This is a genomic window from Vibrio lentus (assembly GCF_030409755.1).
Taxonomy (GTDB): domain Bacteria; phylum Pseudomonadota; class Gammaproteobacteria; order Enterobacterales; family Vibrionaceae; genus Vibrio; species Vibrio lentus.
The window spans coordinates 1,557,128-1,672,470 of sequence record NZ_JAUFQE010000001.1 but is presented as its reverse complement, the minus strand read 5'-3'; the positions used below and the strand labels follow the sequence as shown (position 1 = coordinate 1,672,470).

At 45.2% G+C, this 115,343-nt stretch carries 105 protein-coding genes and 1 pseudogene (2 of these 106 running past the window's edge); 49 read left to right on the top strand and 57 right to left on the bottom strand.

All coding sequences use genetic code 11. The features are described 5' to 3' along the window. A protein-coding gene (locus QWZ07_RS07055; protein WP_192854126.1) for a LysR family transcriptional regulator crosses the window boundary here: on the bottom strand, positions 1-220 show its start. The gene continues 686 nt to the left of window position 1, outside the view; 220 of the gene's 906 nt are visible here — the first part of the coding sequence; its start codon is at positions 218-220; its stop codon lies beyond the left edge, outside the window. 210 nt (positions 221-430) lie between these two features. Between QWZ07_RS07055 and QWZ07_RS07050 the strand changes: the two genes are divergently transcribed. Continuing rightward, positions 431-1,150 carry an SDR family oxidoreductase gene (locus tag QWZ07_RS07050; protein WP_192854125.1) on the top strand — a complete coding sequence of 240 codons (720 nt, stop codon included), beginning with the start codon at positions 431-433 and terminating at the stop codon, positions 1,148-1,150. 109 nt (positions 1,151-1,259) lie between these two features. On the opposite strand, the gene QWZ07_RS07045 is transcribed toward QWZ07_RS07050, so the two are convergent. Next, on the bottom strand, positions 1,260-3,068 hold the full coding sequence (locus QWZ07_RS07045) for a choice-of-anchor I family protein (RefSeq protein WP_192854124.1): 1,809 nt from the start codon (positions 3,066-3,068) through the stop codon (positions 1,260-1,262). 202 nt (positions 3,069-3,270) lie between these two features. Further along, positions 3,271-3,900: an outer membrane protein OmpW gene (gene ompW / locus QWZ07_RS07040; protein WP_048611623.1), complete on the bottom strand. Its 630-nt coding sequence runs from the start codon at positions 3,898-3,900 to the stop codon at positions 3,271-3,273. A gap of 402 nt (positions 3,901-4,302) precedes the next feature. Between ompW and glgC the strand changes: the two genes are divergently transcribed. Beyond that, positions 4,303-5,526 (top strand): glucose-1-phosphate adenylyltransferase, encoded by a 1,224-nt coding sequence (gene glgC / locus QWZ07_RS07035; RefSeq protein WP_192854123.1) that lies wholly within the window; start codon positions 4,303-4,305, stop codon positions 5,524-5,526. A 96-nt stretch (positions 5,527-5,622) separates the two neighbouring features. On the opposite strand, the gene QWZ07_RS07030 is transcribed toward glgC, so the two are convergent. Further along, a complete protein-coding gene (locus QWZ07_RS07030; protein WP_192854122.1) occupies positions 5,623-6,207 on the bottom strand; it encodes a hypothetical protein in 585 nt (194 codons plus the stop codon). Positions 6,208-6,625: 418 nt separating this feature from the next. Here QWZ07_RS07030 and hpf point away from each other — a divergent pair, with 418 nt between their 5' ends. Then, on the top strand, positions 6,626-6,982 hold the full coding sequence (gene hpf, locus QWZ07_RS07025) for a ribosome hibernation-promoting factor, HPF/YfiA family (RefSeq protein WP_017106206.1): 357 nt from the start codon (positions 6,626-6,628) through the stop codon (positions 6,980-6,982). A 228-nt stretch (positions 6,983-7,210) separates the two neighbouring features. Further along, positions 7,211-7,366 (top strand): DUF3012 domain-containing protein, encoded by a 156-nt coding sequence (locus QWZ07_RS07020; protein ID WP_192854121.1) that lies wholly within the window; start codon positions 7,211-7,213, stop codon positions 7,364-7,366. Between the two features lie 129 nt (positions 7,367-7,495). Here the strand turns inward: QWZ07_RS07020 and phnE (QWZ07_RS07015) are convergent, their stop codons facing one another. The 12 genes from phnE (QWZ07_RS07015) to QWZ07_RS06960 form a co-directional block, all read right to left on the bottom strand. Next, positions 7,496-8,299 (bottom strand): phosphonate ABC transporter, permease protein PhnE, encoded by an 804-nt coding sequence (phnE, locus tag QWZ07_RS07015; protein WP_192854120.1) that lies wholly within the window; start codon positions 8,297-8,299, stop codon positions 7,496-7,498. After that, on the bottom strand, positions 8,299-9,123 hold the full coding sequence (gene phnE / locus QWZ07_RS07010) for a phosphonate ABC transporter, permease protein PhnE (RefSeq protein ID WP_192854119.1): 825 nt from the start codon (positions 9,121-9,123) through the stop codon (positions 8,299-8,301). Before phnE (QWZ07_RS07010) ends, phnE (QWZ07_RS07015) begins: the two co-directional genes overlap by 1 nt. After that, a complete protein-coding gene (gene phnC / locus QWZ07_RS07005) occupies positions 9,111-9,881 on the bottom strand; it encodes a phosphonate ABC transporter ATP-binding protein (protein ID WP_048663776.1) in 771 nt (256 codons plus the stop codon). Before phnC ends, phnE (QWZ07_RS07010) begins: the two co-directional genes overlap by 13 nt. 126 nt (positions 9,882-10,007) lie before the next feature. Then, positions 10,008-11,048, bottom strand: a complete 1,041-nt coding sequence (gene phnD / locus QWZ07_RS07000) for a phosphate/phosphite/phosphonate ABC transporter substrate-binding protein (RefSeq protein WP_192854118.1) — start codon at positions 11,046-11,048, stop codon at positions 10,008-10,010. Positions 11,049-11,346: 298 nt separating this feature from the next. Further along, positions 11,347-12,567: a glycerophosphodiester phosphodiesterase family protein gene (locus tag QWZ07_RS06995; protein ID WP_192854117.1), complete on the bottom strand. Its 1,221-nt coding sequence runs from the start codon at positions 12,565-12,567 to the stop codon at positions 11,347-11,349. A 275-nt stretch (positions 12,568-12,842) separates the two neighbouring features. After that, positions 12,843-14,195 (bottom strand): sigma-54-dependent transcriptional regulator, encoded by a 1,353-nt coding sequence (locus QWZ07_RS06990; protein WP_192854116.1) that lies wholly within the window; start codon positions 14,193-14,195, stop codon positions 12,843-12,845. After that, positions 14,192-16,165 (bottom strand): ATP-binding protein, encoded by a 1,974-nt coding sequence (locus QWZ07_RS06985; RefSeq protein WP_192854115.1) that lies wholly within the window; start codon positions 16,163-16,165, stop codon positions 14,192-14,194. The genes QWZ07_RS06990 and QWZ07_RS06985 overlap by 4 nt, the downstream gene beginning before the upstream one ends. 380 nt (positions 16,166-16,545) lie before the next feature. Continuing rightward, positions 16,546-17,532 carry an N-acetyl-D-Glu racemase DgcA gene (gene dgcA / locus QWZ07_RS06980; protein ID WP_192854114.1) on the bottom strand — a complete coding sequence of 329 codons (987 nt, stop codon included), beginning with the start codon at positions 17,530-17,532 and terminating at the stop codon, positions 16,546-16,548. Positions 17,533-17,589: 57 nt separating this feature from the next. Continuing rightward, the gene (gene dgcN, locus QWZ07_RS06975; protein WP_192854113.1) at positions 17,590-18,597 is read right to left on the bottom strand and encodes an N-acetyltransferase DgcN; all 1,008 of its coding nucleotides are present in this window, start codon (positions 18,595-18,597) and stop codon (positions 17,590-17,592) included. A gap of 91 nt (positions 18,598-18,688) precedes the next feature. Next, on the bottom strand, positions 18,689-19,579 hold the full coding sequence (locus tag QWZ07_RS06970; protein WP_192854112.1) for a LysR family transcriptional regulator: 891 nt from the start codon (positions 19,577-19,579) through the stop codon (positions 18,689-18,691). A 103-nt stretch (positions 19,580-19,682) separates the two neighbouring features. Next, positions 19,683-20,519, bottom strand: a complete 837-nt coding sequence (locus tag QWZ07_RS06965; protein WP_192854111.1) for an SGNH/GDSL hydrolase family protein — start codon at positions 20,517-20,519, stop codon at positions 19,683-19,685. An 86-nt stretch (positions 20,520-20,605) separates the two neighbouring features. After that, positions 20,606-21,118, bottom strand: a complete 513-nt coding sequence (locus QWZ07_RS06960) for an RNA methyltransferase (protein WP_099166997.1) — start codon at positions 21,116-21,118, stop codon at positions 20,606-20,608. A gap of 275 nt (positions 21,119-21,393) precedes the next feature. Between QWZ07_RS06960 and QWZ07_RS06955 the strand changes: the two genes are divergently transcribed. Beyond that, a complete protein-coding gene (locus tag QWZ07_RS06955) occupies positions 21,394-23,055 on the top strand; it encodes a methyl-accepting chemotaxis protein (RefSeq protein WP_192854110.1) in 1,662 nt (553 codons plus the stop codon). A 149-nt stretch (positions 23,056-23,204) separates the two neighbouring features. Here QWZ07_RS06955 and QWZ07_RS06950 read toward each other — a convergent pair whose 3' ends face one another. Together QWZ07_RS06950 and QWZ07_RS06945 are read right to left on the bottom strand one after the other, a co-directional pair. Next, complete coding sequence (locus tag QWZ07_RS06950; RefSeq protein ID WP_192854109.1) at positions 23,205-23,882, bottom strand: endonuclease III domain-containing protein; 678 nt, start codon at positions 23,880-23,882, stop codon at positions 23,205-23,207. Positions 23,883-23,886: 4 nt separating this feature from the next. Beyond that, complete coding sequence (locus QWZ07_RS06945) at positions 23,887-24,756, bottom strand: LysR family transcriptional regulator (RefSeq protein WP_192854108.1); 870 nt, start codon at positions 24,754-24,756, stop codon at positions 23,887-23,889. Positions 24,757-25,018: 262 nt separating this feature from the next. Between QWZ07_RS06945 and QWZ07_RS06940 the strand changes: the two genes are divergently transcribed. Continuing rightward, a complete protein-coding gene (locus tag QWZ07_RS06940; protein WP_017076504.1) occupies positions 25,019-25,366 on the top strand; it encodes a DUF3316 domain-containing protein in 348 nt (115 codons plus the stop codon). A 155-nt stretch (positions 25,367-25,521) separates the two neighbouring features. On the opposite strand, the gene QWZ07_RS06935 is transcribed toward QWZ07_RS06940, so the two are convergent. Beyond that, positions 25,522-27,159 (bottom strand): methyl-accepting chemotaxis protein, encoded by a 1,638-nt coding sequence (locus tag QWZ07_RS06935; RefSeq protein ID WP_192854107.1) that lies wholly within the window; start codon positions 27,157-27,159, stop codon positions 25,522-25,524. A 260-nt stretch (positions 27,160-27,419) separates the two neighbouring features. Here QWZ07_RS06935 and QWZ07_RS06930 point away from each other — a divergent pair, with 260 nt between their 5' ends. Further along, positions 27,420-27,845 (top strand): DUF3010 family protein, encoded by a 426-nt coding sequence (locus QWZ07_RS06930; RefSeq protein WP_017088295.1) that lies wholly within the window; start codon positions 27,420-27,422, stop codon positions 27,843-27,845. 79 nt (positions 27,846-27,924) lie between these two features. Here QWZ07_RS06930 and QWZ07_RS06925 read toward each other — a convergent pair whose 3' ends face one another. From QWZ07_RS06925 to tnpA, 4 genes are all read right to left on the bottom strand, one after another. After that, on the bottom strand, positions 27,925-29,055 hold the full coding sequence (locus QWZ07_RS06925; protein ID WP_192854106.1) for a TMEM43 family protein: 1,131 nt from the start codon (positions 29,053-29,055) through the stop codon (positions 27,925-27,927). Between the two features lie 153 nt (positions 29,056-29,208). Continuing rightward, positions 29,209-29,679, bottom strand: coding sequence for a TetR/AcrR family transcriptional regulator (locus QWZ07_RS06920; RefSeq protein ID WP_192854105.1), 471 nt, complete (start codon positions 29,677-29,679; stop codon positions 29,209-29,211). Positions 29,680-29,760: 81 nt separating this feature from the next. After that, positions 29,761-30,666, bottom strand: a complete 906-nt coding sequence (locus QWZ07_RS06915) for a DMT family transporter (protein WP_192854104.1) — start codon at positions 30,664-30,666, stop codon at positions 29,761-29,763. Between the two features lie 125 nt (positions 30,667-30,791). Further along, on the bottom strand, positions 30,792-31,229 hold the full coding sequence (gene tnpA / locus QWZ07_RS06910; RefSeq protein WP_192854767.1) for an IS200/IS605 family transposase: 438 nt from the start codon (positions 31,227-31,229) through the stop codon (positions 30,792-30,794). Positions 31,230-31,411: 182 nt separating this feature from the next. Between tnpA and QWZ07_RS06905 the strand changes: the two genes are divergently transcribed. From QWZ07_RS06905 to QWZ07_RS06890, 4 genes are all read left to right on the top strand, one after another. After that, a complete protein-coding gene (locus QWZ07_RS06905; protein ID WP_192852507.1) occupies positions 31,412-32,839 on the top strand; it encodes an aminotransferase-like domain-containing protein in 1,428 nt (475 codons plus the stop codon). Positions 32,840-32,958: 119 nt separating this feature from the next. Then, a complete protein-coding gene (locus QWZ07_RS06900) occupies positions 32,959-33,963 on the top strand; it encodes a LacI family DNA-binding transcriptional regulator (protein ID WP_192852506.1) in 1,005 nt (334 codons plus the stop codon). Positions 33,964-34,108: 145 nt separating this feature from the next. Next, positions 34,109-35,572 (top strand): Na+/H+ antiporter NhaC, encoded by a 1,464-nt coding sequence (gene nhaC, locus QWZ07_RS06895; RefSeq protein ID WP_192852505.1) that lies wholly within the window; start codon positions 34,109-34,111, stop codon positions 35,570-35,572. 12 nt (positions 35,573-35,584) lie between these two features. Continuing rightward, positions 35,585-36,760: a MalY/PatB family protein gene (locus tag QWZ07_RS06890; RefSeq protein ID WP_192852504.1), complete on the top strand. Its 1,176-nt coding sequence runs from the start codon at positions 35,585-35,587 to the stop codon at positions 36,758-36,760. A 94-nt stretch (positions 36,761-36,854) separates the two neighbouring features. Here QWZ07_RS06890 and QWZ07_RS06885 read toward each other — a convergent pair whose 3' ends face one another. From QWZ07_RS06885 to QWZ07_RS06865, 5 genes are all read right to left on the bottom strand, one after another. Next, positions 36,855-37,403, bottom strand: coding sequence for a carboxymuconolactone decarboxylase family protein (locus tag QWZ07_RS06885; protein ID WP_192852503.1), 549 nt, complete (start codon positions 37,401-37,403; stop codon positions 36,855-36,857). A 238-nt stretch (positions 37,404-37,641) separates the two neighbouring features. Further along, complete coding sequence (locus QWZ07_RS06880) at positions 37,642-38,205, bottom strand: GNAT family N-acetyltransferase (protein WP_192852502.1); 564 nt, start codon at positions 38,203-38,205, stop codon at positions 37,642-37,644. Next, positions 38,206-39,438: a MerR family transcriptional regulator gene (locus QWZ07_RS06875; protein WP_192852501.1), complete on the bottom strand. Its 1,233-nt coding sequence runs from the start codon at positions 39,436-39,438 to the stop codon at positions 38,206-38,208. It abuts the gene before it with no gap. Positions 39,439-39,502: 64 nt separating this feature from the next. Further along, a complete protein-coding gene (gene yidZ / locus QWZ07_RS06870) occupies positions 39,503-40,489 on the bottom strand; it encodes an HTH-type transcriptional regulator YidZ (protein WP_192852500.1) in 987 nt (328 codons plus the stop codon). Beyond that, positions 40,464-41,675, bottom strand: a complete 1,212-nt coding sequence (locus QWZ07_RS06865) for an MFS transporter (protein WP_192852499.1) — start codon at positions 41,673-41,675, stop codon at positions 40,464-40,466. The genes yidZ and QWZ07_RS06865 overlap by 26 nt, the downstream gene beginning before the upstream one ends. A 436-nt stretch (positions 41,676-42,111) precedes the next feature. Between QWZ07_RS06865 and QWZ07_RS06860 the strand changes: the two genes are divergently transcribed. Then, complete coding sequence (locus QWZ07_RS06860) at positions 42,112-43,275, top strand: amino acid permease (protein ID WP_192852513.1); 1,164 nt, start codon at positions 42,112-42,114, stop codon at positions 43,273-43,275. A 131-nt stretch (positions 43,276-43,406) separates the two neighbouring features. Here the strand turns inward: QWZ07_RS06860 and ohrR are convergent, their stop codons facing one another. Beyond that, positions 43,407-43,844 (bottom strand): transcriptional regulator OhrR, encoded by a 438-nt coding sequence (gene ohrR, locus QWZ07_RS06855; RefSeq protein WP_192852498.1) that lies wholly within the window; start codon positions 43,842-43,844, stop codon positions 43,407-43,409. Between the two features lie 127 nt (positions 43,845-43,971). Here ohrR and ohr point away from each other — a divergent pair, with 127 nt between their 5' ends. The 4 genes from ohr (at position 43,972) to QWZ07_RS06835 (ending at position 47,285) form a co-directional block, all read left to right on the top strand. Further along, positions 43,972-44,394: an organic hydroperoxide reductase Ohr gene (gene ohr, locus QWZ07_RS06850; RefSeq protein WP_192852497.1), complete on the top strand. Its 423-nt coding sequence runs from the start codon at positions 43,972-43,974 to the stop codon at positions 44,392-44,394. 260 nt (positions 44,395-44,654) lie between these two features. Continuing rightward, positions 44,655-44,963, top strand: a complete 309-nt coding sequence (locus QWZ07_RS06845; protein ID WP_004732945.1) for an ArsR/SmtB family transcription factor — start codon at positions 44,655-44,657, stop codon at positions 44,961-44,963. A gap of 192 nt (positions 44,964-45,155) precedes the next feature. Then, positions 45,156-46,496: an aldehyde dehydrogenase family protein gene (locus tag QWZ07_RS06840; protein ID WP_192852496.1), complete on the top strand. Its 1,341-nt coding sequence runs from the start codon at positions 45,156-45,158 to the stop codon at positions 46,494-46,496. A 9-nt stretch (positions 46,497-46,505) separates the two neighbouring features. Beyond that, positions 46,506-47,285, top strand: a complete 780-nt coding sequence (locus QWZ07_RS06835) for a 2OG-Fe(II) oxygenase family protein (protein WP_122056139.1) — start codon at positions 46,506-46,508, stop codon at positions 47,283-47,285. A gap of 90 nt (positions 47,286-47,375) precedes the next feature. Here QWZ07_RS06835 and QWZ07_RS06830 read toward each other — a convergent pair whose 3' ends face one another. Next, positions 47,376-49,355, bottom strand: a complete 1,980-nt coding sequence (locus QWZ07_RS06830; protein WP_192852495.1) for a methyl-accepting chemotaxis protein — start codon at positions 49,353-49,355, stop codon at positions 47,376-47,378. Positions 49,356-49,875: 520 nt separating this feature from the next. On the opposite strand from QWZ07_RS06830, the gene QWZ07_RS06825 reads away from it, so the two are divergent. Both QWZ07_RS06825 and QWZ07_RS06820 read left to right on the top strand, forming a co-directional pair. Then, on the top strand, positions 49,876-50,049 hold the full coding sequence (locus tag QWZ07_RS06825; protein ID WP_017083117.1) for a hypothetical protein: 174 nt from the start codon (positions 49,876-49,878) through the stop codon (positions 50,047-50,049). 154 nt (positions 50,050-50,203) lie between these two features. Next, positions 50,204-50,788 carry a TetR/AcrR family transcriptional regulator gene (locus tag QWZ07_RS06820; protein ID WP_192852494.1) on the top strand — a complete coding sequence of 195 codons (585 nt, stop codon included), beginning with the start codon at positions 50,204-50,206 and terminating at the stop codon, positions 50,786-50,788. Between the two features lie 111 nt (positions 50,789-50,899). Here QWZ07_RS06820 and QWZ07_RS06815 read toward each other — a convergent pair whose 3' ends face one another. Then, complete coding sequence (locus tag QWZ07_RS06815) at positions 50,900-52,765, bottom strand: fructose-specific PTS transporter subunit EIIC (protein ID WP_192852493.1); 1,866 nt, start codon at positions 52,763-52,765, stop codon at positions 50,900-50,902. A 243-nt stretch (positions 52,766-53,008) separates the two neighbouring features. On the opposite strand from QWZ07_RS06815, the gene QWZ07_RS06810 reads away from it, so the two are divergent. Both QWZ07_RS06810 and QWZ07_RS06805 read left to right on the top strand, forming a co-directional pair. Beyond that, positions 53,009-53,311, top strand: coding sequence for a PTS fructose transporter subunit IIB (locus tag QWZ07_RS06810; RefSeq protein WP_192852492.1), 303 nt, complete (start codon positions 53,009-53,011; stop codon positions 53,309-53,311). Positions 53,312-53,318: 7 nt separating this feature from the next. Next, the gene (locus QWZ07_RS06805) at positions 53,319-54,092 is read left to right on the top strand and encodes a PTS sugar transporter subunit IIA (RefSeq protein WP_192852491.1); all 774 of its coding nucleotides are present in this window, start codon (positions 53,319-53,321) and stop codon (positions 54,090-54,092) included. Positions 54,093-54,138: 46 nt separating this feature from the next. Here QWZ07_RS06805 and QWZ07_RS06800 read toward each other — a convergent pair whose 3' ends face one another. After that, entirely contained in the window at positions 54,139-54,978 is an 840-nt protein-coding gene (locus QWZ07_RS06800; protein ID WP_192852490.1) for a helix-turn-helix transcriptional regulator, read from the bottom strand. Between the two features lie 378 nt (positions 54,979-55,356). Between QWZ07_RS06800 and QWZ07_RS06795 the strand changes: the two genes are divergently transcribed. The 4 genes from QWZ07_RS06795 (at position 55,357) to QWZ07_RS06780 (ending at position 60,712) form a co-directional block, all read left to right on the top strand. Further along, on the top strand, positions 55,357-57,261 hold the full coding sequence (locus tag QWZ07_RS06795) for a PTS fructose transporter subunit IIABC (RefSeq protein ID WP_192852489.1): 1,905 nt from the start codon (positions 55,357-55,359) through the stop codon (positions 57,259-57,261). A gap of 90 nt (positions 57,262-57,351) precedes the next feature. Then, a complete protein-coding gene (gene manA / locus QWZ07_RS06790) occupies positions 57,352-58,569 on the top strand; it encodes a mannose-6-phosphate isomerase, class I (RefSeq protein WP_192852488.1) in 1,218 nt (405 codons plus the stop codon). A 276-nt stretch (positions 58,570-58,845) separates the two neighbouring features. Further along, positions 58,846-59,286, top strand: coding sequence for a PTS sugar transporter subunit IIA (locus QWZ07_RS06785; RefSeq protein WP_192852487.1), 441 nt, complete (start codon positions 58,846-58,848; stop codon positions 59,284-59,286). 13 nt (positions 59,287-59,299) lie between these two features. Continuing rightward, positions 59,300-60,712 (top strand): PTS fructose transporter subunit IIBC, encoded by a 1,413-nt coding sequence (locus QWZ07_RS06780; RefSeq protein WP_017104538.1) that lies wholly within the window; start codon positions 59,300-59,302, stop codon positions 60,710-60,712. A 132-nt stretch (positions 60,713-60,844) separates the two neighbouring features. Here QWZ07_RS06780 and QWZ07_RS06775 read toward each other — a convergent pair whose 3' ends face one another. The 8 genes from QWZ07_RS06775 to QWZ07_RS06740 form a co-directional block, all read right to left on the bottom strand. After that, a complete protein-coding gene (locus QWZ07_RS06775) occupies positions 60,845-61,981 on the bottom strand; it encodes an ABC transporter ATP-binding protein (protein ID WP_076667132.1) in 1,137 nt (378 codons plus the stop codon). 57 nt (positions 61,982-62,038) lie between these two features. Beyond that, a complete protein-coding gene (locus QWZ07_RS06770) occupies positions 62,039-62,773 on the bottom strand; it encodes an HAD family hydrolase (RefSeq protein WP_099165841.1) in 735 nt (244 codons plus the stop codon). Further along, positions 62,763-64,262: a CehA/McbA family metallohydrolase gene (locus tag QWZ07_RS06765; protein WP_192852486.1), complete on the bottom strand. Its 1,500-nt coding sequence runs from the start codon at positions 64,260-64,262 to the stop codon at positions 62,763-62,765. Before QWZ07_RS06765 ends, QWZ07_RS06770 begins: the two co-directional genes overlap by 11 nt. A 104-nt stretch (positions 64,263-64,366) precedes the next feature. Then, complete coding sequence (locus QWZ07_RS06760; protein ID WP_192852485.1) at positions 64,367-65,647, bottom strand: extracellular solute-binding protein; 1,281 nt, start codon at positions 65,645-65,647, stop codon at positions 64,367-64,369. A gap of 6 nt (positions 65,648-65,653) precedes the next feature. Then, positions 65,654-66,601: a carbohydrate ABC transporter permease gene (locus QWZ07_RS06755; protein WP_192852484.1), complete on the bottom strand. Its 948-nt coding sequence runs from the start codon at positions 66,599-66,601 to the stop codon at positions 65,654-65,656. Between the two features lie 23 nt (positions 66,602-66,624). Further along, on the bottom strand, positions 66,625-67,509 hold the full coding sequence (locus QWZ07_RS06750) for a carbohydrate ABC transporter permease (RefSeq protein ID WP_017074494.1): 885 nt from the start codon (positions 67,507-67,509) through the stop codon (positions 66,625-66,627). A 102-nt stretch (positions 67,510-67,611) separates the two neighbouring features. Next, the gene (locus QWZ07_RS06745) at positions 67,612-68,496 is read right to left on the bottom strand and encodes a LysR substrate-binding domain-containing protein (protein ID WP_192852483.1); all 885 of its coding nucleotides are present in this window, start codon (positions 68,494-68,496) and stop codon (positions 67,612-67,614) included. 160 nt (positions 68,497-68,656) lie between these two features. Beyond that, positions 68,657-70,282, bottom strand: coding sequence for an ABC transporter substrate-binding protein (locus tag QWZ07_RS06740; RefSeq protein WP_192852482.1), 1,626 nt, complete (start codon positions 70,280-70,282; stop codon positions 68,657-68,659). Between the two features lie 149 nt (positions 70,283-70,431). On the opposite strand from QWZ07_RS06740, the gene mpaA reads away from it, so the two are divergent. Next, entirely contained in the window at positions 70,432-71,151 is a 720-nt protein-coding gene (gene mpaA / locus QWZ07_RS06735) for a murein tripeptide amidase MpaA (RefSeq protein ID WP_192852481.1), read from the top strand. 71 nt (positions 71,152-71,222) lie between these two features. On the opposite strand, the gene nanQ is transcribed toward mpaA, so the two are convergent. The 4 genes from nanQ to QWZ07_RS06715 are packed head-to-tail and all read right to left on the bottom strand — an operon-like array spanning position 71,223 to position 74,855. Beyond that, the gene (nanQ, locus tag QWZ07_RS06730; RefSeq protein ID WP_192852480.1) at positions 71,223-71,690 is read right to left on the bottom strand and encodes an N-acetylneuraminate anomerase; all 468 of its coding nucleotides are present in this window, start codon (positions 71,688-71,690) and stop codon (positions 71,223-71,225) included. Positions 71,691-71,745: 55 nt separating this feature from the next. Continuing rightward, on the bottom strand, positions 71,746-73,239 hold the full coding sequence (locus QWZ07_RS06725; RefSeq protein ID WP_192852479.1) for a sodium:solute symporter family protein: 1,494 nt from the start codon (positions 73,237-73,239) through the stop codon (positions 71,746-71,748). Between the two features lie 27 nt (positions 73,240-73,266). Then, positions 73,267-74,151: an N-acetylmannosamine kinase gene (locus QWZ07_RS06720; RefSeq protein WP_192852478.1), complete on the bottom strand. Its 885-nt coding sequence runs from the start codon at positions 74,149-74,151 to the stop codon at positions 73,267-73,269. Further along, complete coding sequence (locus QWZ07_RS06715) at positions 74,148-74,855, bottom strand: N-acetylmannosamine-6-phosphate 2-epimerase (RefSeq protein WP_065111869.1); 708 nt, start codon at positions 74,853-74,855, stop codon at positions 74,148-74,150. Before QWZ07_RS06715 ends, QWZ07_RS06720 begins: the two co-directional genes overlap by 4 nt. Before the next feature lie 259 nt (positions 74,856-75,114). Here QWZ07_RS06715 and nagA point away from each other — a divergent pair, with 259 nt between their 5' ends. Beyond that, positions 75,115-76,290 (top strand): N-acetylglucosamine-6-phosphate deacetylase, encoded by a 1,176-nt coding sequence (gene nagA / locus QWZ07_RS06710; RefSeq protein ID WP_192852477.1) that lies wholly within the window; start codon positions 75,115-75,117, stop codon positions 76,288-76,290. 63 nt (positions 76,291-76,353) lie between these two features. On the opposite strand, the gene QWZ07_RS06705 is transcribed toward nagA, so the two are convergent. After that, on the bottom strand, positions 76,354-77,229 hold the full coding sequence (locus tag QWZ07_RS06705) for a MurR/RpiR family transcriptional regulator (RefSeq protein WP_065111867.1): 876 nt from the start codon (positions 77,227-77,229) through the stop codon (positions 76,354-76,356). Positions 77,230-77,482: 253 nt separating this feature from the next. Here QWZ07_RS06705 and QWZ07_RS06700 point away from each other — a divergent pair, with 253 nt between their 5' ends. Beyond that, complete coding sequence (locus QWZ07_RS06700; protein ID WP_065111866.1) at positions 77,483-78,376, top strand: dihydrodipicolinate synthase family protein; 894 nt, start codon at positions 77,483-77,485, stop codon at positions 78,374-78,376. A 113-nt stretch (positions 78,377-78,489) separates the two neighbouring features. Here the strand turns inward: QWZ07_RS06700 and QWZ07_RS06695 are convergent, their stop codons facing one another. Further along, positions 78,490-78,834 carry a DMT family transporter gene (locus QWZ07_RS06695; protein WP_065111865.1) on the bottom strand — a complete coding sequence of 115 codons (345 nt, stop codon included), beginning with the start codon at positions 78,832-78,834 and terminating at the stop codon, positions 78,490-78,492. A gap of 201 nt (positions 78,835-79,035) precedes the next feature. Beyond that, positions 79,036-81,204 (bottom strand): metallophosphoesterase, encoded by a 2,169-nt coding sequence (locus QWZ07_RS06690; RefSeq protein WP_192852476.1) that lies wholly within the window; start codon positions 81,202-81,204, stop codon positions 79,036-79,038. A gap of 510 nt (positions 81,205-81,714) precedes the next feature. On the opposite strand from QWZ07_RS06690, the gene QWZ07_RS06685 reads away from it, so the two are divergent. The 5 genes from QWZ07_RS06685 to QWZ07_RS06665 all read left to right on the top strand — a co-directional run bounded on the left by QWZ07_RS06685 (position 81,715) and on the right by QWZ07_RS06665 (position 85,853). Then, complete coding sequence (locus QWZ07_RS06685) at positions 81,715-82,863, top strand: S-(hydroxymethyl)glutathione dehydrogenase/class III alcohol dehydrogenase (protein WP_012601124.1); 1,149 nt, start codon at positions 81,715-81,717, stop codon at positions 82,861-82,863. Between the two features lie 155 nt (positions 82,864-83,018). Beyond that, the gene (fghA, locus tag QWZ07_RS06680; RefSeq protein WP_017089684.1) at positions 83,019-83,858 is read left to right on the top strand and encodes an S-formylglutathione hydrolase; all 840 of its coding nucleotides are present in this window, start codon (positions 83,019-83,021) and stop codon (positions 83,856-83,858) included. A 161-nt stretch (positions 83,859-84,019) separates the two neighbouring features. Beyond that, positions 84,020-84,352 carry a DMT family transporter gene (locus QWZ07_RS06675; RefSeq protein ID WP_012601126.1) on the top strand — a complete coding sequence of 111 codons (333 nt, stop codon included), beginning with the start codon at positions 84,020-84,022 and terminating at the stop codon, positions 84,350-84,352. A gap of 145 nt (positions 84,353-84,497) precedes the next feature. Continuing rightward, positions 84,498-84,899: a hypothetical protein gene (locus QWZ07_RS06670; RefSeq protein WP_017111473.1), complete on the top strand. Its 402-nt coding sequence runs from the start codon at positions 84,498-84,500 to the stop codon at positions 84,897-84,899. A 216-nt stretch (positions 84,900-85,115) separates the two neighbouring features. Next, positions 85,116-85,853, top strand: coding sequence for an NUDIX domain-containing protein (locus tag QWZ07_RS06665; protein ID WP_192852475.1), 738 nt, complete (start codon positions 85,116-85,118; stop codon positions 85,851-85,853). 142 nt (positions 85,854-85,995) lie between these two features. Here QWZ07_RS06665 and exaC read toward each other — a convergent pair whose 3' ends face one another. Beyond that, positions 85,996-87,516, bottom strand: a complete 1,521-nt coding sequence (exaC, locus tag QWZ07_RS06660; protein ID WP_192852474.1) for an acetaldehyde dehydrogenase ExaC — start codon at positions 87,514-87,516, stop codon at positions 85,996-85,998. 355 nt (positions 87,517-87,871) lie between these two features. Between exaC and QWZ07_RS06655 the strand changes: the two genes are divergently transcribed. Both QWZ07_RS06655 and QWZ07_RS06650 read left to right on the top strand, forming a co-directional pair. Further along, entirely contained in the window at positions 87,872-89,662 is a 1,791-nt protein-coding gene (locus tag QWZ07_RS06655) for a sigma-54-dependent Fis family transcriptional regulator (protein ID WP_192852473.1), read from the top strand. Positions 89,663-90,064: 402 nt separating this feature from the next. After that, a complete protein-coding gene (locus tag QWZ07_RS06650) occupies positions 90,065-92,179 on the top strand; it encodes a methyl-accepting chemotaxis protein (RefSeq protein ID WP_192852472.1) in 2,115 nt (704 codons plus the stop codon). 172 nt (positions 92,180-92,351) lie between these two features. Here the strand turns inward: QWZ07_RS06650 and QWZ07_RS06645 are convergent, their stop codons facing one another. Continuing rightward, positions 92,352-93,203, bottom strand: a complete 852-nt coding sequence (locus tag QWZ07_RS06645) for a LysR family transcriptional regulator (protein ID WP_192852471.1) — start codon at positions 93,201-93,203, stop codon at positions 92,352-92,354. Positions 93,204-93,318: 115 nt separating this feature from the next. On the opposite strand from QWZ07_RS06645, the gene QWZ07_RS06640 reads away from it, so the two are divergent. After that, positions 93,319-93,966, top strand: coding sequence for a glutathione S-transferase family protein (locus tag QWZ07_RS06640; RefSeq protein WP_192852470.1), 648 nt, complete (start codon positions 93,319-93,321; stop codon positions 93,964-93,966). A gap of 77 nt (positions 93,967-94,043) precedes the next feature. Here QWZ07_RS06640 and QWZ07_RS06635 read toward each other — a convergent pair whose 3' ends face one another. Both QWZ07_RS06635 and QWZ07_RS06630 read right to left on the bottom strand, forming a co-directional pair. After that, on the bottom strand, positions 94,044-94,277 hold the full coding sequence (locus QWZ07_RS06635; protein ID WP_192852469.1) for a helix-turn-helix domain-containing protein: 234 nt from the start codon (positions 94,275-94,277) through the stop codon (positions 94,044-94,046). Between the two features lie 10 nt (positions 94,278-94,287). Continuing rightward, entirely contained in the window at positions 94,288-94,836 is a 549-nt protein-coding gene (locus QWZ07_RS06630; RefSeq protein WP_017075204.1) for a DUF2975 domain-containing protein, read from the bottom strand. 306 nt (positions 94,837-95,142) lie between these two features. Between QWZ07_RS06630 and QWZ07_RS06625 the strand changes: the two genes are divergently transcribed. Next, positions 95,143-96,585: an AGE family epimerase/isomerase gene (locus QWZ07_RS06625; protein ID WP_192852468.1), complete on the top strand. Its 1,443-nt coding sequence runs from the start codon at positions 95,143-95,145 to the stop codon at positions 96,583-96,585. Between the two features lie 212 nt (positions 96,586-96,797). Here QWZ07_RS06625 and QWZ07_RS06620 read toward each other — a convergent pair whose 3' ends face one another. Together QWZ07_RS06620 and QWZ07_RS06615 are read right to left on the bottom strand one after the other, a co-directional pair. After that, complete coding sequence (locus tag QWZ07_RS06620) at positions 96,798-97,205, bottom strand: hypothetical protein (protein ID WP_029223609.1); 408 nt, start codon at positions 97,203-97,205, stop codon at positions 96,798-96,800. Between the two features lie 193 nt (positions 97,206-97,398). Beyond that, on the bottom strand, positions 97,399-98,730 hold the full coding sequence (locus QWZ07_RS06615; protein WP_192852467.1) for a ferredoxin reductase family protein: 1,332 nt from the start codon (positions 98,728-98,730) through the stop codon (positions 97,399-97,401). Positions 98,731-98,905: 175 nt separating this feature from the next. On the opposite strand from QWZ07_RS06615, the gene QWZ07_RS06610 reads away from it, so the two are divergent. From QWZ07_RS06610 to QWZ07_RS06600, 3 genes are all read left to right on the top strand, one after another. Further along, positions 98,906-99,595 (top strand): flavin reductase family protein, encoded by a 690-nt coding sequence (locus tag QWZ07_RS06610; protein WP_065105280.1) that lies wholly within the window; start codon positions 98,906-98,908, stop codon positions 99,593-99,595. Between the two features lie 102 nt (positions 99,596-99,697). Further along, positions 99,698-100,489, top strand: coding sequence for a CLCA_X family protein (locus QWZ07_RS06605; RefSeq protein WP_192852466.1), 792 nt, complete (start codon positions 99,698-99,700; stop codon positions 100,487-100,489). Positions 100,490-100,581: 92 nt separating this feature from the next. Further along, complete coding sequence (locus QWZ07_RS06600; RefSeq protein WP_102517881.1) at positions 100,582-100,905, top strand: DUF4144 domain-containing protein; 324 nt, start codon at positions 100,582-100,584, stop codon at positions 100,903-100,905. A 123-nt stretch (positions 100,906-101,028) separates the two neighbouring features. Here the strand turns inward: QWZ07_RS06600 and QWZ07_RS06595 are convergent, their stop codons facing one another. After that, positions 101,029-102,357, bottom strand: coding sequence for an anaerobic C4-dicarboxylate transporter (locus QWZ07_RS06595; RefSeq protein WP_004732879.1), 1,329 nt, complete (start codon positions 102,355-102,357; stop codon positions 101,029-101,031). Positions 102,358-102,768: 411 nt separating this feature from the next. Between QWZ07_RS06595 and QWZ07_RS06590 the strand changes: the two genes are divergently transcribed. From QWZ07_RS06590 to QWZ07_RS06545, 10 genes and pseudogenes are all read left to right on the top strand, one after another. Further along, complete coding sequence (locus tag QWZ07_RS06590) at positions 102,769-103,428, top strand: HAD family hydrolase (protein ID WP_017076947.1); 660 nt, start codon at positions 102,769-102,771, stop codon at positions 103,426-103,428. Between the two features lie 185 nt (positions 103,429-103,613). After that, positions 103,614-104,240: an HD domain-containing protein gene (locus tag QWZ07_RS06585; protein WP_192852465.1), complete on the top strand. Its 627-nt coding sequence runs from the start codon at positions 103,614-103,616 to the stop codon at positions 104,238-104,240. A 41-nt stretch (positions 104,241-104,281) separates the two neighbouring features. Next, complete coding sequence (locus QWZ07_RS06580) at positions 104,282-104,779, top strand: GNAT family N-acetyltransferase (RefSeq protein WP_192852464.1); 498 nt, start codon at positions 104,282-104,284, stop codon at positions 104,777-104,779. A gap of 102 nt (positions 104,780-104,881) precedes the next feature. After that, a complete protein-coding gene (locus tag QWZ07_RS06575) occupies positions 104,882-105,568 on the top strand; it encodes a DNA-3-methyladenine glycosylase I (RefSeq protein ID WP_017067459.1) in 687 nt (228 codons plus the stop codon). Positions 105,569-105,762: 194 nt separating this feature from the next. After that, positions 105,763-106,497: a GntR family transcriptional regulator gene (locus QWZ07_RS06570; RefSeq protein WP_017061609.1), complete on the top strand. Its 735-nt coding sequence runs from the start codon at positions 105,763-105,765 to the stop codon at positions 106,495-106,497. 467 nt (positions 106,498-106,964) lie between these two features. Then, positions 106,965-108,410 (top strand): xanthine dehydrogenase small subunit, encoded by a 1,446-nt coding sequence (gene xdhA, locus QWZ07_RS06565; protein WP_192852463.1) that lies wholly within the window; start codon positions 106,965-106,967, stop codon positions 108,408-108,410. Further along, entirely contained in the window at positions 108,403-110,793 is a 2,391-nt protein-coding gene (gene xdhB / locus QWZ07_RS06560; protein ID WP_192852462.1) for a xanthine dehydrogenase molybdopterin binding subunit, read from the top strand. The genes xdhA and xdhB overlap by 8 nt, the downstream gene beginning before the upstream one ends. 54 nt (positions 110,794-110,847) lie before the next feature. Beyond that, complete coding sequence (gene xdhC / locus QWZ07_RS06555) at positions 110,848-111,729, top strand: xanthine dehydrogenase accessory protein XdhC (RefSeq protein WP_017630713.1); 882 nt, start codon at positions 110,848-110,850, stop codon at positions 111,727-111,729. Positions 111,730-111,788: 59 nt separating this feature from the next. Next, on the top strand, positions 111,789-113,123 hold the full coding sequence (guaD, locus tag QWZ07_RS06550; RefSeq protein WP_192852461.1) for a guanine deaminase: 1,335 nt from the start codon (positions 111,789-111,791) through the stop codon (positions 113,121-113,123). Between the two features lie 286 nt (positions 113,124-113,409). Beyond that, positions 113,410-114,292 (top strand): annotated as a pseudogene (locus tag QWZ07_RS06545) (AEC family transporter). 112 nt (positions 114,293-114,404) lie between these two features. On the opposite strand, the gene QWZ07_RS06540 reads toward QWZ07_RS06545, so the two are convergent. The 3 genes in view from QWZ07_RS06540 to QWZ07_RS06530 are tightly spaced (at most 60 nt apart) and all read right to left on the bottom strand, a layout consistent with a single transcriptional unit that may run on beyond the window. Then, a complete protein-coding gene (locus tag QWZ07_RS06540; RefSeq protein WP_102307733.1) occupies positions 114,405-114,785 on the bottom strand; it encodes a carboxymuconolactone decarboxylase family protein in 381 nt (126 codons plus the stop codon). Positions 114,786-114,845: 60 nt separating this feature from the next. Further along, positions 114,846-115,202, bottom strand: a complete 357-nt coding sequence (locus tag QWZ07_RS06535) for a MerR family transcriptional regulator (protein WP_192852460.1) — start codon at positions 115,200-115,202, stop codon at positions 114,846-114,848. A gap of 43 nt (positions 115,203-115,245) precedes the next feature. Further along, positions 115,246-115,343, bottom strand: partial view of a hypothetical protein gene (locus tag QWZ07_RS06530; protein ID WP_076667195.1) — the final stretch only. 421 nt of this gene lie beyond the right edge of the window; only the last 98 of its 519 coding nucleotides appear in the window; its start codon lies off the right edge, out of view — the gene reads right to left on this strand; it ends in the stop codon at positions 115,246-115,248.

The following is a 115,343-nucleotide window of genomic DNA, read 5'->3' as shown; positions in this document are numbered from 1 at the left end:
GTTCACATCTCGCGTACAGATCTTGCCCTGCATGCGTCAGTCTTAAGGTTCGAGTAGTACGAATAAACAGAGTCACACCCATCTGTTTTTCTAAGCTACCCACTTGACGTGACACGTGGGAGCGCGACACATCAAGTTCCTCCGCTGCTTTGGTAAAGTTACCTAAACGAGCGATAAGCACGAAAGAACGAATATCAGACAGGTTAATTTGATTGAGCATAGTCGCCAGCTTACTAATGAAGTTATGGGATAGACGCTTTTATTGTTGCATCACAGCAATAGTGTTTCAAGTAAAGCGCTATATATCAACAATGCTATTTTCCTTAATATACCTCCATCGCAACGAAGCAAGGCAACAAGCACTTGATTCGAATGCACTTAAACAATACGTCGTAGCCAACCGACGCAATAAAAGTACAGAGGAAATAAAATGAAAAAACTAATCGTAATTACAGGTGCAAGCTCTGGTATTGGTGAAGCAATCGCTCGTCGTCTAAGCGATGAAGGCCACCCTCTGTTACTTTTAGCTCGTCGTGTTGACCGCCTTGAAGCGCTTAACCTACCAAACTCTCTATCTGTGAAAGTAGACGTAACAGACAAAGCGTCTTTTGATGCAGCAATCGCACAAGGTGAAGAGAAATTTGGCCCTGTAGATGCGCTTATCAACAACGCTGGTGCAATGCTTCTTGGTCAAATCGATACTCAAGATGCTCAAGAGTGGAAGACAATGTTCGACGTGAACGTGATTGGTCTTCTAAACGGCATGCAGTCTGTACTTGCTCCGATGATGGAACGCAACACGGGTACTATCATCAACATCAGCTCTATCGCGGGTAAGAAAACATTCCCAAGCCACGCAGCTTACTGTGGTACTAAATTCGCGGTACACGCTATCTCTGAAAATGTTCGTGAAGAAGTGGCGGCTTCAAACGTTCGTGTTACCACTATCGCACCGGGTGCTGTAGAAACTGAACTTCTGTCTCACACAACATCTCAAGAAATCAAAGACGGTTACGACTCTTGGAAAGAAGGCATGGGCGGCGTATTGGCAGCTGACGATATCGCTCGCGCTGTATCATTCGCTTACCAACAACCACAGAACGTATGTATCCGTGAGATTGCTCTAGCACCAACTAAGCAACAGCCATAGAAGTTAATTATCACGCATACCTTTGTGATGCATAAATAGAAAGCGCCACTACTTATTCAGTAATGGCGCTTTTGTTTTTATTGAGTCTAGCTACAAGCAGTAACCGTGATTAAAATTCAACGCGGTAAACTGACGTGCTGCCACTCACTTCGTTGCCAACCGCAATAAAGTGGTTGCCAGAACGAGTGAAATACTTGATTGACTCTGGGCCTAGGTCACCCGCTTTCGAGTTGTACGTATCGTTGTCGCAATCACCATCTTCATCAACCTTGGTGCACACTGGTTGTGTAAAATCGCGGTTGTTTAGATAGCTGATGAAACTTGCACTCTTAGGCTGCGTTACGTCGTAAACCATGATGCCACCTTGGCGCTCAAGTCCAATAAAGGCATACTGCTTGCCATTGATCTCAGCCACTTCAATGGCTTCAGGCTCAACCCCTTTATCATCACTGCGATCATCACCACTTTGGTTGTTATCGTTGGTGCTGTTGAAGTTTGCAGGATCTTGCTCAAGAACGATTCGAGCAAAATCATCACCGCTATCAAACACTAGCTCACCTGACTCATTCCAGATAGAGAAAGAGCGACTACCAAATGCTTGAACCTTTTGGTCGGCGGCAAGTGTCCCTTGTGGCTTAATCACCTTAAGGCGAGCCAATTGATTATTGTCTTTGAGTGCGCCTGCCAATGGGTGGTTAGCATCAACGTCTAACTTCTTGCCGCGCACTTCATCGACATAAGCGATACAAAAGTCTTTTTCTGTTGTGTAGTTTTCAGTGCCTTTATAGTCATCACCATCCCACTCAAAACCTTTCTCGTCACACATTTCTTGTGTGGTCTTGATGCCATACTCACGGCCGTCACCTTCATTCGCCGTCACGATGTAAGTGTTGCCATCAACACTGTAACTGGTAATGCTATCTGGCATATAAAGGCCTTCTAGCATTGCGTAACTTTGTAGGTTACCGATGTTTTTGTCTTTGTTTGACGCATCCAACTGAGTGGTATCCCAAGGTTTGCCGCCTAGTCCCAGAATCGCATCCACTTCTGCACTCGCCACGTCAATCGCTGCTAATGCATTATTCTCTTGAAGGGCTACGTAGAGTTTTCCGTTATCAGCAAACGTCAGATATTCAGGTTCTAGATCTTGAGCAACGGTTGCATTAGGCGCCGAGATTCGAACCTTGTCGGTTAGCTCTGCATGGCGAGACTGCCCTTGATTGAATGCCTTAAAATCAATTTGAGTCACTTTCGCGTGCAGAGGACCGTTGGTTAAATCAACCAGTGTGACTGAGCCTTCAGGATCAATGCTGTAATCCGAATTCGGCTCGCCTTCGTTTGCTGATGCTATGTAACGGCCGTCTTTCGAAAAGCTCACCATGTCTGGCAATGCACCAGCAGTGTAAGTGGTGATCAGCTCTAGTGTGTCTGAGCGATACAGCGCAATAATGCCGTTTTGTTGTTTGTCGGCGTTTTCAATCGCGACCGCAACCAGGCCTTGATGAGTAGACACACTGTTTGCTGCACCGATATCAATACCAGAAGCTGCGGCTGCTGATTGAAGATCGATAGAGCCTTCAGATGTTGGGGCGCTGTCAGCGTCCATCGATAGCACATCAACTTTCTGTGCTTGAGCGTTTACCACATAAAGCTTATCGGTACATGAATCGTAGCTGACGATTTCGGCTGCAGAAGTATCAAACGGGGCGTCAGCAATAGCACGACCAACCAGACTAATCCCGGTCACAGCAGCATCTGTTTTGTTCGGTTGTTGGATGGATTGGCATTGAAGGCTAAAAGCATCAAGCGATGTTTGAGATGATGCTGCAGTCGTTGAAGTTGACTGAGAGCATCCAGCCAGAGCAGAGCTTACCGCGATAGGCAGTAATAAAGTCAGCTTATTAAATTTACGATTCATATATCCTCCATAATTAGAACCGCGATCATAGAGGGCTGTTATGACAGTTATCTTTCTCTTTTATTAACAATAAATGACGACAATCAGTTTGCTTTACCCATAACAACAGTAAGTTAGATTAAGTAATTCATTAACAAGCAAGCAAAAAAAAGCGCCCAAACTGGCTGGTGCTTGAGCGCCTTTAGTAAACTGAATAGGGAGATTAGAAGTTGTAACCACCACCAATCATGAATACCCATGGGTCAATATCAACGTCTGTAGAGTAATCAGTACCGCCCAAATTATATTTAGCCGTCGTATCAATATCTATATACCAAACTGACGCATTCAAGAACCAATCGTCGTTGATCATGTAATCCATACCGATGTTAGCCGCCAAGCCCCAAGAGTCATCAAGTGATACATCGCTCAATCCATCGATCTTCGAACCTTCGTCAAAGAATACCGTGTAGTTTATGCCGCCGCCTACATAAGGACGGAAGTCACTCTCTGCGGTGCCAAAGTAATACTGAACCATAAACGTTGGTGGTAAATGTTTGGTATCAGCTATTTCACCAAGACCAGTCGCAGAAATATTGTGAGAAAATGGGGTTGCAGCTAATACTTCAAAGCTGATGTTATCTGTAAACATATAACCAAATGTTAAGCCAAGCTGTGTATTCGAATCTAAAGAGAACTTAGTGCTTGAACTACCAGCAACAGGGCCACTGCTTTCGTTTGGAGATACCGTTGCTGCACCTGCACGGATGATGAAATCACCTTCTTTATGAGCAAGAACATTGGTTGACATAAGAGCCGCAATAACCGCAATACCACATACTGTTTTTTTCATTATAATTTCCTTTTGAGGGCTTAATTCTTTATTGGTGAATGAGTAATCATTTCTTATTTTGCGTGCAAGGTAGCATAGAATAACCCTACTTTATTGATGGAAATCAATTTGTGAAAAGTTGTGATTGTTTATGTAAATTTATATCGACCTGATCACTTTATTCCTTCATTTTATTGACAGTTTTGTAATGCAACTTTTCCGTGCGTCATTTTGTTAAGAACAACCCCTCCACTTTGAACCGATCTCTTTGGATCAAAATAGAGCAAGCCAATATCCCGTACGCATCAATTTGGTGCATTCCCACAATAATCACCCTCTCCTCGTTTAATATTCAATGAGTTACATTTGGCTTAGTGCTTGCAAGTCTCTGTTCATAATCATAAATACATTGAGGTTCTGACTATGCAAGACACTCTAACAATCGTTCTGGCCGGCGGTGTTGGCTCTCGGCTTTCTCCCCTCACCGATAACCGTGCAAAACCTGCGGTACCCTTTGGTGGCAAATATCGAATAATCGATTTCACACTCGCGAACTGCCTACATTCTGGGCTTCGCCAAATTTTGGTGCTGACTCAGTACAAGTCGCACTCTTTGCAAAAACATTTAAGGGATGGTTGGTCAGTGCTTAACCCCGAGCTCGGCGAATACATCACCAATGTTCCCCCACAAATGCGAACGGGTGATAGCTGGTACAGCGGGACGGCTGATGCGATTTATCAAAACTTGTATTTACTGTCTCGCAGTGAAGCTAAACATGTGGTGGTGTTGTCTGGCGACCATATCTATCGCATGGATTACGCCCCAATGCTCAAGCAACACAAGCAGAATGAAGCCGATTTAACGGTAGCGTGCATGGAGGTTTCGATTGATGAAGCCAAAGAATTTGGTGTGATGGAGATAGACGAAACTCTGCAGATCAATAACTTTACCGAGAAGCCTCGTTACCCTGCGTGCGTACCCGGTAGGCCCACTCGAAGCATGGCTTCAATGGGGATTTACATCTTTGATAAGGAAGTACTGACACTGGCATTATTGGCAGACGCAGAAGATCCAGACTCAAGCCACGATTTTGGTAAAGACATTATTCCCAAGTTGGTCGGCAACAACAGCGTTTACGCACATAAGTTTGGTGATGAAGAAGGACGCGTAACACAAGATGCTTACTGGAGAGATGTGGGTACAATCGACTCATATTACCAATCGAATATGGACTTGTTGAAACCAGCCTCGCCTATTGATTTATACCAACCGGATTGGGCGATTCGCACCTATGATCCGCAACTTCCGCCAGCACGAACCATCGCTTCGGTAGAAGGAAACCAAGGGATATTCATCAACTCGATGATCGCGAATGGGGTGGTGATTGAAGGTGGTTCAGCGCAAAACTCTATCTTCTTCCCTAAGGTAAAAGTCAGCAATGCCGCGATTGTGATTGATAGTATTCTGTTTGAGGACGTTGAGATTGGGCGACACTGCCATATTCAGAACTGCATCATCGATAAGAACGTTAAGGTGCCAGATGGAACCCAGATCGGTGTCGATAGCCTTGCTGATGCGAAACGCTTCCACATATCAAAACAAGGCGTGATTGTGGTGCCGTCTTCTTACGAGTTTAATGAGTCTTAACTCTAATACTGGTCACTCAATATTCTTCAGTAACAACCCCTTTACCTACAAAAAAGCGCCCCATAAAAACAGGGCGCTTTCCTAAATTGAATCGAACTACTTAGGTGCTAATTCGTAGTTTTCTTGCATCTCATGTGGGGCAATCCCGTACTCATAATCCGCTAAGTAACCATCCTTATAAACCTTCATCCCCTTCTCATCCCAGCTCACTTTGATCATCGCCGTGTTGCCATCTTCACTACCTAACAGCTCAAGCATTTCTGCATCAATCTTAATGGCTTTGATAGTTTTAATGCGCTTAAACGGCTCAAATTCAGTGGTCGAGGTTGGCAATGAACCATAGCTGCTGATCCACGTCTCTTTTGGTACTAGCCATTGGTTGAAAACATCATCAACAATCGCTTTCGGCATGCTTGCGATAACCACATCGCCCGTCATTACGTTGTTTGTCTCTAAGCTGTAACCGTCCTTACCGTCTGAAACATAAGTAGGGAAATCAATGCCAATCTCAGACTCTGCTGGTAAACGACCTAGAGTGACTGACTTCTTAACGTACAGTTCCGCAGTTTCAAATTGCTGCATGATCTCAGGGATCTTCTGAAATTCAACAGGGGCTGCAAAGGCATTAAAAGCAAAAGAAAGGGAAGCTGCAATTGCAGCGAATTTAACAGGCATTTTCATGATAACGGATCCAAATAGAATATAGCTGTTAGAGTATCCCGTACTAGACCGTATCTCAATCAGTCATTGTTCTTTATATCAGTAATTGTGATAACGAGGTAAAGATTGGAATTTGTGGGGAATAACAGGCGATTTATAAATTTAAGACTAGAATAAGTCATTGAGGTGCAGCTTGATTAAGGCGATAAAATCTAAGTGAGCGAAGTCAACTGGAGCAATATTTCGAGAATGAGGTTTTTTTAAACACGTTTGAAATTCACGAAACATAATATGCGATCAGTTCATCGGACTTTCAAGGGAGTAACAAGAGAATATTTGATAACACTGAAGTGAATCACACATGTGCTAATTCTCAGTTGGTTAATCTATGCGATGTTTGCTACGTTTAAATGACACAGTCATTGGAAAGGTATGATTTATGAAAATAAATGTTCAAACACATCATGTATCAATTAACGACGAGTCACGCAAAGACATCGAAGGTAAATTCGAGAAGATATCTAACCATTTCCCATCACTGATTAGCTGCGACATCATCATTACTAAAGAACACGGTCAACATCAGGTTGAAGTATTCACAAACTACGAAGGTGTACGAGTAACAGCAAAATCTACAGACGATGTTATGTACCCAGCTATCGCTGCAGCGCTTAAGAAACTTGAAGCAGGCCTAAGTAACCGTAAGGGACAGTTGAAATCGGATCTACACGAGAAGCCAACCAGCACGAAGCCAGAAATCGCTTCAGATATCATCCAAGAGATGAAGTTGGTATAACTCCACAGTAGAAGCGCGCTAACGAATAGCAGCGCACAAGAATTGCAAAGCCAGCACATGTTGCTGGCTTTTTCGATCTTTAGACGGAGCAATCCTCTCGCTATCAAACCTCAGATTCGGCTCACACTCATGTCTTCTTTAAATCCCTTAAGTATCTGGTTGCTATAACAATCACGGATAGTATTTGGTAGAGTTATCCGAAATCTAGACCAAAACGGAATATTTGTTATGAAGAAAGTCACGTTGATACTTTTCCTAGCCACTCAGTTAATGGCTTGTACCGAAGTTGGCAGTGAAGCTTGGTGTGCGGATATGAAAGAGAAGCCTAAAGGTGACTGGACCGCTAATGAAGCCGGTGATTTTGCCAAGCATTGTATTTTCTAAAAAAGCACTCACCACTCCAACCAATTGTCTTTATAGATAAAAAAACGACCGCTAGGTAGACCGAAGTACCTAGGGTCGTTTGAGCTTCAAAATGCTAGATAAGCTCTGAACTTTCACACAACATATTGTCTATATGAGTTTATTACGGATTTGGATCACCACCGCTTCTGCAACGATAACCACTGCGAAGATACTCACTAATACCATCGAAACTTTTTGCCATTCAAAAAGGTTCTGCGCATCGTTTAGCACCACGCCAATACCACCAGCACCCACCAAACCCAGTACCGCAGATTCACGTACATTGATGTCCCAACGGAATAACACGATGGAATAGAACGCTGGCATCACTTGTGGCCAATAACCTTTAAGTAAAACGCTCATCCAAGAAGCGCCTGTCGCGCGTAAAGCTTCAATAGGCCCCATGTTCACTTCGGCAATTGCTTCCGCTAACAGCTTCCCTACAAAGCCGATACTACGAATGGCAATCGCCATGATGCCTGCGAGAACACCGGGGCCAAAAAGTGCGATGAACAGCAATGCCCAAACCAATGAGTTCACAGAACGTGAAGACACGAGAAAGAATTGAGCAATCCAGTTCAAGGCTTTATTCGGAGTGATATTTGGCGCGTTCATCAGCGCCAAAGGGATAGCAAATACCAAGGTAAACAAGGTACCTAACGTCGCGATGTGCAGTGTCTCAATCATCGCTGCGTGAATCGACTCAGGATAGAACGCGTAGTCCATTGGTACCATTCGTTCGAACATGTCAGCAAACTGGGCTGGTGCGTCGTATAGAAACTCAGGAATCACTTCAACGGTTTGCCAAGACCAAACAATCGCACACACTAAGCTCAGGTAAACAGCAAATCGAGCCACGCGTTCGTTGGGTGTAAAGCGCTGCCACTCTCTATCGATAGATGCAGTTGTCATTAGAAGATTCTCCTAACAATATTGGAAAGAAATTCACCGACAAGAATCAGTGCGATGATGGTGATCAAAATAGCGGCAACGAAGTCGTAATCAAAACGTTGGAATGCCGAGAAAAGCGTACCGCCAAGACCACCCGCACCCACGATGCCAACCATGGTTGAGTTACGTAAGTTTGAGTCCAATTGGTAGCTTGCAAAGCCTATGAAACGAGTAAATACCTGAGGCATCACCGCGTACAGGATGACGCTGACAAAGCTCGCCCCCGTCGCTTTAATCGCTTCAACCGGTTTAAAAGAGATCTCTTCAATCGCTTCTGCAAACAACTTGGCGATGAAACCAATGGATGCAAATACCAAAGTCAGGATCCCCGCCAGAGCTCCAAAGCCCACCGCTTTCACAAATAGGATTGCGATGATCACTGGGTGGAAAGAACGACACAATGCGATAAAGCCACGAATTGGTGTCGATACAATCGAAGGCATCATGTTTCTTGCAGCAAGTAAGCCAATAAACAGTGAGATGACGATGCCGAAGAAACTCGAAATGATCGCTATCTGTAAGCTCTCCGCTAAGCCACTTAGCAGTAAATTAGTACGCGAAAAATCTGGCGGAAACATTCTTGATAGTAACCGCTCACTTTCACCAAAACCGATGACCAAACGATCAAAGGTCAGCCCTAACGTCGCAAAGCTGTAAAACAAGTAGCCAATGATTGCAGCGATAATGGCACGGTTAGTCCATGAGGTTTTGAACGGATTTTCGTACTTCGCTGGCGATGTGCTTGATGAAACGCTTGGCGACGAGCTTGGATTTAATCCAGCCATGACTCACCCCCATAAATGATTTTTAGGTCTTCTTCTGAAATACCTTCAGGGCTGCCATCGTAATGCACCTTGCCATTACACATGCCGATGATGCGCTTGGCATAACGCTTGGCCAAGTTCACATCATGGATATTCACCAACACGGGAATGTTTTTCTGTTCTGCGAATGTCTCCATCAACTCCATGATCTCAACCGCGGTTTTTGGGTCGAGTGATGACGTTGGTTCATCCGCCAATAAGATATATGGGTCTTGCATAACGGCGCGAGCGATACCGACACGCTGTCTTTGGCCACCTGACAAACTGTCGGCACGTTGGTTAGCAAAGTCTTGTAGGCCAACAAATTCAAGTAACTCGAACGCTTTTGCTAAATCTTGTGGAGAATAGTTACGACGCCACGCATTCCAAGCCGTCATGTAGCCTAAACGGCCACTCAACACGTTCTCGATAACCGTTAAACGTTCCACGAGGTTATATTCTTGAAACACCATGCCGATGTGTCGACGCTGTTTACGTAGCGCTTGGCCTTTTAATTGAGTCAGGTCTGCGCCATCAAAAATGATTTCGCCTTGGCTTGGATCGTTGAGGCGGTTGATACAGCGCAGAAGCGTACTTTTACCGGTACCAGATGGACCAATGATCGCGATGATGCCTGGCTCATCGATATCAATATTAATGCCTTTAAGGATTGGCTTGCCTGCCACATATTCGTGGAAAAGGTTGTTTATCTTTATTCCTTCATAGCTTGCTACGGCCATACTGCATTTCCTTGTGCGAATTTTAGAATGATCTATGCCCTACCCGCGAGGGCATAGATTTTTAGTTAAGGTAAGTATTTAAAGAACTAAGTCTTTCGAAAACTTAGTCTTCTAATAGAAAAAGAGTTAGCCGTTGTTTGCTTGTTTTGCTAGCTCAGCGGCTTTTTTCTTTGCACGTTTAGCCGCATCTTTTTCAGCTAACTTCTTAAGGCCAGTTTTGGTGTAAGCCGTACCTGTCGCATGAGCAATATCACGAATCACATCCCACTCTTCTTTGTAGCTGATTGGCGAGAAACGGTCGGCACCTTTGAATGATGCGCTCATCTCTGGTGTAAAGCGGTAGCTAAAGAAAGCTTCGTTGATCTTCTCAACCAGTTCTGGTTTTAGGTTGTAAGCATACCCAAATGCAGACGTTGGGAAGCGTGGGCTACGGTAGATGATCTTCAGTTCAGAATCGTCAACACGACCTGCTGCGACCATGCGGTCATAAACGTCCGATGCCACAGGTGCTGCGTCATAATCTCCATTGAAGACGCCTAGAATCGATTGGTCATGCTTACCTGAGTAAAGCACTTTGTAATCTTCATCTGGCACTAGGCCTTTCGCTGGGAATAACGCACGTGGAGCTAGGTTGCCAGAGTTGGAAGATGCAGAAGTGTGTGCAACCTTTTTACCTTTCAGATCAGACATTTTGTTAATGCCGCTGTCTTTACGCACAATTGTGATTAGGTTGTAGCCTTGAAAACCAGACTCATCGCCCTTCACCGCAATTGGAACGTAACCTGCTAAATTAACTGCGTAGCCTGTTGGGCCCGTAGAGAAACCTGCAACGTGCAGTCGACCAGAACGCATCGCTTCTACTTGCGCAGAGTTCGAGTGAACTGTGTAGTAAATCACTCGTTTACCCGTGATTTTACTTAGGTGAGCTTGGAAATCTGCAAACGCATCTTTGTATAACGCAGGGTCTTCTACCGGAGTGTAAGTAAACACAAGCGTACTTGGGTCATTCCACTCGTCTGGGTTCTTTGGTGAATCGGCGACCAAATCTTGGTTTTCATCACAGTATCGATCGTCTAACACACCACGACTAGAGCAGTCGCTTGCCATAGCCATTGAAGAAAGTAGTAATGAGCTAGCGATTAACAGTCCTTTAACACTGATTTTCATATTCAAACCTTACTTTTACTTATTGTTGAAAGTCACCTTCGCTATTGCAGCCTTTGTGCCACCTTTTAATTTATTTAATTTCAATAGCTTAAAGGAAGCCCTAAATTGGAAAATTACTTTTGTGTCATTACTGTCCAACCGAGAAGTCTCTATTTGGGTCATTTCTGTCCCACCAATTTCAGTGGTAAAAAAAGAGCCCGAAGGCTCTTTGGTTCACTGCTTTTTCTCTTATTATTCTTTGGCTAAGTGCTCTCTATACAAACGCTATAATTGCTATGTAAAGCGAGACCACAACAGCCTAAGCGTCGCTGTCCATGCAGTTAGCGTAGTAAGTTACCGTTGCAGGCCAATCGCTGAATACGCCCATAACACCGACATCTTGCGCCAGTACATCAAGCATTTTCATCATGTCGCCATCATTGTTGATACCATCTTTCACGCTTTGGTAATACCAACCGCCGCCTTGCGCTAGCGGGCCTGAACGCTCAAGTGTCCATGCAATAATCTCAAGATCAGCATCTTTTGCCAGTTTCGCGTAGTTAGACGCAACCAATTCGTTGTTCTCGCCTAGCTCAACCAAAGCAAACAGAGGTGGCGCGATGATATTCACACCCGCATCGTGCAGCTCTTTCATGTTCTCCACAGACGCAACAAAGTCCGCTTGCTCATAGACACGGTCGTCAAGGTAAACGGCTTGCTTGCCGAACTTAGGCGTCTCCTTAACCCAATACTTCACATCATCCAAGTTGAATGACTGCAGGTAAGCCTCCGAAGGCTCAAAGCCCGCCTCTTTCAGCTCATCCACCAGCTTCTGCGCGTACATCTCTTGGCTAAAGCCATTGAAAGGCATTTCTACCGCCGCTGATTTCAATTCAGGAGTCACCTTCACGCCGTGCTCTTTAAACAATGCCGCACTTTCGGCGTGTGTCATCAGTGTTCCACTTTGGCTGTAAAGGTCGGTTCTCCAACCAGGTGTGCCATTCATGTACTCTTCGACCGTGGTTGCTTTTGGGTTCGCACCATCCATTTTCCCTTTCAGGGTCTTAAACTCCGCTAGCGTGAAATCAGAAGTACGACACTCAACCTGTGCATCTTCGCCTGTCGCTGGGTTAGCTGGCGTGAACGGTGTTGAACACTTCTTAGCAAGATCGGGATGTGCTAAAACATCGGTTGTGGTGTGCAGATCACTTTGCGAGTGACGACATACCAACGCCTTATCTTTAGTGAAAGTCACATCGCACTCCACGACGCCCGCGCCCATTTGAATCGCTGCTAAGTAGGATTCCTTGGTGTGTTCAGGAAACTGCATCGCAGCTCCGCGATGTCCAATAGAAAAATCACTACGATGAAAAGGTCCTTCACTGCAACTCAACAGCTTGGTTTTCAAAGGGCTCTCATCCATATTGTTCACTAAAAAGAGGGGACGAGGACCTAAGTCGGCTGATTCTGCTGCGGCCCATGCCGTCATCGAGCTCACACCTAGTATCAGAGCAATCGAACCTTTCAGTATTTGCTTCATGTTTGTATCTCCTTGCAACAAGCAATTATTTTTCTAACTTCCTTTATTCGATCATTCGGTGTTGGATAGCTGTCATAGATAGATAGCTGTCATATATATTTTGACTCAGCACCGAATAACCTCATGTGAACGTATGCCACAATGTAGTGATTGCACGCATTGTGCCAAATGTTAAAGCCCTTTTATTACAATTACTTGAAACGGTTAACCATTCGACTAAAAGTTAAATGGGTCATTGTTGTCTTGTGCTTTTATTAAGCGAATGAATGAACCAATTAGGCCTTGAAGCTCTCTTTATCCAATTGGTGTTTCTTCATTTTTCGATAAAGTGTTTTGCGTGGCAGGTTCAGCTTGCTTGAGACCTCATTGATGTTGCCTGCGCTTTCAATAAGCGCCTCAGTCAGAACATTTCGTTCGTACTGCTCCATCTGTTTTTCAAAGGCAAAATCTTCTCCGGACGTTTCACAAATTGGTGATTGAAGATCGAAGCCATCACCAACAATACCAAGTACAAATCGGTCGGCGACATTACGCAGTTCGCGCACGTTACCCGGCCATTCGTGTCGACATAGCTGCTGTATTTGTTCGGGATAGATCGTTGATGGGCGTGTCTTGTATTTGTGGCTCGCTTGAATCACAAAATGACGGAACAACACCTGAATGTCCTCTTTGCGTTGACGCAATGCGGGAAGGTTTAAGCTAGCAATATTGAGGCGATAGAAGAGATCGGCTCTGAACTCACCCGTTTCACTCAAGCTCGCGAGATCAGCTTTGCTGGCAGCTACCACCACAATATCGACCGGAATTAGCTCGTTACCACCAACGCGCTCAATCACTCGTTCTTGAATGACGCGCAACAGTTTAATTTGCACCGCAATTGGCATACTTTCTATTTCATCAAGAAACAGAGTACCGCCATTGGCTTGTTCTATTTTGCCAATGCGCTTCTTGTTGGCATTGGTAAACGAGCCCGCTTCATGACCAAACAACTCACTTTCGATAATGCTTTCTGTCATGCCGCCACAGTTGATCGCGACAAAGGGCTTCGCCTTACGACGGCTAAATTGATGCAACGCGCGAGCAATGACTTCTTTGCCCGTTCCTGTTTCGCCGTTGATGATGGTATCAACACCAGTATGAGACAGCGCAAGCACTTGCTTACGTATCGTATCCATCGCTTTTGATTGGCCAATAACCACCGTTTCAATCGGTAACTCCGTTTCCTCATCGCCGCCTATAATTGCTGGGCAGTTGTGCTGAGATTGTGCCAACGCTAAATCGAGCTTCTCTACCAACTCACTCGCATTAAGTGGCTTTTCTAAAAAGTCGAACGCCCCTAGCTTAATTGCCTCTATCGCCATGGGAATATCGCCATGGCCACTCATCAACAATACAGGGACGTTAGCGGCTCTATGTTGAATTGAACTCAGCAACGTAAGCCCATCCACCTGTGGCATTCGTACATCACACAATACAACCGACGGGCTGTTTGCTTTGAGCGATTTAAGGCCAAGGTTAGGGTCGGTAAAAGTGGTGACACTAAACCCTTCTAGCTCCAACATTTCACTCACGGCTTCAACGACATCGATTTCATCATCGATAAGAACTATGTGTTTTTCTGCAGTCATGAGGCTATGCCTTTTGGTAGAGTGACGATAAAAGTACTGCCTTGGTGTTCAACTGATTCCACGTGAATCGAGCCGCCAAAGTCTTTTATGATGTTGTATGCGATAGACAAACCGAGCCCAAGCCCCTTACCTGTTGTCTTGCGGGTATAAAATGGGTCAAACAGATGCGGAATGTCCTCTTCAGGTATCCCTAACCCGTTGTCCATCACCAAAATCTGAATGGTATTCGAATGCCCTTGAGTAGAGATGCTGAGCTCTGGTTGCTCTCTGTGTTCGATGGCATCCAGAGCATTGCTGATCAAATTCACCAATACCTGTTCTAAGCGAATGCTGTTGGCTCGAACCATCTGGTCGCTTTGTGGTGAATACTGAATCGAGACCTTGCTCTGTCTGGTTTCAAACAGGTCAATCGCATCACCGACAACCTTATCCAATTCAACGTTATCAATCTTGCCATCACTCTTACGTGAGAAGGCCTTTAGGTGACGAGTAATCGCAGCCACTTTGTCTAACAAGATCTCGATCTTTTTTAGGTTCTCTTCTGCCCTGTCTGGCCTTTGCTTGCCTAACCAAAGCTGCGCGCTTCGAACGTGACTGTTTACTGCCGTCAGAGGTTGATTGATCTCGTGCGTGATCCCGACACTCAATTGCCCTAGCGCGGCCAATTTTCCGGCTTGGATTAGCTCGTCTTGGGTTACTCGTAGTTTGGCTTCGGCTAAGGTGCGCTCTTCAACCTCAGCCTCTAATTTTCGATTGGTTTGCTTAACGACTTTGGCCGTGGTCTGGAATACCTTTAGGTACTTGGCCATTTGCGTCACTTCGTCTTTTCCCCGAATAGAAACCTCGGTATCTAAATGGCCGGTAGAAATCGCGAACATGTTGTCTTTGAGCTGTAGAAGCCTTTCTAAAATACTCTTACGCACGTAGAACCACGAAATGGCAGCGGCAGCCAACACGCTAAACAAGGAAAGAAAAAGAGAGAGTTGCTGATTCGATTGTAAAGACAGCTGCGCTTGCTGAATCGATTGATCAATATTGCTATTCACCTTGCTGGTGTTGCTTTCGATCTGCACGGTTAATTGGTTCAAATGCTCGCGGCTGTTTTGCAGGAAGTATTGCTCTTGATAAAGATGATCGAGCGCTTTGTTTTTCATCCCATACAAGCTGCTATCACTTGAGGCAAGGTTATAAATCACCGTGAGTTGATGATCTAATTCAGGAAAATCACTTCTTAAATCACCACTGACCCAGAGCTTCCACCACTCTTCCCCTACCTGCTCTAGACGGTAGCTAGTGTAATCGAGCTCATTAAAGCTTGAGTCGTTATACAGCTTCTCTACTAAGCCTAATTGGTAATAAAGCAGAGATTTCAACTGAGTATATTGGATTTGATCTTTGGCTGACTCAGGCAAACTATCGAGTGAATCACTGGCTTGTTGCAATAGAGGATAAAAGCCTTCAAGCAAATTACGAAGTTCTTGATTGAGTTGTTCTGACTCAATCTCACTTTGATACAATAGACTCAGACTATTGTTAACTTGGGCGATAAGGTCTTTAAAATAGGCGTGATAATCAGGGAATTGAACCATAACGCTATTCATCACTGAAATGGCCTCTTCAATTTTAAGCATCGCCTGCTTACGTTCTATATTCGATTCAGCGTCACTGAGCTGAGATGAGGTCGTAATAATCACACGCACCATATCATTGAGGCGTGCAGCGTTATCTAAGGCGGGGATTTCACTCTCTTTTAATTCAACAAGGCGTTGGTTTAAATCGTCAAAGGTGAAGCTCGATACAACTGACAGAAAGATGGTGGTCATCGATAACATAGCCAATACCAACACCAAGCGCAGTTCAATGCCTTTCCAACCAAACCACTTACGACGCGGGATTTTGATCGAAAACGGGCGTTCAAAACTGTCTTTGTTTTCTATCACCTCGGAGACATGACTACTCACTCGCTCCACCTTCTCATCATAAAATCAACAGGATCCGTCAATGATTCAATCAGTTAGGTGGTTTACCTATTTAATCTTAGATCTAATAGCTTTAGTGAAACTATTAAACGAAGAGTAATCATTAACATTTCACATAAGATATCATAACAATTATTTTATAAAGCTTGAGCTGTCTGTTTTGCGATAATAGAAAGTGACCTCACCGACAGAAACGTGATTACTTTATCAATACCAGCCGAGTAAAGTGAATTCACCAGTCTCAATCAAGCAGTAAAACTCACGTAATATTAATCAGTTAAGGTTTATTGATACCAAAAAAATCGCACAAGCTTTCACTCGTGCGATTTCATTTATGGCATGCCCATCGACTAACCCGAAGCTTAACGATCTTAGAGAATGATCATCCCATCTCTATAAGTCAGTGCTGGCGAAACATCTTGCCCGAGCAACACAGGGCCATCGAGGTCGACAATCTCAGATTGAACCGCAATAGGTAATGCTGCACGCATCGCCAATGAGGTACCTAGCATACAACCCGACATCAGAGTAAAGCCGAGCCTTTGAGCTTCTTCAGCAAGTACCAAGGCTTCGGTCAAACCGCCCGTTTTATCGAGCTTGATGTTGACCATTTCATACTTGCCTAACAAAGGTGAAAGTTGTGAAGTGGTATGACAGCTTTCATCAGCACACAGTGGGATCGGGTGATTGATATGTGCCAGTGAGGCATCATGCTGCTGGGGTAACGGCTGTTCGATCATCGCGATATCAAACTCAGTAAGTTGATTGAACAACTCTTCGAGATTTAACCCTGTCCACGCTTCATTGGCATCCAGTACAATCTGAACATCCTGCGCCGCTTCTCGCACTGCACGAACACGCTCTACTACCTGCTCGCCATCAAGCTTCACTTTTAGAAGTTTCGCCCCATTTCCCACATAATCTCGAGCTTGTGTCGCCATCGCTTCCGGTGTGCCAATGGAGACTGTCATTGCAGTAACGATTTGATCAGGTAACTCAAACAAGCTATTTGGAAACGTCTGTTCGTTCTGCTGCGCTTCAAAATCCCAAAGCGCACAATCGACCGCATTTCGCGCTGCTCCTCCAGTCAATAAAGACTGAAGATGATCTCTTAGCTCTGCGGGATCGGTAACGCCTCGTTCAAACATAGCTTCAAGGGCACTAGACGCTTGTTGAATTTGCGCTAACACAGACTCCGATGACTCGCCGTATCGTGGGTAAGGCGTGCATTCGCCCTGAGCTTGTTTGCCACCATGTTCAATGTAAACACGAACAACGTGACACTCCGTTCGGCTGCCACGAGAGATGCGAAAAGGTGTTTGCATCGCGATAGTAATGGGTTCTGCTGTAATCTTCATAATTTCACTCGGTTGATGTTCGCTTTAACAAATGGAAACGTAGAAATGATGAAATCGTTAAAGTGAATGTCGCAAATGATCAGTAATGTGTTGTACACCAAAACGAACCGGGTCCGTCACTGGTACTTGATAAAGTGTGGTCCATTCTTGGCATAATGTCTCAGCGTCTTCAGTGCTAATCGCCGACGTGTTCAAACAAATGCCGACCAGTTTCACGTCTGGATTCGTCAACCGCGCGGCTTGCAAGTTAGCTTCAATGGTCTGTTCTATGCTTGGCAATCGCGCATGAGGAAGGTTGCGAATATGTGGTCGCCCGACTTCATGACACAACACCAAAGCATCAGCTTGTGCGCCATGCAACAACCCTAAACTCACGCCTGCAAAAGACGGATTGAACAACGAACCTTGGCCTTCAATGATGTCCCATTCGTGGTCAGTAAAATCGGGGCTAATCGCTTCAACCGCGCCGGAAATGAAATCCGCGACCACAGCATCAATCGAAATACCACAACCTTCAATCAAGATACCCGTCTGTCCTGTCGCTTTGAACTGAGCAGATGTTCCCGCTTGTTTAAGCGACTTTTCAATCGCCAATGCCGAGAACATTTTGCCTACTGAGCAATCTGTTCCGACAGTAAGCAAGCGCTTACCTTTACGAGGCTTGCCGTTACCAACCTTGAGAGCTCCATCAAAGTGTCGTACATCATGAAGCTTAGTCAATCCGTGTTGCTGCATGTCAGCAAGCGGTGAAAATTCACTCAGTCGTTGGTGCATGCCAGATGCAATCTCAAATCCCATTTCTGCAGCTGCCATTATGGTTGGCTGCCAAGAGTCAGGAATAACACCACCTGGGTTTGCCGTGCCAATCACTAGCGTTTTCGCGCCCCGTGCTTGCGCCTCTTGTAAGGTCATGTCCGTTAAGCCAAGTGAAACAGTATCGTCTGTTAAACGAAGCTGACCTAGGCAAATTTCTGGTCGCCATTGATGAATACCACGAGCTGTTTTTGCTGCAAGTGGGTCGGTAACATCCCCAAGAAAAAGAAGGTAAGGTTGAGCGATAGACATGAGCATTCCTAATTAATAAGTCCTTGTATGGATTTACTTTAATTAAGAACTTAGAAGCTGCCGAATACCTATTTATCGCGAGCCTATAACCTTAAGTTATAGGGTGAGTATGGCTTTTCAATGAAGCGATAAATTGCTTAACGGAAATAGATTGAGGGGTGTGCTCTGCACAAAGCATCGATACCGAGAATTGGATATCCGGCTGCAGTGAAAGCACGTAAACCGAGTCGTCATTTTGATACTGCTCTGCCGTCCACGGATCGACAATCGCAAAGCCTGCTTGGTACTTAACCAGTTCCGCCGCCGCGCTGTATCCACGTACAGATATCGGATGGTGATAATGCTCATCTCGCGCAATCAAGCTTTGGTGGAGCAGCAACCCCAGTGGGTCACGACTATCAAGTCCGATGATTGGCAACGGATAATCGATCAGGTCTTCAAGAGTTAATTCTGCGGGCAAGTGTTCAACCGTATTGGCTGGCACTAAAGCCTTGAGTGATTCGGTTAATAGCATTTCACTTAATATGGCAGGCGGTGTTTCATCGCCAAACGCGATGGCAATATCAAGCTCATGCTTTAATAATCCAGCACAAAGTTCATCACGGTTTGCTGTTAGTAACTCAAAAGAGAGATCTTGTTCGCAAGACATTTGGGCTATTACTGGTGTCAGCAATTTGGTCGCCAGTATCGGCGGCGCACCAATACGTAAATGCTGATGGCCTTGCTTCACTTTGTTGGTCAGAGATCGAAATTGCCCCAGCTGTTGATAGACCTTTTCTGCTTCTGGCAGCAAGGTTTTCGCTTCAACCGTAGGCACCAATCGCCCTTTGACACGCTCGAACAATCCAAAACCAAGTTGTTGCTCTGTATGCGCCAAAATACGAGTCACATTAGGTTGTGACACATGCAGATTACGTGCGGCTCCAGATACGGTTCCGGTCTGCATAATGGCGTAGAAGACTTCCAACTGTCTTAGGTTCAAATTGATGTCCTTATGGTTCGCGAAAAAAATCTAGGGTTTGGCTTTTCTTGTATGAGTTAAGCTGTTTATCGGTCTAGCTATCTATTTAGCTTTTTTCGTGAGTCTATTTCAGTAGCTCAGTTACCGTAGGTTGAAGAACCTCAGCCCAAGCTTGGTAAGCCTTCGCATTCAAGTGTAAGTCATCACACGAGTATTCATTCGACAAAAGCTTGTTAGGTGACAATACTGAATTCACATCTAAGAACGTAATGCCTTGTTGAGTGCAGTACTCGCTTACTTTGCTATTGAGCAGTTCCACTGAAGGGTTTAAACCTTGCAGTTTAGAGCCGACATAAAGCGTTGATTGCACCAAGATTCGAATATCATTTTCTTGCCACACTTTAAGCATATCAACGTAGTTCTGGTAGATATGGTCGACATCATAACCCTGCGCTAAATCGTTTATCCCAGCCATAAAGCACACCAACTTTGGCTTCACATTCAACGTGGTATCAATACGGCGCAACATGCCAGTTGTGGTGTCACCCGCTAAGCCACGATTGACCATCGAAACATCCCGAAAAATATCCGCCCAAGGTGCCCACTCGGTGATCGAATCACCAAACATGACTAAGTCTGCATTCGGAGAGAAATGTCGATGATTATCTGATGTCATGATGTAACGACTCATGCTGTGGCCTCGTTGCTGAATCTCAGATTGGATTGAAACTGCTTTGAGGATTTCGCTATCCGGTGTAGTGCTATCGAACTGAGAAAGTACACCTTCGATATGCGGTTTTAATGGGCTAAGGCAAGTGCTCAGTTGGTGGTGTTCTTTAAGGGAAGACAGCCTCTCTAGCAATGCATACAGAGAGCGGTTTTGACCAACTTCTTGGAATAACTGATACAGATCGAGGACAGGGTGTTGTTGCAGCGCCGCAAGTAATTGCTTGTCTTCCATGGTGTTATCTAACCCTTCAATTCTCTGATGATGAGCTCAGATAATATCCGATTGCTTACGGGATAGATAACACTATAAGTCGAGAATTACTTTTCTTTAATCAACAAGTGATTACGGTTATCACGGCTTTTCTTGATCAGCTCGTTGCTCTCATCCATTTCATCAGACTTTGCAAGGCGATCGTAAAGCAGCACATTCACTGTCGCGGCTAAATTCATGCAGCCAACCGTTGGTACGTACACAACGTGATCCGCTCTATCTGCAACATCTTGAGAAATAGAGCCGTCTTCAGGGCCAAAGATATAGATAGCGTTTTCTGGGTGTTTAAAACGCGGCAGTGGTGTTGCACCTTCTGCTAGTTCCACACAAACGATCTTGGTTTCAGAATCAAGGTTATCCAAAAACGACTCAACACCCGTTAGTGGGATGGTGCGCGTTGCACTCTTGGTATCGGTATGGAATTTAGCCGCTTTTTCGTAGCGTTGCCCTGTGTATTTAACTTCGTCGACTTGGTAACAGCCAGCCGCGCGCATAACAGCACCAACGTTAGTCGGGCTCTTTGGGTTAGTTAAACCAATAGTCACATGGCTTTTGTTCATGAATCTTTCTCACTTAACGAATAGACATAGCAGGGTGCTACAAAGCGTCGCATTCTAACAAAGCAGCGCCGAATTCAAAAGCATCGAAGTAATCTCACTTTTTCTTTCTTAAGCCCCTAGTTGCAAGGCATCTCTCATAAAAAACCTAACCACTATCATATTTATAAAACAAAAACATTCTAGGGTAACAATTAGACAACAAGTCCATTTACATTTTTAAATCACATTAATAATGTGGTCAAAACCGCATTGAACAATTGCACAGGAAGCGCTAAATGACCCTAACCATCAAAAACCGCCTTTATATACTCTCTTTCATTCCCTTGTTACTAATGGCAATTGGGATGATGAGCGTGACTTATATGAAGAGCACCGAGCTAACCGCACAACAAGTAGAATCGACGCGTAGCAATATGATGGCGATGAAAGAAAAGGAACTCAAAGCATACCTACAAATGGCCTACTCCTCGATCAGCCCATTTTTAGATAAAGGGGCAACACTAGAAGAAGCCTTACCAACACTCAAAACTCTAGAATATGGTGAGTCTGGCTATATTTTTGGCTACGACTCTAAAGGCGTTCGAGTTGTTGTTGGTCAAAACAGTGATGGTATTGGTAAAAACTACTACGACCTTCAAGACAAAAAAGGCAACTACTTAATCCGCGACCTTATCAAGAACTCAAAGCTTGGTGAATTCACTACCTACTACTTTCCAAAACTTGGTCAATCAGAAGCTCTACCTAAGCTCAGCTATTCAATTTTCATTCCGCAGTGGGATTTAATGCTCGGCACGGGTTTCTATACCGATGATATCGACGCGGTGATTGCTGAAATGAAAGAGAGCTCAAATGTCGCACTGCAAAGCTCACTCACTGCCATCGCTATTTTCTGTGGTTTGATTGCACTTGTAGTGGCGGTTTTCGCTGTCGCCGTGAACCGCACTATCATGCAACCACTCGAACAATTTGATCGCTCGATTAGCGCTTTTGCTAGCGGTGAGGCCGATTTAACAGCTCGTATGGAACATTTCAAAGCGCCAGAGTTCACCAAGCTCAGTGAGAACTTCAATGCCTTTGTTGCCAGCCTGCAAACCATCATTCGAAGTGTTAGTGATGTTGGCCAGCAAGTCGTATCCGAGACCACCAGCATGTCTTCTCGTGCCGCACAAGTTGATGAAATTGCAACAGGTCAGCGCGAAGAAACAGAGCAAGTGGCAACCGCTATGACGGAGATGACCACGACAGCACAAGAGATCTCAAGCAATGCTAGCCAAGCAGCTGATTCAGCTAAACAGGCAGAAACTAACGCTAAAGAAGCTCAACAGATTGTCAATGCTGCTGCAAACTCGGTTGCAGGCCTTGCTAGTGAAGTATCAGAAGCGAACACCGTGGTATCAAGACTCGAAGGTGATGTACAAAATATCTCGTCTTCACTGACAGTCATTCAAGACATTGCAGAACAAACCAACTTATTGGCACTGAATGCTGCGATTGAAGCCGCACGTGCAGGTGAACAAGGGCGTGGATTTGCAGTGGTAGCCGATGAGGTTCGTAAACTAGCAAGCCGTACTCAAGAAAGTACAGGTGACATCCACAAAATGATTCAGCAGTTAAAAGCCGCTTCAGATGCCGCCGTAAAAGCCATGGATTCGAGCCAAAATCGAAGTGCTCAAACCGTGGAAGAAGCGAATGCCGCAGCCGCTGCACTGGCGAAGATCCAAGCATCGATTGATACCATCATGGACATGAACTCGTTAATTGCTACTGCGACGGAGCAACAAAATATTGTTGGGCAAGAGATCTCGCAGCGCATTGTAGTTATATCCGATCAAAGCTCGCAATCGGCATCACTCGCAAATCAAAACCGTACGGGTAGCCAAAACCTAAACACCCGCGCCAATGAGCTATACCACTTGGTGGATCGCTTCACGGTCTAGACCATTTACGTTCGATTAAATAACAAGTAAACGCGACAAAAAGTTAAAAGCTTTTTGTATCAAATGCAGTCGGGCTTCAGAATCATCATTCTGAAGCCCGATTTTTTATCTAAGGATGTTTGAATAAAAGGAATCACGCTGAGTAGAACCTAAGATCCAACTTCAGCCTTAATGCAATCTTGATTCAGCGGGCAATCTTGACACTTTGGCTTAGGGTTACAAAACTGCTGGCCATGTTCGACGAGTAAGCCATGATAATAACCGTACTTTTTTGTATCCGGAGGAATCACGTTTTCCATTAAAGCTCGAAATTTTTCATACGATTTAGGGACATCCAACCCATTGCGAATGAAGATCCTTCTCGCGTACGCATCAATCACAAAAGATGGCTTACCTATCGCATACACCAGAATCGCGTCGGCGGTTTCGCCACCAATTCCTTTGACTTCCAGTAGCTCTTTACGCAGTTGATCCTTATCCTGAGCACGAACGGCAGAAATATCGTATTGGTATTTCGCAAACCACTCAGTCACGGCCTTAAGCTTAATGGCTTTCTGATTGTAGTAGCCACTCGAACGAATCTTTTGAGCAAGCTCATCGATCTCCATATCTGCAACTGACCTTGGATTACACTTATCGCCCAAATTAGTCAGTGCTTTCTCTGCATTCTTCCAATTAGTGTTTTGAACCAAAATAGCGCCTAAAACGATCTCGTAAGGATCGTTCCTTTGCCACCATTCAAAATAGCCATAGTGCTGCTCAAGTGTATCGAACACACTGAGTATCAGTTCATTTTGGCTGACTAAATTATGATGACTTGGCGTCATAGAACTAATCCAATTGCTCAGATAGAAAATCGACTAACAAGCGAACCTTTGAAGACAGGTTACGGTTCTGCGGATAAAGTGCCCAGATCCCCTCCTTGTCGTCTCGATAATCAGACAGCACCTCAATCAACTCTCCCGAATCAAGATCTTCACTCACGTAGTACTCTGGCAACTGAACCAAGCCAATGCTCTGTTTTGCTGCATCTAGTAAAGCTAGGCCACTATTACACTTGATTCGTCCATTAACACGAACTGAGCGAGGGCGACCATTTTCTTTAAAGCGCCAATGTTCAAAGCCACCCACTAAACATTGATGGTGACTCAATTCAGAGAGCGTATGCGGCTCACCATAGCGTTCAATGTATTCAGGGCTGGCACATACATAGAGTTGGCGTTGAGAGAGCTTCTTAGCCACAAGGCTTGAGTCTTCTAAACGACCAAGACGAATCGCCACATCAACACCGGAATCAATAAGGTCGAGCTTTTGGTTAGTCAGCATTAGCTCTAACTCTACTTGTGGGTGAAGCTTTAAGAACTGGTGAAGTATCGGTGCAAGTTGGCGCTCTCCATAAGTCACGGGGGCCGTCACTTTCAACAAGCCTTTCGGTGTGGATTGCATCTGCGTGACTGCAAGCTCAGCAATTTCTAAGCCCTCAACCAGCAACTTACACTGTTGATAATAGAGTTGCCCCGCCTCTGTTAGAGAAACCTTACGAGTCGTTCGATTGAGTAGTTTCACTGCGAGGCGCTCTTCGAGGTTTGCGACTCTGCGACTGATTTGAGCCACCGACGTAGCGAGCTTCTGCGCGGCACCAGTAAAGCTTTCACGCTCTGCCACTGCAACAAACTCACTTACCCCTTCCCAATTGGCCATACCTTTACCCTATGCTGAACTTTGGTTACCCATACAGTGTATTGAAGATAGATATCAGTGTCACCTTGCTTGATATGCGCTGCGCATAAATTTTCGCCACCTACAATCGGCCAAAATCATTCCAACCAACTGCTGACATTTCTCATTATTCCTTACCGAACACTAACAAAATCGTCGTCTCCCCTGACACTCCTCCTACCACTTCATTGATATGTTGGTTCTGTACCGGAACACAGGTACTTCAACAAAGTAAGGTACTCCTATGAAAAAATTAATCATACTTGCATCAACTCTTGTACTCAGCACCACGGCGTTTGCAGCAACCAAAACAACGATTCAAGAAACAACGCTAAAATCTGATACATTTGTTACTGAAGCGGAAGCATACGATGCAGGAACAAACCTTATGGATGAGCTAAGCGCAAAGACACCTTTTGAGCTTTCTAGAGAACTGCCACAGTTCCAACAAACAACAAAATACGATTCGTTCAAGATTGATGACGCGAATATGGAAGTGAAAAAAATCACTAACATGAGCGGCGACATCCATTACCAAGCGAACGTAAAAGTTGACTACCGTTACACATACAAAGACGGTCGTAGCAGCTAACACCGAATGATTGATCAGTTCTAAAAACCGATCACGCATCCAAAAAGAAAGCCCGTACTCATTGAGTACGGGCTTTTTTGTCGTTCAGTGCTAGTTAATAGAATCCAGAACGAGCAACCATTGGCAGATCATGTTTATCAGCTTATTTTAAATAATTAAACTTCAAATTGAGAAACAAGGCTATCAAGCGCTTCACATTGCTCCGCCAATGCCATGCAAGCATTCTCAGCGCTGCTCGCCATTTCAACCATTTGCATCGTGCTTTCTGCTATGCGTTGAACATTCTTATTCACTTCTTCAGACACTTGGGACTGTTGAGAAGCCGAAGTCGCGATTTGAGTGTTCATTTCGTTCATCATACCGATAGAGTTACGAATCTCGCTCAAAGAAGACGCCGCAGTACCCGCCTGAACAATGGTTTTCTCACCGCTAACTTTGCTTTCGTTCATCACGCCAACCGCTTGCTTTGCGCCCACTTCAAGACGCTCGATCATCGATTGAATTTCACCCGTACTGTCTTGTGTTTTACTTGCTAAGGCTCTTACTTCATCCGCAACAACCGCAAAGCCACGACCTTGTTCGCCCGCACGTGCAGCTTCAATAGCCGCATTCAATGCCAATAAGTTAGTTTGCTCGGCAATACCTCGGATTACGCCTAAGATTGACGCTATATTTTTCACATCACTATCGAGTTCATGAACCACGCCACTCGCGTTTTCAATGTCATGTGCTAGACGTTCAATTGAACTCACTGTTAAGCCCAAGGTTTTATCCGCTGATTCCACTTCACGATTAGCCGTGTTGCTCGCTGAAGCCGCTTCTAATGCATTGCCACTTACCGCTTCACTGGTCGCTTGCATTTCATGAACAGCCGCAGCCACCACCTCGCTCTCTTTCTGTTGGTTCGATGAAAACTCAGCAACGCCTTGTGTTAGAGATTTGATGTTTTCCATCTCTGCACGTACAGCATTAGAGGTGATAATAACCTGCTCGATTGTCACATGGATTTTGCCAACGAATTGGTTAAATGCAGAGCTAAGACGCGCAATTTCATCACTGCCTTCTACGTTCATACGCTGAGAAAGATCGCCATCACCAGATGCAATTTCAGCCATGGCTTTTTCTACATTTTGAATCGGCTTAACTATAAAACGATTCGACAGCCACAGCGCAAAAATAGCCGCTAAGATCGCAACACCCATGCCTATTTCGATGATCATCTTGCTTGATTCAATCGACTCGTTGGCTTGCTTGCGTAACTCAATTTGCTTAGCTTCAATCAAGCTACGTACTGAACGAAGCTGTTCACGAATGATCGCAAATTCTGCATCCAAAGCTGGCGAATAGTCGATATTGTATTGGTGAGCATTCTCTGGATCAGCAAACAGCGGTTCGTGTAACGCAACCCACTTGCTCATCGCATCCACTAACTTAGTAACCTCTCCTCGTGAAGAAGGATCGAGCACTCCTGCAGAATAAAGCGTTAACACACTTTCAAAGCGAGGAACGGCTTTGTAAGCGTTGTCTTTAAACTCAAACTTTTGGTAATCAATCGCGGCTTGATCTTTTGCTAACAACAGGCCTTGAGCAGACGAAATGACTTGGTAGATATCGCGATAACCATCTTCCAGATTATCCAATACCGGCTGAACCACATTATTCAACTCGTGGTTGATAGCAGCTTGAGCGTTAGATTTGATAACGTTCAAAACCGTAACTGTAGAAAACACAATAACAATCACCATTAGCGGGATCGCAATTTTACTCTTAATAGAAAGGTTGTTGATACTCATAGGGGTTAATAACCACACAATAGATAGGGACTCCCGCATAATATACCGTACAAATATTAAGACACGCTATGAATTTGTGAAGCCTCTCTCAAAGCAAACGATGTCGCCCAATTGGTTGACGTTTACTTAACGAACAACCAACGATGCGGATACAGTACACGCGTTTTTTATGTACTTATTTGCTACTTAGGAACGCTATTACTGGAGAAGTGTGAGAAATAGCACCATAATGTACGGCTCAAAAGTAAATAGGTATAAACATGAAAATTTGTGGCGTTGAAATCAAAGGTAATGATGCAATCATTTGTCTACTTTCTCTTTCTGATGGCGTATTTAACATTCCTGATTGTCGCGTTTCAAAAGTCGCAATTGGCGATGCAAACGACACGCAAAACATGAAAGATTTTCAATTCTCTTTCGCAAAACTGATGGAAGATTACCAAGTAGATAAAGTGGTCATTCGTCAGCGCCAAACTAAAGGCAAATTTGCTGGCGGCGGCTTCGGCTTCAAACTAGAAGCAGCAATTCAGTTGATCGATGGCCTAGATGTAACGGTTGTGTCACCAGCTGACATCAAAGAAAGCCTTAAGCGCAACCCTCTTATGATGAAGTTCAAAGAGACTGGCCTTAAGCAATACCAAGAAGCACCGTTTACAACGGCATACGCTTGCTTAATGCAACGCTAATCCATAGTCGCTAAAATGCTATTGATAGAGAAAGAGCCTGTTATTACAGGCTCTTTTTTATATTCTGTTTCGGTAAGCGTTACACAACGATAACCGTAATTAAGGTGCCTAAAGCCGCTAGGCTAAACGAAATCAGAGCCATTCCACCACCTATTACGGTACCGATGACAGGAATGACGCTAGCTACTACAATAATGGGGCGCAGTAATAGAAAAAAGCCCGCCCACATAAACACAAACCCTCCCAAACGCAACGCCCAAGTCGCAAACGTGTTTTCGCTATGAGCCTTTTCAAACATCTCATCTTTAGTTTTCACACCATATTGCAGCAAACTCAATGGGCCATTTTTAGTATTCCAAGCACGAAACCCGTCCTCAATCTGCTGAGCCACAATGGAGACGACTGCAGGCTCAACAATATGAAAAGTGACCTTCATATCTCCGATATTTGGTGCATCCGGATCACTACCTATGTAGTACCCTTGTTTATCTTTAGTTACGTGACCATATACTTGCTCACCAACCAACAAGTCTGAATCAGCCTTAATTCCCACGTATCGACTCATCATACGAGAGAGCTCATACGGAAATTCGAAACCACCAAAACGCATATTCTCAGCATTATAAATTGTGGTTTTGAAAGCCACTGATTCAGGATTACGATACTGTTTTTGCTTAAAAACCGTCGAGTCTCGCAAACGTTCTGACCAAACCTTGCGATAAGTGTAAGTTGTAACTTCTTTCTCTGTCCCATCAGACAATTTTTGCATGTAAGTTCGACGAGACTCTTTCCATTGATACACCTGAACTCTTCGTTTTAAATGGATACCAACGGCTTTAATACCGAATTCGGGGTCCACCAAGGTGTCCTTTGTAGTAGCTAAACCATGAGTATGAACCAACTTCTGATTGTTGTTCCAATCACGCTGATCAGATGCAATAGAAATAGCGGCTTTCTCTCCTTGCTTAAGCACTTTTTCACGATGGTCAGAACGATGCTCATTGGCATATAGAATAAATAGAGCAAAAGAAATCAGAAATACACCAAAACCCAAATCACTAATAGAAGCCTTCACTCTTTGGCTCCAGGTTCGTTCTTTGATTACCGAATACTCTTGTCCATCACCGTCATAGCATTGTGATTCGGAATACATATCCTCATTAGTGTCAAAGCTTGGCTCTTCGCTATTGGAGCTATCATGGTCAGTCATTGGTTCCCCTAGTCATTAATGCAATACATTATTGAGTACTAGTACTCAATAATGTCAAAAAAATGCCCATATCAACATCCTAGATATGGGCACCCATTCGCATTATAGAGTATTAACACATAAGAACAAGGTTAAATAACGAACAAACTATTACTATAACTTATTGTTCATATACGAAATAAGACTACGACCTAAGGCTAGATCCACCGTATCTTGTGCTTCCACTTTACCGATATTATTCGCGAGTACACCAGTTAGACGAGTCACCGCTTTTGTAGTCGCTGCAGCAGAAACAGGTGCTAATGCATTGGTCATAATAATATGCAGGCATTCACGGAAAATCTGATTATCATTCAGCGACTGCTTCCATGAATCGAGAAAAGAATCCCTGTCAGTAAAGTCCAACAACTTAGTTGCTTGCTGGAATACTTGCCCTTCTAACGCATAGGCAAATTGCATCTTATTAGCGTAATAACGTTGTAGAGATGACTTGGTTATCCCCATTTCTTTGGCAATTCGATCATAGGTCACTGCATCCCAACCTTCTGTCAAAAACAGGTTGAGGATGCATTCATCGTACATCTTTCGCTTACGTTGTATCTCTTCAGCACTGACCCTTGCCATATGTCCTCTTGATATTAATTAGCTCGCTAGCGCTACTTTACACCGGATCTTATCCACACTGTTAACCTTTAACCTTGGTGATTAGCGCGATCTATTTAAAGCCGTTTGTTGTCGAAACTTAATCAGTTCAGGTTTCCTCACTACCAGATAAACCGCGGCGGCAGACAACGCAAAGCCCATTGCACCATAGATGTCGAACGACTCACCAAAGATAAGCCACGCTTGAATTGCAGTCGTCGGTGGAACCAAGTAAAACACAGATGCAACACTTGAAGAAGCGCCGTGCTCTACCATGTAAAGCAACAATAAGATGGCGATACACGATAGAACAATCACTAACCAAGCAAGGGTTAGCGTGAATTCGAGAGTCCAGTTCACTTGCATGGTTTCGTAACGCATAGCAAAAGGAAGGAACAATGCCGCCGATGCCAAATATTGAACCATCGCGCCACCTACCATATCTGTGCCTTTACAAAAGCGCTTCTGATACAAAGTACCGACCGTAATACCCACCAAAGAAACCAAACATAATAACGTTGCCAAGCCTTTTTGGTCGTCAGACTGCCATTCAATATTGCCCATCAATACCAAGCTAATTCCAGCAAAACCAAGCACTAAGCCCAGCCATTGTGCGAAATTAAAACGCTGTGAAGTACAGCTGATCATAATCAAGGCCGTCAGAATCGGTTGTAAGCCAACAAGTAGCGAACTCAACCCAGCGGGCATACCCATATCAATCGCAAGATAAGTGCCACCAAGGTAGAAACCATGAATCAAAATTCCGACCACACAAGCATGAAAGAATGCGCGACCACGAGGGATACGACGTTTAAGAATGGTAATTAAAACTAAGAACAGCGCCACGTTGGCCACCATCCTAAGTGAAAGCAATGTTGCGGGTTCGGCGTATTCCACGCCAAGGCGTGCGCCAACAAAGCCTGACGACCACAATATTACAAACACGAACGGAATCATTTTAATCAGCATTACAAACCTCTGGTCAACTCTTCATCAATGCTGTTACCTTAGTTGGGTACAGATAACTAAAAAATATCCGCCTTCTTAGAAGGCGGTTTTGCTTTATAACCCCCTAAAAGGGGGCGTCCGCGCTATCAGTTCTTCAATAACTGTAATTGTTGTTCATACTCTATGTCCTGCTTATCTTGGTGTCGTACATATCGCCGAATGACTTCTTCATTCACACCGACCGTATCTACAAAATACCCTCTAGCCCAAAAGTGATTTCCCCATAATTTCTTACGTATATGTGGGAATCTATTGAAAAGTCGAATTGCTGTTCGGCCTTTTAAAACTCCTAACAAACTCGATACTGATAACTTGGGAGGAATAATGACAACAAGATGAACATGATCTGGTTGAACATTTAATTCTAAAACTTCGCAGTCTTTCATATTGCACAAAATATAGATTGAACGATAAAGCTCCTTTCCTACCTTATCTTTCAAAATCTTATATCTGTACTTTGGAGTCCAAACTATATGGTATTTGCAACGCCAATAGACATGTGATGAACTTCTGTAATCGCCCATGTGGTTGTTTCCTCTTACTTGTGGTGAATAAGAGGTTACTTCTAACATGGGCACTTCTTCAGGCTATAGCCTCAAGGAACAATCACCACCGCCCTAGGCGGTGGTTTTGAGGAGCCAATAAAGATACAGATATAACACTTTAAATGGTTACAGATTAAAAATGAGCAACGAGGGAAAACAACGTGGAAGCAGAACTCAGCGGCAATAAATATCTTGCTACCGAACAACATATTAAGGCTCAGATTGATAAAGGGCTTTTTCATCCAGACGATCGCCTTCCCTCAATTCGTCAACTAAGCGAACAGCTTGGCGTGAGCAAGAACACCGTGATTCGCGCCTATCAAGAATTGGAAGCGACAGGCTGGGTGTACTCGGTTCCCAAGTCGGGTTATCGCGTCAAAGCACCGAACACCACAAGTTGGGATGCGCCCAGCCAGCCTCAAAAAGTCGACCTCTTGTCTGTCACCAAATCTGTACTCTCTCGTCCGAAAGGTCGCTTGAAGCTACTTGCTGGTTCTGCACACCCGAACATCAACAATCCTGCGATTCGTAGCTTGTACGCTGAAATCGGTCGCCATAGTCGTTTGCAAACTCAGTTGCCCGGTTATTACCAACTTCCCCCCGGCGACGAACAATTAGTAAAGCAATTGTTAAAGATCACCCATGATCTAGGTGTTCCCGCGGGATCGAAAGAGATTGCGATTACTCACGGTGCTCAACAGGCAATCAGTTTGGCTTTACGTGCACTCACCAAACCGGGTGACATCGTGGCCGTAGAGTCACCGTGTTACTTCGGTAATTTACTTTTACTCGAATCACTTGGTTTACAAGCCCTAGAAATACCAAGCAGTGTTAGTCACGGAATCGATATTCCATCACTACAGAGTGCGTTGGACAAATGGGAAGTGAAGACTCTACTTCTGACGCCAAATTTTACCAATCCAACCGGCTCACGGATGCCATTGGCTAATCGAAAGGCGTTACTGGAGATCACAGGATCTTTGCCGATTATCGAAGACGATGTATTCGGTAGCTTGGCATTCGATACACCAATCGCGAGCCTCAAAGAGCTTGATGATCAAGATAGAGTCATCTACGTCAACTCACTGTCTAAAACCTTAGACTCACGCTTGCGAATCGGTTGGTTACTGTCGGGGCGCTATCAACCCTTAGTCGAGAAGTATCTACTATGCGACAACATGGGCAGTTCCAACCTGATGCAATCAGCGGTTGGGCAATTTCTCACAACGGGCAAATACCGCAGTCATTTATCCAAGATGAAACGGCTCTATCAAACCAATCAAAAACAGTTTCAAAGCCTGTTAATACAAGCTCTGGATAGCTACCCGCACCTTGTTGGTCGCTACCATTTGTCAAAGCCGGAAGGCTCATTTCTCAACTGGATAACACTGCCAGAATCGGTCGACAGCTATGCCGTCTATCAAGATTGCTTGAAACACAAATTAGGCATCTTACCCGGCACAGTATTTGGCACACACGACCAATACAAACACTGCTTGCGTTTCACCGTAGCAAACATAGAAGAGAGCAAAGAGTGGAAAGAAGGCGTGGTGATGTTGGCTCGGATAATCGCCAAACATACGTGCTAAATATCGCTAGACCTAGCTAAACTCATAGAATTGGCGTTAACAAGCTTTGACCTTATTAACATTTTCAACAGCAAAGATTCGCTACACTCGCAGCCTTTCTATGCCTAGCGGAGTTCGACGTGGCAACTATCAAAGATGTAGCAGCACTTGCCGGAGTTTCAACAGCAACCGTTTCACGAGTAATGAACCGTACCTGCTATGTCGAACCTATCACGTTGGAGCGCGTAGAACGTGCAATCAAAGAACTCAATTACCACCGAGATGCACGTGCCACGGCTTTAGCAAGTCGAAGTAGCAACACGTTAGGCTTATTGACGGGCAACTTAGCTGACCCTTTCTTTGCGCTTGTTGCCAAGAGCGTTGAAGAAGTCGCGAGAACAAACGGATACCAGCTGGTTGTGGTGAGTGGCGGGCACAATGCTCAGCGAGAGAAAGAAGGCCTCGACTTCCTAATCAGCCAAGGCTGTGAGGCAATGGTGATTCACTCGAAAATGCTCGATGATGTGACCTTACTTCGCTACTCCTCTCAACTGCCAGCAATGGTGCTACTCAATCGCACTATTGCTCAGATATCAAATCGCTCAGTGTGGGTAGACAACAAACTCGGATCTCAAGTCTCGGTGCAACATTTGATTGCACTCGGACATCGAAAAATTGCCTATGTCTCGAGCGACCTTCCAATCCAAGATAGAACAGACCGTTTGCAAGGCTACCAAGAAGCCATGAAAGCGGCCAATATCGAAATAAAATCAAACTGGATCATCAACCAAAACTTTAGTGAATCAGGTGGTGAAGCGGCAGGTGATATCTTGGTAAACCAATGCCCAGAGGTCACAGCCGCCGTCACCTTTAATGATGTTATGGCAGCCGGATTAATGACGAGCTTACAAGATCAAGGTATCTCGGTTCCCAACGATATTTCAGTCATCGGTTTTGATGATGTTTTACTCGCTCGCTACCTTTACCCTCGGTTAACCACCATGCACAATCCTATCGACGAGATGTCGACTTATGCGGCTAACCTTGCCATTAAACTTAAAGCCGCAGGATACGCGCCTCCCAAACAACATAAATTCGAAGCGACACTGGTTGAAAGGCAGACAGTTAAGTCAATCAAGCACTAAAATGAGACAAAATGTGACCAAAATCTCATGTACACACCTCATGTAACCGCTTACATGAAAACAGTATTGAAGTCGCACTTTCGATTTCAGAGCACGCTTATTATCCATTCCGAACAAACCCTACATTCACCTGAGGACAACAAATATGAATAACTCAAAGCCTCTACCATCGTTCGGATTAGCATTAGCACCTATAGCCGTTATGTTTGCGCTGCTTGCTATTGGATACGGTGTTTTAGGACTTCGCATTGAAGTTCTGCTACTCATTTCCGCGGCTTTCACAGCATGCATTGCTTGGAAGATGGGCTACAACTGGGATGACATCATCAACGCAATTGTTGAGAAACTCGCAAAAGCGATGCCTGTTATTTTGATATTGGTTTCAGTGGGCGGCCTTATCGCGAGCTGGATGATCAGTGGCACCATCCCTTACATGGTTTACTGGGGACTTAAAGTCATCAGTGCTGAATACATACTCATTGCTGCCTTTTTTGTTACTTCTGTTGTCTCTGTATGTACTGGTACTTCTTGGGGATCTGCGGGTACCGTTGGTGTTGCACTGATGGGTGTTGCGGCAGGTTTAGATGTATCACTGGCTGCTGCTGCCGGCGCCGTTGTTTCTGGCGCATATTTTGGCGATAAGATCTCGCCTCTTTCAGACTCAACCAACTTTGCACCTGTCGTTTCAGGCACTACCTTATACGAACACATTCAACACATGCTTTACACAACGCTACCGGGCTTTGTGATTGCTTCTGTTGTCTTTTTCTTCGCAGGCCAAAGTGCCGATATCAGCACGGTTGGCGAGCCAGAAAAAGTGACTCAAATTCTTGCTGGGCTAGATAGCCTTTATAACTTCAACATTCTTCTGATTATCCCACCAGTAATGATTCTTTGGGGTGCATTAACCAAAAAGCCTGTTCTGCCACTGATGCTAGGTGCGTCTGCCCTTGCGATTGTATTAGGTATGGTTCTACAAGGTTTCTCTCTACAACAAGGTTTCCAAGCTTATGTCGACGGCTTCAATGTCGCTCTGTTTGAAGCGAAAGGTACAGCGATTGACGGCCTAATCCCTGATGTATCTAAGCTGCTAAACCGTGGTGGTTTGTTCTCAATGATGAGCACCATCCTATTGGTTTTCTGTGCGTTCTCTTTTGCAGGTGTTTTAAGCCTAACCGGTGCATTGAATGTGGTACTAGGTCGTTTCTTACATATGATTCACTCAACAGGACAGCTTATCGCATCAACAGTGATCGCGACGATTACCGTAGTTTTCACGACATCAGATGGCAAACTCGCACTTCTTATTCCAGGTGAATTGTTCCAAAACGCTTACCGTAAAATGGGGCTAGATACTAAAAACCTATCAAGAACCATCGAAGACGCAGGCACGATTATTGAGCCACTGGTTCCTTGGACAGCTGCGGGTATTTACATGGCAAGCACACTAGGTGTAGCGACGCTAGATTACCTACCTTGGGCAATCCAATGTTACACCGGTGTCGTTTTCGCTCTGATTTATGGCTTCACTGGGTTTGGTATTGCACGTGCAAAACCAGAACAGTCAGAAGACTCCGCAGAAACTTCTCTAGCTCACAGCACTAAGTAAGGCTCACATCCTATGAATTCTTTCGACAATACGATTAACCGCCGAAATACAGGGTCGGTAAAGTGGGACTTTATGGAGCAGAAGCTAGGATTGGAAGGATCTGACTTGCTGCCAATGTGGGTATCAGACTACGATTTCCAAGCTCCTCAGCAAGTGCTCGACCGTTTAGCTCAAGATATCGCTCATGGTATTTTTGGGTACTCAGAACGTCAGGATGACTATTACCAAGTTGTGATTGATTGGTTTAAAAACCAACATAACACTGAAATAAAAAAAGAGTGGATAACCACGATACATGGTGTGTTACCGGGTATCGCAATGGCGCTGCAAATGCTCACTCAAGAGAATGACCAGATCGTTATTCAAAGCCCAGGCTACGGTTCATTTCGTAAGATCATCGAACTAAATGACCGCAGAGTTTTGAACAACCCGTTGATTGAATCTGATGGTCACTACCAGCTTGATTTTGCTCACTTGGAAGACTGCTTTGCCAGTGGTGCAAAGGCATTGATCTTCTGTAATCCTCACAACCCAACAGGCAGAGCATGGAACGAGCAAGAGATAACGCAAGTTGCAGAGCTGTGTAGAAAACACGATGTATGGCTGATCAGTGATGAAATTTGGAGTGACCTAACGCTAACACCTAATGTATTCCATTCGACGTTAAGCTTGCCAAGTTCGCTAACCGACAAACTTATTGTGGCGACCGCGGCCAGTAAAACGTTTGGTTTGTCATCATTAAGAATCTCAAACTTCATCATTCCAAATTCGGAGTTGAAGGAGCAGTTTGTTCGCCGTTTGGATGCGCATGGCATGGATTGCTTCAACAGCCTATCCATGTCTGCGGCGACCACGGCGTATCAAGAGTGTGAAACTTGGTTGATGGGCTTAAAACACTATCTGCAAGACAACATCGAAACGCTGCATGGATTCTTGAAAGCAGAACTACCTCATATTCGTTTCACTAAACCCGAAGCGACGTATCTTGCATGGCTAAATTGCCGTGCAATGAAACTAAGCGATGCAGAGCTTGAGCAACAACTCATTGCAGCCGGTATTGTACCGAGTATGGGTTGTGCCTTTGGCGAAGAAGGTTCAGGGTTTATTCGATTGAATCTAGGGTGCCCTGCAGAAGTATTAGCAGACGCTTTGGTACGACTAAAAGTAGCATTAGCTGTAGATAAGTAAGTAACTAGAAAACGTCATCCACTCCAAACAACAAAGCCCCACTCAACTGAGCGGGGCTTTCATCATTCTTACTATTTACTTATTTAAAGGTAAATTAACCTTGCCAAGCAAACTGTTCGAACACCTTGTCTACTGGCGTTTCAGCAACACGGTTTACATAGTTACTGATCACTTTCTGAGACAGGCCAAGAATCACTTCTAACACTTGTTGTTGACCATAACCCGCCTCAAAGAATGCTGTCATTTCACTTTCAGACACATTGCCACGTTTACGAACCATGCTTAGCGTGAAGTCGTGCAGTGCTTGCAACTTCTCAGTTGGCATGGCTGTGCGATTACGCAGTGCTTCAGTGATCGCAGGATCAACCTTCATTGAGTGCGCAATGCCAGTGTGTGCAGGTACGCAGTAGTGACACTCATGTTCAACGTTAATGGTTTGCCAAACAACGGTAAGCTCCTCGGCATCAAAAGATGAGTCACTAAACGCCTGATGAAGCTGAGTGTAAGCCTTAAGTGTGTTTGGAGATTCAGCCAACACACCGAAAAGACCCGGTACTCTGCCCATCTGCTTTTTAGCACCTTCAAGAATAGGTTGGCTTTTCTCTGGCGCTGATTCTACTGAATGAATTTTGAAGTTGCTCATTGTTTTATCCCTAGCAATTTATGATTCTAAAGTTATTCAATCACGGAGCAATTAATGACTGTTCTCCGTTGGTGTGAAAACAATATAGATCAAACTAGAACGATCGTTCAAGTGTTATTTTGAACAATCGTTCAAACTTCAGATTAGAACCTTTCTAATATCTTTTGCTCATAACAAAAAAGCCCAACAGGCAACACCTGATGGGCTTTCTCGATTTCTCAATTTTTATTGCAAGCGGTTACCAGTATTCTGCGTAAGCCAAACCTTCAACACAACTCGACTGTTGACTCGCCACTTTAATCTCACTGCCAATCAATGATTGAGCTAGCCAACCATGTGGGTAGCTCAACTCAAATGGCGCTGGGATTTGTTCGACAGTGATTGGTTCAAAGCCGACTTTTGAATAGTAGCTAGGATCACCATACGTCACTGCAAGCTCAACACCTTGCTCTTTTAGAGTCTGTAAGCCGAAGTTAATCAGCTGTTGGCCAATACCGCGCTTTTGAACCTGAGTGCTCACCGCGACTGGTGAGAGCAAATACGCCTTGGTTTCATCGTTAAATGAAAGCGGAGTAAAAATAATCGCACCCACAATCGTGCTGTCAGATTCAATAGAATCATCTTCCGCAACAAAGCAAAGTAGCTCTGTTGGATCTGTGGTCGTTAAAAGATCGTTCGCAAGCTTACCTACTGTTTTACCCTCGTTCTCGCCTTCTGAATCGGTAAAGGTTTGAGTAAAAAGTTGAGTGATCGCTTCGATCTCGCTTGAATCATGTTGTCTAAATTTCATAGTGTTCTTCACTTACTGTACTTTCTTCAACACAAAAAAGTGATAATCAAAATCACGCTTAGCTGAGCCTTGAGAACCTTCGAAAGATTCGCTCTTAAGCCTGCTGTTATTGAAGAATTGTTTAATTTCATTGTCGCAATCTGCGAGCGCTTTTGAGTTTGGCACCGTCGCTTTCAAAGACTCGACTTGCTTTTGCAAAGGCTGATAATAGGCAAGCCAGCCTTCATCGCTCATCGTAAAGTCACCCAAAATTTGGTAACCCGCTGCCTTCGCATGCTTGATACGCTCAGCGACCGTGGTCATATCTGGGTACTCTTTCTGCCAGAACGCTTTGATTGATTCACTTGGCTTCTCGGTGTTCCAGACCAAATCATTCATAACCAAGATGCCATCATCGGTAAGTAGCTTCCGCCACTGCTTAAGTGCCTTCTGGACACCCATAATGTAAGCGCTACCTTCTGACCAGATTAGGTCGAACGACTTAGCTTCAAACGGTAAATCGATCATGCTTGCGCACACGGTTTGAACATTACTTTCTAAGCCAGATGCTTGCGCTTGCTGAGTTAGAATATCCAAACTCGGTTGATCATTGTCGACCGCAATAATGTGTACATCAGTTTGGTGCTTTTTGATGGCTTTCGCTAACACATTGGTTGCGATGCCTTTACCACAACCAATCTCGAGTACGCGCTTAGGTGAAATCGGAACTTGTGCTAATGCTGCTAAGGTATCTTCAGCCGTTCCCGGCCCTAATCGTTCTAACCCTTCGAAGATAGCGCCAAAATCCGCCATGTATTGATCATGTTCATTCATGTCTTTCGATAACCACTTCAATCGCAGCGCTTGTTTCTCATCAAAACCCTGCTTAATTAACCAATCGAGGTGTGCATCTGGCGCAAGCTTATCCATCGACTCATGCCACTCTTCTAGACCACCTTCGCCCAGCATTGCGGCTAATAGATCTCGTGAACGCTGCTTTTGTATTAGCTCTTCATCCAACTGCTTAAGGCGATTTTCCAACAGGCTGCGTTCTATCTTGGCATCTAAACAGGCTTGGCACTCTTTGAGTGTTAAACCGCCCGCTTGCAGTTGTTGTAACAACCGAACACGTTGCAGATCCTTTTCAGAATACAGACGATAACCATTACTCTGGCGTTGAGCTTCAATCAAACCTAGCTTGCCGTAATACAACAATGTCGAGCGACTCAGCCCAACTAAATCGGCCAGTTCAGAGATACGATACATGCACTTCCCCTCTCATTTCGGTAGCAAAGATAAACTATGAAGCTGTAGTCAGGTCAACGGCCCATTAAACATTTTTCTTATCCTGTCCTTGTTGAGCTTCAAATTGGTAAAGCTCTCTGAGCGTGTCTTTTAACCATAGAACGATGGGGTTGTAAGCATTGCGTTTGTGCCAAATCATGGTGAACGGGATCAGTAGCTTTTTGATATGTTCTTCATCTAAAGGGATAGGTAAACAGGTAAGATTAGGGTGAAGTTGTTCTACGTAACGTCGACAGTAATTCGGCGCAACAGTAGTCATGGTGTGGTTTGACTGAGCTGTCATAAATAATGACTGCTCGAAGCCAGCTAAAGTCAGTACGATATTTCGGTCTAGTTGTAGGTCAGTAAGCACTTCATCTAATGCCCATGTTTCGCTTTTCTCCCACACAATATTGATGTGAGGGTATTTAAGGAAAGCCTCAAGATTCCACTCTTCTTGTAGCGCTGGATGGTCTTTTCTTAGATACACGACTGGTAAGTCGTGGAACAGAACTTCAAAATCGATGAAATATGGCAGAGCGTCTAGAGATTCTTTCGAACGCGGGTGGCTTTCTCGCCCAGAAAACCCAATGTCAGATTCCCCACGAACAATGGCATCAATCGAGTCATAATCCCAATTACGCATTTTGATTTTTGCGTCTGGGTAGCGTTGATACACGCTTTGCGTCAGCTCATTGAGCATAATTAGCGACAGAGGAGATTCTGCCTCGAGATTCAAACGCAGATCTTTTGGGGCATCGTCGCCACGAGTCGTCAATATTTGGCTACCGATCTGCAACCAATCTTGAAGATCTTTTACCATGCTCAGCGCAAGTGGTGTTGGCGTTAAACCTCTTGGTGTCTTTACAAATAAAGGATCATCAAACCAGTCTCGAAGTTTAGTAAGTGATTTGCTCACCGTTGAAGGCGTGACGTTGAGCTTTTTGGCAGCTTTCGAAACACTCTTCTCTTGCAACAGCAATTGCAGAGTGAACAACAGGTTCAGATCAAGACGGGCTAGTGGCTTCTTCATAATCACTTTTAACTTGGCAAGGACCTACCCATAGTATTAGAGCAATACTGATAACTCCACCAGCAGCCAATATAAATACCAACATATTCAATGCACTTAGCCCGATAACGCCCATCAACCAGATAAACAATGCCGACGTGCACACCTGAGAAACGCCCAGTATCGAACTTGCCACGCCTGCTCTTTGTGAATAGCAACTCAACGCTTGGCTCATCGCAACACCAAAACCTAACGAGAAACCACCACACACAAAAGCAAAGCCTAGCAGGGTTACATAATGGCCTAATCCGCCATAAATCGACGCAAACAACAAAATGGCCGCCATAACGAAGCACGCTTGTGAAGTCAGCATGAGGTTCTTTTGTTTAAACACATTCAAAGCAAACGGAGCAGAGAAGGAAACCAACATGCTCACCAAAGCGGTGAGTGCCATGGTGTAAGAATACTGACCTCGGTCGAAGCCAAGCTCTGTCATGATCAGCATTGGAGACACATTCACGTAAGTCAAAATCGCCGTCACACCTAAGCTGGTCATAATCACACGGCTTATAAACAGCGGGTCTTTGAACGTTTCGGTTGAAGTTGATTGAGATGTCTCAGGTAAGGAAGCTTTTACTAACACCGACTCTGTAGCCTTAGGTTTAGTCTCTTTTAACACGAGCACCGACAACACACACACCACCACTCCCATGCTAGCCATTGTCGTGAACAAACTCGGCCACGGGTAAACCGTCATTATTAAGTGGCCAATCACAGGCGCAAGTACTGGTACGATGCAGGTAATACCATTCATCATCGACAACACCTTAGCGCGTTTTTGATCGTCTAACACATCTCGCAATATGGCGAATGCCACCACGTAACAAGACCCCGCGCCAACACCTTGGAAAAAACGCACCGCAAGAAACGGCTCCGCACTGGTCACGATTCCGCCTAACATCGAAGAGATCGCAAAGACAATTGCACCGAAAATCGCGACAGGTTTTCTGCCTACACTGTCGGCAAATTTACCCGCAAACAACATCGTAGTTGCCATGCCCGCGAGATAGATGGAGAACGCGACATGAAGCTGCGCCTCAGAGGCATTTAAGTCCGCTGCGATTTGAGGTAAGCCAACCAGATACAAATCAATGGCTGTTGGATACAAGAGAACGAGCGCAAAACTACAAAACAGAAAACGATACATAACACCCCCACATAATTGGTGTGAGGATAATAAGAGCGAAACGCCAAACTACCGAGTGGCATCTACGACAACGGATCTTTCCATTTACGACAAACCATTAGTATGTGGAAAAGGCGATAGACAAGAATTAACGAAATAAGCAAGGTTTTGACTCAATTCGGATGAAATTAAGACACCGATTTATCAGCTATAAACCGCAGACCATTAAGCAGCGAACAATTTCCAAAAGTTATCAGAACGATAAATAAAATCACCACATGAATACTTAAATTGACCACTCATATCCACAATAAATCCATACTTAAATTTTTTAGAAAAATTCAAAAATTATTAGAATTTAACCCCTAACTTTGCTGAGTAATTTGTTAGTCTTGGCAACAAATATTTACAATCCAACTAAAAATTAATTGGATACCTCGAGGTTGTTTTCTTGAATATGAAATTATTCGGCAGTTCTTTGATTCTTTCAGGAACTGCATTAGGGGCTGGTATGCTTGCCATTCCCATGGTGTTGGCCCAATTTGGCTTCATGATCAGCTCAGTGCTGATGCTACTTATCTTTATCGGCACCACTTACTCTGCACTCCTACTGGCAGAAGCGTGTACCAAAACTAAAGACAACAGTGGCATGAGCAGTGTTGCTTACCTAACTCTAGGCAGCAAAGGTAAACACTTTATCAATGCACTCTTTTACCTGCTGCTGGTCTGCATGCTGATCGCTTATATCTTGGGTGTTGGCGACATCATTCATAAGCTATTGCTCGATGTGGGAATAGACATCTCTGCATCCGTTGCTTATACCGTTTTCAGCCTATTGATGGGTGTGATTGTGGTGGCGGGTAAATCGTATATCGACAAATTGAATCGCGGTTTATTCATCATGATGGTGGTGATGCTGTTTATCGTTATCGCCTCTTTATTTAGCAATATTCGCCTTGATTACCTGACTCAAGCCAGCAAATACACGGCTAATGATGTAGTACAGTACAGCGCAGTTATCTTTACCAGTTTTGCCTCTATGGTAGTTATCCCGTCACTGGTTATCTACAACCGAGAAGCGACTCAAAAACAGATCCGCAATATGATTCTGCTGGGCTCGGTGATTCCACTAATCTGCTACCTAACTTGGTTGTTTGCGATTATCGGTAACCTTGGCACAGACGCTATCAGCCAGTTCCATAACATTTCAGAACTGATCTCAGCGTTTAGCGGCCAATCTTCTTGGTTGAAAGTCGTGATTGCGCTGTTCTCAGCATTGGCACTGGTAACCTCTTTCCTTGGTGTGTCCATGGCGCTGTATGACCAAAACAAAGACGCTGTTACCAATAACAAACTATTGGCTTACGCTCTAACCTTTGTTTTGCCTTTGGTACTCGCTGAACTGTTCGCAAGCCAGTTCGTGAGCATGCTAGATTATGCGGGCATGGTATTGGTGTTCTTAGCTATCTGGGGGCCTCTGGCGATGGTAGTTAAGGTTCGTAGACCTGATTTCCCTCACCTACAAACCGAAGGCAGCTACACAGCAGCTGGTGGCGATACGGCATTGATGGCAACATTCGGTTTTGGCGCGTTGATTTTTATCTCTTGGTTTATGGGGTAGAGCCCAATTGAATAGACTATCTGTTGCCATTTAGAAGGCAGCAGATACAAGAAGCCCGTTAGTCCGATTATTACCAGCCGGACTAACGGGCTTTTTTACTTTCTGATTACCATGGCCAAAACTAAAAGTGCTTACTTGGTCAAATTGCCAAGCAACTGCTCACACTGTGCTTTTAGCGATTTAAGCTCATCTTCATTCATCTTAGAAAGACAAAGCATTTCTACTGGCACGGTTTGCGCTTGCTCTTTGAGCTCTACCCCTGCAGGCGTCAGTGTAATAACTCGTACTCGTTCATCTTCAGCACTGCGAGTTCTAAGCACGTAACCTTTCGTTTCCAAGCGCTTGAGTAAAGGCGTCAACGTACCTGAATCCAAATGCGTTTTTGCGCCTAGGGCTTTGACATTTATCTCTTTTTCGTCCCACAGCACCATCATCACAATGTACTGCAAGTAAGTAAGGTCAAGCGCGTTCAGTAAAGGTTGATACGCTCTACTCATTGCATTCGATGCACTATACAGCGCAAAACACACCTGATTATCCAGTTTTAGATAGTCATCTTGGTCGCTCATGATCACCTCACCAATAAATTAAATTGTGCACAATATACTTGCGCGCTCGAATTTTATCAATTAAGCTAGCTTTAAAATTAAATTGCACGCAATATAGTTTCGCACAATTCAAATAAGGACTAAGACAATGACAACACTCTACACAACTTCTGCTACAGCTACTGCAGGTCGTAACGGCCAAGTTTCTACTGATGACAACCTGCTTTCAGTAGCGTTGAGCTACCCTAAAGAAATGGGCGGAACAGGTGAAGCGACAAACCCTGAGCAACTGTTTGCTGCGGGTTACTCTGCGTGTTTCTCAAATGCTCTACTTCATGTAGCTAAAGAGATGAAAATCAAAATCGCATCGGCGCCAACGACTGCAACAGTCGGTATCGGACCAAATGAAAACGGCGGCTTTGCTTTAACTGTTGCTCTATCGATTGAACTGGATCTAGAGCAAGAACAAGCTGTGACGCTTGTGAAAACGGCGCACCAAGTTTGCCCTTACTCAAATGCTGTTCGCGGTAACATAGATGTGAAATTGTCGATTAACGGACAAGCGCTTTAGTCTCAAAGTTAAACCAGAAAGATACGCTTATAGAGATGTCAGTATACGTCTAAAATTGAGCCTTATTCCTAAGTTACTTTGCTTTGAGCGAGTAACTTAGGAATTGTTCATAGGCAAATAGCGAACAAGCTTTACCAAAAAAATCGATACTCAAATACCGTAACGCCAGATTGGCAGACACGAAAATAGATATCGATATATTGCGATATCTTAGTTTCAAGGGTATATTTCACTTAAATCAGAAATAGCAGTCAAACACCATGTCAGACGTGAACGAAATTTTAAAATCCATCAACAACCCTGTACGCCGAGATATTCTTCATTGGCTTAAGTCGCCTCAAGAGCACTTTAACCTAGAGAAACAACTCGTTGATACTGATGTTGAGGGGGTATGCGTTAGCATTATTCAGGAGAAGAGTGGCTTATCTCAATCTACTGTTTCTTCTTACCTCTCGAACCTACAGCGTGCAAAGTTAGTGACATCAAAACGCATTGGCTCGTGGACTTACTACAAGCGTAATGACGAATACATCGAGAAATTCCTAAAAGCGCTGTCTGATTCCCTATAGTTGAAAAGAACAAAAATCAACAGAACAACAGTTAGATAGCACGATGAAAACTGGATGGATTCACGCCATCCTTTATGACGAATATCATTTATTAAAAATTAACATATCGAGATTTTTAGATATCTAGTTATCGAGCTATTTAATAATAATGATGATGATGCAGATACTAAAAATGCAGCGGAGCCGACAAACATGAGCAAGTCCATTCAATCCTTTGACCCAAGTAACGGTGAACTCCTTGGCGAGGTAAACCAAACTTCAGCTGAAGAAGTCACTCAAACCATTCACAAAGCAAAAGCTGCGCAAAAAGCATGGCGTCAACTCTCAATGAACGAGCGAGTGCGGATCATTCTCAAAGCCTATCAACAACTTGATAAGTACGAAGAATCCCTCTCACAGTTACTTGCTCGTGAAATGGGTAAAGACATTCGTCGCGCGACCGGAGAAGCAACCGGTGCAATCTACATGGGTCAGCACTATGCAGAGGATGCTCAACGTGCACTCAACACACGAAAATTGTCCGGTTCAACAGAACTTCAATACCGCCCACTAGGTGTTGTCGGAGTTATATCTCCTTGGAACTACCCTGTGATGATGGCAAACAACCTCATTGTGCCAGCTCTGGTCGCGGGCAATAGCGTGATTCTAAAACCTTCAGAAGAGACACCTCTCATCGCTGAAGCATTCTTTGGTGAACTGCAAAAGCACTTACCAGAGAATGTCTTGACTGTGATGCAAGGCGATAGTGAAACAGGCAAAGCATTAGTTGAAGGCGACATCCAAATGATCGCGTTCACTGGCTCAAAAGCAACAGGCCAAGACATCATGAGACGTGCCGCGAGCAAGGTAAAACGCTTGGTCATGGAGTTAGGTGGCAAAGACCCAATGATTGTAATGCGTGATGCCAACCTAGAACAGGCCGCTCGCTTTGCCGTCGCGGGCAGCTTTGAGAACTCAGGGCAAATGTGTACTTCGATTGAACGTATTTATGTTGATGATCGTATCGCAGAAAAATTTGAACAACGTGTCACCGAGATCGCCAACATGTACCAGATTGGCCCGTGGGATATGCCGAACGTCAATATCGGACCAATCATCAACGCGACACAACACGCTAAGATTGTCGACCAGCTAGAAGACGCGCAACAGAAAGGAGCCACTTTTCTTTTAGGCAGTTCTGAGCAGCCCGAGCGTTATATCCGCCCTACGGTTATCACCGGAATGACAGCAGAAATGAAGCTGGAAACAGAAGAAACCTTTGGTCCGGTTGTTGCTATCAGTCGTTACTCAAACATTGATGATGCGATTGAGCGCGCTAATGACAGCGAGTACGGGTTGGGTGCCGTGGTATTCGGAAACCAAGGCGTCAATGACGTTGCTGACGAACTTGATGCTGGCATGGTTGGCATTAATCAAGGACAAGGCGGCAGTGGTGATGCTCCATGGGTGGGTGCGAAACAGAGTGGCCTTGGTTACCACGGCTCGGTTGACGGACACCGTCAGTTTGCACAAGTAAAAGTGGTTTCAAGATAGAGGTTGATGATGAATAACAAAGAAAATTTTTATGTCGTTCGACGCGAGTCTGGTACTCAGCGCAGTGACCTTCCCGTTTGGGCACCAAAGTCCGCAAACCCATTTGCACTTGATAAGAACGTTAACGCGGTATCACGCGCTGAAGTAAACAATGTACCGGGAGCTTTTCAGTTACTCGATGTGCTACTCCCTGAAGAAGTTCAGCGCATACTAGATGGAGCCAATCAACTTGGCTTTACGGAAGATGCGGCCGTTTCTCTACCAAGAGAAGTTCGCCACAATCAGAATCTCAACTTGATCGCAGATACTGAAACGCTCGACGTAATTTGGAAGCGTTGCCAAGATCATTTCGTCGATAAGTACAATCACTTTGCTGGTGTAAAGCCTTTGGGTATTAACGGTCGTTTTCGCTTCTATCGTTACGATGAAGGGGATTTCTTTAAGATGCACACTGATGGGTCGTGGCCCGGCAGTCAGGTGGTTAATGAACAGCTAGTCGATGACGCGTATGGTGACCGTTGGAGCATGTATACCTTCTTGATTCTATTGAGTGATGACTTCGTTGGTGGCGAAACCCAATTTATGGTTAACCGTAATGACCCGAGTAAGCCTGCTCGTCGTCAAGGGCATCATCAGGAGAACGCGAATATAGAATCGGTTAGAACACCAAGCGGCAGCGTGCTTTGTTTTCCTCACGGTACGCACCCCGCCCATTGTATTCACGGTTCTGCGCCGATACTTTCTGGGACGAAATACATTATTCGCACAGACGTACTATTCGAGCTCTAAGCGATTCTACTGATCGTTTCACTCCAAAAAAATGTCCCGCACTAGGCGGGACATTTTTATATAAGATAGAAAACTTCTAACTCAGGAATGTTAACTCTTAAACGTATTCGAGAGCTCTTTCAGCGATGTTGCCAATTCAGCTTGTTCTTTCGCTGTCGCCGCAATTTGCGTTGCACCGGTCGTAGACTCTGTCGACTTCTGCTCGACCGCCATAACGTTTTGAGCAATGTCTTGAGTGACCACGGCTTGCTCTTCCGTTGCAGTTGCGATCTGCTCTGTCATGCTGAATATCTCGCTCACCGCACCTGAAATATCTTGCAGCGTCTGCTCTACTCCTCGTGAATCTTCAACCGCTCTTGAAGACATCTTCTTGCTGTTATCAATCACATTGAACGCGGTTTGCACGTCTGATTGTAAAGAGCTAATGAAGCCTTCAATTTCCAAAGTAGACTCTTGAGTACGTTGTGCCAGAGTACGAACTTCATCGGCAACGACGGCAAAACCACGACCTTGTTCACCTGCACGAGCCGCTTCGATCGCCGCATTCAATGCCAACAAGTTGGTTTGGTCGGCAACCGACTTAATCACATCAATCACACTGTTAATGTTATTGCTGCTTTCGTGTAAATGAGTGATTTTCTCGGCAAGGCCGTTAATCTCAGATGCTAAAGTTTCAATCGATTGGTAAGAGTGCAGAACGGTATTCAAGCCGGCTTGTGATTGCTCATCAGCCAACTTAGCTGAACTTGCTGTTTGCTGTGTTTTAGCCGCGACTTCGCTCACCGTTGCCGATAGCTCTTCTGTTGCCGTAGCAATCAAGCCGATTTGGTCTTGTTGCTCAACCAAGGTATTAGAGTTGTATTGGCAAGTTTGCGCCGTCTCTTCTGCTGCTGAAGCCAGTGTCAGGCTAGATTGAGATAAGCTATCAATAACCCCAGAGAACTTCTCTAGTGTTTCATTAAGCGATGAAGATATCTGACCCAATTCGCTGTTGCCTGCATAAGTCGCACGAACGGTTAAGTCATTGTCATTACGAACTTTAGATAGCACTCGCGTTAGATCTTTAACTCGTGTCGTTAGGTCAGTGATCGCTTTAAAGCTCACAAACGTGGCGAACAGGGTGATCACCACAAACATCACAATGCTGGCCATCATCGCTGATTGAGCGTCCTGAGTTTTTTGCTCAGTCAAAGCAATCAATGAGTCCGCAAGTTGATTCTCTGTTTTCTTTAACTGAACAATTCGAGCCGTTGATTGAGAGAACCAGTAAACAGGGTCAACATCAAAACCACTCATTTTCGATTCAGCGAGATCACGAAGTTTTTCCACTTCTGCCACCGAGCGATCATTCAGTTGCTGTTTAAAGAAATCAACGTTGGCTTGGTTACTAAGCACTTCAAAGTTGGCGAAATACGTATCTTGCTCGGTTACCAAAGAGATGAATTTCACCAACATACCTGGGCCAAACTCATTTTTGGAAAAGGTATTGTTTAACACTGCACGTTCGATACCTGCGCGTTCCTTTCCTTGCAAGAAGTTGTAGTAAGCGATGGTTTCTGTGGTGATGGCGGCATCAGAACTCAGCTCTGCAATAAGTGCAGAGACACTGAGCAGCTTGGCGTTAAGTTTTGTGTAATAGCCCAGCGCTTCAGAAAGCGGAATCGATTGAGAATCCACTCGATTACGAATAGAAGTGATTTGATTTAAGCTTTGGCTTATTTCATTATTCAAGCGATTGATCTGAGGTAGATCGATCTCAGCAGACTGCCAGTATTCTGTTCTCTGAGTGCGTCTTTTGTCTGCGCTAACTCGTTGTGAGCTCAATTCACTCACAAACTTTGTACCCTGTGAGCCAATAAAGCCAGCCGTCATACCACGTTCTTTTTGCAACTCATGCACAAGTTCACTGTACACAACCGACAAACGCGTAAGTTGGTTTAATGACGACATTTCACTGGTGGTTTCTACGCCTTTCGAAATCGCAGAAACACTAAGCCATAGAAAACCTAAGATCGGTAAAATAAGCAAAGCGATGATTTTTTGCTTAAAAGACATATCGGTTAAATTCATTATTATTTCCCTAGCAGCTAACAAGTCTCTCTCAGCCATCGAACTAGGCACACTTCTAGTGGGCGCGCCTTAGTGGTGACTGGATAATTATTCAACTTAATCAATGGAGTTCAATTACCGAGCCACACAGATCGGTAGCCGGTGAAAATAACATTTAACCTTATAAAATACATTGGATTATCGACAAAACTGTTAGCTAACCGACTTAACTGTGCGAAAAGTACGTGCAACAACATTTTATTGACGTAAGCGTCTGAAAATTGACATCTTTTTTATAATCCCAAAGGGGTAGTCTTGCACCAATTATGTGCTCACGGCTAGCAACATATTCGTCAATGATTGTTCGTTCAGCGCAGAAATAGTATCTATTTCTGCGTTAACTGGCTGTCTATTCCTTGCTAACGATCTGTCTACTCTATACGGACTAACTATCTACTCCTTACTCACTAAATATGTATAATGCCGAGCTTGTGAAATTGAGGCTCGCAGCAAATATGCGCCAACAACTGAGAGGTATTTTATGAATTGTCCCGCTTGCGAAGAGCAAATCGGTTGGGAATGGGTTGAAGAGGCAGCAATTGAACCGAATGAAGAATTCGATTGCCCAGAGTGTGAAGAAACCTTGATGTATACCATCGATGAAGGCACCTATTATGGCGCGCAACACAAGACCGTAGAAGTGGTCGACGCGTAAATTACAGCCTTGTAGCGACACACTGGTCGCTTTGTTTCAAATACTTAGCAAATAACTAAACTGAGCAGCTTATTTTCTTGCTGGCTCTTCTTTACTAGAACGAACGTTCAGCATAAAATATTAAACATATGTTCAGACCAATGAAGTAGATGTTATGGCCAAAACCGCAAAGTTCGATAGACAAGATGTTGTAGACAGAGCCACCAACCTGTATTGGGAAAAAGGCTTTCACGCGACTTCTATGCGCAACTTACAGGACGTAATTGATATGCGTCCGGGCAGTATCTACGCGACTTTTGGTAGCAAAGAAGGTTTGTTTAAAGAGACATTGGCTCGCTATACCGAACTCGGCATTCTCAATTTGAACCGCTTCCGAAGTGAGACAGGCTCTCCGATTAAAGCGCTTGAAAGCTTTATCAAACGCGCGGTGGTTGAATCTAAACAGAGTGCGCCCAACGGCATGTGTATGCTGGCTAAAACCGTAGCTGAACTGACGGATGAACACGCGGAATTGTTGGGCGAAGCAAAGAAATCACTCAAAATCATGGAAGGCGAGTTCGCCAAACTGATTGCCGAAGCGCAAGATTTAGATGAGGTAAGTAAAGATCGAGAACCCGCAAAACTTGCTCGCCACGTTCAAGTTCAAATTGCAGGGCTACGCACTTATGCAAAAACCTGCGATGACACAGAACTACTCAACTCAATGGTTGAAGACATCTTCAAGTACCACCCTTTTTAGCAGCTGAGCTTATATAAGCTCAAACCTACAAAAAGACGCCCAAGTATTATTACCAATACTTGGGCGTCTTTTTATTTATCGCTTTTGAGCCAATCTTAAAGCCGATTGCTTTTATACTTTCCTCATAATCAACGCCTGCGCATTGAGCATGGCTTCTTTGGTGCTGACATCTAAGGTTTTGACGTTCGCAAAACGTTCTACTTCTTTAATCGCCACGTCGTGAGCGAAGATCACCAACCTCGCCCGTTCAATATCTTTTTGTGTGATGCGATTGCCAATCCCGCTGGCGCCCTGCGTTTCAACTTTTATTCTGACCCCGAGATGATGAGCAGCCTTTTCCAAAGACTTAGCCGCAAGAAACGTATGTGCAACACCAGATGGACAAGAAGTAACAGCCAGCACATCAGCCAACCCTTCTTCCGTGACTGAACCACCTGTTGTTCGATTCAATCGCGACTCGTCTTCAACGACATTCTTTTTCAGCAGTATCACAATAAAGGCTGTTGTCAGCGCGCCCGCTAATGTTCCGACAATATAGCCAATTTTGCCATCAACCACTGGCAATATGATCCAACCGCCCCATGGTGCATGGTTGATAACATGGAACATAAAGCCAACCACATTACCGACAATGCCACCAGCAACAACCGCGGGCAGAACACGTGCAGGATCAGCCGCTGCAAATGGGATTGCACCTTCACTGATGCCGATCATTCCCATAATACCCGCTGCTTTTCCGGCTTCGCGTTCGTCTCGTTTGAATTTCTTAGGTGATATGAAAGTGGCAAGAGCCATGCCTAATGGTGGCGTACAAATGGCAATACCGACGCCCCCCATCAGCCAAGGTTGAGTGTTCACCTGCGTTTGAGCAAACAGCGTCGCCACTTTGTTGATTGGGCCACCCATATCAAAGGCCGTCATCGCCCCCAAAATACTGCCCAACACCACTTTCCCTGAGCCCGCCATGCCAGTGAGCATTTGGTTCATCTCAAGCATCACATACGCGATAGGAGAACCTATCACCCACATCACGGCGCCACAGGTAATGAAGGTGCCAACTAAGGGATAGATGAAGATAGAACTCAGAGAGATCATGCTGTCTGGCAGTTTGATCTTCTTAAGTAGATTAACCGCAAAGCCTGCGAAGAAACCGACTACAATCGCTCCAAGAAAACCGGTGTTGTATTGGTTCACCGCCACCCAAGAACCAATCATTCCTGGCGCTAAACCCGGCTTATCCGCCATTGAGTAGGCGATGTAGCCTCCCAATACCGCCGTGAAAAGCGTTAAGCCCGCGATGCCCATCTGTGCGATATCAGCAAGCACACCACTTTCTGGTACTGCGCCATGGCCAGACATCATCACAGACAAAGATAAGAGCACACCGCCCGCGACCACGAATGGGATCATGTGCGAAGTGCCGTATAACAAGTGTTCTTTGAGACGATTAAGAGATTGTGCCCAAGGGCTTAATGGTTCGCTGTACACTTCATGATGGCTAGAAGCGTAGCTATCGAAAGATTCAGAATTCGCTTCAATGAACAGTTGTTGCGCTTCTTCTACTGACTCAGCCGCCTTCAATTTTGTAACAAAGCCATCTTCAATCAATCGAGTCGAGATCTGAGCCAGCACTTCAATGTGGTGGTCATCACTATTGTCTGGCGATGCAAGCATGAAAAATACATCCGACAGTTCACCGCCGTCTGCGCCATAATCAATACCCGACCGGCTAACTCCCACCGCCACTGATGGTTTAGCGACAGCAGAACTTTTCGCATGTGGTATCGCAATACCATCATCAAAGCCTGTATTACCTATGGTTTCTCGCTTCCACAAATCAACAAGGAAATCACTTTTACTGGAGAGCTTTCCCGCTGAATCAAGCATCTCAGCAAGCTCTTCAAATACCGCTTGCTTAGAGTCTGCCTTCAAATCTAAGCAGATAATCTCAGGCTCTATGATGTTAGTGATGTCCATGTGCTGCCTCGTCCGAGTACCAATTTAAGTAAATGAGATAAAGAGGTTAATGATATGAAAAGATTAACGATGCAAGCCCGCTCAATATATAGGACGAAAGGTGCATTAACTGGATTATTGTAACCAAGAATCTAGAGTGTGACGTCCACCTTTGAATTAAAAACGGGAATCCATAAAATTCACAGATTCAGATAGCCCTATCGATCCAAGTAAACTGTCGATCTAAGTACACCGAGAATAATAATGAGAATTGTAGCGGTAACTGCGTGCCCTACAGGCATTGCGCATACATACATGGCAGCTGATGCACTAAATAAAACAGCCCCTAAGTTCAACGTTTCAATCAAGGTTGAAACGCAAGGTGCTATGGGGATTGAAAATTTACTAACAGCCCAAGATATTACCCTCGCGGACAAAGTGTTGATCGTCTCAGATATCGCCATCGAACAACCAAACCGATTCGACCCAACTAAAACCGTATTCATTCCTATGGAAGAAGTGTTGTTGAGTGTGGATAAAGTCTTTATCAAGCATTGTCGGGCTTGATCCTTTCATGAACGAATACCAGATCACCTTCTTCGTTGACGACCCTGCCGCGAACTCACACGTCGCGCAGCCGCTTACTCGCTTAGCGAAGAAGTTCAAAAGTACCATCCGCATTATCAACATCACTCAAAACCGAACCGCCGATCTATCCAAATCTGTCGCGATGCTACAAGTGGGTTTACTTCGTGGTGATTTATGTCAGATCACCGCGGTCGGTATTGATGCAGAGCTGGCCTGTTTCGTTCTCAAAGACGTAATCGCCGAGCATTACGCCATGGTTGGCTCGCAAGTAAACCACGAATTCTCTAAAGATTTAGTCCAACGCATGCCGCAGATATGTCCACCGTGTGACATCAAATGGCACCATGCCAAAGCACAAACTCAGCTGACCAAATTTGAGTGCTTGAAAGGGCTCGCTCACCTCGTTTATCCAGAAGATCCAGATGAGCTGATTCTGGCGTTTATTAAGCGAGAAGAGCGCTCTTCAACCTGCGTGTCACCGGGCATCGCACTGCCCCATGTGATGTTTGAATCGACTCAAGATCTCTCGATTGCGGTGATCGTCAGCGACGAAGCGATTGATTGGGCATCTCAAATTGGCCAAGTACACGTTGCCATCGCACTCGTTCTGCCAACTAAACCACAACGAGAACATATTGTGGCAGCCACCAATTTAACGCGAAACCTGCTCCACGATCAGGTAAATGAACGTCTGCAAAAAACCAGAAGCAGTGTCGATTTACAAGCACTGTTGATGTACATCTCATCTCGCCTGCTTTAAGGCTACTCACTCAAAAGTACGGTCCCAACTAAAAAATACGGCTTAACTAAATAGAGCCTCGATATTCAGTCGGCGTTCTTCCGGTGCGATTCTTAAATACTCGACAAAAATAGTTCACATCCTTAAAGCCACAACGCAATGCCACTTCATTGAGCTTGAAGTTGTACTTTTTGAGCATGAACTTAGCGCGGTCGACTCGTACGCGCGTGATGTACTCGGCCAACGTCATATGGCCTTGTTGGCGGAACATTCGAGACAAATGGTTGGATGAAATACTAAAACGTGAGGCAATGCTGTCACGGGTGATCTGGCGGTGGAAGTTCTCTTGAATGTAGATACAAATCCCCTGATACACATCCTGTACTCGGCTATGAGATTTTTCGACGGGCGCTTCCAGCATGGTTTTACTGTATTGCAGTAGAGCTTGCAGCAATAACTCATCCATCGGCTGCTTGTTACTCTCTCTCGCTAACGAGCTGAGCGCCTCCAAAATGTTATCAATCGCAAACCCTGAACGAGTCTGAATACTGTGCTTTTGAATATCGAAAAAGCTCTCCTCGCCTTTGCGCTTACTCACCAAACTTAAACCCAACTGACGACGACCAAATAGCATGCTCAGAACCGAGCAGTCAGTATCCCAGTTAGGTTTATTCCAACAGTTCGGAGGGATGAAAATCGCATCTCCGGCTTTGGCAATAACGTTGGTGATTTTGCGATCATGACTCTCCATTTCATTAATATACTCTCCGTCTAGCACTAGCTCTAAACGTGGAAAGTTCACCTGATAACTGCATGCTGAAGGCGTATGAAAATCTCCAGCAAACCAGATGTTGTGAAACGGTTCTCGCTCATTTAACACAGACGAGATTAAGTCATTAAATATCATTATTCGAACTCTAGTGGGCAGCAATAAGGCTACGGGAATAGATATACCCCTTAGCGAAACATAGCGCTATTGAGCAAAATCACAATTTGAGATCTAGGTTACAAAAATCCAGTTACGGAAATAAATTTCCAGTAATGAAACTGACATAGCACGTTCCCACCATGATAAACAAATACGCTACAGCCCTTATAAATAAAAGCCTCAACACATCTTAAAGTCTGTCAACACCGCCCTAAAAACGACCACTCGACCGATCAAAATCACACTCCATTTATAACGCAACAATCATCCAGTAAATGCATTTTTTCTTCACTACAGAAGGTAAGCCGTAGATTCCAGAATACCCCTAACAAAATAAAAACAGAGTAGGGGTTCATTATGATCACGACATTGATCAATCAAGATTTGATTAAGCTTTCGCTTAGCGCTAATTCAAAAGAAGACGTATTTAAAGAGCTGATAGACGTGCTGTACGCACAAGGCCGAATCTCAGACAAAGTACAGTTTCTTGCCGACATTAAGGCTAGAGAAGAACAAGGCAATACCGGATTTGAAGAAGGTATTGCTCTGCCACATGCGAAAAGCGCTGCGGTGATCAAACCCGCGGTTGTTATCGGCGTCCATCAACAGGGCATCGAGTACGGCGCCGATGACGGTCAGCCATCAAAACTGTTCTTCATGATTGCCTCTCCTGATGGCGGCGATAATCACCATATCGAAGTATTGGCAGAGCTTTCTTCAAAACTGATTGAAGAAGGCTTTATCGAAAGCTTCATGAATGCTCAATCTGAACAAGAAGCATTAGAACTACTGCTTAGCAAGCCTGAGCCTTCAGAAACGGAAACCAACGTTGAGAAACAAGGCTTCATCATTGGTGTGACAGGCTGCCCAGCTGGCGTTGCACACACTTATTTGGCAGCTGAAGCACTAGAGAAAGGCGCAGCGGCTCTTGGCTACGACATCAAGGTCGAAACTAACGGTTCTATTGGTGTTAAAAACAGCCCGACTCAAGAAGATATCGAACGTGCAGACGCGATTGTCGTGGCTTGTGATAAACAGGTCGACATGGCTCGCTTTGCCGGAAAACGCGTCATCAGCACCAACGTAAAAGCACCAATCAAAGACGCACAAGGCTTGATTAAGGAAGCTCTCAATGCACCTAGTTACCAAGCTGAACAAACACCGACCAACCAATCCGTTGTAGAAAAAGCCTCACAAGCGCGTTCAGACCTTTATCGTTACCTGATGAATGGCGTATCACACATGATCCCATTCGTAGTCACTGGCGGCCTTTTGATTGCCCTAGCACTGGCGATTGGCGGCGAGCCAAGTGAATCAGGCATGGCAATTCCTGCTGGCAGCATGTGGAACCAAATTCTAGAAGTCGGTGTGGTTGCCTTCACATTGATGATCCCAATCTTGGCGGGCTACATTGCTTACGCGATTGCTGACCGCCCTGCTCTAACCCCAGGTTTGATTGGCGGTTGGATTGCCAACAACGGTTCTTTCTACGGCGCTGACGCAGGTACAGGCTTCATCGGCGCAATCATCGCAGGCCTATTAGTGGGTTACTTCGTTAAATGGATTACTTCGTTTAACTACCACAAGTTCGTTCAGCCGCTTGTGCCTATCATGATCGCTCCGATCACTGGCTCTCTATTCATCGCGGGTCTGTTCATCTTTGTTATCGGCGCGCCTATCGCGGGGTTGATGGATGCCCTTACTGCCCTACTTACTAGCATGAGCACAGGCAACGTGGTTCTACTAGGCATCGTATTGGGTGGTATGGCTGGCTTTGATATGGGTGGCCCGTTCAACAAGGTGGCGTTCCTATTCTCAGTCGGCATGATTGCCAGCGGTCAAACCCAATTCATGGGTGCGATGGCGTGTGCAATCCCTGTCGCTCCTCTTGGTATGGCTATCGCAACCAGATTGGGCCGTAAGTTCGACCTGTTCGAATCTTCTGAAATTGAAGCAGGCAAAGCAGCAGGTGCGATGGGCTTAGTAGGTATCTCTGAAGGTGCGATTCCTTTCGCCGCTCAAGATCCGATGTCGGTTATCCCAGCCAACGTGCTTGGTTCAATGACTGCAGCGGTTATGGCGTTCTCATTTGGTATCACCAACAGCGTTGCTCACGGTGGTCCAGTAGTTGCTCTGCTAGGCGCTATGAACTACCCAATGCTGGCGCTTCTGTGCATGGCGTCTGGTGCGGGTGTGACGGCGGTTACATGTATCGCGCTTAAAAATCTCCGCAAAGCCAAGCTAACAACAGCAGCGGCTTAAGCCATTTCAACTCCAATGGCTTGAGCCCTTCTACTGTCCTTTGTAGGAACGAGTAGAGCTCAAGCCATGTTTCCCTTCATGGTGATTTCGATGTCTGATTTTTCTTTAGCGAACGACTCGTTCGTACAACGCTTTTTCTACCCTATGACCAACGTGATTCAAAACTACGCATGGGGTAGCCCTTCTTCGTTTAGCCAACTGTTTGGTATTGATAACCAATCTGGAGAACCGCAAGCGGAGATCTGGATGGGGGCTCACCCGAATGGTTGCTCAATGGTGACCGATAATGGTCAGCAAACCACATTGTCGAACCTGATTTCGAAGAACCTAAGCCTGTTTCTAAGCGAAAAAGTAGCAAGTCGTTTTGGTGAGCTGCCATATCTATTCAAGGTGTTAGCAGCAGAGAAAGCGCTATCGGTGCAAGTTCACCCGAACAAGCAACAAGCGGAATCTGGCTACGCTCTTGAAGAGAAGCAAGGCATTCCGATGACGGCTGGCAATCGTAATTACAAGGATGCCAACCACAAGCCAGAACTGGTGTATGCCCTAACTGACTACACCGCGATGAATGGTTTTAGATCAATCAGCGAGATCCTTGAGCACTTCCACTACCTTGATATTCCAGAGCTGCATTCGATGGTCAATGACCTAGAGGGCGACCAAACTCCCAATGGATTAGCGAGCTTCTTCGCGAGCTTATTGTCTTTGCAAGGAGAACAAAAAGGCATGGCGCTGACCATGTTGCTGGTGAAGGCGAAGCTTTCAGATACACCTGTGTTCCAGTTGATTTCAGAACTGGAAGAGCAATACCCGGGTGATGTCGGGTTGTTTGCTCCACTGCTATTGAACGTGATCACTCTAAAGCCGGGGCAAGCCATGTATCTAGATGCCGAGACTCCCCATGCTTACATCAAAGGTACGGGCTTAGAGATCATGGCGAACTCAGACAATGTATTGCGCGCTGGGTTGACGCCTAAATACATGGACGTGAATGAGCTGGTTTCTTGTACTCGATTTAATGAAAAGCCTGCGGATAAATTATTGCTCAGCCCGATTGAGCAAGGTGATGTGATGGAATATCAAATTCCAGTCGAGGATTTTAAGTTCTCTATCGTGCAAAACTCACATCAGCGACAGATCACTACCGAAGGTGCCGAGATCCTACTACCTCTCGACGAATCTATGGTGCTTACTCACCAGTGCGGCGAAACCTGCGTGATAGAGAAAGGCCAGTCGGTGTTCATTCCGGCTTACGCAGAGAGCTACAAACTCGATTGCGTTGGACGTGTCGCGCGAGCTTACAGCTAGCTCTACAAAGTAAATCTAGCTCTCCCGAGTAAATACAAACACTGATCATGCCCTGCTTTGTGGGGCATTTTTGTTTCTGACGAAACTTATTAGCGTGTCAAAAACATAATCAAGACGCCATCAAATATGACCCATCTCACACTGCATTAATGATGCAAATCACACTTAATTTTGCTGGATACAAATGTACAGTGAAGGGCTTTTATTTGCTATTTCGCGAATCGGGTTAATCCATTAATTTTAATTCAAGAACTTCAATAGTGAATGAGTTAATAAATGATCACACAGCTAACTAACGTCAACTTAATTAATAACAATCTTCAAGCGAATAATAAAAAAGAACTGTTTGAAGAATTGGCAGAAATGTTATTTGAGAACAACCGAATCAGTAATAAAGAAGCCTTCTTGGCAGACATCGAAATTCGTGAATCTCAAAGCATTACCTCAATGGACGGCATCGCTTACCCACATTCAAAAAGCAAGGCAGTAACAGAGCCAGCTATCGCTGTCGGTGTTAAGCGCGAAGGCATTGAGTATGGCGATGAAGACGGCATTAACCCAACCGTTTTTTTTATGATTGCATCACCCGATAACGGTGCTGACCATCATATTTATGTACTACAAGAACTATTTGGAAAATTCAGCGATGAATTTATTCAAAATATCCATAACGCAAAAGACGAACAGCAAATCCTTAATATTTTAATTAATTCATAAGGCGTAGAAAATTATGAGCACCCTAACAACTCAAGCTACGAATACAAATAATAAAAATAGTAGTAGCGACTTTAAAAAAATCCTTAGTACCATGAAAGGCCATCTGCTTTTCGGTACATCACACATGCTACCTTTCATCGTAGCCGGTGGTGTTCTGCTGGCTTTAGCGGTCATGGCATCAGGCAAAGGTGCGGTTCCGGCCGACGGTTTGCTGGCAGACATCTCTAATATCGGTATCAAGGGCCTTGTTCTTTTCCCAATCATTCTTGGCGGCTTTATTGGTTACTCTATTGCAGACAAACCAGCACTGGCACCTGCGATGATCTCTTCTGGCATCATGGCTGACATGGGCGGCGGCTTCCTTGGCTGTATCGTGGCAGGCTTCATCGCCGGTGGCGTAGTGTTCCAACTTAAGAAGATCCCGCTTTCTGCAAACATGACGGCGCTGGGTGCTTACTTCATCTACCCGCTTCTAGGTACGTTAATCTCTGCAGGTATCGTACTGTGGGGCATCGGTGAGCCAATCAAACTGTTCATGTCTTCAATGAACGAGTTCCTAGCTTCAATGGCTGGCGCATCTAAGATGGTTCTGGGCACAATCCTTGGTGGTATGACGGCGTTTGATATGGGCGGCCCTATCAACAAAGTAGCGACCCTATTTGCTCAAACTCAAGTAGACACGCAACCTTGGCTAATGGGAGGCGTAGGCATCGCGATTTGTACACCACCTCTAGGCATGGCACTGGCGACGTTCCTATTCAAAAACAAGTTCTCTAAACAAGAGCAAGAAGCAGGTAAAGCAGCAGCAATTATGGGTTCTATCGGTATCTCTGAAGGTGCTATCCCATTCGCAGCGAACGACCCAATGCGCGTACTTCCTTCAATCGTTGCCGGTGGTATCGTGGGCTGTGTATTCGGCTTCATGACAGACGTTCTACTGCACGCACCTTGGGGCGGCCTAATCACTGCACCAGTATCAAGCAACATTCCAATGTACGTAGTTGGTATTGCACTTGGCTCGCTAACCACAGCAGTTATCGTTGGCTTCTGGAAGCCAGTAGCGGTTGAAACCGAAGAAGACATGGTTGAAGCGCCAGTACAAGCTCAAACAGCTCCTGTAGCAGGTGAAGGCGAGTACGACATCGTAGCAGTAACATGTTGCCCTTCTGGTGTTGCACACACCTTCATGGCAGCGAAAGCACTAGAGAAAGCAGGCTTAGCAGCTGGCCTTAAGATTAAGGTAGAAACTCAAGGTCAAAACGGCATTCAGAACCGCATCAGCGACCTAGATGTAGCGAACGCGAGACTGGTTATCTTAGCTCACGATATTCAAGTGAAAGACGCTCACCGCTTTGCTAATGCGAACGTGATTGAATGCTCAACCAAAGAAGCGATGAAGAAAGCCGCGACTATGGTGGCTATCTAAAACCTGAAACAAGTTAGAAGATAAAATTACTACCCCCTAGTAACTAAAATCCCCATTCGTTTTGTCAGCGAATGGGGATTTGTTTATCTAGGCGAATTGGTCACAAACTTTAGCTCTGTAACGTCAGTTTGATCAACCTTGAGGGACAAGCGTCTCTTCGGTTTCCAAATCAAACAAGTGACACTGTAGCGTATTAAAGTGAAGTACTGTCTCTTCGCCGCTGTTTGCAATTCGGTCTGCATCGAAAGGGACACGAGCCACCAGCTTGTCTGCTCCAAGTTTGAAGTAGAGATACAGCTCATTACCCATCGACTCGACCACATCTAGCCGATGCGTTTGAGTATTCACCTCAGACAAAGGTGCATCGTGGTTGGCCAATTGAATATGCTCAGGGCGAACACCAAACCACAACCACTCTCCTACTTTTTCACGGGCGATAGCCTGCTTATCTTGTGGTAGCGTCCAACGTGCACCACTTTCCGATACTACGTTCATCACACCGTCAATCTCGTCCACTCTCACCTTGATAAGGTTCATGGCTGGCGAACCAATAAAGCCTGCAACAAACTTATTGGCTGGGTACTGATAAAGATTCATCGGCGTATCGACTTGCATGATCTCGCCTTGATTCAATACACAAATGCGATCGCCAAGGGTCATGGCTTCCACTTGATCGTGTGTCACGTAGATCATGGTGGCGTTCTGCCCTTCTTGTTTCAGGTTATTATGCAGCTGCGCAATACTGACACGAGTCGACACACGTAGCTTTGCATCCAAGTTAGACAAAGGTTCATCAAACAGAAATACATCCGGCTTACGCACCATGGCACGACCAAGAGCCACACGCTGCCTTTGACCACCCGACATTTCACCCGGCTTGTTATTCAGCAGATGTTCGATATCGAGAGTCTTGGCAGCGTCTTCAATACGCTCATTGATTTCATGCTTTGGCAGCTTCTGTTGCTTAAGGCCAAAAGCCATGTTTTCGTACACCGACATGTGTGGATAAAGCGCGTAGTTCTGAAATACCATCGAGATGCCGCGATCTTTAGGTGGCAGCTCGTTCACACGCTTATCGCCAATGTAGACATCGCCTTCTGAGATATCTTCAAGGCCTGCGATCATACGAAGCGTGGTGGATTTTGCGCAGCCAGACGGCCCAACAAACACCATAAACTCACCTTCGCGAATATTCAGATCGACACCGTGCACGGCCTTAAAACCATTTGGGTAGGTTTTCTCTACCCCTCTCAGTGTGACTTCAGCCATAACCTGTCCTTAAATCAATTCGTTAAATACTATCTTTGCAATCTGTCGTTAAACGTTTTAGCCACGTTCTTGCAGTTGATTGAGCTCAAAGTGGGCAACCGATGCGATAACCAGATCCGCTACTGGTTCTAATTCGCTGTGTTGTGCCGTACCCGTCAGCACGCCAACATTGCTTGCGCCTGCATTGCGGCCAAATTCCATATCCGAAACCGTGTCACCAAACATGATCACCTCATGAGGCTCAATGCCACACTGTTCGCAGAATGCATTGAGCAGTGCGGGCGCAGGTTTAGGTTCGATATCGCCATCAGAGTAACCAACATAATCAAACATCTCGCTCAAACCCGATTGCTCTAGCGTGTAGATGGTTGAGTCTTTGGTATCCGCGGTCGCGATGCCTAAAATCATGCCTTGCTGCTTGAACAAACCGAGTTTTTCAGTCACACCCGGTAGGGCTTCAATCCAGCTTGGATTCTCTTCCACTTCGTCATTGAAAGCCGCTTTAGTCACCTTAGTAAACTCAGCGAGCGAGACATTAGGTTGCAGCATGTTGAACCACGCTGTCGCGGTATCTTCCACTGGGTTTGAGGCTAATAGACCATAGTTATCAACTACATCACCTTCAACACCAATGGCCAAGAGTAACTCAGCAGGTGTGACAGTTTGATTACCTTGATGTTGGTCAGTGAAGGATTTCACACGCTCACAAGCACCACGAGAAACGTTGAGCCACATCTTGTGGAACTCTAACAATGTGCCGTCTTTATCAAATAACATCGCCTTAAACTTCATCACGGCTCATTCGCTCCATTAGTTCTCCCCAAGTACGCACTAGGGGTTGGTTAAATTCTGGTTGTTTGCCGTCAAATACGGCATTGATGCAGCCTTCAAATTCATTCTCACTAGATGAAGATTGAGTACTTTTCGATCCTGTTGAGAATGGAAGATCTCCGCGACGAATATCAACTCGGCACCAACGGTAGCCCTCATCAATATGGATACTTTGCAGCTCATCATTCAGAGCGATTCGATCTGCAATCTCGCCATCAACCACGCACTCCGCGTAGTAAGGGTTTTCTGAATCAGAGACGGCAATTCGGTATGTTAGTGGCTGACCTTGAGAATCGTTGCCCGGTAGCAAATCACCTAAGTTGATATCAAACTTCAAGCCGCAACGGCGCTCTAGATAAACTTGTCCATTACGCAGTCCAGACAAGATGCCTTCGCCACTCAAACCATGGCTATATACGAAAGTTGATGGGTCACCGTAAATGGAAGGCTCATCCGATTTTGGATTGCGTTCATGGGGTTCAAGGTGTGAATCGCTGCCGCCAATCGCGGTAATACGCTGGCCACAATTCCACATTTCATTAAGAACCAATAACGCCTCTTCCGTCGCTTTCGGCGAGGTCGACCACGTTGGGTCGCAGCACACTTCAAACGTAGACACTTCGCTGAGACCCACTTGATCGTAATGCCAATGCCACGGCTTCATCATAGGGTGATTAATGCCAAGGGAACTGTGTCCACTTTTCGCTAAACTCAATCCAGCTTCCATGGTCGCTTGACTGCTGTGTTCAACGTTTCTGAGATCCAAAGACTTAACCGGACCATGCACATTGAAGTGCCCGAGATCAGTTGTGACTTCTAACGCCGGTAAGAACAAACACTGATTGGATACAGGCAGCTTAGGTTGGCAGATGTTGTGTTCGGTGAAGAAGAAGAAATCGAGCCCCTGTAATTCCACAATATCTTTAGCCGCTGCCAAGGTATTGTGACCATCAGAAAGCTGAGTGTGGGCGTGTAAATCGCCTTTATACCAGCGAGAATCAGAGCTCAACATGTGGCTGTAATCAAACTCGATATCGTGCTCAACTGTGACCGTTGGGTTCAGTTCTAGCTCACTCTCAATTCCGTCAGTACCTAGCTCGTTAGAATGATTAACTAACTCATCAGAACAAAGCACATCGACTTGATACTGCATCGCGCGTTCAGTTCGAAACTCACCTTCAAGGTTGTAAAGTTCTAAGAACCACTCGCCCGATGGAATCGCTCCATCAATCGCGCCTAAACTTGAATTTTGCGGTTGGATAGTGAGTGACTTGTGCGCTTTTTCAAACAGCACTTTGCCACGAAATGCTTGGTTGGTATCGTACGCCGCTGCGTACAAGAATCCTTTTTTCACCGTTGTGCCGGTAATCGCTACGCTGTGAGAACCTGTTGGCACATCAAAGGGGATACGTACTCTGCCAAACGGCAGCTCACCTTGAAATTGGGTCATTGTCTTCACCAAATTCGTCCTAATTGAAGGACTGGGTCAAAAAGAGGCCCACCCGAATAGATGGGCCTTTATGCATGCAAAGATAGTCTTAACCACTTTACAGATTAAGAACGATTCGCTCGGTCTAGTGCACGTTGTGCTTTCTTAGCCGCTTGTTTTAGCGCTTTGTCAGCAGGCACGTTTTGAATTTGAATCTGATCCGCAGCTACCTTCAGAGCATCCATGATCTTACCGTTGGTAGGGTCAAGGAAGTCTTTGGTCGCTGTGTTCGCTTGCTTCAAAGGGATCAGAGCTTGCGGGTTATCTTTGGTGAACGCTTGGTATTCTGGTACTTCAGACACGCTGTTACGTACTGGGATGTAACCCGTAAACATTGACCATGCGGCCGTGTTTTTCGCGTTGGTGTAGAACTCAATGAATTCGAATGCACCTTTTGCTGCCGCTTCGTCTGTGCCTTTTGGCATCACGTAAACCAGCGCACCCGCTTGTGGCGCAGAAGGATTTGAGCCCCAACCTGGCTGTGTGGTTGCCGAAAGCTTAGTGAAGTCCAAGTCACCTTGGTCACCCGATGAACCGGTGTAACCAAGCGCGTTGTCTTTCATTACGTCATCAATGGTTTTGTACCAGTATTCCCAGCCTTGACCACCGTAGTGAATACGCATGGTTTGATCATCGTGGATCCACTTACGGAAGCTGTCCCACACCTCAACCCATTCCGCTGAATCGATTAGCACTGTTTTACCGTCATCACTGATGATCTGCGCGCCGTTAGAGAAAGCCGCGTCAATCATGTTGTCTTGGCCCCACATCGGCTCCCAGCCGTAGAAGGTCACGTTGCCTTTCTCGTCACGCTGTGTGACTTTCTCTGCGACCTTTGCCACACCTTGCCATGTGTTTAAGTCTTGCTCGGTAAAGCCGTTATCTGCCAATACTTGCTTGTTGTAGTAAAACACTTGAGTTGTACCGTAAGCAGGCAAGCCGATGATGGTGCCATCGTCTGCGGTCACTTGGTCTTTAAACGCACCAATGAAATCAGAGAAGTTAAACTCTTCATCCATGAAAGCCGTTAGGTCACGACTCAAACCACGTCCGTGCATTGCTTCCGCACGACCTGAATCTAATAGCACAAGTTCAGGTGCCGTTTTAGATGCGAGGCCTGCTTGCAGCTTCTGGTAGGTTTCTGTGTAGTTACCTTGCAACGCAGGCTTCACCACATACTCATCTTGGCTCGCGTTGAACTCTTCGATGAGCTTCGTCATCATTTGCTGTGGCTTAGTACCACCGGAATACCAAAAGTTAACTTCGGTTGCCGCAAGAACACTGCTAGAGAACATAGACGCGCTTGCTGCGCCAGCACACACTAGTGCGAGAGTTTTTAATTTCATTTCCGTTTACTCTTTTACGCCGTTATCGGCGATACCTGAAAGAATCGTCTTTTGACAAATGACGAATAGAATTAACAAAGGCAATACTGCAATGGTGCTCGCCGCCATGATTTGCGACCAGTTCAACCCATAGTTACCTTCGGCAATAAAGTAGTGACGAATCCCGGTCGCAATCAGGTTAAGATCCTGAGTGGTGATAACCAAGCTAGGCCACATGTAGCTGTTGTAATTGGTAATAAAAGTGATGAGGAACAGTGTTGCGACTGCTGCTCGGCATTGCGGTAAGATGATTGCCCATAAGATCTTGAGCTCACCTGCACCATCAATTCGTGCCGCTTCAATCAGCGACGGATGCACCTTGATAAACACTTGGCGTAGATAGAACACACCGAAAACCGACGCCGCGTTCGACGCCACTAGTCCCATGTGTGAATCCAACAAGCCCAGTTTTGCCAAGGTGATGTAAGACGGAATGTAAGTCACTGCGCCCGGCAGCATGTAACAGCCCATCACGATGAAATAGAGCACCGTCTTCGAGCGAAACTTCAGCTGAGTCAACGCGTATGCAAACATCGCGGAATTCACAATCACCAACAGGGTAGTGAACAAAGCCACGCTAAAACTGTTGAAGATGTACAAGCCAAACGGCGCGCTGTGAAAGGCTTTGACAAAGGTTTCCCAGCGAAATTGCTCTGGAATCAAGTCCAGCGGGTTAGCAAAGATTTCATCGTTGCTTTTCAGCGAACCAGACAGCATCCATAAGAACGGGAATACCATGATGGTTCCGCAGGTTGCCAAGAACAGGTGCTTAGTCAGTGCGATAAACGAACGGCGATCCACTGAGCTTTTCTTTGACGCAATCTCTGATTTGGTCGCTTTGGTTTGGGCTTTGACTTTAGATACAGCCGCTCTTTGATTTAAGACTTGGTTGGCATCCAATACTTGCGTGGTCATAATTCTGTCCTTTCAAAAATCGACTAGTAGTACACCCAGCGCTTGCCGATGTAGGTATTAATAAGTGCCAGCAATCCAGTAATCAGGAATATCACTAACGATGTCGCGGCCGCAGGTCCCATTTCGTAACGCTCAAACGCTTGTTGGTAGAACAAGTACAACAAGGTGCGTGTCTCACCGCCCGGCCCGCCCTGCGTTAAGATCTGGAACTGATCGAACGCCTGCATTGCCGTGATAATGTTGACCACCACCAAGAAGAATGTGGTTGGCGAGATAAGCGGTAACGTGATTTTTAGAAAACGCGTTAGGCTGCTACAACCATCAATCAAAGACGCCTCATACAGTGACTCTGGAATCTTGTTAAGTGCGCTGATGTAGAACAACATCGTCCAACCAATCGCCTGCCACACCGTCACGATAATCACCGCAATCAAGGCTGTGTTTCCGTTCTCTAGCCATGGAATTGCGCTAAACCCTGCCGACTCTAATAAGTGATTGGCCAAGCCCGACTTGGTCTCGAACACCCAAGACCAAACAATCGACACCGCGACCGTTGGCGTGATCCAAGGCGAGAAAATCACCGCACGATAAAACTGGCTACCCTTGAAGTTTTTGTGCAGCAACATCGCAAACACGAGTCCAAGAATGATGGTTGGAATCACCACACCGACCGAGAACCAAAACGTGTTGAGCACCGCTTGAATGAACTCGTAGTCCTCAACCATGTACTCGTAATTTTCTAAACCGATGAACGAATAATCTGGCGAGATATAATCCCAATCGGTAAAGCTGATATAAATTGAATAACCAAATGGTACGAGCCAAAAAGTAAACAGTGGCACCAACAACGGTGCGGTAAATAACAGTACCTTTAAGCGGTTTTTCATTGGTTGTGAGAAAGCACTCATGGTGACCTCGTCCTTATTTGTATGCGGTTAAACTAAGTGTTTTTTATGACAGGTTAGTAAGAGCGCCCTTCATTTTTTTTATGGCTATCCATAAGAAAATCTTTACTCCAGTTCACCGTCTTCCATCTGGTGATAAAGCCAATCGCAGAAGAAATTCACCTTGGCACTGCGACTGTGTTTGGTAATCAGATAGTGGGCAGATTCGGCAGGCATCGACGATTCACTTGCCAATACAAGGTCTTCTTTCTTGAGTAATTCAGACACCGCGAGCGAACGCACCAGCAACATTCCAATGCCATGTTTGACCGCTTCTAAGGCATGTAAAGAGTTACTCACTTCGAGCAGAACTTTCGGTAAAGTCATCTCGAATTGGTTATGCCCAAGCCATTGCAACCAGTTCTCTCGATAGCCTTTCACCTGAACCGTTGGCAGAGCAGCGAAGTCGGGCTTGCTGAGTAATTCTTGATGCTCGGCTTTGAATTGAGGACTACACACCAACTGCCAATGTTCTTGAAACAGTCGCTCGCAATGGGTGTCTTCACTTTCGACCTTGCCGTTGGTCAGTTCGATATCGACATTCTGACAAGGGGTAGTTGATGGCCAGTCCACCAGCTGAATATCGAGCCTGATAAAAGGGTATTTTTGATAAAAGGATGGCAGGCGAGGTAACAGCCAGTTATGGCAAAAGGTATGGTTAACGCGCAGGCTTAACACATCGGTTTCTTTTTCCCCGAACAGGATTTGAGTCTGCAGCTTCAAGTGAGCAAGCGAGCCCGCAACAATCGGTTGATAATGTTGAGCTGAAGAGGTCAGCTTCACGCCTTTAGAGCTGCGTTCAAACAGGGTAGTATCGAGAAAGGCTTCTAAACTTTTGAGCTGCTGGCTCACCGCAGCTTGAGTCACACAAAGCTCTCGAGCAGCGGCGCCAATGGAACCAAGACGAGCAACAGCTTCGAACGCAACAAGGGCGCGTAGAGGGGGCAACATGGCTTCACCTGATTGAAATAAAAGTGAAAAATACTTCAATCAGGTTTCAGTTTTTTGTGGTTCCAGTTACAGATTAATGACGAAGGGACATTGATCAGATATTTATGATCAACGTCCCTTTTCTCTATTTCTTATTTTTATTGGTACGTCAGAGACACAACTACTCTTTGATATAAAGATCCTTAGAATAGATGCGCCCTTCCACGTTGTTCTTCGCAAAGCCGCCAACATTTGGTCGCACTAGGCGAGCCTGCATGTAGTAGTAGATTGGCGCGATAGGCATATCTTCAGCCAGTAACTGCTCGGCTTGGTCATAGAAGCCTTGGCGATCTTGTTCGCTGGTTGCGGCCAATGCACTGTCCATCGCAGAGTCGTACTTGTCGTTGTTGTAACGAGCAAAATTACCCGAAGACTCAGAGCGCAATAAGCTCAAGAAGGTAGATGCTTCATTGTAGTCCCCACACCAAGAAGCCCGCATCACATCAAAATCACCTTGGCGACGTGATACTAGGTAAGATTTCCACTCTTGGTTTTCTAGCTCAACTTGCGCGCCTAGATTACCTTTCAGCATGGAAGCAATCGCCACTGCAATCGACTTGTTCGATTCACTGGTGTTGTAGAGCAGCTTGAAATCCAACGGGTTAGACTCATCGTAGCCCGCTTCTTTCAACAGCTGCTTCGCCTTTTGGTCGCGCTCCTTTTGAGTCCATGTGCTGTATTCAGGCTGAGTCGCATCAAAACCTGCCGTGTACTCATGAGCAAAGGTATAAGCCGGTAGGTTCCCCACCTGAGTGACACCATTTGTGATCACGTCACGCATCATGGAATACGACACCGCTTTACGCACTCGCGCGTCATCAAACGGAGGTCGAGTCGTATTGAACGCGTAGTAGTAAGTACACAGCAAAGGCACCGCGGTAAACGCATCTTGGTATTTGGTTTTAAGTTGCTGCGCCATGTGTGTCGGCACGTCAGACGTGATATCGACCTCGCCCACCGCATAACGGTTGATCGACGCATTCTGGTTCTCGAAAGGAATGTAAGTCACTTCGGTTAAGTGCGTATCTGCGTTGTCCCAATATGTCGGACTCTTCTTCAGTTCAATGCGCTCGTTAACCACCCACTCGTCCAGTACAAACGCTCCATTACCGACAAATTGCTTAGGATCGCTCCACGGCTTGTCGCTGTTTTCTAGCGTTGCCTTATGAACTGGCATCATTGAGGTGTGGCCTGTCATCGCCACAAAGTAAGGTACTTTGCTATCGAGTTCGAACTTCACCGTGTGCTTGTCGACGGCCGAAATACCAAGATCTTCAACGGGCTTCTTGCCTTCGGCTACGTCTGCAATGTTGCTGATTTGAGTAAGCTTAAGATACCAAACATTCGGCGAAGCGAGTTTCGGGTCGACCGCGCGTCTTATCGCATACACGAAATCATCGGCAGTCACAGGATCGCCATTAGACCATTTAGCATCTTTACGCAGGTGGAATACAAACGTCTGGTTGTCTTCGGTTTCCCAAGATTCCGCAACACCTGGAGTAATGTTGCCATCACGATCTTGAATCACTAACCCTTCAAATAGGTCGCGTAGAATGTGCATTTCAGGCAAGCCTTCTGCCTTTGCCGGGTCAAGCGTCGCAGCTTCTGCATCATTGGCACGCACCAAGTGTTGCTCCTTCGCCAGAGAAGTTCCGGCAGGCAATGTGTCAGCAACGGCAGTCACTGAGATAAAAGGGGTCAATAAAGATGAAATGATTAAAGCCGTTGAATGTTTCTTAAAATCCATGTTTTTTTGCTCTCCTAGCCTATCTTTGAAGCAAAGTAATAAAATTAACAATGCGACGGTTGACGAGTTTTGACGCTATGGTTTATTTAATAGAGGTCATCTAAATAGTAGTGACACTTTGATACTACTTGATCAATCAGGAGATTAAGGTGAGTTTAATTCCAAGAACGGAAAGAGCGGCATTTTCAATAAAGCCGCTACCATATGGAAAGTCGGTATTGGGCGCACCCTTGCTCTATTTCCCCGCGCAAGTAGAAAGCGAATCTCGCGGGCTGATTTTAGCAGGCACACACGGTGATGAAACCGCGTCTATTGCTGGTTTATCTTGCGCGCTAAGAAGCTTGCCAGCCGCCAACTTGCGACACGATGTGATCTTGTCGATGAATCCAGATGGCAACCAGTTAGGTACACGTGCCAACGCAAACCAAGTCGATCTGAACCGCGCCTTTCCGACCCAGAACTGGACAGAAAACGGCACCGTTTATCGCTGGAGTTCCCACACACCAGTCAGAGATGTAAAAGTAAAAACAGGGCAGGCAAACCAGTTAGAGCCAGAAGTGCAGTCACTGATCAACCTCATTGAGCAGCGCAAACCCAAGTTCGTTATCTCGTTCCACGAACCACTCGCTATGGTCGACGACCCAACCCAATCTGAACTCGCCATTTGGCTAGGCAAACAGTTCAACCTACCACTCGTAGAAGACGTTGATTACGAAACCCCAGGCTCATTCGGCACTTGGTGCCAAGAAAGAAACCTACCGTGTATTACCGTAGAGCTACCGCCCGTGTCTGCTGATTTGACTATCGAGCAATATTTGGATGCATTTGTGGCGGTGTTGGGGTTTTATATTACTGAACAAATAAGATAACTATGATTTTGAAATGTGGAAAATATACCAGTTGTCCCAAAAAATAATTTAGGACAACTGCAATATTGTATTTAAGACAAGAGTGTTTTATGTATTTTCACAACTGCTTTTTTTATATGTTGTGGAAGCTGTAAACAACAGCCAGGTTTATGAGGTTGATTTGGAAAAAACACCGCAAAACATCCGGGTATAAGAACTAAGCTGGATGGCGAATCCATTGAATTCACTAAATAAAAGTCATCATTCGCATTATATTCGGTTTCAGCTACGTGGTACTGACTTTTTAAAGCAAACTGAATTTTCTCTTCACCATGAATCAGAACCTGTAAATCAATATATTCCTTATGTACTTCGGCTAGTTTTTCGTCCTCATGAGCCGTATCAAAACTCATCACATTTACGAACATTAAATCACCATTAATATCATGACGACCAATTTCCAAACTATCTAAGTCTCTATTAGCTAGGAACTCTAAAGCAGTCAGAATCGGCGCAGGGAGTACGCATTTATCAGATTGTGAAATGTGCCCAAAAATCATTGTAACCTCGAAATGTTATAAGCTCTCATAGCATCATGAGAGCTTGAATTAATTGTTATTTTTTAGATGAAGTTAGAACAAACTCTTTGCTGACATCTTTAGGTTCTTCTTTCATTAGTAATGCCGAAATGTAGCCTACAATGACAACAGTCATCGTGCCGATACCACCATAGAAGAAAAAGTTCAAATCGGTTAAGTAACGCGCGCACAGTGTTGCTATTACACTTACAATCACCCCAATGAGTGCACTTTTTGCTGTTGCGTTACGAATAAACACACCCAGCATAAATAGACCTGTCATTGGCCCTCCCATGAGACCAAGTAAACTATTAAATGCATCCCAAATTTGACTCTCTTCTGAGAAGATCAAGTATGTGGAAGCGGCTACACCCAACAATCCAGAGATGACGGTAACAATACGACCAATACGCAATGTATTTTCTGTTTGATGATCTTTACTTAGGCGTTGGTAAATATCACTGGTATAACATGCAGAAATACTGTTCAAGCTACTTGATATACTCGACTGAGATGCCGCAAAAATAGCTGCGATAATCAAACCAGCGATGCCCGCCGGAAGCTGAGTAATAATGTAGAACGGTAGGATACCGCCAGTATTAAAATCATCCGACAGTAGGCTTGGATTTTGTGTGTAAAATGCATACAAACCCGCGCCAACAGCAAAGAAGAATACAGGAACGAAAGCAACAAATTTTGCGTTGGTAATTAGTGCTTTCTTTGTTTCCTCAATTGAGTCCGTCACGATGTAACGTTGAACCACATCTTGGCTTGCTGTGAACTGCTGTAAAACTGAGAAGAAAAAACCAATCATTAGGACTGGTATTGTTGCTTCTGTCCAACTCCAACGAAATTGTTCTGCTGGGAAATACTTATCTGCCTCTGAAGACATTGTGAAGATTTCACCTAAACCACCATCAACGTTGAAACAAAGAACAACAAAAATACCAACAGCCGCCACTGAAAGCATAATGCCTTGCATAACATCAGTCCAAATAACACCTTCAATACCACCTAGGAAGGTATAAATGATACATAAGACACCAATTAAGAACACGATAGTCAGCGGATTCATGTCAATAAATGGCATTAGTGCGAGTGCAGTAAGATAAGTAACAATTGCGATCCGCCCAATATGAAATAACATAAAAGAGATACTGCCGAATAGGCGCATTTTCAAATCAAACCGTTTCTCTAAATATTCATATACCGACGTTAAATTTAGGCGACGGAAAAATGGAATATAGTAAATAAATACAAACGGCAAAATAGCGATTGCAATGTATTGACCAATAAGGAATGTCCAATCGTCTGTATACGCCTTAGCAGGAATTGACATAAATGTAATTGAACTTAACGTCGTTGCGAACACACTAATGCCCGCAGCCCAACCAGGGATGCGTCCACCAGCTTTAAAGTAATCGTCACCAGACTTTTGTCTGCGCGCAAAATAAACACCCACCCCCATTACACCTGCAAGGTATAAAAAGAGCACTATATAGTTCAGAGTTCCAAAAGAATTTGCTTCCATCGTTTTATAGACCTTTAATTATTTTAATTATTTTTTTTTGTAATATTGATGTGCCCAATGAGCTGCACCTAATAAACCGGCATCGGCACCGGCTTGGGCGAGTCTTAGTTCAGGACGAAACACTTTAGGGTTTGTATTCAGTTCAGATTCAACAAGTTCTAGGTAGCCACTTGCTAAACCAACACTGCCACCCAGTGTGACGACATCAATATCCAATGTAATTCGTAGGTTTGAGATAAGTTGAGCAACAGCATGAGCTGATTGCTCGAAAATAGCTTTTGCGTTGTCATTTCCCGACATCCACTTGTCGTGAATATCTTTTCCAGTCGACACAGATGCCCAACGCTTTTTACCCGCTTTAGTTATCGCGGTTCCAGAGGCAATTGCTTCTACACAACCTATACGACCGCACCCACACATAGGTCCATCAGGATCTACTTGCATGTGTCCTGCATGCCCGGCGATACCGCGGCGTCCCACCAATAACTCTCCACCAAGAACAAGGCCGGCACCAACTCCTGTCGATACTGTGATAAATGCCATATCTGTTATGTCACCATTGAGCTGTTGATATTCAATCCAACACGCTGCTTGAGCATCATTGATAACGTAACAAGGTAGAGAAGTGATATTTTCTAAGGTAGCCTTGAGTGGGTAGTTGTTTAGTCCCCCGAGATTGTCAGGGTTCAATGCAGTTAAAACGCCATCATTGATGATGCCGGTTGATGCTATTGCAACATAGTCAGCTTGCCCTATCAGTGGAGAGATCAAATCATCAAGTGCTTGGCTCATCGCCGATGGAACTTGCGATGATGGCGTGCTTACTTGGGTACGCTGTGAAAGGTGATTTGATTCAATTAACGCAGCTGCGATTTTCGTACCACCAATATCGATAGCAAGACAAACACTCATGCACTTTTCTCCATAGCTTCGTGGCGACCAGCACTCACTGCGGTACCAAACCATGAGCAAATGTGTTCAATACGAGTTATAGCAGATCCCACCGTTACACAATCAGCGCCAGATTCAATAGCACGTTGTGCTAGTTCAGGGCTGTTATAACGACCTTCTGCCATAACAAAACACCCCGACTGTTTCAGCCTTTCAACAAGCTCAAAGTCAGGCTCTTCAGGTATAACTCCACCCGTGTAGCCTGACAGTGTGGAACCAATGATTTCAACACCTAGCTGTTTGGCATACATACCTTCAATGTAGCTAGAGCTATCTGCCATAGCCAATCGACCGAGTTTATGGATTTCAGCAACCAAGGTATCAATCGTAACCGGACGAGCACGGTCAGAGGCATCGATAGCAATAATATCTGCGCCTGCTTCATGTAGCGCTTGAACATCTTTAAGATAAGGCGTGATTCGTATTGGAGAATCATCAAGATCACGCTTAACGATACCAATAATAGGTACATCAACGTGAGGGCGAACCGCTCTAAGGTTCTCAACGCCTTCAATTCTCAGGGCTACCGCGCCTCCCATAACAGAAGCCATTGCCATTGCAGTTACTATTTCTGGTTTATCCATGGGACCGTCGTCAACAGGCTGGCAAGATGCGACAAATCCTTTCCTCAGAGTGTTTAAAATGGCGGCTTTCTTAACTTGCATAAGATTCAATACTCCAGAATAAGTATTAATATTGAAATTTAACTCCACAATGCCACCACGGAGTTAAACTTCAACACAAAATTACAAGATTGAAGATCCTTGTCACAAACTTGCCTAATCTCCATACGAAATCGTGAAAAAAGAGGCTTTAAATGATATCCATGATAAAACAATCGGAGTTAAACTCCATAAAGATGTGTAATATCCCTTCGAATGAAGTGATACTCCCTTAATAATTTAGAGCCCAAAGAGAACTACAATGACAAAGACCTGCACTCCAAACCGCTATGCTCTGGTCAATATCGATATATTTAACGGTACTGAAATACTTAAAAATCACATAATTATTATCGAAGGCGATCATATTGCTGAGGTTGTCCCAGCAGAATCACAGCCAGCGGTTCTTGAACAAGTTGATGGACAAGGCTTATTGGCCTGTGCAGGCTTCATTGATCTTCAGTTAAACGGCTGTGGTGGGGTTTTGTTTAACACAGATCCATCCTACTCAACTTTGAAAATCATGAACGACACTAATCTGCAGTCCGGTACAACCCAGTATCTCCCAACGCTGATTACAAGCGATATCGACGATCTGAAATTGGCTGTTAATTTGATGGGAAAAAATATAGAAATTGAAAAGCAAGGCATCTTAGGTCTTCATTTAGAAGGCCCTTTTATTAGTCATACTAAAAAAGGGGCACATAACGAACAGTTTATCCGTCAATTAGATGAACAAAGCTTAGCCTTCCTTATTAAACACCGAAATATTATAAAAATGGTGACATTGGCTCCTGAATGTAATTCAAAGACCGACATAAAAGCGTTAGCTGATGCTGAAATCTACGTTTCATTGGGGCATACCAATGCAACATATGAGCAACTAAATGAATGCGAAGGGTTAAGTATGGCCACACACTTGTACAATGCTATGAGCTCTTTTAACTCTAGGGAGCCGGGAGCTGTCGGTTATATCTTTGACAAAAAATTATACGCAGGAATTATCGTAGATGGCATTCACTCTAACTTCGCTAATGTACGTATTGCACACCAAATATTAGGTGAAAAGTTATTTATGGTTACCGATGCCGTGACACCGACTGGAACAGATATGAAGCAATATGACATGGCTGGGACTCCCGCATTTGTTACAGACGGGCGCTGTCACTATCAAGATGGAACACTAGCAGGAGCGGCCATCACTATGATTCAAGGTGTGAAAAATCTTGTTGAAAAGGTCGGACTGTCATTGGAACAAGCACTGAATATGGCATCTTTGTACCCAGCTCAAGCTCTGAAATTAGATCAAAAATATGGTCGACTTGACGCTGGATATTACGCAAACATAACGCTTATCGATCAGGGCTTGAATGTCCATAGAACCATTCAAATGGGCAAAATCAAGTATGATAATACAGAGTTAGTTGAACATTCGTAGAAGCGAAAATCTTGAATATTTAAGGCGGTATTGACTATAGCGCCTTAAATACTTCGCCGGAGTCTAATCCAGTGACAATGCTTGAGTAGTTCGAAGTTTACTAGCATGAGCATGGCTTTCATCACCTTGAACCAGCAAGCAATAAATCATATCTAGTACAAATAGCTGAGATATCTTTGTCCCTATCGAATCCCCTTGTAACTGACCCTGACGATTTCCATTTACCAAGACATAGTCAGCATATTCACAAATCGAAGAGCGAGGGTTGTGGGTAATAGCAACCGTTGTAGCCCCTGATTGCTTAGCAATTTTGAGTGCTTTTGTCGTTTCTTGTGATTGGCCTGAATGACTAATGCCGATCGCAATATCCCCTTGAGCAAGTAATGCTGCTTTCATGTACATATAATGGTTAGTCGTCAATGCATCAACATTTAAGCCAATTCGCATAAATCGATATTTGGCATTCTCAGCAGAGATGCCAGATGAACCCACCCCTAAAAAGTAAACCGACTTCGCTAGCTTTATCGATTCACTCACTTGGTTGAGTGTTTCTAGGTTCAACAAATTCAGAGTCTCGGAAAGAACCTTATCAATTGCCTTTTGTAGCTTTTTACCAATAACCTCAGGTTTGTCTGAAGCCGTTACATCGGTGTCAAAAAGGCTATCATCGGCTTCGTCTCGCTGCGAAAGTTCTATCGCTAAAGCCATTTTAAATTCATGAAAGCCCTTAGCTCCTAAGGAACGGCAAAAGCGAATAATCGAAGCGTCCCCTGCTAAAACTAATTGCGACAACTCAGCAATAGAAAGTGTGCAAACTTCATTTGGTTGCTCTAAAACAAAGTCAGCAATACGCTTGGATGCTGGAGTAAAGCTATCATAAAGACTACCTATAGTATCAAGGACTTTCCCTGCTCGAAGTGTATCTATTTTTCCAACCATTTAATCAATACCCTTAAAAACTCTGCTCTCGCACTATATTTCTATTGTTGTAATGTTCATATCTATGAATAGGCGCCCTATTGTATGTCATTACACTCCGAATATAAACTTTGATCTGGTGCACAACTCCATGAAGATACTCTAACACTTATCAAAAATAACTATACAAAGGAGTAAAACTCCATAATATTAAAAAAAATACAGTATAACGCCAATTGGCGTTACATTCTTCAAGACTAAGAGTATTCCTAATATGAAAAAACTAACTGGTTTGATCGCTGCTCCCCATACCCCATTTGATGATAATAACCAGGTGAACTTTCAAGAAATTGATAAAATTGCTGCTCATCTAATTAAAGATGGGGTCACTGGTGCCTACATTTGTGGTACGACCGGAGAAGGTATTCATTGTAGTGTTGCAGAAAGAAAAGCAATCGCAGAACGCTGGGTACAAGCTGCTGATAAGCAGTTAGATTTGATTATCCACACTGGATCTCTAAGCATCGAAGACAGCCTAGAGTTGACTCGTCACGCTGAAACATTAGACATTTTAGCAACATCTGCAATCGGTCCATGTTTCTTTAAACCTAGCTCAATTGATGCGCTCGTTGAATACTGCGCAACTATCGCAGCAGCTGCACCATCTAAAGGTTTCTACTACTACCATTCGAGCATGTCTGGCGTAAACTTGGATATGGAACAATTTCTGATCGCCGCAGATAAGAGAATTCCAAACTTGTCGGGATTAAAGTTTAACTGTACTGATCTTTACGAATACCAGCGCTGCCTGCGCGCGTGTGATGGCAAGTTCGACATCCCATTCGGTGTAGACGAGTTCTTACCAGCAGCTCTTGCATTAGGTGCTAAGAGCGCAGTAGGTAGCACATACAACTATGCAGCCCCTCATTTCCACGAAATCATCGCTGACTTTAACAATGGTGATATCGAAAAGGTAAACCGTGGTATGGACAACGTTATTGAGTTAATCAGAGTGTTAGTTGACTTTGGTGGAGTCGCAGCGGGCAAAGTAGCGATGGCACTGCACGATATAAATGCCGGCAACCCTCGCCTTCCATTGACGCCGTTAAGCAATGCTCAAAAAGAAACGGTTATAGAAAGAATGCGCAAAGCAAATTTTGTAAAATAATACCCTGAATATGGTAGTGGCGGAAAGTCACTACCTTTTCTTAATTATCATCAACACTTCGCAAAATCAACGAGCTACATTAACAAAACGTCTAGTATAGAGTTACAGGTAACCTAATGACTCACCGACGTCGAAAACAAGTTAATAATCACGACGCCCACCAAAATCAAAGCGATCCCAATGATCGCGAAAATATCGAGTTTTTGTCCGTAGACCAGCCAAGACAGTGCTGCGACTAGCACGATCCCTGCCCCACACCAAATCGCATATGCCACACCTAAAGACATAGTTTGAACCGTGAGAGACAACAGATAGAAAGCAAAGCCATAACCGACTAGCACTGCGGCAGTCGCGGGTAAAGAGGTAAACTGTTGCGTTTTAGGTAATAGAGAAGTCGCGACAACTTCAAGCACGATGGCGAGTGATAGCATCACTGGAGGTGGGAGAGATAAAAGCATGTTTTAGTCCACAACTATAAAATACGGCGCTCAGAATATTGTAGTTTTATTTCCGATTCATGCGATTTTCAGCAAGTAATTATTATGATGCACCTTAAAAATTCTTAGGTGTAATTCTCGATTAAACCTACGCTCAGACAAACAAAAGAGCCCACTAACTCGTGGCTAGCAGGCCCTTCATTAATCTAATCATTTAGACGCTTAATTTGCTGACGTTGAGCCTCTTAGAATATCGCGCTTCACTTCACCTTTTAGATCGGTCAAGGTTTGTTGGTCGATATCAATCAAGAAGTGGTCACTTGCTTGGCCTGTTGCGAATTTTTCAAGAATCACAAACAAACTACCGAAACGAGAGCGGAACACTTCACCTACGGTATATTGGCCAAGATCGCCTAGCTCTGAATCTACCGTGCCATCAAACTCGGCAAGCTCTCGGCTTAGCAGTTCGTATTGGCGCAGCTGTGTTTCACCAATATCACGGAATGCCAGTTCGTCTGCATTACGTAGTCTGTAGAAATCCGTCGCTAATAGCTCACCGCTCCACTCTGCAAAGTCAGCTAAGCTTAACCCCTCAGTAGATGCCAAAACCTCAGCTTCTACTTTGGCAGCCTGCCAATCTTGTTGGAATTGCTCGTAGTCATCCACACCATTTTCAACGCAAGTTCCTACGTCATAGCCCAGTTCATTTGCTAGCTGACAAACCGTGAACTGCGTTTCTAGTTGAGACATGATCATCATCTCTTCACCGTTCATGTGCATGATCATTTCACGCATTTCGATTGGCCAATCACTAGGAAGGAAACGCAAGCGCGTTAATTCACGGATATGCCAGTCAGTGAGTTCATAGTAACTCTTTGAATCAAGAATATTGATATCCCATATCTTAGCTTCTTCTTCCTCATTACTTGCGTTTGCTGTTAAGTACTCATGCTCTTCTTCGTAGTGACTAAACAGTTCGTTGTAACGAGCCACTTGGTCAATCACTACGGTTTCAACTTCGATCTGGTTATCAGGGCGAATGTTCAGCAGCTTGTAAGCTGGGATGTAACCCGCTAACGATGGCGCTTGGATATTAAAGAGCGTGTGCTGAACACCATCGATATTGAAGCTTTTCTTACCTGTATCGTTAAAGTGCATGTGACCGCCAACGTGGATGTTTAAGCCCGTTGCAGCCAATGCTCGACTGGTATTGTCATCCGGTTCACGCGCCAGTTGATGACTACCTTCACCAAACAGATCTTCAATCTCTTCAGAAGCACCGTTATAGAAATCAGTCATTGGGAAGTGTGAGAAAGAGACAAGCGTCTTGTTCTGCTCTTTCGCTGCTTTTACCACATCAGAGATCCAATCGATCACGTGTTCTTTGTGAGTCAGCATCATGTTATAGCCAGCGCTGCTTGAACCATCAAACGTGTCGCCATCGACAGAGTTATCAGACGAGTTTTCTTTAGGGCGATAGACATTCGCATCAATGGCCAATAACCACAGCCCTTTAACTGGCTCAACTAAGTAGCTGGTATCAGGTACTTCAGAACAACTTGTATAGCCACTCTCTTTGTAACTGCCACCTGTGCCTTCATAACAGATCTCGTACATACGTTGGTCAAAAGCCGCTTCTTCTTTGGCTAAATCATAGCTGTAGTTGGCACGAGCTTGGTCACTACTGTAAGGCGTTTCAAAGTAGAGATAATCTTGCTGAGGATAGAAACCGTGAGTGCCTAAGATACCCATGATCTCTTCATAGCCCCATTCGCGAACTTCTTCAGTACAAATGATTGCTAGGTTATCGCCGTCACCGGGAATGGTTGTCCACTCATCTTCATAGCCAACACACTCTTCTTTACCCCGACTATAAATACGTTGGTTCTTACCCCCTTCCCCCAAAAAGTCCGACTTACCCGCAGGGATAGTAAATGGCCTCACTGGATCGTGGTTGCCAGGCGCTGCAAAAAACTCAAGGCCGTACGTGTCACGATAGTGGTCAAAAATGCTCACTAATCCACGCATATGTACTGGCTGACCGTCGTCACTAAAGTCCCCCGGCAGTGCTACGTACTTCACACCGCGCTCAACCACATCATCAAGCGCTGCGATCATCGCGAAATAGTTTTCGTTGAATAGACGGGTAGAGTTCATCTGAGACTCCATCGTTCTGATCGTTGCATTCTTACCACTGATTGCATTAGGTAACCCTTCGAACGAGCCGTCCTGAAAATCACCGTAAACATCATGGAAATGGATATCAGGCATGAACGCCACTTGCACTGCGCTATCCATATTGCCGCTGTCATCACTTGGCGAACTTGAATTGCAACCGACCAATGCTGTTGCTATCAAGCCTGACAGTACGGTCAATGTACTATTTTTCATTTTCTCTTCCCAAAAAGTTAGAACTCAAAATTTGGCGAGGAGATTAGGTGAGAAAAATGACACTATTGTTTCTGATATCTTACAAAACGTCGCATACAGAGTGCTTATGCGACATTGCTTCAATCCTTAAAATTCAATTAGTTAGTAACGATCATGAGTATTGATGACTCTACCGTACGAATCAGTTATTAATATATAAGCCGCCATAAGACAACCACCCAAACATCAATGGTAGCTATGCATTCAGACTATTTGGATAAGTAGCCCTCCATCCAAAACCGACTCGATCCGAATAAAGTAATCACTGGGAAAACAGATCAGCTTTCTACACCTATTATTACATATGCGTAATAATAATTTTCTATTTAAGGGGATTATCAAAACATGCACTCGCACCTATACTAGCTCCAACAAAACGAGAGAGCGGAAACAATTAAGCTCAACTACTCTTAACGGGTTGAATTTAATTGCACGGTTATCCGCTGTACTGACATATATAGGAAACATCCAATGACAATCGAAATTAAACCTGGTCAAACTCATATCAAATCAAAAGCAATGGTTGCATGGGCAGCTGGCGAGCCACTAAAAATGGAAGAAGTTGATGTACAACTTCCTAAAGCTGGTGAGGTTCTAGTTCGCATCGTTGCTACTGGTGTTTGTCACACTGACGCATTCACATTATCAGGTGACGATCCAGAAGGTATCTTCCCTTCAATTCTTGGCCACGAAGGTGGCGGTATCGTTGAGATGATCGGCGAAGGCGTTACAAGTGTTGAGATTGGTGACCACGTTATCCCACTTTACACAGCTGAATGTGGCGAATGTAAGTTCTGTAAATCTGGTAAAACTAACCTATGCCAAGCGGTTCGTGAAACGCAAGGTAAAGGCCTAATGCCAGACGGTACAAGCCGCTTCTCTATCAATGGAGAGACAATTTTCCATTACATGGGTTGTTCTACTTTCTCTGAGTACACAGTACTTCCAGAAATCTCTCTAGCGAAAGTAAGCAAAGAAGCACCACTTGAAGAAGTTTGTCTTCTAGGTTGTGGTGTAACTACGGGTATGGGCGCGGTACTTAACACAGCTAAAGTTGAAAAAGGCGACAACGTTGCTGTATTCGGCCTAGGTGGTATCGGTCTATCTGCAATCATTGGTGCTCGCATGGCTGGTGCTGACCGCATCATCGGTGTTGATATCAACGAGAGCAAATTCGAGCTAGCAAAACAGCTTGGCGCGACCGACTGCATCAACCCAACTAAATTCGACAAGCCAATCCAAGACGTTATCGTTGAGATGACAGACGGCGGTGTTGAGTACTCTTTCGAGTGTATCGGTAACGTAAACGTGATGCGTCAAGCACTTGAGTGCTGTCACAAAGGTTGGGGCGAATCAGTCATCATTGGTGTTGCAGGTGCAGGCCAAGAGATCTCAACTCGTCCATTCCAACTAGTGACTGGTCGTGTATGGCGTGGTTCTGCTTTCGGTGGTGTTAAAGGCCGCTCTGAGCTTCCAGAAATCGTAAACCGTTACATGGCGGGTGAGTTTGGTCTTCAAGAGTTCATCACTCACACTATGGGTCTGCAAGATGTAAACGAAGCATTCGACCTAATGCACAAAGGTGAATCTATCCGTACTGTTCTACACATGGATAAATAATTCTCCTTGGCCTCGATTCTTTCGAGCATCGAGGCCAAAGCTATAAATGAAAAGCAACAAACTGTCTTCACCACCTCCTGCCCGGTGGGTGGTGAAACTTTAAATGACATAGACAAGTTACTCCCCAAAACCATCAACCTAACGGAGCACAATAGATGACAATCGAAAACATTAGCCAAGCAAAGGTTGCTGGTGGTTGGCATAAACAATACACCCACTTTTCTGCAACGCTTGACTGCAACATGCGTTTTGCGATTTTCTTGCCGCCTAACGCAAGCAAAGAAAACCCAGTTCCTGTTTTGTATTGGTTATCAGGCTTAACCTGTACCGATGAAAACTTCATGCAAAAAGCCGGCGCGTTCAAAGCTGCGGCTGAGCAAGGCATCGCTATTGTTGCCCCAGATACAAGCCCGCGCGGCGAAGGCGTTGCCGACAATGAAAGTTACGATCTCGGCCAAGGTGCAGGCTTCTATGTGAATGCCACTCAAGCACCATGGGACAGCCATTACCACATGTACGATTACGTGGTAACAGAGCTCCCAGCTTTGATTGAATCTTTCTTCCCAGTAACGTCTGTGAAATCTATTTCAGGTCACAGCATGGGCGGACACGGTGCCCTAACGATTGGTATCAAAAACGAAGATAGCTACCGTTCTATCTCGGCATTCAGCCCAATCACCAACCCAATGCAATGCCCTTGGGGACAAAAAGCATTCAACCAATATCTAGGCTTAGATATTGAAGAGTGGAAACACTACGATGCCTCTGAGCTTCTAAAAACCAAAGGCACTAAGCTGCCAATGTTGGTTGACCAAGGTGAAGCCGATAACTTCCTGATTGAGCAGCTAAAGCCTGAGCAATTAGTCGAAGCGGCTAAGGTAACCAATGCCGATTTAGAGCTACGTATGCAGCCAGGTTACGACCATAGCTACTTCTTCATCTCTAGCTTTATTGATGAGCACATTGAGTTCCACGCAGCTTACCTAAACAAGTAGTCACACCGATTTAGCCCACACCTTGCAAAAGCGTGAGGTGTGGGCTTTTTTGTGCCTGCTGTTTGGGCAAATACGCTGTGACTAAAGAGCAGCAACAACGATTAACACTTTCAAATACCCCGCTATACCAACAAAAAACAATACAACTAAAAGGTACGACTATGAGCTGGTTTTTCTTAATGATGGGCGTGATGGCGGAAGCACTTTCTCACGTAGCACTTAAAGCAACCGACGGTTTCAGTTTGTCTAAACCCATCCCTGCTCTATTGGTGATTTCAGGACACTTAGCTGCATTTCTATTTTTGAGCCAAGCGATGAAAGGGATGCCAGTTGGTGTAGTGCACTCTTTATGGGCGGGCTTGGCTATCGTCACCGTGAGCTTGATTTCTACGTTTGTTTACCGCCAACACCTCGATACTATGGTGTGGGTTGGTATGTTATTTGTGGCGGCAGGTGTTGTGATGATCAACCTATCTCAAGGTCACTCGCACTAGTGTAGATAGTGACTTATGAACAGTGTGTCAATTCATTCAAACTTCCTAACAGACAGGTGCCGCCTTCACTTATTCATACTCTTACAATCAACAATTCAAACCTGTTACCATAGCGTCTTCAACATCACCTATTTTGAAGGTTGCTATGAAAGCAATTAAGACTCTTTTCTTCCTGATGGTTTTATTGAGCGGTCTGTTTACCGCTTGGCTGTTTATCCCAATTCCAGCGACCATGGACAAGCAAACGCTCGACGTTCCATTAACGGAACCGTTCAAGCTTGTGGCGTACCGCAGCAACCCGAATGATGCGAGCAAGCCGCTGACTTACCACTACTATGTGATTTCTGATGTGGTTGGCGTGGACGACATGGACCCGTTCCTAGTTACCACAGACCAATTCGTGAAACTTGGCGAATTCGACGAGAACACGTTCAATTTAACGGTTAACGGCAAAATCGAGAGCTACACCAACGATTTGTGGATCAAAAAATCTGACGGCAAGCTTCAGCACTGGTACGTGAGTATCGATGCGAACTATGTTCGTTAGCGTCGAACCCAAATAGACCCGATTTAAAACTGCGCTTTGGCTTCCAAGCGCAGTTTTTGTTTCTAGCGCAATTTTTGTTTCAAGCTGCCCGCCTTAAACTCTCCCTCACTTTTTACCCATCATTGCCGTGCACTCAAGGTTTTATAAGATCTTTAGATACGATAAGCTCCACCTATACTCGACGCCCTATAAATCAAAAATAATAAAGGATCACTCGTGGAATTTACGCTCGACAAATTTAACGGCATCATCATTGACCCAGCAACAGCACCTCACAATGTTGATTCATTCAATGCCGAACTCAGCGAGATCACCGAATTTTCAAAGCAGAATAACAAAGGCATCATTTGGATTAGCTTGCCTATTTCACTCTCGCACCTTATTCCGGTGGCGACTGAGCTTGGCTTTGTGTTTCACAACTGTCTAGAAGACGAGATTACGCTGATCCACAAATCCGAGATTGTAGAGTTTGTACCTTTCATCCCTACCCACACCTTAGGTGCTGGCGCGTTGATCACCAACGAACACAACCAAGTGCTGATGATTAAAGAGCACGGCATGACGGGCTACAAATTACCGGGCGGCCATATTGAGTTGGGTGAAGGTATTGAGGAATCGGTTGTTCGGGAAACATTGGAAGAAACCGGTATCGAGGCAACGTTCGTTTCTGTGGTTGGCATGGCGACGAGACACCCGTATCAGTTTGGCAAATCGAACCTCTACTTTATTTGCCACCTTATCGCTCAAACCCAAGAGATTGCGATTCAAGACACCGATGAAATTGCAGAAGCTAAATGGATTGATGTTGAAGAGTATATTAACAACCCTGACAGCTACCCATTTAACCGCCAATTAGTCGGTTCTCTGATCGGAAAGCAAGGTTTGGAACTCACTCAGTTAGAAGGCAACTATGGCCCTGTCCACAAGCCAGAGATCTTCTTTTCGCAAAGCTAGAGCGATTCAGATATAAAAACGCCCAATTCGAATGAATCGGGCGTTTTGGTTTTACTTTTTGTTTTTCTTAATTAAGCCAACTGCGTTGTTAGTTATTCTTTGTACCCATGATTCATTCTCATACTTTTAGAACGAACCTGTATTAGAAGAAGCCCAACGGATTAGTATCGTAGCTGATCAACAGGTTCTTCGTATTTTGGTAGTGGTCGAGCATCATCTTATGTGTCTCACGGCCAATGCCCGATTTTTTGTAACCACCAAACGCCGCATGTGCTGGGTAAGCGTGGTAACAGTTCACCCAAATACGTCCCGCTTCAATGTTACGACCCATGCGATACGCTAGGTTTGCATCACGTGTCCACACGCCTGCGCCCAAGCCATACTCGGTGTCATTGGCTATCTCTAGTGCTTCTGCTTCGTCTTTAAACGTCGTTACCGCGATAACAGGGCCAAAGATCTCTTCTTGGAATACACGCATCTTGTTGTTGCCTTCGAGCATGGTTGGCTGAATGTAATAGCCATTACCGAGATCATCTGGTTGTTGCGCAATTTCACCACCTGTTAGCACTTTCGCACCTTCTTGACGACCGATTTCTAGGTAACTCAGAATCTTATCGAACTGCTCTTTTGAAGCTTGTGCGCCAACCTGAGTATCAGTGTCTAACGGGTTACCTTGTTTAATCGTTTGAGCACGCTCAACGACCTTGGCGATGAACTTGTCGTATACCGATTCATGGATCAGCACACGTGATGGACAGGTACACACTTCACCTTGGTTGAAGAACGCAAGTAGCATGCCTTCAACACACTTATCAAGGTATTCGTCTTCATGGTTAAATATGTCTGGGAAGTAGATGTTTGGAGACTTACCGCCAAGCTCAACCGTTGATGGAATCAAACTTTCAGCCGCACATTTCAGGATATGGTGGCCGACCTCTGTTGAACCAGTAAACGCTAGCTTCGCCAAACGATCGCTAGTTGCTAACGCTTGACCCGCTTCGCTACCAAAACCATTCACGATGTTGACCACGCCAGCAGGTAGAAGATCAGCGATCTTCTCCATCATCACCAAAATCGAAGTCGGTGTTTGCTCGGCTGGCTTCATCACTACACAACATCCTGCTGCCAGTGCCGGTGCTAGTTTCCAAGCCGCCATTAAGATCGGGAAGTTCCAAGGAATGATCTGCCCAACCACGCCAATTGGTTCAGGGAAGTGGTAACTCGCCGTGTTTGAATCGAGTTCTGCTGCGCTGCCTTCTTGTGCTCGGATACAACCCGCGAAATAACGGAAGTGATCGACAACCAACGGAATGTCCGCCGCTAGCGTTTCACGCACAGGCTTGCCGTTTTCCCACGTTTCAGCGACCGCGATTTCTTCTAGGTTCGCTTCAATGCGGTCGGCAATTTTAAGTAGGATGTTCGAACGTTCAGTCACACTCGTTGCTGCCCAACTTGCACGAGCTGCATGCGCCACATCGAGTGCCAAGCTGATATCCGCCTCGGTTGAGCGTGCCACTTGGCAATACACCTGACCATTCACTGGGGAAGTGTTATCAAAATACTCGCCGCTGACAGGCTTCACCCACTCGCCACCGATAAAGTTATCGTATTGCGCTTTAAAGTTAACCACTGCGTTATCACTACCCGGCTGTGCGTAAATCATAGTTAGATCCTTCTTAGATTTTTAGTCGTTGTTCATTCGTTATTGAGCTTATGTTGTCGAGCTAGCATGGCGGCTTCTCTTGAGAAGAGATCACGTGAGAAAAGAGCTCTAAAAAAGAGAGCCACCATGTTTATGCTTTCTGTTTAAAACACTGATACTTCGTGTTTTCTTCACAACAAGAACAACGCAAATCACACGCCACAACCTCAAAACTTGTTGTTAATGAATTGTAAAACTATGATTACCAAACGTTTACAACCCAAAGTGAGTTGGTATTGAACGGACGTATGGAAACCACTCCAGTGTTCAACTGTTCCAAATTGGTACACCCTCACTGTTACGACATGGAACAGTCATGCACCCTCAACAAGCAAACACCTCAGATTGGCTTTCATCCTCTTGGCACCGCAGCACAGAAGCGGGTCTAAAACAGAGACGACTTCCCGAAGACATTCGCCTTCCACAATCGATTCTTAAACAGAGACGTCACCAATCTTCGAGCTTAATTCAAATAATCGAACGTAATGCTCTACCTCTGTTTAATCAGATGTTTGCACGCACTGACAGTCGTTTGATTTTGACCGATATTGAGGGCGTCATTCTGGCAAGTTGGGGACAGGAGCGGTTTAAGGAGAAGCTGACATCAATTGCACTCAGCTCAGGGGCGTGTTGGCAGGAACAACTCAAAGGCACTAACGCGATTGGCACCGCCATTGTTGAAGCCAAGCCAGTATCTATCATTGGCGAACAACACTTCATCCACCAGCACCGATTTATCAGTTGCTCAGCAAGCCCGGTGTTCGACCATCAAGGTCAAATGGTTGGCATATTGGACATCACCAGCGAGCAGCAACAACACGACAGTTCTGTCCAATTGCTGGTTCAAAATATGGTTCAGCTTGTTGAGAACCAGCTACTGAGTCACATCCCACAAGGCACCACTCGTATTGACCTCGCGTGCGAGAAATCGTTGCTGCACAGTGGTTGGCAAGGGATAGTGATAGCCAATGAGGCTGGTGAGGTAGTAGCGCACAATCAAGTCGCCTCTCAGCTGCTGGATCAAACCTCGATCGTCGGCGAATGCATAGATACACTGTTCAACCGAACCTCATTAGACACGCCCTTTGTGTTTGAGAAACAGCACCTCAAGCAACCAACTGCAAAACGCACTCGCTCTATTTCAGCCTCGTGCGATTTGCACCATGGCGAACAAAAGATAGAACACGCTTGGCAGCAAGCTAATAAGGTTATCGATAAAGGGATCAGCCTATTAATCCTAGGAGAAACAGGGGTCGGGAAAGGCGAATTTGTTAAAGCATTACACAAACAGAGCCAACGCAAATCGTCGCCTCTCGTGGCGGTGAATTGTGGTGCACTACCCAAAGATCTTATCGAATCAGAACTGTTTGGTTACGCGCCGGGCGCTTTTACTGGCGCAAGCCACAAAGGTTTCCAAGGTAAGATCCGCCAAGCAGACAAGGGAATTCTGTTTCTCGATGAGATCGCCGACATGCCTTTAGAGGCTCAGTGTCGATTGCTGCATGTTCTGCAAGACAAATCCGTGGTGCCAGTAGGTTCAAATCAGAGTTACCAAGTCGATTGTCAGATCATCGCCGCCACTCATAAAAACTTAGAACAGTTGGTCGCTACGGGGGAATTTCGACAAGATCTCTTTTACCGCCTGAATGGCTTGGCCTTTACTCTGCCAAGCCTGCAACATCGACAAGACAAGCACGCCCTAATCGAACACATTCATCGTAAATACGCCGAAGACGAACAGACAATCTGCCCGCACTTAATGAGCTTACTGTGCGCCTATTCTTGGCCGGGTAATGTCCGCGAGTTAGATAACTTACTTAAGGTCGCAGCTTTATTGGCAAGTGATGAACGACAACTCACGCTAGAACATGTACCTAGCCACCTTGCTCAACATCTCACGTCGTTAGCACACGATAATCAGCATCAACTAATGACTCCAAATGCCATCAAAGGTACAGCGAATTCCGATTTAAGAAGTACCGTTGAAGAAACCTTGCTGCAAACCTATCAAGCGAACCAAGGCAACATCAGCAAGACATCTCGAATACTGGGCATCAGCCGTAATACCATTTATCGAAAGCTGAAAAGCTTAGGCATTCTTCAATAAAACATGAACAATGATTTGGATGCTCTAATTGAGCATCCAAAGTAGAAACACACACTTTATAAGTGGATATACAGTGCTTCGGACTAAATTAAAGTGTGAGTAAAGTCACGTAATAAGTAATCCATATTCAGGACACCCTCAAACTACAACCTATTGATTTGCCGACAAATAAATATCATTAATAAATTTAAAAGATCAATGAATACAAATAGCTAATGAAATACTAACGGCCATTTGCTTACCTTATAGAACCCGCCTGCAAGATATAAATCTGAGTACTATGCAATCCTATTTATAATTTTGATCACCCTATTCTTTTTGTGTTCATTATTTTGAATTTTCCATTCACTTATCTTGTTTAAAATCTCTGGGAAATTACCAATATTTGGCTATAGGGATCATATGTTTAACAGTATACGTACGCGAATTGCGGTGAGTGCAGGTGGAGCAATGGCTTTCACTCTGTTGATCGCAATGGGCATGACCACCAGCGCCTTTACCGATGTGAACAAACAAGTCACTGAAAAAGTAAAGACGCAGCTGACAGACGCCACAACGACAGATTTGCAAAACACGGCCATTCAACAAGGTTTGAACATTGCTAACCAACTTGATCCTGTACTAGCAAACCTTAAGCAAGCACGATCCATAATTGAGTTAAGTTCAGAAACCAACGCAAGCGCAGACCTTATCGTTAAACAGTTTACTGCCGCCTTGGAAGCACAAAACAAAGCTGTATTTGCGGGCTACATGGTTTGGGAGAACAAGACTTGGCCACAACAAACCGATCTGAATAACGAGATCAGCTTGGACACCGAATTAGGTTTTAACAGTCAGGGCTACCTTGCGCCTTTCTTCTCTCCAAATGATCAGAACAGCTTTGATGCCGTCGCAATGGAGAGCTTTAGCAATACCGAGCTAAACAGCAACGGTGAGCGCAAAGACGACTGGCACTTAATGCCATACCAAACCGGTAAGACATTTGTGATGGAACCCTATTTCTATCCAGTTCGCGGTAAGCAAGAGCTCATTACTACCATCAGCCAACCAATCAAACAAGACGGGAAAATCATTGGCTCAATTGGTTTTGATTTGTCTTTGTTTGAGCTTCAAAGCCAAAGCGAATTGCTTGCACGTAACTTGTTTGATGGCGAAGGAAAAATCCTTATCACATCATGGAAAGGCATAACGCTGGCTAACAGTCGTACTGGAAACATGGTGGGTAAAAGAGTCTCTTCTGAATTGGAATCCGAATGGTCGACAATTCAATCTATCGCTAAACGAGAAGGCGCCGGCCTTGTTAATTTCGGCGGAGATGAGTACGCAATTACCGCAATTGATACCAGTGATGCTCCTTGGGTAGTCATGGTGTCGGTTCCCAGTAGTCACCTTACAAAAAGCGTCGACGACTACACGCAATGGAGTGATGCACAGAATTCAAAAGCACTTGAAAAAGGTGTGTGGGCGGGGATCATCGCAGCTCTTCTAGGCATAGCCTCAATGACATTCATTGCCAATTCGCTGGGCAAAGTACTGAACAATTTAGTGGATCGCTTTAAAGATGCAGCACAAGGCGAAGGTGACTTAACTTACCGCATTGAAGTGAAAGGGAAAGATGAAACTGCTCAGCTTGCACACTGGTTCAATACCTTCCTATCTCGTATGCAAGAGATGCTACTTACCGTGATGGTAACGGCCGACCAAGTGGATAAAAACGCAACAGAAGGCCAAGCTAGAGCTGAAGTTTCACGTGACCAGTTGAACTCTCAGGTTAACGAGGTGAACTCACTTGCAACCGCGATCAATGAAATGAGTGCAACTGCGCAAGAAGTGGCAAGTTCAGCGGTTCAAGCAGCAGCGGCAGCAAGCCAAGTGCAAAGCAACAGTCTCAATGGCATGACACGCATGGACAATGCCGCCAGCGCTGTAGACAGCTTGGCTGTGCAGGTTAACGATGCGCAGCAACAAACACAGAACCTAGTCGATTCGAGCACCGCTATTCAAGGTATCTTGAGCGAGATTGGTGGTATTGCAGAACAAACAAACCTACTAGCGCTTAACGCTGCGATTGAGGCTGCACGTGCGGGTGAAGCAGGACGAGGCTTTGCTGTCGTGGCAGATGAAGTACGTAACCTCGCAAATCGCACTCAAGGCTCGACAGAGGAGATTCGCTCGATGTTGGCTCGCCTAGAACAAGAGACTCAATCTATCGTGATATTGATGGAGCAAAGCCAGAAGCAAGCGAACGATACCAAAGGGGAAACCCAAGCTGCACACCTCGCCTTGTCTGAAATCAACCAAGCAATTGAAGTGATTAACGACATGAACAATCAGATTGCTTCGGCTGCCGAAGAGCAAAGCTCAGTGTCAGAAGAGATTAACCGCAATGTAGTGATCATCAATGACACCGCTGTGGAAGTGATGGACACCATGACATCATCAGTAGCAATCAGTAACGAACTGACCGTAAAAGCTGGAGATTTACACGGTGAGTTAAGCAAGTTTAAGCTCTCTTAACTCACGCTCAGTCTTCCATAAAAATAAGGCCGAGAAACGCAATGTTCTCGGCCTCTTCATTTCTTAATTCCCGCTCAGCTTCAAACTCATCGATTACAGTTCATCTATTAGATTTTACGGAACCAAGCTCGCCTAACAAAACTTTCTAAATAAACTATCCCAACAAACAAAGCTAATCAGAGTCCAACTCGACAAGTTGATTGAGCACTTCTTTGTCTAACACGGGGTGATGTTTACTCGCTAAGATCAGTACAATATCCACTGCTGGTAACGGCGGCATATCCTCAAGAATTTTCAAATCCGGAGTCACGCTGAGCTTACCCATTGCACCAATCGCTAAGCCAGCTTTGACGATAGCACGTTGTGCAGACGCCGTATTACTGCACGCCAATAACTGATAGGGCGTACCCTGCTTAGTTAAACCATTCACTGCTGCAGCGTGATATTTACAGTCCGTTTGAAACAAGGCTAATGGAACAGGCTTGGAACCATCAAACGCATAATCAGGGCTACTAATCCAAACCCCAATATCACTAGTGAGCCAATGCCCCTCTTCGCTGTCAGGCGCTCGAGTGACAATCGCCGCATCTAAACGGCCGTCATCCAACCACTCTCTCAGCGTAATGCTGGGCAGGCTGAATATTTGGATTGAGCACGTAGGCTCTGCTTGCTGTAACAGGCGAATCACTTTCGGCAGAATGGTGTCGTTATAGTCTTCTGGACAACCCAAACTAAGTGGCTTTTTGTCTTCATAACGCTTTACTTGCTTTAGCGCAGTATTGTGGAGGGCGACCAACTGCTCCGCATGAGAACGCAGCGCTAAGCCCGCTTCAGTCAGAATTAAATTACGTCCTTCTTTCTGGAAAAGAGTCACGTTGAGTTCTTCTTCCAACTTTCGCATCTGAGCACTGAATGCCGATTGGGTGCGATTGATCTGTTTCGCGGCACGCGTAAAGCTACTGGTTTCTACAAACGCGAGAAAGCCTCGCAAAGCATCAATATCCATATTGAAATCACCACCCATCGTTTTTATTAATGTATTACATCAAAATTATCCGTTAGTGCGCCGCAATACAATCCCCTATGCTCAAAAGCGTCCCTAGGCTCAAAGCATATCCACCAAACGCAAGGAAGCAACGATGCAGCTTTATATTGGAAACCAGAACTACTCAACTTGGTCACTGCGCGCATGGCTAATATTCGACAACTACAACCTGAATACAGAAATCATCAAGCTCAAACTCTTCACCTCTGATTTTTACGACACTCTGGCAAAAGTGACACCAACGGCTAAGGTTCCAACCTTAGTTGATGGTGACGTTGCGGTGTGGGATTCATTGGCGATTCTCGAATACGTTAACGACGCCCACTTGAACGGCGCAGCGTGGCCTAGCTCAGTGAAAGAACGCGCCCATGCCCGAGCAGTTTCCGCAGAAATGCACTCTGGATTTTTTGCCGTCAGAAATGAAATGCCGATGAACTGCCGCGCTCAACGAAAGCTTGCTTTGAGTGAAGAAGCATTGAAAGACATCGCTCGTATTGATGCCATATGGTCGACGCAAATGGAACAATATCCAGAAGGTTGGTTATTTGGTGAATGGTCGATTGCCGATGCGATGTTTGCACCTGTGGCGTTGCGTGTAGAAACTTATGGAATAGAGCTTTCAGAAAAAGCAAAACAATATCAGCAACGCGTGCTCAACAGCCCATCAATACAAAAATGGCTGGCAGAGGCAAGCTTAGAAACCGATGTGGTTGAAGAGGACGAGGCAGGCGAGACTGTATAAATAGTTAGCAATGAGTCTCGATAAGGGCATCGAGACTCGTTCAATATTAGATGATTAAAAAGCGATTTCCTTACCGGCTATTCTTCAGCAGCGCTGTCTTGATGATCATTCGGTTCAAACTCCAAAACATCACCAGGTTGGCACTCTAAAACTTCACACAGCTTATCGAGTGTCGATAGCCTTACCGCTTTGGCTTTACCATTTTTTAATACTGATAAGTTGGCTTCAGTAATCCCAACTTCTTTTGCCAATGTCTTCAATCGCATTTTTCGTTTGGCCATCATAATGTCTAAATTAATGCGGATAGTCATGACAAGTCCTTTAAATGGTTTGGCTATGTTCGTCAGCCAGAATATAACCTTCTTTCATCACCCATGAGATGATCAAAATAATTATACCCAATATCAGTGTTAAAAAGTCCATACCAACAAAACTAATCTCAAAGATACGCTCACCTGGTGGATTATTGAACGACAGAATCACTGACATCAATGAACCATAGATAACTGAACCTAATACCCAATAAAACAGGCTATATCCGAGCTTCTGGTAAGACATTGCGTTTTCTAAAGAGAAGATCTCACCTCGCTCATAGTTACGGAATAAACGTATGAGAACCATCAGTGCGTACATAAGGATGCTGGACATCAATAAGCTTGTGAACGCAGCAACGATTCTTGTTGTCATAGTAAGCGGTAACATCGTGAAATACCCGATGTCGTAGGTAAGATAAAAAATGCCCGTCGCACTAATAAAGTCATAGGGAGTCTCAACTGTTAGCCAGAAGTAGCACACCATTATAGGGGTAAGTACAAAAAGGGATTGCAATAGCATACGTACGCGTCGGCTTTGTTTTTGGATGTTGGACATACTTAGATTCCTGTTGAATTGATGAAGGGGATATTAAGATCAAAACAAATGATGATCAATAAAAAATTATCGATAAACGATAATTTTATATCGACTTGAGTTTGGTAACATAAGGCTAATCTAGTATGCGTACTATCAATAGAATGAGATGACAACCACCAGGTTCTAAAAGCTCCAACCCAATAATCCATTTTCATCAGACTTCCATTTACTTCCTAATAATTTGATCGATTGTGATCGCCTAATCACAATGTGCAGATGTGATTGTTTATATTCAACGAAACTCAAATCATTAAGATAAACATCATGTTACGAGCAACTATCGCATTACTCAGCGTGGCCAGTTTCGCTGTATCTGCCAATGTCACCCTTCCCTCCGGAGAAGACTGGATCAATCACGCCTCTGAAGGGCTGGCACCTTACTGGCTAATGCCTAGTGCTCAGGGAGAACCGATAGGCAACTTCCCGACATTTCGTTGTGATGATGGCACCTTGCTCGATGTGTCTGATGTGTGTCCTGAATTAGACAGAGGCTGGATCATTCCCCACTTCGGCAAAGAGTTTACGCGCATGAAATCACGTCAAACTTATGCCTATGGCGTGCTCTACCATCTTACCGGAGACAAACAGGCTTTAGCGCTTGCCAAACAAGGCGCCTACTACCTCATTGATCAACTAGAAGATAAGAAAAATGGTGGCTTTATTGGCTACACAAAAGAGGGCAAAGCTGGTCAGAATTGGCAGCAACGTACCTCTCAAGATCAAGCGTATGCACTAGTAGGCCTCGCAATGTATTACTACCTGACGCAAGACAAAAAGGTGGAAGAAGCTCTCATCGCCCAACAAGCGTTTATCTTTGATAAGTATCGACTTAGCGACAACAGTGGTCTTGCTTGGGTACTTACTGACGGTGAAGATGGAAAAGCCACACGACGTGAATTAGTCGCGCAACTTGATCAGATTAACGGTTACATGCTGTTAGTCGCCCCTTTGTTGAAAGAGCCCACCAAATCAAAATGGCTTGATGACCTGAATTGGCTCACACAAACCATGGTCGATCACTATCATTCTGAAGATGAACAACGCTTCTACGGGGCTATTCACGATAAAGCAGCGATGATGCCAAATGCTAATCACAATGATTTTGGGCACACCATCAAAGCGTATTGGATGACTTACCTTACCGGCCAAACATTGAATAACTCTGAATGGAAAGAGTTTGGCATCAAAGGGATGAAGCACACCTTAGAGCAAGCTCAATACCAGAAAGAGTTCGTGAGCGTGTCCCAATATTTTGGCGAGGAACTTCAGAATGCGTGGAAAGGACAAGAGATTACTGGGTGGCAAAGCAGGCCAAACACGAATTGGGCTTCGTCATGGGAATGGGCAGAGCTCGATCAAGCGGCCATGACGGTATCGCTTGTCGATGGTTCAATGAAAGACGTACTGCAATACACGCTACCGACCTTTCATGATGTGTGGGTAGATCATAAATACGGTGGCGTAGGGCTTGAACCTAAACGCACTAAGGCTTTCCATTGGGGTAATGCCTATCATCAATTCGAACATGCGTTAGTTGGTTATTTGTATGCTCAGCAAGTTGACGCTAAACCCGCGGTCTTGCATTACGCAAGGCCAACCAACAGCAAGATGCCAATAGAACCTTACTACTATCAAGGGGATGTGGTGAAGTTGGAGAGTCAAGTTGATGGAACGCAGAAGGTCAGCTTCAATAACATTCGACCTTAGCGTCTGATACTCACTCGTCGATACTTTAGCAGAGGTTAACCGTTAAGACAGAAGATATGAGTCACTAGTCGTTAGCAAAGCCTGAGAAGAAAGAAGCTTTTCAGGCTTTTGAAATACGGTTGACCGGCATTTATTGGTAGGGTTTGAAATTGGTCTTTAAGCAAATAAACCTTATCGGTTCCCAATTAAGAGGGAACAAGGCCTTGCGAAAATCACTTCTTCTTGTTCTGCTCAACCAGCTTTTCATTCCACGCTACGTTACCGTCTCGCTTGCTAACATCATACTCAGAACAAAACTGCGATATGGTCATGTTGTTGTCGCCAGTTGCTAGCTTTAGTGCTAACTGCACTTGCTGAAGCTTGCTTTGCAGACGAAGGTTTTGGCCTGCCTTTGGGCTTTTTTCTTTGGCGAACTTTAAGGCGGCATGTTTACGCTCGGCAGCCCCCGCTCGACGATCGGCTTCTGATAATAGATATTTTAGCTGCGCGACACTTTTCCCCTTTTTGAAAGCAGGTTCAAGCAGTTCAACACACTCATCAAATGATGGATTTATAACATACGGATCAATTTTGTGCGCTTGTTGGCGCATCCACTCTAGTGCGAGCTTTTCATCTGACATTTTGCGATCTTTACCAATAAAACAGCCGTACATGGTATCGCTCAATAGCAAACCGCTGCAATAAAAAGTTGAGCAAGTTTTGCCTTTTTAACGAGTACTTGTCGTCAGGTATCAATAACGACAAATCGGACAGCGGACCCAGCCCCGCTACAAAGAGCCAAACTTGACGCTATTGATACCTCTTTCGGCCTTTCTAACGCATCACAAACAGCTCTTTGTGATAATTCTGCTCAACATTAAACTTGCACGCATCGAGTTCTTTTTTAAGCGATATTGAGAACCGCTCTGGCCCGCAGAAATACAGCTCATAATCGTTTAAATCACCACACTGGTGAGCAATGCGTTCAGCGTTTAATCGAGGTGAGTGTAAGGTATCTATCACGTTCAACTTCACTCCGACTTGATGTGCAAGGTGCCATAGCTCATCCACCAAATGCTCATCGACACCATGAGTGCAATAGAATAGCTCGATGCGAGTGTGAGTCTTCTCTGTTTTGAGCGCTTCAAGCGTTGCAAAAAACGACGCTATCCCGACACCACCAGCAATCCAAATTTGTGGCTTACTTAGGTCAAACTCAAGTCGCCCATAAGGCCCTTCCACCGTAACCGCATCGCCCGCATTTACTCGTTCATAAAGACCATTCGTAAAGTCACCCAATTCTTTAATCAAGAAGCGCAGTTCTGAGTCTTCGCTACCTGACACAATGGTAAACGGATGCGGGTCTTCGTTACCAAAACGCAAGTACGCAAACTGCCCTGCTTTATGGCCTCGCCAAGATGTATCGGGCTTTAATACTAACTCCATCACTTCAGCTTTTGGAAAGTAACGAGTGGAAGAAACAGCAGCAGAGTGACGATTACGACGCCCGACAAAACCCAACAAACTGTAAATCGCCGCGATAGATCCAATCAAAGCAAATGCCACCGTTAGGTAATAAATAGGCTGTCCCCAATAGGCATGTTTGAGCAATAATACCGAGTGAAGCGCGATCAACAGATACGCGAAAGACATCAAGCGATGCGACAATTTAAACGGTTTGTATTTCACTGCCGCCCACAACGACGCCACCAGTAAAACGAGTAATAAGTAAAAACCCCATTCTCCAATGTTTTCAGCAAAGCCGTGTAGTCCATTGACCCACGCTTCCCAACCAGACAAAGTTCTTGCCGGGCCTGAACCGTCATGACGAACAGGTTTCGCCAACACACCTGACATCACTAGCCACTTAGGGATCTGGTACCACAACCAGTGCGTCACACCCAATGCAACGCCACCTATACCCAACCATTTGTGGACTCGATACGCTTTATCCATACCGTTGAGCCAATTCTCAACCATAGGTAAACGCGTCGCCAAGATCATGGTGATGGACATTAACATCAGAGACAAAATACCCGAGTACTGAATCATGGCCGAGCGCCATTCAAATACGTTGCTTGAAGCGAAGAGTTGCGGTTCCATCGCAAACCAAAAGGCTGACATTGTGGCAATCATTGCCCAGATGATATTGCGGACTGTTTTCATTTTTAACACTCATAAAGACGACATCATTACTTTAGCGTGCGTGATGTAAAGCGACGTCAACATGCGTAAATCTATGCAAAGAGACACGCTCAACTGATCGATAACGGATGCTTCTGCGTAAATATGGTTTGGCTAATGAACACGTTCGTCGATAACAATGGGAAACAAAAAAGACATGAAGGACATGAACCTTTCAAGACAAGATATCCAAACAATGGATCAGCGAGAACGCGCTCGCTTAATCAACTCCTTATCAGGATTCAAAAGCGCCAACCTAATTGGTACGTGTGATAAACAAGGGCTAGAAAACCTTGCTGTGGTGAGCTCTGTGGTTCATTTAGGGTCGAATCCACCTTTATTTGGCTTCATAGTTCGACCAGCAGAAAGTCGTCGCCATACATTAGAGAATATCCTAGAAACTCGACACTTCACCATCAACAGCATCGGTGCTGATTTTGTTCAGAAAGCGCATCAAACCTCGGCTCGTTATCCAAAGACGGCATCCGAATTCAAAGCCGTCGGCCTCACGGCTTACTATGACGACATGTTCCCCGCGCCATTTGTTTTAGAAAGCAGTCTCAAAATAGGGTTAGTTTTGAAAGAACAGATATCGATTGAGAGCAATCAAACGCAAATGTTGATTGGAGAGGTCATTACGATTCAAGCACCCAAACGTGCAGTGATGCCGGATGGCTACCTTGATTTAGAAGCGCTAGATTTAGTCACGATTTCAGGGTTAGACAGCTACCATGTCACTCAAAGGCTTCACCGCTTAAGTTATGCCAAGCCAGACAAATCTCTGTTTCCGCTGACTCGTGAAGGAAACCCAACATCATGGGAAGCTCGTGAGCTCAATTTAAGCTAATTTTGTTCGGTAATTTAGTCACAAAGGTGTTAACTTTCTCAGCTTAACTCAGTGCGCACACAACGATCTGAGCTACATCTACCGCCATTTCCAAGGACTCTTTTGAAGTTAACTCACTTTAAGTACAAGACTCGCAAAGGCCCAGATTATCGGCATGGCGATCAGGTGTCTTTCATGGACATCAAACAGACCTTCGGTATGGGCAGCATTCGCGTGGGCGCTTGGGTTTCTAAAGAAGAGAAGGAGCTGGCTGCGAATCTGATATTCGACTCGTTAGCAGACTTGGCTTACATCCTGGCTTTGCCACCAGAAGCAATTGGCTTGCGTGGCACATTAGGCTTAGCGTTCGGCAGTGGCGGCAGAAAGGGTGTACAAGCACACTACGCGCCAAACCAAAGAGAATTAGCCCTCGCTAAAAACGCAGGGGCAGGTGCGTTAGCGCATGAGTTCTGGCATGCATTTGACCACTACATTGCCGAAAAAGCGTTTGAGATTGGTGACACCTCCGGTCCTCGCAAGCAAATCTTGTTCGCCAGTGACTGTTGGCTACACGATAGAAAAGTGCGACCTCATCCATTAAACGAGAGTTTGATGTCTGTATTCGATGCCACACTACTCAATGACAACAACCTAGATAAACACGACTACGTTGCGCGCAGCGTTATTGCAGACAAGGCAACGTCGGCTCGTTACTTCTCACTACCAACAGAAATGATGGCGCGAGCCTTTGAAGCTACGATTGAATCCTGCTCAGATATCGAGAATTCTTACTTAGTCGATGGCACGACCAAACCGGATATGTTCCCTCTCTATCCAGACCTCAAGCATCGCAAAGAAATTTATCAAGCGCTGCAAGGTTACTTCGCACCGTTGGGTCGATCTCTAAGTAAGTAACCTTCGAGTCGTTAGAGGTTAGAGATGATCCATCAGAGAAAAGCGTTTATAGTCCAAACATACACTTCAACATCCATGATTTAGAGGCAGTAATGATCAGTTGGCCATCTTTGGTAAAACTCGACGGTGATGATGAGCTTATTTACGTCGCATCCGAACACGAATTTCAAGCAGAATGCTCAGACATGATCTTGGGCGAAGATGATTACCTCATCGATTCTGAAGGCGACAGCTACTCACTTGAATCGAGATCAAATCAACTGTCTCTAGCTAAACGAGCTGAGCAGTATTCAGTTGAAAACGTGACTAAACTGATTCGAAATCACGAGTTCCAGAAAGCAGAAGTGTGCCTAATGAAAATCCACTTCCTGACTATCGAAGAAGCGATTCAGTCTTTGGCTTTTGAACCTCGTTAATATTGGTTTAGATTCGAATTGGAACGTCCAACAGTACAAACAAAAAAAACAGCGCCTCAATAGGCGCTGTTTTTCGTTTCTTATCTCGTTATCGCTAGTTTAATTAAGTGACCGAAAGCTAGATTAAGCGATAAAAATCTGAGCCAGTGCGTAGCCTAAACAACATGCACCGACTACACCGATTAAACCCACTGACATGAACGAGTGGTTGAAGTACCACTTACCAATCTTGGTGGTGCCAGACACATCGAAGTTTACCGTTGCGATGTCTGATGGGTAGTTCGGGATGAAGAAGTAGCCGTAAACCGCTGGCATCAAGCCGATAAGCAGTGCTGGATCTAATCCTAAACCAAGACCAACAGGTAACATCATACGAGCCGTCGCGGCTTGCGAGTTCACCACAACCGATACGATGAATAGCGCTAGTGCAAACGTCCATGGATAGTTGGTCACCATTTCCACGATGCCAGATTTAAACTGAGGCATTGCGTATTGGAAATAAGTATCTGACATCCATGCGATACCGAAGATAGCAATCGCCGCCACCATACCGGATTTAAATACCACGCCATTTGGTACATCACGTGGGTCAGTTTTGGTTGCCAACAAGATGATACCGCCGAAACAGAGCATCATCATTTGGATGATCACCGACATCTTGATTGGCTTGTCGCCGTCTACGATGGTTCTGATCTCAGGCACCATCGCCACGATAACAATCACGACAATCGACAATAGGAAAATCAATACCGCATTACGCGCCGAAGTTGGCAGTACTTCATCCAAAGACGTCGCGGTGGTGCTTTCGATACGTTTTTTCCACTCAGGATCTTTTAGACGCGCTTGGTATTCAGGATCGTCGTTCAGTTCTTTACCGCGTTTCAAGCTATACAGAGAAAGCAAAAGTGTGCCGAACAGCGTTGCAGGAACCGTCACCATCAAAATAGAAAGCAGAGTAATAGAGTGTTGGATATCAGAAAGCTGTGCGAGGTAATACACCACTGCTGCCGAGATTGGAGATGCCGTGATAGCTAGCTGAGAGGCAACAGACGCAGCCGCCATTGGGCGCTCAGGACGAATACCATTCTTCAACGCAACATCGCCGATGATTGGCATAATTGAGTAAACCGCGTGGCCAGTACCCAATAGGAAAGTCATCGAGTAAGTCACGAACGGTGCTATCAAGGTGACGCGTTTCGGGTTCTTCCTCAGTACCCTTTCCGCAACTTGTAGCATGTATTTCAAGCCACCCGCCGCTTCGAGGATCGAGGCACAAGTAACAACAGCGAGGATGATCAGCATTACGGTGACAGGTGGAGACGTTGGTGGCATCTTGAAGACAAACACCTCGATAACCAAGCCAATCCCAGAAACAACACCTAAGCCGATACCGCCATACCGAGACCCGATATAAAGTACGACTAATAAAAATAGAAACTCAAAATACAACATAAGCAACCTTGCTAAAAATGTGGACTAATTCTATTTTGTCCGTAAGTTCCTCCATTTACTTTTTGCTTGGTCACACTATGATTGCAGGCTTCCGCAAATTGTTTTTTATAAGATTATAGTCACGCTAACACGCCTGTAAGTTTATGAATTGTAATAGGAAGCTAGGTACTCAACCTAGATTTGTTATGTATGATAACCATTCTTGTGTCTGTTAGAACGGTATGACCTATAAAATATCAAGCTCATAACTTAACGATATCATTCCAAAGCGAATCAATTAGATTACAGCTCATCCAGAGGCATATTACTGAGCCAATTCTGCATATTCTCACGTAACACTGACTCGCCTATCTCCAGACACTATGTCAAAATACTCGCCCTCACCACGACAACACAGAAAGAACCACGGATATGAATTTCCAAGCTGCTATTTTTGATATGGATGGACTGCTGCTCGACACCGAGCGACTTTGTATGCAGGTTTTTGAAGAAGCATGTCACGCGCAAGGTGTTCCGTTTTTGCAGGATGTTTACCTAGGCATCATTGGCTGTAACGCAAAAACCATCGAACAGATCTTTAGAAATGGCTACGGCGAAGGGTTAGATTACCCAGCATTGAACAATGAATGGCGCACTCGCTACAGTGCGATTGTTAAGCACCAGGCTATCCCAGTTAAAGATGGCGTGATTGAGCTTCTTGAATGGCTGAAATCAAACGACATTCCAATCGCGGTTGCGACCTCAACTCAGCTTGATATCGCTAAAAAGAAGCTTGAGCTGGCTGGCCTAGATTCTTACTTCACCTCACTAAGCACAGGCTGCGAAGTGACCAATGGTAAACCTCACCCAGAGATCTACTTACTAGCGGCAGAACGCCTAGGTGTTGCCCCTGAAACCTGCCTAGCGTTTGAAGACTCAAACAACGGTATTCGCGCATCAATGGCAGCCAACATGATCAGCTTCCAAATCCCTGATTTAGTAGAGCCATGTGACGAAGTAAAAGCGCTTGGTCACACGATCAGCCCTTCTCTGCATGATGTGCTAGCACAGCTTCAACAAGCTGCAGCTTAGGCTCTGATTACCGTTGATAACGCTTTAATCAACACAGAATAACCTTTCTATTAAGCCGACTCACAGAGTCGGTTTTTTTGTGGGTATTCCTTTTATAAAAGATAAAAACTCGCGCTTGAAACTGTTAAAGTCGATATGAAACGACACTGATCGATAAGCAACATTGATAATGGAGAAAGGGACGCGTGATAGAAAAATTTGAAAGCCAACTGATTGATTTTGCGCAACAAGAGATGACACAAGATGCCGCGCACGACATCAGCCATATTAAGCGCGTAGTCAAAACTGCCAAGGCTTTATGTACTCAAGAACAAGCTAAGCTTGAAGTCGTGCTGCCCGCCGCTTACCTTCATGATTGCTTCACCTTTCCAAAGAACCACCCAGACCGCGCTCAAAGCTCAAAAATGGCGGCAGACAAGGCCATCTCTTTCCTCAAATCTATCGAGTATCCTGCACCCTACCTTGATGAAATTCATCACGCGATTGTCACGCACAGCTACAGCGCCAACGTCACACCTGAAACGTTAGAAGCTCAAATCGTCCAAGATGCCGACCGCCTAGATTCTCTCGGTGCGATTGGTATTGCACGCTGCCTGTACGTCGGTCAAAGCTTTAACGCTGAACTCTATAACCACGAAGATCCATTCGCTGAACATCGTGACTTGGATGACAAGCATTACAGCGTCGACCATTTCTACGTGAAACTGTTTAAGCTAGCCGGAACCATGAATACAGAATCCGCCAAGTTAGAAGCCAATAAGCGCACCGATTACATGCGTGGTTTTCTCGCTCAATTAGCGACAGAAGCTTAACGGCTTAGAAAACAGACACACGATAAGGAAGAGGGAAGGATATGGAAATAAAGCGCTTTAAAGCATCCGACGCCGACGAGATCGTCACTTGGTTCACATCACTCGAAGACTACGTACTATGGGGCGGACGAACCTTTGGTTGGCCGTTAGAAGCCGCCTCCATCATTGAACGTTCTCAAGAGCCCCATGTCGAGCTTTACACATTCTCCACATCTAGCACTAACTCGAATGCCAATGAATTACTTGGCTTTATGGAGTTTCAGCGTATGTCAGACAGTGAGCTTCGCTTTTGCCGAGTCGCGATTCACCCAAGCCAACGTGGTAAAGGGCTTGGGCAGTCCATGATAGAAAGTGCATTAGAAGCGGCGAAAGAAATACCAGATGTCACCACCATCACCTTAGCCGTATTCAAGCAAAACTATGGTGCGAAACGATGCTACGACAAAGCCGGCTTTCAAGTGGTAGACAAAGAGCCGAGCGTCAAAGAGTTCAATGGCAAAACGTGGCCCCTGTATCAAATGGAATTAAAGCTCGGCTAGTTTGTTTTGATCAACAAACTGGTTTTAATTGCTAGATTCAACCCCATATCATTAAGCATTGGCTACACACTCAAGATACACAGATGTAATTTGGAACCTTCAATGACCCAAGAAAAATTCGACACTATTTATCAACGTGCAGCTCACCGCAAAGGCGGAGCAGCCGAACTCGAAAAGATTGTTCGTGCGCCCCTTTCACAAGCCGAGCTATCACAAATCACCGACGATCGTTGGCTAGCCGCCTTTACTGAAAAAGTATTCCAGTGTGGTATTTCATGGAATGTAGTGAGAAAGAAATGGCCGCAATTTGAAGAAGTGTTCTTTGAATTCAATATCGAAAAAATGCTGATGCTGCCGAATGAAATGTGGGAACAGAAAGCGCAAGACCCGCGCATTATTCGTCACCTTACTAAGGTGATGACCATCCCTGCCAATGCCACCATGATCCACAACGCCAAGCGTGAAGCCGATTCATTCTCGCAAATGGTTGCCGATTGGCCATCAGAACGTATCACTGAACTTTGGGATTACCTGAAAAAACACGGCAAGCGATTAGGCGGTAATACTGGCGCCTACACTCTGCGCCAAATGGGTAAAGATACCTTCATCTTGTCATCAGATGTTGAAGCACACCTACGCAGTACCGATGTGGTGGATAGCGGTCGTAACACCAAGCGAGCACAACTGGCAGCGGGTAAAGCCTTCAACGAATGGCAACAACAGTCAGGTCGTAGCTTGAGCGAAATCAGCCAAATCGTTGCCTACAGCTGCGGTGATAATCGAGTTTAGTTAAATTAAAAATGGCTTAAAGCTAAAGATTGCACACAGTTCCCTGCAAACAAAATGTTATAAGTCATTAACAAATAAGCGTGCATCGCACTTTCATCCGGTGGCATTGTATAGATAAATGTATACAATATAGAGTAATACTCATGAATTATTCTCGACCAACTCAACTCGACTAAACAAGGGTCCTTATCTCTATGACAGTTCTCAAAAACTCTGTCTCCAAAGGTGTAAAAACGAAAGTAACAGGCCAGACTCAAGACGATGTTGTTTACTGCCATATCTTCGACGCGATACTAGAACAAAGGCTGCCACCAGCCACCAAATTAAGCGAAGAAGCGTTAGCAGAAATCTTTAGCGTTAGCCGCACCATTATCCGCCGTGCCTTACTGCGTCTTTCTTTAGAACAAGTTGTGGTGATCCGTCCTAACCGAGGAGCCGTGATTGCTGCGCCAACGGTTGACGAAGCCAAACAAATCTTTAAAGCACGTGAAGTGATGGAAATTGCTATCACTGAGCTGGCGGTGAAAAACGCAACCAAAGCTCAAATAGAAGAATGCAGAAAATTAGTCGCGAAAGAGAACTGTGCTTTCGACCAAGGTGATTACGGCTCTGGCTTACGTCTATCTGGTGAGTTCCACATCAAATTGGCTGAAATGGCTGAGAACGCGCCACTGCTGGCTTTCCAACGCAGCTTGGTATCGCAAACCTCACTGCTGATCGCTCAGTACGAAACGGGCAACCACTCGAACTGTTCTCTAGACGAACACTCAGGCTTACTGGATGCGATAGAGTCAGGCAACGAACAACAAGCCGTAGAATTGATGCAAGAACACCTGAGCCATATTCGTTCGAAGCTCAACCTAGACAGCAGCACAGCTTCTAGTGATCTGCATGTCGTGTTCTCAGATCTGCTTAAGAGCAAGTCATAGAAGATTCAACAAGTGATTGATAACCATCCGTTAACAACTTTTTGTTAACAGCTTTTTGTTAACAAAACAGGAGAGAAGTAAGCCTCTGCGTTTACTTCTCTTTTTTATGCCCTCTCCCCTAAAAATAAAGACGACGATCGGCTCACATCCATCTAAAACACTATCTATTCTAGCCTCAACAACGATCTTAGCCTCTACAGAACCACTCCCAACAGTGCCATAAATCTTGTCTTTATCTTGTATACATAGCTATCCATTCATTCACACCATAAAACTGTTCACTCTCAATCCAAACCCTTATAAAACAGACGACTACGACCAAAATTAAATTGTATACAATTTACCACAAGCTCTCTTTGTTGCATTTTTGTAAATAAATAGTTGACCACAGGGTCAGGATGGATAATTATTGACCTAGAAGTCAAAAAGAATACACATGGAAATATGTCGATTTACAAGGAGGTCTCTTGATTACTTTTTTGCTCAATCAGGAAATAAGACGTGAAGATAATCTGTCGCCAAATATGACAGTGCTCAACTACCTTCGTACCAAGGTTAATAAAACGGGTACCAAAGAAGGTTGTGGGTCGGGTGACTGTGGTGCATGTACGGTAGTTCTGGGTGAAGTGGTTGATGGACAGCTGCAATACCGCTCGGTGAACTCTTGCCTAACTTTCGTTTCAGCACTGCATGGCAAGCAACTGATCACCGTAGAAGATCTACAAAACCGAGATCGCTCTTTGCACCCAGTGCAGAAAGCGGTGGTAGATTTTCACGGTTCACAGTGTGGTTACTGCACACCTGGCTTCATCATGTCGATGTTTGCGCTAGGCAAGAACAAACCCGATGCGAGCAAAGAAGACGTCATAGAATCACTGGCGGGTAACCTATGTCGCTGTACTGGCTACCGACCAATTGTTGATGCTGCGATGTCGCTTTCGACAGACCAACCTTTGATCGACCAATTTGCTGAACTTGAACGCAACACCATCAAGAAGCTAGAAGGTATTCAAGACACCGAAGCCAACTTACGCCTTGGTCACCTCACCGCTTTTTCCCCGAAAAGCACTGATGAGCTGGCCAAGCTTTTTCAAGCCCACCCGAACGCTAAGCTGGTTGCTGGCGGTACGGATTTAGCGCTGGAAGTGACGCAATTCCATCGTGAGATTGAAACACTGATCAGCGTAAATCTTGTTGAAGATATGAAGGTATGTGAAGAGACCGACACCGATTTAATCATTGGTGCCAACCTGCCTATCAGTGATTCTTACTCACTACTGAAAAAGCACTACCCAGATTTTGGTGAACTGCTGCATCGCTTTGCTTCACTGCAAGTGCGTAACCAAGGCACCATCGGCGGTAATGTGGCCAATGCTTCACCTATCGGTGATACCCCTCCTCTGCTGATTGCCCTGAACGCGAAGATCAAACTTCGTTGTGGCGACGAGTCTCGCACCATGCCGATTGAAGATTACTTCATCAGCTACAAAGTGACGGCGCAGAAAGAGAGTGAGTTCATCGAGCAGATCATCATTCCTAAGCCAACTAACGACAGCTTCAGAGCTTACAAACTGTCTAAACGTTTAGACGATGACATCTCTGCGGTGTGTGGTGCGTTTGATATTCAAATCGAAGATGGCAAGGTTTCTTACGCTCGTATCGCTTTCGGCGGTATGGCTGCAACACCTAAGCGCGCGGCGCGTTGTGAAAATACGTTATTAGGCAAACCGTGGACAGACGCTAATATTAAGTTAGCGATGCAGGAACTGTATAACGACTTTGAGCCGCTATCTGATTTCCGTGCCAGCCAAGAATACCGTTCATTGTCGGCAGCCAATATGTTGCGTCGTTACTTCATTGAACAACAGAACAAAAACAACCAAATCGAAACAAGGGTAACGTCTTATGTCTAAATCACACGAGCATGCGATGACCCACGAAGAGATGGTTACCATTGCAAAACAAGACCTAAAAACTGGCGTAGGTAAAAGCGTTAAACACGACAGTGCAGCCAAGCAAGTAACGGGCGAAGCGGTATACATTGATGACCGCCTAGAGTTCCCAAATCAGCTACACGTCTACGCACGCCTGAGCACTCAAGCACACGCGAATATCACCAAGATAGATTTATCACCGTGTTACGAATTCGAAGGCGTGGCGATTGCCATTCAAGCAAAAGACGTACCGGGTGAGCTAGATATCGGCGCCATCCTACCGGGTGACCCACTGCTTGCAGACGGAAAAGTAGAATACTACGGCCAACCTGTGATTGCCGTAGCTGCCAATGATTTAGAAACCGCACGTAAAGCCGCACAAGCTGCAATCATTGAATACGAAGAACTCCCTGCGATTCTTGATGTAAAAGAAGCACTAAAGAAAGAACACTTCGTCACAGAAAGCCACACGCAACAACGTGGTGACTCAAAAGCCGCGCTGGCAAAAGCAAAACACGTGATCTCTGGCGATCTAGAGATCGGCGGCCAAGAGCACTTCTACCTAGAAACCCAAATCAGTAGCGTGATGCCAACCGAAGATGGCGGCATGATCGTTTACACCTCGACCCAAAACCCGACCGAAGTTCAAAAACTGGTTGCGGAAGTGATTGGCGTACCGATGCACAAAGTCGTGATTGATATGCGTCGTATGGGTGGTGGTTTCGGTGGTAAAGAAACTCAAGCGGCCTCTCCAGCATGTATGGCTGCGGTTATTGCCCACCTTACAGGCCGACCTACAAAAATGCGTTTGCTGCGCAGTGAAGACATGCAGCAAACCGGTAAACGCCACCCGTTCTACAATCAATATACGGTCGGTTTTGACGACAATGGTGTGATTCAAGGTGCCGACATTACCGTTGCAGGTAACTGTGGCTACTCACCAGACTTATCAAGTTCTATCGTCGACCGAGCGATGTTCCACTCAGACAACGCCTATTATCTAGGTGATGCAACTGTAGTGGGTCATCGATGCAAAACCAACACCGCATCGAATACCGCTTACCGTGGCTTTGGTGGCCCGCAAGGCATGATGACCATTGAACACATCATGGACGAGATTGCGCGTTACCTGAAAAAAGATCCTTTGGAAGTACGTAAGGCGAACTACTACGGCGAAGAAGGCCGTAACGTGACCCATTACTACCAAACCGTTGAAGACAACTTTTTACCTGAGATAACCGAACAGCTTGAACGCAGCAGTGACTATCACGCACGTCGTAAAGGCATTGCCGAGTTCAACAAGCAAAGCCCTATCCTGAAGAAAGGCCTTGCTATCACACCAGTCAAATTCGGCATCTCGTTTACTGCGACTTTCTTGAACCAAGCTGGTGCGCTCATCCATATCTACACCGATGGCAGTATTCATTTGAATCACGGTGGTACGGAAATGGGGCAAGGCTTGAACATCAAAGTGGCACAAATCGTTGCACAGGAGTTCCAAGTCGATGTCGAACGTATCCAGATCACCGCTACAAACACAGACAAAGTTCCGAACACATCACCAACCGCAGCCTCATCGGGCACCGACCTCAACGGTAAGGCCGCGCAAAACGCCGCAATGACCATTAAGCAGCGCCTGATCGACTTCGCTTCTTCGCACTTCAAAGTGTGGCCTGAAGAGGTGGTATTTAAGAACGGCATGGTGCAGATCCGCGATGAGATCATGACCTTCAACTCATTTGTTGAACTGGCTTGGTTTAACCAAATCTCGCTATCGAGCACTGGCTTCTACCGCACTCCGAAGATCTATTACGATCACGAGAAAGCGCGCGGTCGCCCGTTCTACTACTACGCATACGGAGCATCTTGTTCAGAGGTTATCGTCGATACCTTAACCGGTGAAAACAAGATTCTGCGTGTCGATATTCTGCATGATGTGGGCGCTTCATTGAACCCTGCGATTGATATCGGCCAAGTCGAAGGTGGCTTTGTGCAAGGTGTTGGTTGGTTAACGACGGAAGAGTTAGTTTGGAATCAGCAAGGCCGCTTGATGACCAATGGCCCTGCAAGTTACAAGATCCCTGCGATTGCTGATATGCCAATTGATTTCAGAACGCACCTTTTAGAAAACCGTAACAACCCAGAAGACACCGTATTCAACTCGAAAGCCGTGGGTGAACCGCCTTTCATGTTGGGTATGTCGGTATGGAGCGCACTGAAAGACGCGATTAGCTATGTCGCCGTCGATGGCGCGATTCCTAAGCTCAACACACCTGCGACACCAGAGCGTATTCTGATGGCGATTCAGGAAGTCACTGAAACGGTTCCGACTTCGGTCGATGCTCAATCAGAAACGGCTTAGGGCTCATATCGATCGTTTAGCTTGGGAAGCATAAAAAGGGATTTAGGAGGACATATGTTTAAGGATAATTGGATTCACGAACTGGCAAAACTGGAAGAGAACTACGAACCGTGTGTAATGGTGACGGTGCTCGAAGACAGAGGTTCTGTTCCGCGCGATGCGGGCACCAAGATGCTTGTCACTCGTGACCGAATCATCGCTACGATTGGTGGTGGTCACCTTGAACATGTGGCCACTAAAATGGCGCGTGAAATGCTGATTGCCAGCGAAAAATCGCTCAAAGTGGAGCGCTTCAACCTCGGTGCTCGTTTAGGCCAATGTTGTGGCGGTATGGCAACACTAAGCTTTGAGCCAATTGGCACTCAGCAGAACCACCTTGTGCTGTTTGGCGCTGGCCACGTTGCCAAAGCACTGCTCCACATTGTCGCAACCCTACCCTTCCGCGTGACCTGGATTGATGAACGTGAAGAAGTATTCCCTGAAACGCTGCCACATGGTGTGAAGAAGCTTGTCTCAGACGATCCAGTCGGTGAAGTAAAACACATGCCACCGAACAGCTACTACCTTGTGATGACGCATAACCACCAGCTCGATTTTGACCTAACTAAGGCCATCATCGACCGTGAAGACAGCCGTTACTTTGGCATGATTGGTTCTCTGACTAAGCGCAAGAAGTTCGACTTCCGCTTAGAGCAACGCGGCTATAGCCAAGAGCAAATTGAAACCATGATTTGCCCGATTGGTATTAGCGCTGTGAATGGCAAACACCCTGCCGAAATTGCGGTGTCGGTTGCGGGTGAACTGATCGCACACTATCAAGGCCAAGCCCTTGAACAAAAGCGCCCAACCAAACAATATCGAAATCAGGATTTGACCGATCAACACAGTCAACCAAGCGACGTAGGCGAACCACCATTGGAAGAGAAGATCGCCTAATAAAAGTCGCAAAGCTTCAGTGGCCATAACGTCGCTGAAGTCATTAAAAGGAAGTAAACATGACAACGCAACGCAAAGCTTATCGCGCCAGTATTTTACACAGCGTCGCCGACCCAAAAGATGTCGGCATCGATGAGTCTTACGACTATTTTGAAGACGGTGTTTTAGTGGTTGAGAACGGCCATGTCGTCGACTTAGGCCATGCGGACGAAGTATTGGCTCGCCAACCTAAAACACTCGAAGTAAAACAATACAAAGACAAGCTGATCACCTCTGGCTTTATTGATACGCACATCCACTACCCTCAAACAGGGATGATCGCGTCTTACGGTGAGCAGCTTCTTGATTGGTTAGAGAACTACACCTTCCCAGAAGAAAAGCGCTTCAAAAACCCAGTTTACGCACACAAAGTGGCGAAGCTATTCCTAGACGAATTGGCAAGTAACGGCACCACCACGGCACTCGTATTTGGCACGGTACACAAAGAGTCGGTTAACGTATTCTTTGAAGAAGCCGAGAAGCGTAACCTACGTATGATCGCGGGTAAGGTTCTGATGGATCGCAATGCGCCAGACTACCTCACCGACACTCCAGAATCAGGCTATGCAGACTCAAAAGAGCTGATCGAAAAGTGGCACAAGCGCGGCCGTCTGCATTACGCCGTGACACCTCGTTTCGCACCAACCAGTACACCAGAACAACTCGAAACCGTAGGTAAACTGCTAGAAGAGTACCCAGACGTATACATGCACACTCACCTTTCTGAAAACGAGAAAGAGATCGAGTGGGTGAAATCGCTGTTCCCAGAGCGCGACAGTTACCTAGATGTATATGACCACTATGGTCTGCTGCACAAACGCTCGGTATTCGCGCACGGTATTCATCTATCAGATTGCGAATGCAAACGCCTCGCGGATACCGATTCTGCCATCGCCTTCTGCCCAACTTCAAACCTATTTTTGGGCTCGGGCTTATTCAAGCTACCGAAAATGGAAGAACACAGCATTCGTGTCGGCATGGGTACCGATGTAGGCGCAGGCACCAGCTTCTCAATTCTGCAAACCATGAGCGAAGCCTACAAAATCATGCAGCTTCAACAAGAGAAACTGCACCCAGCCAAATCACTGTTCTTAGCAACTCTTGGCGGCGCACGTTCGCTGCATTTAGAAGACAAGATCGGTAACCTAGAAGTCGGTAAAGAAGCAGATTTCGTCGTGTTGGATCTGCACGCGACACAACTAATGCGCTTTAGAATGGAACAAGCTACCAAGCTTGAAGAAAAGCTGTTTGTACTAATGAGCTTGGGTGACGACAGAACCGTCAGCGAGACTTACATCTACGGCGAAAAGGCCTACGATGTGAACTTCAAAGATTACAAGAAGCTCGTTAGTTAGGCTTAAAACCGAGTAACAATCGCTAGACAGCGACTGCCGTCGTTAATTAAAAATCCGTCCAGATTTATCTAGCCTTTAAAGACCAGTTGCTGATGCCACTGGTCTTTTTTGTGCTTCATTCAAAGAAATATAAATTAACCGCTTTCAGACAACGATCTTCGGTGACGCCAAGTCATTATATTGATAGGTTAATGTTTATACATATCGATTTTATGCTTCGTTTGGCATCTCTCTAAAACATTCGTTTCTCAGCTGAATGGAAGCACCCAATCTAGAAAGGAATTCTATGTTCGAACAGGTCGTCAGCATTCTGTTTCCCGTTTTTTGCTTTAGCCAGTGCTGGCTTTGCGGTCGGTCGTTGGCTCAAGCCCGATTTCAAACCGATCAATCGGATCAACATGGATGTGTGTATTCCTGCACTAGTGTTTGCCTCGCTGACCACCATGCCCCTCGATACCGAGCAACTGCCACTCATCACCGCCTCTTTGGTCGCGGTGTTGGTACCTGCTTTATTGATGATTCCAATCTGTAAGATCTTTAAGCTCAACTTCAAAGCTTGGGCTCCACCACACATGTTTCGCAACAGTGGCAACCTCGCGATTCCTCTGTTCACGTATACCTTTGGCGAGAGCGCATTAGCCCCTGCTGTACTGCTGTTTGTGGTGTCGGCATGTGTCCATATTAGTGTTGGCTTAGCGCTATTGAGCGACGGTAATCCGATCAAACAGATCCTCAAAATGCCGATATTCTTGGCCGCTGCATTGGCGATGACGCTCAACCTGTCTGGCATTGCAGTGTGGAATCCAATCTACGAAGCCACATCGCTACTCGGCCAAGCTGCCGTGCCTATCATGCTGTTGTCGCTGGGATCGCAAATGGTCAACTTGAGGTTAAGCGGATTAAAGGTCGGCTTATTGTGTACCGCCCAATCGCTGTTTACAGGAGCCATAGCCTTTACCATCATTTACTTCTTTATCCCGCTGCCAACGCTACACCTACAAATGATGGTGCTGTTCACCATGCTGCCACCCGCCGTGATGAACTACCTGTTTGCAGAACGCTTCAATGTCGAGCCGCCTAAGGTCGCGTCTATGGTGTTGTTCGGCAACTTCCTGAGTGTGGTCACCTTGCCTATTTTGTTGTCGTTCGCGCTGTCTATGTCGTCTTAAAGAACCGCGAACCTTCAGGTTTACGACTTTTAAAACTCAGCCGATCAATAAAAAGGGAGCGCAACTTAGCAAAGTTGACGCTCCCTTTTTCAGAATATATTTCCTGTATATCTTAGGCTGTGTTTCTCTCCGCAAGCACCTCTTTAAATGCGAACATGCCATTTAATGCAGAAGGGAATCCCGCATACACCGACATCTGCAATATCACTTCTTTAATCTCTTCCTCGCTGCATCCTACATTGAGTGCCGCATTCAAATGCACCTTAAGCTGAGGGGCACAATTACCGAGTGCGGTAAGGGCTGCGACGGTCGCGATCTCTCGTGATTTCAAATCCAAACCGGGGCGCGAATAAATGTCACCAAAGGGATACTCGATAGTATATTTAGCAAGATCAGGGCAGATATCTTGCAGGCTTTCGATAACCTGTTGCCCTGCATCTCCGTCGATGTGATTCAGTCTTTCTAAGCCAGTTTCAAAACGTGATTGATTCATGAGTCTGTTCCTGTATTTATAATTCACACGAACACCTTACAAGTTAGAGTCAACTCTAAGTCAACGGACTTTTCCATCTCGATACAAACTAATTTTTTCCTCTAGCGCTGCCAGATGCTTTTGTTGCTCTTCGATATGGGCTCGCAAATTCTGTTGATGTTGTTCGAGTAACACTTGGCGCTGCGAAACAGATTCTGGCCCTAACTCCCTTAGCTTTGCGTATTCTAAAATCTCATCCAGTGGCATTGCGGTGTCTTTCAGCCGCTTCACAAACTCAATCCAAGTGACGTCCTTCGATGTATAGACTCGATGGCCGCTACTGTTCCGCTGAACATTTTTCAACAAGCCGATTTTTTCATAGTAGCGAAGCGTATGGGCGGACAAACCCACCAACCGAGAAAACTCACTCACATTCATTACTTCACCTTTTCTATCTGGGTATAAGAACTAGGAACTCAAACTATGCGCACTTATCTAATTTGAGCTCTGCGGTCACTTTCGTCAAACGCAAAGCAATAGCGAAGCAAACTAAGTAAGGACTCACATACCAGAAGATGC

What these genes read in the sequence shown, in the direction of transcription:
- QWZ07_RS06995 (WP_192854117.1), bottom strand. Translation starts at nt 12,567, where the DNA reads ATGAAGCAAATACTGAAAGGTTCGATTGCTCTGATACTAGGTGTGAGC.
- QWZ07_RS06695 (WP_065111865.1), bottom strand. Translation starts at nt 78,834, where the DNA reads ATGCTTTTATCTCTCCCACCTCCAGTGATGCTATCACTCGCCATCGTG.
- QWZ07_RS06805 (WP_192852491.1), top strand. Translation starts at nt 53,319, where the DNA reads ATGAACGAATACCAGATCACCTTCTTCGTTGACGACCCTGCCGCGAAC.
- QWZ07_RS07030 (WP_192854122.1), bottom strand. Translation starts at nt 6,207, where the DNA reads ATGAAAATGCCTGTTAAATTCGCTGCAATTGCAGCTTCCCTTTCTTTT.
- QWZ07_RS06690 (WP_192852476.1), bottom strand. Translation starts at nt 81,204, where the DNA reads ATGAAAAATAGTACATTGACCGTACTGTCAGGCTTGATAGCAACAGCA.
- QWZ07_RS06915 (WP_192854104.1), bottom strand. Translation starts at nt 30,666, where the DNA reads ATGCTGATTAAAATGATTCCGTTCGTGTTTGTAATATTGTGGTCGTCA.
- dgcA (WP_192854114.1), bottom strand. Translation starts at nt 17,532, where the DNA reads ATGAAGATTACAGCAGAACCCATTACTATCGCGATGCAAACACCTTTT.
- QWZ07_RS06580 (WP_192852464.1), top strand. Translation starts at nt 104,282, where the DNA reads ATGGAAATAAAGCGCTTTAAAGCATCCGACGCCGACGAGATCGTCACT.
- QWZ07_RS06955 (WP_192854110.1), top strand. Translation starts at nt 21,394, where the DNA reads ATGACCCTAACCATCAAAAACCGCCTTTATATACTCTCTTTCATTCCC.
- QWZ07_RS06595 (WP_004732879.1), bottom strand. Translation starts at nt 102,357, where the DNA reads ATGTTGTATTTTGAGTTTCTATTTTTATTAGTCGTACTTTATATCGGG.
- QWZ07_RS06610 (WP_065105280.1), top strand. Translation starts at nt 98,906, where the DNA reads ATGAAGGACATGAACCTTTCAAGACAAGATATCCAAACAATGGATCAG.
- QWZ07_RS06960 (WP_099166997.1), bottom strand. Translation starts at nt 21,118, where the DNA reads ATGAACAAAAGCCATGTGACTATTGGTTTAACTAACCCAAAGAGCCCG.
- QWZ07_RS06685 (WP_012601124.1), top strand. Translation starts at nt 81,715, where the DNA reads ATGACAATCGAAATTAAACCTGGTCAAACTCATATCAAATCAAAAGCA.
- QWZ07_RS06990 (WP_192854116.1), bottom strand. Translation starts at nt 14,195, where the DNA reads ATGACTGCAGAAAAACACATAGTTCTTATCGATGATGAAATCGATGTC.
- QWZ07_RS06645 (WP_192852471.1), bottom strand. Translation starts at nt 93,203, where the DNA reads ATGGGTGGTGATTTCAATATGGATATTGATGCTTTGCGAGGCTTTCTC.
- QWZ07_RS06875 (WP_192852501.1), bottom strand. Translation starts at nt 39,438, where the DNA reads ATGTATCGTATCTCTGAACTGGCCGATTTAGTTGGGCTGAGTCGCTCG.
- QWZ07_RS06765 (WP_192852486.1), bottom strand. Translation starts at nt 64,262, where the DNA reads ATGACCCAATTTCAAGGTGAGCTGCCGTTTGGCAGAGTACGTATCCCC.
- QWZ07_RS06795 (WP_192852489.1), top strand. Translation starts at nt 55,357, where the DNA reads ATGATCACGACATTGATCAATCAAGATTTGATTAAGCTTTCGCTTAGC.
- QWZ07_RS06700 (WP_065111866.1), top strand. Translation starts at nt 77,483, where the DNA reads ATGAAAAAACTAACTGGTTTGATCGCTGCTCCCCATACCCCATTTGAT.
- phnC (WP_048663776.1), bottom strand. Translation starts at nt 9,881, where the DNA reads ATGGCCGTAGCAAGCTATGAAGGAATAAAGATAAACAACCTTTTCCAC.
- QWZ07_RS06625 (WP_192852468.1), top strand. Translation starts at nt 95,143, where the DNA reads ATGTTACGAGCAACTATCGCATTACTCAGCGTGGCCAGTTTCGCTGTA.
- QWZ07_RS06945 (WP_192854108.1), bottom strand. Translation starts at nt 24,756, where the DNA reads ATGGCCAATTGGGAAGGGGTAAGTGAGTTTGTTGCAGTGGCAGAGCGT.
- QWZ07_RS06825 (WP_017083117.1), top strand. Translation starts at nt 49,876, where the DNA reads ATGAATTGTCCCGCTTGCGAAGAGCAAATCGGTTGGGAATGGGTTGAA.
- xdhC (WP_017630713.1), top strand. Translation starts at nt 110,848, where the DNA reads ATGTTTAAGGATAATTGGATTCACGAACTGGCAAAACTGGAAGAGAAC.
- QWZ07_RS06655 (WP_192852473.1), top strand. Translation starts at nt 87,872, where the DNA reads ATGCACCCTCAACAAGCAAACACCTCAGATTGGCTTTCATCCTCTTGG.
- QWZ07_RS06630 (WP_017075204.1), bottom strand. Translation starts at nt 94,836, where the DNA reads ATGTCCAACATCCAAAAACAAAGCCGACGCGTACGTATGCTATTGCAA.
- dgcN (WP_192854113.1), bottom strand. Translation starts at nt 18,597, where the DNA reads ATGTCTATCGCTCAACCTTACCTTCTTTTTCTTGGGGATGTTACCGAC.
- QWZ07_RS06640 (WP_192852470.1), top strand. Translation starts at nt 93,319, where the DNA reads ATGCAGCTTTATATTGGAAACCAGAACTACTCAACTTGGTCACTGCGC.
- QWZ07_RS06540 (WP_102307733.1), bottom strand. Translation starts at nt 114,785, where the DNA reads ATGAATCAATCACGTTTTGAAACTGGCTTAGAAAGACTGAATCACATC.
- QWZ07_RS06930 (WP_017088295.1), top strand. Translation starts at nt 27,420, where the DNA reads ATGAAAATTTGTGGCGTTGAAATCAAAGGTAATGATGCAATCATTTGT.
- QWZ07_RS06815 (WP_192852493.1), bottom strand. Translation starts at nt 52,765, where the DNA reads ATGGACATCACTAACATCATAGAGCCTGAGATTATCTGCTTAGATTTG.
- QWZ07_RS07050 (WP_192854125.1), top strand. Translation starts at nt 431, where the DNA reads ATGAAAAAACTAATCGTAATTACAGGTGCAAGCTCTGGTATTGGTGAA.
- QWZ07_RS06755 (WP_192852484.1), bottom strand. Translation starts at nt 66,601, where the DNA reads ATGACCACGCAAGTATTGGATGCCAACCAAGTCTTAAATCAAAGAGCG.
- QWZ07_RS07020 (WP_192854121.1), top strand. Translation starts at nt 7,211, where the DNA reads ATGAAGAAAGTCACGTTGATACTTTTCCTAGCCACTCAGTTAATGGCT.
- QWZ07_RS06890 (WP_192852504.1), top strand. Translation starts at nt 35,585, where the DNA reads ATGAATTCTTTCGACAATACGATTAACCGCCGAAATACAGGGTCGGTA.
- QWZ07_RS06810 (WP_192852492.1), top strand. Translation starts at nt 53,009, where the DNA reads ATGAGAATTGTAGCGGTAACTGCGTGCCCTACAGGCATTGCGCATACA.
- QWZ07_RS06620 (WP_029223609.1), bottom strand. Translation starts at nt 97,205, where the DNA reads ATGTCAGATGAAAAGCTCGCACTAGAGTGGATGCGCCAACAAGCGCAC.
- nagA (WP_192852477.1), top strand. Translation starts at nt 75,115, where the DNA reads ATGACAAAGACCTGCACTCCAAACCGCTATGCTCTGGTCAATATCGAT.
- QWZ07_RS06780 (WP_017104538.1), top strand. Translation starts at nt 59,300, where the DNA reads ATGAGCACCCTAACAACTCAAGCTACGAATACAAATAATAAAAATAGT.
- QWZ07_RS06950 (WP_192854109.1), bottom strand. Translation starts at nt 23,882, where the DNA reads ATGACGCCAAGTCATCATAATTTAGTCAGCCAAAATGAACTGATACTC.
- QWZ07_RS06820 (WP_192852494.1), top strand. Translation starts at nt 50,204, where the DNA reads ATGGCCAAAACCGCAAAGTTCGATAGACAAGATGTTGTAGACAGAGCC.
- QWZ07_RS06840 (WP_192852496.1), top strand. Translation starts at nt 45,156, where the DNA reads ATGAGCAAGTCCATTCAATCCTTTGACCCAAGTAACGGTGAACTCCTT.
- exaC (WP_192852474.1), bottom strand. Translation starts at nt 87,516, where the DNA reads ATGATTTACGCACAGCCGGGTAGTGATAACGCAGTGGTTAACTTTAAA.
- yidZ (WP_192852500.1), bottom strand. Translation starts at nt 40,489, where the DNA reads ATGAAGAAGCCACTAGCCCGTCTTGATCTGAACCTGTTGTTCACTCTG.
- QWZ07_RS06760 (WP_192852485.1), bottom strand. Translation starts at nt 65,647, where the DNA reads ATGAAATTAAAAACTCTCGCACTAGTGTGTGCTGGCGCAGCAAGCGCG.
- QWZ07_RS06650 (WP_192852472.1), top strand. Translation starts at nt 90,065, where the DNA reads ATGTTTAACAGTATACGTACGCGAATTGCGGTGAGTGCAGGTGGAGCA.
- QWZ07_RS06800 (WP_192852490.1), bottom strand. Translation starts at nt 54,978, where the DNA reads ATGATATTTAATGACTTAATCTCGTCTGTGTTAAATGAGCGAGAACCG.
- QWZ07_RS06935 (WP_192854107.1), bottom strand. Translation starts at nt 27,159, where the DNA reads ATGAGTATCAACAACCTTTCTATTAAGAGTAAAATTGCGATCCCGCTA.
- QWZ07_RS06845 (WP_004732945.1), top strand. Translation starts at nt 44,655, where the DNA reads ATGTCAGACGTGAACGAAATTTTAAAATCCATCAACAACCCTGTACGC.
- guaD (WP_192852461.1), top strand. Translation starts at nt 111,789, where the DNA reads ATGACAACGCAACGCAAAGCTTATCGCGCCAGTATTTTACACAGCGTC.
- QWZ07_RS06670 (WP_017111473.1), top strand. Translation starts at nt 84,498, where the DNA reads ATGAAAGCAATTAAGACTCTTTTCTTCCTGATGGTTTTATTGAGCGGT.
- QWZ07_RS06615 (WP_192852467.1), bottom strand. Translation starts at nt 98,730, where the DNA reads ATGAAAACAGTCCGCAATATCATCTGGGCAATGATTGCCACAATGTCA.
- QWZ07_RS06745 (WP_192852483.1), bottom strand. Translation starts at nt 68,496, where the DNA reads ATGTTGCCCCCTCTACGCGCCCTTGTTGCGTTCGAAGCTGTTGCTCGT.
- QWZ07_RS06570 (WP_017061609.1), top strand. Translation starts at nt 105,763, where the DNA reads ATGACAGTTCTCAAAAACTCTGTCTCCAAAGGTGTAAAAACGAAAGTA.
- QWZ07_RS06775 (WP_076667132.1), bottom strand. Translation starts at nt 61,981, where the DNA reads ATGGCTGAAGTCACACTGAGAGGGGTAGAGAAAACCTACCCAAATGGT.
- QWZ07_RS06635 (WP_192852469.1), bottom strand. Translation starts at nt 94,277, where the DNA reads ATGACTATCCGCATTAATTTAGACATTATGATGGCCAAACGAAAAATG.
- ohr (WP_192852497.1), top strand. Translation starts at nt 43,972, where the DNA reads ATGACAACACTCTACACAACTTCTGCTACAGCTACTGCAGGTCGTAAC.
- fghA (WP_017089684.1), top strand. Translation starts at nt 83,019, where the DNA reads ATGACAATCGAAAACATTAGCCAAGCAAAGGTTGCTGGTGGTTGGCAT.
- QWZ07_RS06920 (WP_192854105.1), bottom strand. Translation starts at nt 29,679, where the DNA reads ATGGCAAGGGTCAGTGCTGAAGAGATACAACGTAAGCGAAAGATGTAC.
- QWZ07_RS06535 (WP_192852460.1), bottom strand. Translation starts at nt 115,202, where the DNA reads ATGAATGTGAGTGAGTTTTCTCGGTTGGTGGGTTTGTCCGCCCATACG.
- nanQ (WP_192852480.1), bottom strand. Translation starts at nt 71,690, where the DNA reads ATGATTTTTGGGCACATTTCACAATCTGATAAATGCGTACTCCCTGCG.
- manA (WP_192852488.1), top strand. Translation starts at nt 57,352, where the DNA reads ATGTCTGATTTTTCTTTAGCGAACGACTCGTTCGTACAACGCTTTTTC.
- QWZ07_RS06575 (WP_017067459.1), top strand. Translation starts at nt 104,882, where the DNA reads ATGACCCAAGAAAAATTCGACACTATTTATCAACGTGCAGCTCACCGC.
- QWZ07_RS06675 (WP_012601126.1), top strand. Translation starts at nt 84,020, where the DNA reads ATGAGCTGGTTTTTCTTAATGATGGGCGTGATGGCGGAAGCACTTTCT.
- QWZ07_RS06590 (WP_017076947.1), top strand. Translation starts at nt 102,769, where the DNA reads ATGAATTTCCAAGCTGCTATTTTTGATATGGATGGACTGCTGCTCGAC.
- QWZ07_RS06865 (WP_192852499.1), bottom strand. Translation starts at nt 41,675, where the DNA reads ATGTATCGTTTTCTGTTTTGTAGTTTTGCGCTCGTTCTCTTGTATCCA.
- nhaC (WP_192852505.1), top strand. Translation starts at nt 34,109, where the DNA reads ATGAATAACTCAAAGCCTCTACCATCGTTCGGATTAGCATTAGCACCT.
- QWZ07_RS06720 (WP_192852478.1), bottom strand. Translation starts at nt 74,151, where the DNA reads ATGAGTGTTTGTCTTGCTATCGATATTGGTGGTACGAAAATCGCAGCT.
- phnE (WP_192854120.1), bottom strand. Translation starts at nt 8,299, where the DNA reads ATGACAACTGCATCTATCGATAGAGAGTGGCAGCGCTTTACACCCAAC.
- QWZ07_RS06860 (WP_192852513.1), top strand. Translation starts at nt 42,112, where the DNA reads ATGAAATTATTCGGCAGTTCTTTGATTCTTTCAGGAACTGCATTAGGG.
- QWZ07_RS06885 (WP_192852503.1), bottom strand. Translation starts at nt 37,403, where the DNA reads ATGAGCAACTTCAAAATTCATTCAGTAGAATCAGCGCCAGAGAAAAGC.
- QWZ07_RS06715 (WP_065111869.1), bottom strand. Translation starts at nt 74,855, where the DNA reads ATGCAAGTTAAGAAAGCCGCCATTTTAAACACTCTGAGGAAAGGATTT.
- QWZ07_RS06965 (WP_192854111.1), bottom strand. Translation starts at nt 20,519, where the DNA reads ATGGAAGACAAGCAATTACTTGCGGCGCTGCAACAACACCCTGTCCTC.
- hpf (WP_017106206.1), top strand. Translation starts at nt 6,626, where the DNA reads ATGAAAATAAATGTTCAAACACATCATGTATCAATTAACGACGAGTCA.
- phnD (WP_192854118.1), bottom strand. Translation starts at nt 11,048, where the DNA reads ATGAAAATCAGTGTTAAAGGACTGTTAATCGCTAGCTCATTACTACTT.
- QWZ07_RS06830 (WP_192852495.1), bottom strand. Translation starts at nt 49,355, where the DNA reads ATGAATTTAACCGATATGTCTTTTAAGCAAAAAATCATCGCTTTGCTT.
- phnE (WP_192854119.1), bottom strand. Translation starts at nt 9,123, where the DNA reads ATGGCTGGATTAAATCCAAGCTCGTCGCCAAGCGTTTCATCAAGCACA.
- QWZ07_RS06785 (WP_192852487.1), top strand. Translation starts at nt 58,846, where the DNA reads ATGATCACACAGCTAACTAACGTCAACTTAATTAATAACAATCTTCAA.
- QWZ07_RS06940 (WP_017076504.1), top strand. Translation starts at nt 25,019, where the DNA reads ATGAAAAAATTAATCATACTTGCATCAACTCTTGTACTCAGCACCACG.
- QWZ07_RS07045 (WP_192854124.1), bottom strand. Translation starts at nt 3,068, where the DNA reads ATGAATCGTAAATTTAATAAGCTGACTTTATTACTGCCTATCGCGGTA.
- QWZ07_RS06740 (WP_192852482.1), bottom strand. Translation starts at nt 70,282, where the DNA reads ATGGATTTTAAGAAACATTCAACGGCTTTAATCATTTCATCTTTATTG.
- ompW (WP_048611623.1), bottom strand. Translation starts at nt 3,900, where the DNA reads ATGAAAAAAACAGTATGTGGTATTGCGGTTATTGCGGCTCTTATGTCA.
- QWZ07_RS06925 (WP_192854106.1), bottom strand. Translation starts at nt 29,055, where the DNA reads ATGACTGACCATGATAGCTCCAATAGCGAAGAGCCAAGCTTTGACACT.
- QWZ07_RS06600 (WP_102517881.1), top strand. Translation starts at nt 100,582, where the DNA reads ATGATCAGTTGGCCATCTTTGGTAAAACTCGACGGTGATGATGAGCTT.
- QWZ07_RS06750 (WP_017074494.1), bottom strand. Translation starts at nt 67,509, where the DNA reads ATGAGTGCTTTCTCACAACCAATGAAAAACCGCTTAAAGGTACTGTTA.
- glgC (WP_192854123.1), top strand. Translation starts at nt 4,303, where the DNA reads ATGCAAGACACTCTAACAATCGTTCTGGCCGGCGGTGTTGGCTCTCGG.
- QWZ07_RS06725 (WP_192852479.1), bottom strand. Translation starts at nt 73,239, where the DNA reads ATGGAAGCAAATTCTTTTGGAACTCTGAACTATATAGTGCTCTTTTTA.
- QWZ07_RS06770 (WP_099165841.1), bottom strand. Translation starts at nt 62,773, where the DNA reads ATGAAGTTTAAGGCGATGTTATTTGATAAAGACGGCACATTGTTAGAG.
- tnpA (WP_192854767.1), bottom strand. Translation starts at nt 31,229, where the DNA reads ATGGGCGATTACAGAAGTTCATCACATGTCTATTGGCGTTGCAAATAC.
- QWZ07_RS06705 (WP_065111867.1), bottom strand. Translation starts at nt 77,229, where the DNA reads ATGGTTGGAAAAATAGATACACTTCGAGCAGGGAAAGTCCTTGATACT.
- QWZ07_RS06835 (WP_122056139.1), top strand. Translation starts at nt 46,506, where the DNA reads ATGAATAACAAAGAAAATTTTTATGTCGTTCGACGCGAGTCTGGTACT.
- xdhB (WP_192852462.1), top strand. Translation starts at nt 108,403, where the DNA reads ATGTCTAAATCACACGAGCATGCGATGACCCACGAAGAGATGGTTACC.
- ohrR (WP_192852498.1), bottom strand. Translation starts at nt 43,844, where the DNA reads ATGAGCGACCAAGATGACTATCTAAAACTGGATAATCAGGTGTGTTTT.